Below are 113,820 nucleotides of genomic sequence, written 5' to 3'. Positions count from 1 at the left end.
CCTTGGGTGGTGTTGCCTGCTGGCGCGTACCCTCGCCGGACGGGAACACCTGGCCGGTGCCCTGCTGGGGGCTGGGCGTATGACCCTTTCCCTCTATGTGCTTCAGATTGCTGTTCTGGCCCTCTACTCCAACTACGCTCCCACCTACGGGCTACCTGCCGCCGATGACTCCTGGGCCATGATGGTCGGCCTCATTCTCGGTGCCCTGCTCTTTGCCTGGGTATGGCAACGCCTGCTGGGGTACACCGTCCTGGGCCGGGGCCCGCTAGAGACTCCTTTAGCTTGGGTCTCTGGAAGAAGCTAGACTCTCAGCATGCATCATTTTTCGTCAGAAACCGGCCCTATTAGAACCGGTTCCTCTTCACGCTCCTGGGGGCATATTACCCTGGCTGCCCTGCTGACCCTGGCCTGGCTTGCCGTGGCAGGTATCGGCGGGCCCTACTTCGGCAAAATCTCTGAGGTCTCGACCAATTCCCAGACTGACTTTTTGCCCGCCTCTGCCGAATCTACCCAGGTGGTAGAGCAGCAGGGCGACTTCCTGGGTACCGACGCGGTGCCCGCCATTCTCGTCTTTGAAGCAGACGGCTCCTTCACCGGCTCCCACCAGACCTACCTGGAGGGCCTGACCGACCAGCTGGCGGCGTCCGGAACCTTCACCGGTGAAAGCTCCCCCGTGATTTACTCTGAGGACGGCCGGGCGGCAGAACTCATTCTCCCTATCTCCACTGATCTTGAAACCCGAGAGGTCGTTGACGGTATCCGGGCAGAGATAGCCCAGGCCCCCAAGGGACTTACCGGCTACGTGACCGGTCCGGCTGGTTTCTCTGCTGACCTGGTTGAAGCCTTTGGCGGTATCGATGGCATCCTGCTAGCGGTAGCCCTCATTGTGGTCTTTGTGATTCTGCTGGTGGTCTACCGCTCACCCCTGCTGCCCATCATCGTGCTGATGAGCTCCATGGTTGCTCTCTCTGGCGCTATCTTCGTCATCTGGCACATGGCCAATGCAGGCTGGGTCATGATCAACGGCCAAGTGCAGGGTATTCTGCTGATTCTGGTGGTGGGCGCTGCCACCGACTACTCCCTGCTCTACGTAGCCCGCTATCGCGAAGCCCTCACCCAGTACGTTTCGCGCTGGGAGGCAATCCGGTTTGCCTGGCGCGGGTCCCTTGAGCCGATTCTGGCCTCCGGCGGTACGGTGATTGCGGGCCTGCTGTGCCTGCTGCTCTCTGAGCTGTCGTCGAACAAGGCCCTGGGACCCGTGGCAGCTACCGGCATCGTGCTGTCCATGCTGGCCTCGCTCACCTTCCTGCCCGCCGTCCTTGCCCTGCTGGGCAGGGCTGCCTTCTGGCCCGCCCGCCCCCGCTACTCATCTGAAGTCAAAGACGCCTCCGCCGGCTTCTGGGCTAAAATTGCAGCTTTCGTCTCGTCTAGGCCTCGCACGGTCTGGCTGGTCACCGCCCTGGTGCTGGCTATCTTCGCGGGCTTCTCGGCCACCTTCCAGGCTAACGGTGTGCGCCAGTCCGACCTGGTGCTAGGGGAATCCCAGGCTAGAGACGGCCAGAACGTGCTCGCGGAACACTTCCCCGGCGGTTCCGGTTCACCGGCTAACGTCATTATTCCCGCAAGCGAGCAGGACGATGCCGTGGCAGCCCTCGATGCTCTAGACGGGGTAAGCTCCATTACCGCTGTTGCTCAAGACTCACCTGCCGGTAGCGTGCCGGTGGGTGCGTCCGCTCAGTCCGCCCCGCCCGTTTTTGCCGGTATCAGCCCCACCGAAGTTGAGGGGCGCATCATGCTCCAGGTAACCCTGGCTGACCCTGCTGACTCACCGGAAGCAGAAGAAACCGTGCGCCAGATGCGTGAGAGCCTGTCCAATGCAGCTCCCGGATCCCTGGTGGGCGGAACCACCGCCTCTGACCTCGATACCATTGACAGCGCCCAGCGCGACCGGGCCCTAATTATCCCGGTAGTGCTGGTCGTTATCACCCTGATTCTGATGGTTCTACTGCGCTCAATTCTGGCACCGCTGATCCTGGTGGCTGCCACGGTGCTGTCTTATCTCACCGCTCTCGGTGTTTCAGCCCTGGTCTTCAACCACGTTTTCAATTTTCCCGGTGCTGACCCCACCGTGCCCCTCTACGGGTTTGTCTTCCTAGTCGCTCTGGGTATTGACTACACCATCTTCCTGATGACCCGCGTGAGAGAAGAAGCCCTGCATCAGGGAACCAAGAGCGGCCTGCGAACCGCCCTGGTAGCAACTGGCGGTGTGATCACCTCAGCCGGTATCGTTCTGGCGGCCACCTTCGCAGCCCTGGGCGTTATCCCGCTGATTTTCCTAGTCCAGCTAGCCTTCATAGTCGCATTCGGTGTGCTTCTCGATGCCACCGTGGTACGGGCCTTGCTCATACCGGCACTTGTTGAAGACCTGGGCAAGAAAATCTGGTGGCCCTCGCGGCTCTCCCGCTAAGGCCTTAGCACAGAGCCTATCTCGCCGGGTGAAGCCACCTGCCATGCCTATAGAGAAGGGGCCTCCCTGTTCTACAGGGAGGCCCCAATTTCTTGAGTTGAGCTGGCTTAGGCGGCCAGGAATGTGAGGTAGCTGGTAACGAACTTATCAAAGTTCTTCTGCTGTTCTTGATCTAGTTCCAGATTGCCGGTGCCCCAGGCCTCTGCTGGGATGCGGATGCCCAGGCCTTGGTCTTCTATGAGGTGAGCGCGTACGTAGGGAATCAGGTCGCGCAGACTCTCAAGCACATATTTGCCGTAAGAAGAGTTAGCCGCCGAGGCGATACCGACCTTTTTGCACTGTAGAACGGTGGGGGTGTTTTTATCTCCTAGGCTCTCTGGCCGTGAGGCCCAGTCGATAAGATTTTTTAGACGGGCTGGGTAGGAGCCGTTGTATTCAGGGGAAACCACAATCAGGCCGGCTGCATGAGCGATGTCGGCTCGAAGCTGTGTGACGGGTGCAGGTGTGGGGAACTCTGAATTTTGGCTCAGTAGGGGGACGGCTGAGTAATCGTAGACTTCTGCTGGCTGGCCTTCATGTTTGAGGGCGTTAGCGAGGTGTTGAGCTAACTGGGTGTTGAATGAGCCTTGCCGGTCCGAGCCTGAGATGATGAGAACTTTTTGTGGCATGATGTGCCCTTCCCTGTCTGCATTTTTCTTCAGACTATACTCAAAAAACTTTACACAACAAGCATTTGTGACGCGGTGTGACAACCTGCAATAAAAAGAGCAAGAAAAAACCGCCCCCGGCATCAGCCAGAGACGGTTTCGCTTGGTCGGGATGACAGGATTTGAACCTGCGGCCTCGTCGTCCCGAACGACGCGCGCTACCAAGCTGCGCCACATCCCGATTGTTGCGCATAACAACCTCTCAAGTATAGCGCGGCAGTATTAACCCTGCCAAATTACCCCGCCTTAGCCCTCGGGGCGGTTATTCTCCTCCCAAGCCCGAGCCATCGCTGCAAAGCGTCCGCCCGCCTGCACCAGAGCAGCAGGTGAACCATCCTCCACCACCTGCCCCTCCGAAACCACCAGCACCCGGTCAGCCGTCAGCACCGTCGAAAGACGGTGGGCAATCACCACAGAAGTACGCCCCTGCAACAGAGACTCCAAACCCTGCTGCACCAGCTTCTCAGTAGGAATATCAAGAGAAGCGGTAGCCTCATCCAAAATAAGGACGGCCGGGTCAGCAAGAAAAGCCCGGGCAAAAGAAATGAGCTGACGCTGCCCCGCAGAAACCCGGCCGCCGCGTTTAGAGAGGTTGGTATCAAAACCCTGCGGTAGGCCAGAAATAAAGTCATAGGCCCCCACCTTGCGGGCAGCCTCAAAGACTTCCTCATCGCTAGCAGCAGGATTGCCCAGGCGAATATTGTCAGCCACGGTGCCCTTGAAAAGGTAGGCCTCCTGGGTCACCATTACCACCTCACGGCGCAACTGCTCATCAGAAAGATCACGCACATTGACCCCATCAAGAGTCAGCCTGCCATGAGTCACATCGTAGAAGCGGGCAATGAGCTTAGCAATCGTTGACTTACCTGCACCGGTTTCACCCACCAAAGCCAAGCGCTGCCCGGCAGGAATGTCGAGATTTAGACGGTGCAGGGCGGGGCGTCCTGCAAGATACTCAAACTCCACATCCTCAAAAACCAGGTGGCCGGTGGCGGGGATCTTGCGGCGGGCCGGGTGCTCAGGCTCAGCTACCTCAGGCTCCTCAGCAAGGAACCCTGAAACCTTTTCCAGGGCAGAGACAGCAGACTGAAACATGTTGTAGTAGTCCGAGAGCATGAAAATCGGCTCAAAGACCCGGTTAGCATAAATCACCAGTGCAAGTAAGGTGCCGGCCTGCATAGAGCCACCCAAAATGGAGTAGCCCCCCACCACCAGCACGATAGCCACAAAGGTATTACCTAAGGCTTGCAGGGCAGGCATATAGGTGCCATGAACCTTGATAGTTTGCATGCCCCGAACCCTGAAGTCCTCGGCAGCCTCCGCATAGGCGGCGCGGGACTGCGCCTCAGCGCGGAAGGCCTTGACCGCACGCAAGCCGGTAAAGGTCTCAGCAAAGCGCGAGATAAGGCGGGCGGACGCCACCCGCTGGGCCCGGTAAGCCACCTCAGATTCGCGACGGAACCAGGCGGTGAGCCAGGCAACCGGGAGCATGACCACCAGCAAAGCTAACCCTGCCCGCCAATCCATGAGGCAGAGAGCCACAACGGTAAAAGAAATAGAGAGCAGCATCGCTGCTAGTTCAGAGAGGCCAGAGTCAAGGAACTGCCGAATCGTATCTAAATCGCTGGTAAGACGAGAAACAACCCGGCCTGAAGTGTAGGTGTCATGGAAGCCCACAGAGAGCTTTTGAGCCTGTTCAAACATGCGCTGACGCAGGTCAAAGAGCACCTTCTGAGAAATTTTAAAGGTGAGCAAAATATTAGTGTAAGTGGCTATACCGGCAAGGATAGCTGCCCCGATATAGAACCCCGCTAAAGTGATGGCATAGCTACTATCTCCGGCCAAAAGGGGCTCTAAGGCATCATTGATAGCCGTAGAAATCAGCCAGGGCATGGCCGTGGTCAGAGCTGTAGCCAGAATAACCAGAAAAAGAGTAAGGAAAAGGTGCCCCCGCACAGGGCGCAAGACCTCGAGTAAGAGAGCCACCGAACGGCGGCGCACGGCTTTAGCCTCACCCGCAGAGAGCTGGATTCTATCTTCTGATTCGGTGACCTGATGCCTCATCGTCCGCCCTCCTGCCCCTGGCTGTTCGCCCCCGCTGCCGGTGCCTGCCCCTGCCCGGTGAGCTGGGTATCGGCGCTCATCAAACTGCGGTAGATAGGGTTGCCCAGAAGTTCCCTATGGGGGCCCACAGCAGCTACCTGCCCCCGGTGTAAGAGGACGACCCGGTCAGCTAGAGCCACCGTAGAAGGCCTATGGGCCGTGAGCACAGTGGTGGTATCAGTCAGCTCTTCTTTCAGCAAACGCACCACCTTCTCCTCAGTTGTCACATCCAGGGCAGAGAGCGGATCATCAAGGAGCAAAACAGCAGGGCGGGCAGCAATAGCACGCGCCAAGGAAAGACGCTGACGCTGCCCACCGGAAAGACTCATACCCTCTTCACCAATGACAGTATCGACCTTTTGCGGGAGCCGATCAACAAAATCAGCGGCTGCAACAGTCAAGGCACGAGTCAGAATAGCTTCTTCCTCACCAGGAGTAAGGCCACTACGATCTACACCCAGCAAAACATTATCGCGCACGCTAGCGGAGAAGAGCAGGGGATCCTCAAAAGCAATAGCTACCTGCTCGCGAAGCTCAGGAAGGGGCAAAGAAGCGATATCTTGCCCATTCAACCTGATGCGCCCAGATGTAGGCTCATAGAGCCTTTGAATGAGCTGCAAGACAGTAGACTTACCCGACCCGGTAGAACCCACCAGGGCAATAATTTCTCCTGGCCGAATCTGCAAAGAAAAGCCTGAAAGCACCTGCTGCTCCTGCTGCCCGTAGCTGAAGGTGACGTCCTCACAATCTAAGCTAGCTGCCGTCGACCGGGGGCGCTGGCGGTGGGCAGGGAGAAGGTCAATATCTTCACCGGCCTGGCCTACCATGACCTGACGGTGACGGTCCATCGAAACACTCGATGCCAGATACATAGAAATCAGCATGCCCGAACGCTCCACCTGGGCAAAAAGGATAGTAGCCGTGGCGAAATAGCTGGTGAGCGCGCCAACGCTCAGAGAACCTGCCCCCACCAGGTGCAGACCCCACAGCAAAGCTAAACAGAGTGAAGCCCCACTGATAAGGGTGGTCTGCATACGCACCCGCCCCATAGCGCGACCCCTGGCAACCTCAAGCTCCAGCAACTCTTGGGACTCCTTGCGGAAGCCCGCCAGAGCATGCGGGCCACGCCCCAGGGCCTTAAGCACGCGCAGCCCCTGAACAGACTCTTCAACAGTAGTAGCCAAATCGCCGGTACGTTCCTGGGTGGTGCGGGTCAGGGCGCGGAAGGTCAGCACAAACCGCCAGATGCAGAAGAGGGCAAGGGGCATACTTGCTAGAAAGATGAGCCCTAGCTGCCAGGAGCCGCTGAACATGTAGAAGCTACCGACAGCTACCTGCACAGATACCGTAATAATTTGCATGAGGCCAAAAGCAGTCCAACGCCGGATAGTACCCAAATCGCCCATCGCGCGCGTAAGGAGCTGACCTGAGGGCCAGCGGTCATGGAAGGCAACAGGGAAGCGCAGCAGCCGGTCAAACAGGGCGATGCGCATGGTGTTTTCCACCGTGGCAGCAGGCTCAATGACGAGCTGGCGGCGCAGAAAAAAGAGGGCAGATTGAGCCAGCCCCAAGATGAAAACTAGGGCACCGCCTGCCCACACTGCCCCCACCGTGGGCTGGTCGGTGAGCATGGCATCGACAATCCAGCCCAGCACCTGAGGAATAGAAATCGCGATAATGGCGGCGGTCAGTGCTACAAAAAGCCCACAGACCCAGCGGGCACGAATAGGGCGCGAATACTGCCAGAGCGTGACTTCCTGTTCGGCGCGGGCACCGTAGGGAGCAGGGGGAGGTGTAGGGGCGGGGGAGACACGCAATAATCGAGATGCCATAGTAATTTATCTTACATTTGCATAGGTGCAAAAACTAGATACATCACCGGGCGGTCAGCGTCACCACCACTGCCTCAGGCGGGCAAAACAGACGCACCTGGGCATAGCGCGAAGTACCCAAACCCGCGGTAACCTGCACAGGCACACCCTCCTGATAGGAGACCCCCTTAGCCCGAGCCGGAGGCAAATCACAGTTAGAAACCAAAGCCCGGCCACCGGGCAAGCACACCTGACCACCATGAGTATGGCCAGCAAAAATAGCCTGAGCGCCGTCGTCGGCAAACCGGTCAAGAGTGCGCAGGTAAGGGGCATGGCAGATACCCAGGCGGACGCTGGGGCCCGACTGGGCATCAAAAGCGGTAGGGGAGAAGCCAGGGTGGCGGTCATATTCTAGGTGGGGGTCATCCACCCCCGAAAACTCCAGACGCAGACCCTCCACCGTCAGCGTATCGTAACGGTTGATGAGCCCTACCCAGCCGCGGGCATCAAAAGCATCGTGCATGGCCTGAGTAGGGAGGTTGGGGCGAGTCTCAGAGGTCGCCTCGTCCCCCGTGTTCTTTATCCACAGGTAGCGGGCCGGGTTCTTGGGTACAGGAGCGAAATAACAGTTAGACCCCGGCACATAGACACCTGGAAAATCCAGTAGAGGATCTAGAGCTTCTAAGAGGGCAGGAAGAGCCTGGATATGGGAAAGGTTATCCCCAGTATTAATCACCACATCAGGTTCTAGCTCAGCCAGAGAATGCATGAAAGCAGTTTTCTGCCCCTGCCCCGGAATCATGTGCATATCTGAGATATGCAGAATCTTAAAATCGGGGCTACCTGCCGGCAAAATCGGCAGGCTCTCATGGCGCACCTGAAAATTGTTGAGCTCAATAAAGTGGGCATAGGCGGCCGTGGCGGCCCCAGCCACAGCACCTGCTGCCAGAACCACTGAAAGGCTCTGTGCCAGAGTGCTAGCTGAAGCCGCCACGCCAGAAGAATTCTGAGAATTCAAGGTAAGTCCTTACTGGTTGGCACCAAGAACCGTGTCTGAGGGAGTATCAAACTTATCGGTCTTGTAGTTCTTAGCCTGAGCCTGCATGAACTTCTGCCACTGGGCACCTGCATAGGTGGCGCCGTCCACATAGTTCAAAACCTTGCCGTTAATAGATAGGCCGTTCAAGGGGCGAGAGGTGTTATCAAGGTTGCCAACCCATGAAGCGGTAGACAGGCCGCGGGTATAACCAACCGTCCAGGTCTGGGTGGAGTTGTTGGTCGTACCGGTCTTAGCCGCAGAGGCATCGGGCAAACCAATACCGCGCTGATAGCCTGAACCATCCACCAGAACCTGCTTGAGCACGTAGTTCACACCGTTGGCAACGTCCTTATCGAGCACACGTTCACAGCTGGGCTCGTAGGTTTTGATGTCCTCATCACCCTTGCTGACTGTTTCAAGGGACAGAGGCTTACAGTAGGTGCCGCCGCTAGCAAAGGTTGCGTAAGCAGAGGCCATAATGAGCGGGGTCGTACCCTGCTCCCAACCACCGAGCAGGTAGGAGGGGCGGGTCATGGAGTAGGGGTCAGCACCTGTACCGTCGGTAATACGCAGTTTGGCCCGCATCTCATCGATGGCACAAGCGTCGGTGACTGAAGCCATCTTAACGGCATAAGAGTTAATGGAGTTCTTAATGCCGTAGGCTACGGTGCCCCAGCTCTGGTTACCGCCTTCAGCGTTGGTGAAGACGTAACCATCGGCGTCCTCAGAGGTGACATAGCCGCCCTCTTGGCAGCTAGCGGGCCAGCGGAAGCTCTGGGGGTAGTTCAACGAAGTGCCATCAATGACAGCGTTGGCGCCCTTACCATCCTTGAGCCACTGGGCAAGAAGGACGGCCTTGAAGGTTGAACCGGGCTGGAAGCCAGCGGTACCACCGTGGGACACACCTACGTTGTAGTTATAGAAGTTATCGGCAAAGTTGGTTTCGTCAGGGTTGCCATAGCCAGAGTTCTGGGCCATCGCAATAATTTTGCCCGTGCCCGGTTCAACAGACACCAGGGCTGCACTGACCTCATCAGGGTTGTTCTTTGAAGGCTGGGTGGCCTCAACCTGGGCCTTGGCGTCCTTCTGGGCTGAGGGGTTCACAGTAGTGACAATTTTGTAGCCGCCACGGTAGAGGGCATTAGCACGGTCATCCTCAGTGGCGCCGTAGGTCTCATCGTTCAGGAAGTCAGTGATGGCGTAGTAGCAGAAATGTGCGAAGTCGCCAGCGGTGGAGCAGCCCATGGGGGTGGTGTGAATATCGAGAGTGATTTCTTCATTCAGGGCGTCAGAGTACTCGTCCTCGGTAATCTTGCCATCACGCAGCATGGTACCCAGCACCACGTCTCGGCGTTCCTTGGCTAGCTGAGGGTTAACGTCGGGGCGGTACATGTTCGGGGATACCACCATACCCGCCAGAATGGCCGACTGGGAGATATTGAGCTCTGAGGCAGAAATACCCCAGTAGTAGTAGGCTGCTGCCTCTACACCGTAGTTGGATCCACCCAGGTTAATGATGTTCAGGTAGCCCTCAAGGATCTGATCCTTAGAAAGGTTCTGCTCCATGGAGATAGCCAGCTTAATTTCCTTGACCTTATCAAGGTAATCCTTGTTAGCCCCCAAGGTGCTGGCCTCGGTGCCCGACTGCTCAGCAGCGTCAATGAGCAGGTTATTGACGTACTGCTGGGTCAGCGTTGAAGCGCCCTGACGAGCGTTGGGATTAATAACGTTGTTGACCATAGCGCGGGCGATACCCATAGGAGAAATCGCGCCGTGATCGTAAAAATTACGGTCTTCAGATGAAAGAATCGCATCTTTCATATGCGGGGAGATATCTTCCAAGGCAACCGCGGTACGGTTCTGCGCGTAGTAGGACGCCAGCTCTGTCTTGCCATCGTTAGCGTAGATAACGGACGGCTGGGAGAGAGGCCCATCGCTGAGAGTCGCAGGTAGAGTCTTAAACCAGTTCATGGATGCATTGACAGACGCGCCCAAGACCGTAGTGGGGGGCACCAGAATCAAGGCCGCAATAAAACCGGCAATGATGCTCAATGCAACAAATTGAACAAGGTCGCCGGGGCTGCGGCGTCTCTTTCGCACATTCTTTGAAGAAGCCATTGCATCAGTTTATCGGCTCACGGTGAAAAGCGCACCGGCCTGCATGTCACAGCCGCCCACAAAAAACCTGACAGAGCTCTCAGGGTCGTCTTTTGGGCCCCGGTAGTCTAGGCTTGGTGCTATGGAAAAATGGGAATACGCAACAGTGCCCCTGATGATTCACGCAACCAAACAGATCCTCGATAACTGGGGTGAAGACGGCTGGGAGCTGGTGACCGTGCTCCCCGGTGCTCCTGCACCTAGCAACGCCACCCCCGCCGGGAACATGGTTGCCCCCACTCAGGGCAATCCAATCGCCTACTTTAAGCGCAAGAAGGCGAGTAACTAAATACTCAGACAAGAACCGGGTTCAGACACCGTATCTGAGCCCGGTTTTTGCCCCTAAAAACCTGTCCTTGAGAAAGTGCGCCGTGTCACAGATTGAAGATCGACTCAAAGAACTGGGCTACGACCTACCCGAACTGGCAGCCCCAGTAGCTGCCTACGTACCGGCCGTCACCAGCGGCAACTATGTCTACACCTCAGGCCAGCTACCCTTTATCAAGGGTGAGCTACCGGCCACCGGTAAGGTCTCAGACTCCGGCGCCGAAGGCTTCGTAGACCCCGCAACCGCCCAGACAATGGCCAGCCTCTCAGCCCTCAACGCCCTGGCAGCTATCAAATCAGTTATTGGGGACCTTGACCGCATCACCCGCGTGGTCAAAGTGGTCGGCTTCGTCTCATCCGAGCCCTCCTTCACCGGCCAGCCCGCCGTCATTAACGGGGCCTCCCTACTCCTGGGTGAAGTCTTTGGTGAGGTCGGTGTGCACGCCCGCTCCGCCGTTGGTGTGCCGGTGCTCCCGCTAGACTCCCCGGTAGAAGTCGAAATTATCGTGGAATATGCCTAACCAACCCATGTACACCGGCGCCCTCAAACGGGTGCCGCCACCGGCGTCCGCCCCCTACGCTTCGGTAGGGGCACCGGCACCTAAAACCTACCCTATCCCTGCTAGCCAGCAAGACTCAGCTCGCACCTGGCTTACGGAGGGCCAAGGCATACCGCGCGCAGCTAAACCTGCCTCCGCAGTAGTTTTTGTGCGCGACGGAGCCTCAGGGCCTGAAACCTTTATGACCTACCGGGTGAAATCGCCGATGGGGCGGGTCGCCTTCCCCGGCGGGCTAGGCATACCCGAGGACGCCGCCCCCATCGGCTGGGCAGGCCCCAGCGGGGATCATTGGGCTAAGGCTTTTAGCCAGGAGGACCTAGGGGCAGCTAACGCCGCTGTGGTCACTGCGGTACGAGAACTCTTTGAAGAAACCGGTGTGCTACTAGCTGGTAGCGGGGAACTATCTACCATTGAGCTCACTAGCGGTAACGAGTGCATGGCCTCCCGCCTGGCCGTAGCCCAGCAGGAGAAAACCTTTGCTGACTACCTAGAACGCCGCGGCCTCAAAATCCGTGCCGACCTGCTCAAACCCCTAGCCCGCTGGCAGTCACCCGACTTCTTCCATAAACGCTACGACATTCACTATTTCACCTGCGCGGTTCCCATAGGGCAGAACCCATCCCTACTTGCCAATAAAGGAATCTGGGGGCGCTGGATGAGCGCGCGTGAGCTAGTTGCTCAACCTACCAGCCTGGAACTAGGCAAAGAAATTGGGCAGGAGGACACCATCGGGGTTCCTTTCCAAGAGCTGGTGACCCCCGGCGTCATGCACATTCTTGAACAGTTAGCGGCCTGCCCGGGGGCGGTGGCCTTCCTGGCCAAACGGCGCCAGGTTTCCCTCTACCTGCCCACAGTGAAACAGGATGCCACCGGCATCTGCTACCTGCAAATATAAAAATAAGAGACACACAAAAACCGGGTGGCCAGCATAAGCTGACCACCCGGTTGTGAAGTCTCTAAAGCAGGCAGGAGGCCCGCCCTAGCTTAGCGGGAGCGCTGACGCAGACGCTGCAGGTCGAGAATAACCACGGCGCGAGCTTCCAGACGGATCCAGCCGCGAGAAACGAACTCGGCCAGGGCCTTGTTCACGGTTTCACGGGAAGCGCCGACTAGCTGAGCCAGCTCTTCCTGAGTCAGTTCGTGGGCAACTAGCACGCCATCGGTGGCGGGGCGACCGAAACGGTCAGCCAGGTCAAGCAGGGCCTTGGCAACGCGACCGGGAACATCTGAGAAGACCAGGTCAGCCAGGTTCTCGTTGGTGCGGCGCAGGCGGCGGGCCAGAGCCTGCAGAACCTGGGCAGAAATGTTGGGGGACTTCTCCATAGCCTTACGCAAGGACTCGTGCTTGACACCTGCCAGGCGGGTCTCAGAGACAGCGGTTGCGCTGGTGGAACGGGGTGAGGGGTCAAACAGGGCCATTTCGCCGAAGATTTCGCCCGGGCCCATGATAGCTACCAGGTTTTCACGGCCGTCAGAGGCAGTACGGCCCAGCTTCATCTTGCCTGAGATGACGAAGTAGAGCTGATCACCCTGATCGCCTTCGTAGAAGAGGGTGGCACCGCGGGAAAGATCAACTTCAGTAATGTCTTCAGTTAGCGCTGCAAAAGCTTCGTCATCGAGTGAAGCAAACAGCGGAGCACGGCGTAGTACTTCAATATCCATGGTTCTCTTTTACTCCTGAATATGGTAGGTCTAAAGGGCGATTCAAGTGCGATACCCTGTATATACAGAGCGGGCAGACTTCTAAGCATAGCCTTTGCCTAGTTCATCACATCGCACTTTTATCTGTGACTTATTCAACTACTACGAGCCTACAGGATATTTAGTGCTTTCGATACCCAAAGACCGCCACACAGGGCCGCTTCTCCAAGAATTCTTCCAACCTTAGCCTTCCCTCACCGAATGGAGAGTTATGACCATACTCGACTGGGTCATTATCGCTATTATCGCCCTCTACTTTATTGCCGGCATACGGCAGGGGCTCTTCATCACCCTAGGAACCTTCTTAGGCTTCGTCCTAGGCGCCGTCGCCTCCATCTACGCCACCCCCTGGGCCATCAACCAAGTCACCGCCCAATGGCACCTGCTAGCCGGGCTAGGCACAGTGCTTGCCTGCCTAATACTAGGGCAGACCCTGGGTGCAACCCTGGGAAATGTTATCCGCAAGGCAAGCGACCGCACACCCCTGCGCGGGCTAGAGCGGCTAGCCGGTGGCCTGCTCAACATAGTGCTAGCCTCACTGGTCATCGTCACCGTGGTGCTGGTCGTCCGCCCCCTGGGCATCCCCGCCGTCACTGCCCTCACCGCAGACTCAAAGGTAGTGACCTGGATGATGCAGATGACCCCGGCGTCCGCTCAAGAAAAAGTAACCGAAATTCGGGGCCGTATCGTACAGGCCACCGGCCTACCCGAAATCTCCCAACTTCTCTACCCCGAACAGTCCGCCCCCACCGGCACCCTTGAAAGCGCACCCCTAGATAAAGCAGGCCAATCGGTGGTGCAGGTTGTCGGTGCAGCCCAAGCTTGTAATTACACCTCTGAAGGGTCAGGCTTCGTCGTAGACGGTGGCCTAACAGTCACAAACGCACACGTAGTAGCAGGCGTGAACACCCCCACCCTCATCAGCCGTGACGGGCAGGCAGTAACCGGCGACGTGATCTACTACGACCCCGAACACGACATTGCGATCATCAGCGCCCCAGACCTAGCTCTCACCCCCCTGACCCTCAACGAAGCCGAGATCGCCTCGGGCACCACCGTTGCCCTCATGGGCTACCCCGGTGGCGGCCCCTTTGCCAACCGAGCCGCAACAGTCCAAGGGCTGGGCTACACCCAGACCATCAACGCCCAAACCGGCCAAACCAACCCCTCCCGCCTGGTCTACCAGCTAGCTGCCCAGGTGCAACAGGGCAACTCCGGCGGCCCAGTACTCACCGAGGACGGACGCGTCATCGCCATGGTGTTCGCCAAGTCCACCCAGAACCAGACCGGTTACGCGGTGCCATCGTCCCAGATTCTTGAAGCACTAGCCCACGTCAGCGCAAGCTCACCCACGGTTGCCACCGGCCAGTGCCTACCCAACTAGGGTTGAGTGCTCCTGCCATTGCGGGCATAGAGGAAATACACAGCTAGCCCCACTGCCAGTAGGAGCAGCCCACCCACAAGGGAGGCAGGCGGTAGCGTCCAGACCACTAGGCAAGAACCTGCCGCACCGGCAAGCTGGAGCGCGCGGGTAGCGGCGATAGGGGCCGGTGAGAGGGCAAGATCCTGGTAGCCCAGCTGGGATATGAGCTTTTCGTGACCTTAGAGGTGACGGGCTAAGAAGGCCAGGGCCAGCTCGTAGCCCTGGGCGCCTGCACCGGCAATCACGGCGGTCGCCTGAGGTGAGACATAGGAATGGTGACGGAAGGGCTCACGCCGGTGCACATTAGACAGGTGCACCTCAACGACCGGCAATTCGGCTGCCTCTAGGGCATCGTGCAGGGCCACGGAGGTGTGGGTGTAGGCGGCCGGGTTGATGATGATACCGGCGCAGGTGGTGCGGGCAGCCTGAACCGCGTCGATCAAATCCCCTTCATGGTTGGACTGCATGAAAGTCATCTCGTAGCCCAGCTCTGCGGCTTGGGCTCGGAGAGCAGCTTCAATATCAGCTAAGGTGGTGCGCCCGTATACCTCGGGTTTGCGCACACCAAGGAGGTTGAGGTTAGGGCCGTTAATGACGGAGATACGCCGCGGCGCAGTCTGTGGTGTTGCCATAGTCTCTAGTTTTTCACACCACACGGCCCGCCACCAGCGGGCTGAGCATAGAAGAAGCAAACTGGGGCACACATGCCCCAGATGCTCTTCCCCGGTGCCTTCTAACCCTTCTTGAAGTTAGCTTCGATAGCGTCCATGACGGTGGGGTCAGCCAGGGTGGTGGTGTCTCCTACCGGGCGGTCCTCGGCGACGTCCTTGAGCAGACGCCGCATGATCTTGCCTGAGCGCGTCTTGGGTAGATCATCAACAATGAGTACCCGCTTGGGCTTGGCAATGGGGGAGATTTCCGTGCCGACATGGGCCCGAATCTGCTCGGCCAGCTCGGCTTCATTCTGCCCTGCCGCCTTGGCCTCATCGTTGAGAATGACGAAGGCCATGATGGCCTGGCCGGTGGTTTCGTCCGCTGAGCCAACGACTGCCGCTTCAGCCACGGCCGGGTGGGAGACGAGAGCGGACTCAATTTCTGGGGTGGAGAGGCGGTGGCCAGAGACGTTCATGACGTCATCCACCCGCCCCAGTACCCACAAGTCGCCGTCTGTATCGCGTTTGGCTCCGTCACCGGCGAAGTACATGCTCTCGAAGCGTGACCAGTAGGTGTCGATGAAGCGGTCGTCATCACCCCAGATGGTGCGGAGCATGGAGGGCCAGGGCTCGCGGATGGTCAGGAAGCCGGACTGCTCGTTGGCCAGGGACTCTCCCAAATCGTCCACCACGTCGATGGTGATGCCGGGGATAGGTTGCTGGGCGCTACCGGGCTTGGCCACGGTAATTCCGGGCAGCTGGGAGACCATGATGGCCCCGGTTTCGGTCTGCCACCAGGTATCAACGATGGGGCACTTGTTAGCGCCGATGACGCGGTGGAACCAGCGCCAGGCTTCGGGGTTGATGGCCTCGCCCACGGTGCCCAGCACGCGCAGGGTGGAGAGGTCGTACTGGGCGGGGATATCTTCGCCCCACTTCATCATGGCGCGGATGGCGGTGGGGGAGGTGTACATGATGGTCACCCCGTATTTTTGCACGATTTCCCAGAAGCGGCCGCGGTGCGGGGAATCTGGGGTGCCTTCGTAGATGACCTGGGTGCAGCCGTTGACCAGGGGGCTATAGGCTACGTAGGTGTGGCCGGTGACCCAGCCGACGTCGGCGGTGCACCAGTAGACGTCGGTTTCTGCTTTGAGGTCAAAGACGTTCTGGTGGGTGAAAGCACCCTGGGTCAGGTAGCCGCCGGTGGTGTGCAAGATACCTTTGGGCTTACCTGTGGTGCCGGAGGTGTAGAGAATGAAGAGGGGGTCTTCTGCGCCTTGTTGGGAGGGCTCATGGTCGGTGGACTGGCTGGCGAGGAGGTCGTGCCACCAGATATCGCGACCCGCCACCCAGTCGATGTCTTCACCATTGCGCTGAACAACCAGTACGTTTTCTACAGAGCTACCACCCTTTGCGAGGGCAGCATCCACAGCGGGTTTGAGCATGGAGGGCTTGCCACGGCGGAAGGAGCCGTCTGCGGTGATGACCAGCTTGGCTTGGCCGTCTTCGATGCGGGAGCGTAGGGCATCGGCTGAGAAACCGCCGAAGACCACAGAGTGCACCGCACCGATACGGGCACAGGCCAGCATGGCGATGACGGCTTCGGGAATCATGGGCATGTAGATAGCCACCCGGTCGCCCTTGGTCAGGCCCAGAGATTCTAGGGCGTTAGCGGCGCGGGAGACTTCGTCTTTGAGTTCTGCGTAGGTGTAGGAGGCGGTGTCGCCCGGCTCGCCCTCAAAGAGGATTGCTGGTCGCTGGCCCCTGCCGGCCTCGACGTGGCGGTCTACGGCGTTGTAGCAGGCGTTGAGTTGCCCGTCTGCGAACCACTTGGCGAAGGGCGGGTTGGACCAGTCGAGGGTTTCGGTGAAGGGCTTGTACCAGGTGAGCAGGTTTCGGGCCTGTTCGGCCCAGAATTCCTTACCTTTTTCTTGGGCTTCTTGGTAGATGCCTGGCTGGGCGTTGGCCTGGGCGGAGAATTCGGGGCTGGGGGCGAAGACGTCCTGGATCTCGGTCATGATATGCCTTCCTCTCATGTGGGGCATATGTTGATATGCGACACAAACTGGCTTTATCTCACCTTAGCGCACCCTGTAGTCTAAGTCACAAATATGGGTGTTCGTGTTAAGCGAAAAAGGACGCCGGGAGAAACCAACCAGGCCACCACCAGCAGGCACAAAGGTAGGCTTAGAGACATGCCCCTGAACGCCAAACTGCCCCTCACCCCCGATGAACTCACCCAGATTGAGATTCGCACCGTGCCTGAACCTCACGCACGAGCGTCCGCCCGTAAACGCGCCCGCGCCGCCGCCAAAGGCGAAAAAGAAAGCCAACTGGCGCTGACCCGCCGAGCCCGCAAAATCAACCGTATTCTGGGCCAAACCTACCCCTATGCGGTCGCTGAACTAGACTTCGATAACCCCTACCAGCTGCTGGTGGCTACCGTCCTATCGGCCCAAACCACTGATGTGCGTGTCAATGCCATCACCCCTGAGCTCTTTGCCCGCTACCCCGATGCTGCAGCCCTGGCCCAGGCCCGTAGTGAAGATGTGGAAGATATAGTGCGGCCCCTGGGCTTCTACCGCTCTAAGGCTAAAGCTATTGTGAACCTGGCAGCACAGTTAGTTTCTGACTACCAGGGGCAGGTGCCAGGTCAGCTCAGTGAGCTGGTCAAACTTCCCGGAGTCGGGCGAAAAACTGCTTTCGTGGTGCTCGGTAACGCCTTCGACAAGCCGGGTATCACCGTTGATACTCACTTTGGCCGTCTAGCCCGCCGCCTTGGCTTCACCAGTGAAGAAGACCCCGCCAAGGTTGAAAGTGCGGTGGCAGAACTCTTTGAACCCAAGGACTGGACGCAGCTCTCCCACCGCCTGATTTACCACGGCCGCCGTATCTGCCACTCCCAAAAACCGGCCTGCGGGGCCTGCCCGGTGGCCGATATGTGCCCGGCCTACGGCACTGGTGAAACTGACCGTGCGGCAGCAGAAAAACTCCTCAAATATGAGATGGCGCCAGGCCGCGAGCGCCTGCACCTGCGTTTTGTGCAGGGTGCTACCCGCCGCCAGTTACGGGCTGAGGGGTGGAGCCTCAATGCCTAAGGATTCAAGGCCTAGGGAAGCATGGCCGAGTGAATCAACGCCTAGTGAATCAGTACCTAGAGAATTAGCGCCTAGGGAAGATAGCGCAGGGGAGCACCCGGCTCTGGCGGCTCTGCGGGCTTTAGCTAACCGGGCTGCGGGCATCGGGCGCCCAGGCGATCTATGGCCCGTAAGGCAGGCTGACCAGGCGGGGCAGGCTGACCAGACGGGACCGGCAGGGCAAGCGGGGCAGGAGAGTGCTAAGGAGGCCGCGGTTTTGCTGCTGATGGGGGTGCTCGATGATGCCCCTGCACACAACGCCAGGTGCACCACTGTAGCTGCGGACCTTGACCTACTGGTCCTGGTGCGTTCGGGTACTCTGCGCCACCATGCCGGTCAGCCTGCCCTGCCCGGTGGGCGGATTGACCCTGAAGACTATGACCAAGCCCAAAGCAGCGGCCGGACAGTCGAGCAGGTAGCCGCCTTGCGTGAGGCGGTGGAAGAAACTGGTTTGCAGGCTGAGGGGGTGCGCCTGCTGGGCCAGCTCCCTGCCCTTGATGTACCGGTGAGTAACTACCGGGTTACCCCCGTGCTGGGCTGGTGGGAGTCACCTACCCCTGTAGAGGCTGTCGATCAGAATGAATCAACCCTGGTGGTGCGCGTACCGGTCGCTGATTTGCTGAACCCGGCTAACCGGCTGACTGTGACCGTTAGACGAGGATCACCCCAGCACCAGTCCCCGGCTTTTAGGGTCACAGGTGACCATGAGCCCTTCACCATCTGGGGTTTCACCGGGTATCTGCTCTCCCGCGTCTTTGAAGAGCTGGGCTGGGAAGAACCCTGGGATTAGAGCCGCGCCCGTCCGCCTGACTTACTTAGCTTGCGAATAATCGTCGGTAGTCACCACGGTGACAGGAAATTCCACATCGGTGGGGCCGAAGATAAGTTCGGCGGCTGCTTGTGCTGATTCGCGGACGATGTCGGCGGCGCGGGCTGATTCGCTGGTAGGCCCGTAGAGCATGATTTCGTCGTGGAGGAAGTAGACCAGGCGGGTTTGCATGCGTTTGCCAAAGCGGCGTTCGGTGCGTAGCCGTTTACGGATTTGAGCCATCCAGATCACTGCCCATTCGGCAGCTGTTCCTTGGATAACGAAGTTGCGGGTAAAACGGCTGTGGGCGCGGGCTGCTGAGCGGGCGGCGCGTTCGTCCGCTGCTGTGACCTGGTTGCGCTGGGCCTGAAACCAGGCGTGAGAGGGCGCAGGGGACGTGCGCCCCAGGTAGGTGGTCACCTGCCCACCGCGCAGGCCAATGCTGGCGGCCTGCTCGGTGAGGGCAATGGCGGCAGGGAACATCTTTTTAAGGTGGGGCATGAGCTGTCCACCTTCGCCGGTGGTGGCCCCGTACATGGCCGCCAGGAGGGCAACCTTGGCGTGGGAGCGGTCTTTGAGTGCGCTGCCGGTGCGTTCGCCAATCTGGGCGATGCCCAGGTAGAGGTCGGTGCCGCGCCCGGCAACGGCTAGGGCACGGTCCCCGCTCATAACAGCCAGGATGCGCGGCTCAATTTGGGCGGCGTCTGCCACGGTGAGCATCATGCCCTCTTCTGCGCGGATGGCCGGGCGCACGTCCTTGGGGATTTGCATGGCCCCTCCGCCGTGCCCGCCCCAGCGGCCGGTGGCGGCGGACCCTACCTCATAGGTGGGGTGGAAGCGGTTATTGGTGACCCAGGTATCGAGCCAGTTCCAGCCGTTGGCGGTGTAAAGGCGGGCCAGACGCTTGTACTCGAGCAGGGGGCGCACCAGCTGCCAGCGTTCTTCGCGCAGGTGGGGTACCGCATTGGCCCACTCAATCAGCTCCCATTTGCGGGTAGAGGCCACCGAATGCCCGGCTGCTTGCAGGGCTTTGAGCACTTCTTGGGGCGAATCGGGGTTGAGGTTTGGGGTACCCAGTTCTTGGCGGATGCGCGCTGCTAGGCGCTCCATCTTATAGGGCCGGTCGTAGCCTGCTGGGCGGGGCCCTAGGGCGTGTTCGAGGATTTTTTCGTGGATGGTGCGGTTCCAGGGCATACCGTAGTGTTTGATGTCAGCTGCGATGAGGGCCCCTTGCGATTCTGCGGCCAGCAGGAGGGAGAGCCGGGCAGGGGCCGGGCAGGCGGCGACGGCATCTAGCTGGGCGCGCAGTTCGGTGAGCAGGGCGGACGCAGCTGGCCCGGCTGTCTCATGCGTCTTGGGTGGGGCTGCACCTAGGTCATCAAAGAGGGAGGCCTGCCCTTGAATCTGGCGGCGGGCGGGCATAGCCCCGGCTGGGGGATCTGGTTCCCCGGCCAAATCTAGGGTGGGAGTGTAGGGCAAATGGTTTTGGGCGCGGGTGGCTGCCGTCAGCAAAATACGCTGGGCTAGGCGCAGATCATGGCAGGAGGCCGGTGAGACACCTGCCGCTAGTAGGGCGGGCATGATTTTGCGGGCGTCCGCCCAGGCCCAGCGGATTAGTCGGTGTGGGTTTTGGGCTTCTACTGCTCGCACAAAGTCCGGCAGTTTAGCGAAGGGAAAAGCGCGGTGGGTGCCTGGGCCGGTGCCATTGAGCGTTATGGCCTCCCAGAGGGGCCTATCGCCGGGTGAGGTCGCAGGGCCAAGCACGATATACATCTTTCTATTATGCCGTTGAAGCTACTCACAGGGCTAGACAGGGCAGGTCTTCTGTGGCATAAAGAGAGGCAGAGAAAGATACCGGGGTACGGGGTGTACCGTGAAAGGTCACCATGCCCGATACACAGATACGAGTGCGCCGCTCACGACGACACTTCTGTGAGCCACTCCCTATAGAACCGCCAGCAGAACCGCCTATAGAATCACCGCTAGAGGCAGCCCCCAGCGTTGAAGACCTACCCCTGCTTGCAAGCAACCCAGCAGAAACAGACCTGGGTCTGCTCACACCCCTCTTAGCCCACCCAGATATGACCGACATCTTCGTCAACGGCCCCCACAACATCTGGTACGAGGCAGCCGGAACCCTCCACCGGGCACCCATAACCTTCCCCGACGACGAAGCCGTCAGAGCCCTCGCCACCCGGCTGATCCTCGCAGCAGGTGGCCGCCTCGATGACGCCTACCCCGCCGCCGATGTGCAAACCCCAGAGGGAATCCGCATTCACGCCCTGCTTCCACCGCTGAGCCGTTGCGGCACCCTACTCTCTTTACGCCTACAACCAGCCCAGCGCCCGTCCTTACGGCAACTTCAAGAGCGCGGCATGATGGGCCGCCAGATAGAGCAGATGCTACGGCACCTGGTGCGCTCGCGGGCTAACCTGCTAGTGAGCGGGGGAACCGGCACCGGTAAAACAACCCTGCTCGGTGCCCTGTTGCAGGAGGCGGACGCCGGTGAGCGGCTACTACTGGTAGAAGATACCTCTGAGCTGCACCTAGATCACCCGCATGCTGTGAGCCTAGAAGCCCGGGTTGCTAACGCTGAGGGGCAGGGGGAGGTGGGGTTAGCTGAGCTGATTCGGCAGGCTCTTCGTATGCGGCCTAACCGGCTGGTGGTGGGGGAGTGCCGTGGTGCTGAGGTGATGGATATGCTCACGGCTATGAATACCGGCCACGCAGGTAGTGGCACCACGGTGCACGCTAATTCGGCCCAGGCGGTGCCTGCCCGCCTCTACGCTATGGGGGCTCTGGCGGGGGTGAGTAGCCAGGCTGTGGCCTTGCAGGCCTCTACTGCCTTGGACTATATCGTGCACCTTGACCGTGAGGCTGGCTACCGGCTCGTGCGGGGGATTTACCGGCTGGTGGGTGGGCAGGAGCTGGTTGTGCAACCGGTCTGTACGGTGGAGCCGCGCCGCCGGGGAACCTACCTGCACTGGCACCCCGGCAGTGAGGGTATGAGGAGCGCAGCCGGGCTCTCTTCCAGCGAGCAGGCAGGTCAAGTGTGAGAGCAAGGAGCCTGAAAAATTATCTACCCACAAGTGACTCTGTAGGTTTAGAAGAACTAGAACTGTGGCCTGATGCTATCTGGCGCCTAGCGGCCCTGCTCCGCGCGGGCTGCTCCCCGGCGCTGGCTTGCACCAAGGTAGCAACCTACCTGGCCAGTACAGAGAAGAAGAGCACAGCCCAGCCTAAGCCCCGCCGCTTAGCGGTTTTGGGTGCTCTGCGGACGTCCGCCCGTCAAGACCAGGGCCTTGAACTGGCCCGTGCCCAGATGGGCCAGCTCTTTGCCGCTGCCAGTGCCCGCGCCCACCGGGGCCTCTCCCTGGCAGAGGTCTACCTGCAGGTTGCCCAGCAGAATGAGGTGCGTGAGAGCGTACGCCAGGGCGCTGCCATGGTAGCCGCCTGCTGGCAGGTAGGGGAGCGCACCGGGGCCTCCCTAGCCCAGGTTTTCGAGCACCTGGCCTCCTATCTTGAGACAGAAATTGATTTACGCCAGCAGCGGGAGACAGCCCTGAGCGGGCCGCGGGCAACCGGGCGTATTCTCTCCTGGCTGCCCTTCATTGGCCTGGGGCTGGGAATCCTTATGGGCACTGACCCGGTGGGTGTCTTAGTAGGGTCTATCCCCGGTGCGGCTGTGGGGGTGCTAGGCCTGGGACTGGCCTGGTGCGGTAACCGGTGGACGGCCCACCTGATTTCTCGTGCCGAGGAGGGGCGCTGATGCTAGCTCTACTGTCTGTAAGCTGTGCTTCTTTGGCAGGGGCAATCTTCCTGCTCATTCGTAGGCGCCGTGGGGTGCCCGTATCTGGTGCAGAAGTAGCGAACGCTGGGGGCAAGAAGCTGCCGGGGGCCTCCGCTCCTGCCCTAGAGGCAGCCCTCTACCTGGATATGGCGGCAACCATGCTTTCCTCTGGGCTATCAATACCTGCTGTGCTGCACCAGTTAGGCCAGCTTGAAGAGGGTAAATACCAGGCTGAGCTGGGTGCGGTGGTGCAGGGTCTCTATGAGGGGCAGAGCTGGGAGGACGCCTGGGAGCAGCCAATACCTTCGGAGCTAGAAGGGCTCTACGAAGCGCTAGGGCTGAGCCTGAGCGCAGGGGCACCGAGCGCCCAACTAGTGAGGGTGCTGGCCCAGCGTCAGCGCCGCCATCAGCAACGCACCTACGAGAAAGCGGCCGCCCGCCTGGGCGTCAAACTGGTGGTGCCCCTGGGAGCTTGTTCGCTGCCGTCCTTTATCTGTCTTGGGGTGGTTCCTGTGCTTATTTCCCTCTTCCCAGCACTTTTCTAGGGAGAAATAGTGCCGGTAGAGGCAGGATGTTCACAGGCAGCTCTATGAGGGGAAGGTTGCGTCATCAAGGTGTCACAGTTTCACCAGCTAAGACCCTGGCAGCAGCTTTATGACCTGAAAATACGGGGAAGTGCCCGCGTTCTGTTTATCCACAACTAGCAGTGTTCTTTATACGGTCTGAGGTAGCTGGAAGGCTACAGGTATCTCGGGTGAAGACCCCGGCGTCTTTCTTCCTACTCAACCCGCCCCTTACCCCTAACTTCACCCGAGATTACACCCAAGAAACTGACACAAGAAGAAGATACCCCCCCGGCCTAGTAGCCGGGGCACTACCCCAAGGAGAACACCGTGTTACCTCATCACCTCTTGTCGCCCGAAGACGCTACCCAGCATTCCTACCCGAGAGGAGCCAGAGGCACAACCGTTCAGCCTAGCCAGACTGGTTTTGATGACCCCGAAGCCGGGGCTACGACCGCTGAATACGGCATTGTTATGCTGGCAGCCGTAGGTTTTGCTGGCCTGCTGCTTGTCATTCTCAAATCTGAAGAAGTGCGGCAGATGCTACTGGGGCTGGTGCAAACAGCCCTCTCAACCGGTGCCTAACCTGCCCCGGTCCCTCACAACAATCCAAGGTGGTGATACCGTGCACACCCAAGTCAGAGGAGAGGCAGAGAGAGGCTCAAGTACCGCCGAGTTCGCGGTCATACTCCCTGCCCTCATCTTCATACTGGCCCTGGTGCTGGGTGCTGCTGCCACCGGCATCGTACAGCTCACATTAGAAGAGGGCGCCCGCTTAGGAGCACGGGCCGCTGCTAGAGGTGAAACCGCAGAGACAGTCACCCGTATCGTCCAAGAGATAGACCCCACCGCCGCCGTTAGTCTGGAACATACTGATGATATGACGGTAGTGAGAGTCAGCAGACAAGCCCCAGGGCTAGTAGGGCAAATCAGTGGGTGGACTCTAGTAGCTGATGCCCAGGCCCTCACCGAGCAAGGTGCCACCGCAGAAGAGAAGACACCGTGAAGCCTACCCCCAGCCCTGAGAGAGGTAGCAGCACGGTAGCTGCTATAGGCATCATCTGCGTTCTTCTGGTGTTAGGAGTCACCTGTGCTGGGCTCATAGGGGTTAGCACCGCTAACCACCGGGCGGCAGGGGCCGCCGATCTAGCGGCCCTTGCCGCAGCGGACGCCGCCCGAGGCCTTACCCCCGGTGAGCCCTGCGCGGTAGCTGAGCATGTAGCCCAGGCCAACGGGGCCCAGCTCGGTGGCTGCGGCCAGCCAGCAGGCAGTAGTGGGATAGTAGATGTGCGCACCTTCGTTGATATTTCTGGCCCCTTTGCCTTCCTCGGGCAGGCTGAAGGGCTCTCACGAGCTGGGCCACCTACCCGCCCATGACAGGGCCTATGGCAGAATGAACCGGCCGCCGCCCCAGTCTAGAAAGGGTCATCAGTAAGGGGCCTACCGGTCAAAGACTCCACCACACTCACCGGCCCACCGCCCCCAGCCACAGGGTCCTGGGCGGTGGGAACCTCAGCTACTGGCCCCAACGGTTCAAGTAACCTCCTGCGCTCTTCAATAGTCAGCTCACCAGATTCCACCAGCAGGGCTGCTAGAAGCCGGGCCGCACCGGCCTTATGCAAGGGCTCATTACGGTTACCACACTTAGGTGACTGCACACAGGAGGGGCAACCCAGCTCACACTCACAGGCCAAAATCGTATCCAAGGTAGCCCGCAACCAGTGGCCCACCTGCTCAAAACCCCGCTCAGCAAAACCCGCCCCGCCAGGGTGCCCATCGTAAACAAAAATTGTGGGCTGTTCAGTATCAACGTGAAAAGCAGTCGATAAACCACCAATATCCCACCGGTCACAGGTAGCCACCAGAGGCAGCAAACCGATAGCCGCATGCTCAGCAGCATGCAAGGCACCAGGAACATCACGCTCATGAATCCCAGCAGCGTGAAGCACACTGGCAGGCATCGCCCACCAGATAGCCTTCGTTTGCAGCTCCTGCGGGGCAAGATCCAGCGGCTCATCACCCAAAACCTGCTGCCCCACCAAAGACTTCCGCTGATAACCCACCACCTGAGAGCGCACCCGCACCCGGCCATAACTCAAAGAAACCTGCCCCTGCTGCTGCGTTTCCTCAGCCCCTAAGACGGTAACCTCAGTGATATCACGCGACTGAGTGTAATAATCAGGGCTCACCGCAGAAACCACGATGACCCTATTATCCTCATCAAGCTCTTCCACCACATAGGTCTTGCCCTGGTGAGTGTAGATAGCGCCGGGGTGCCCCTGGGAGTGGGCGTGACCATCGTCCATACTGCCAATGACGCTACCTGTCTCACCATCAATAATCTGCAGGGGAGAACCGCCCCCACGCAGGTTCACAAAATCACTGGCCGATTCAGGGTGAGTCCAAAACCAGCCGGTAGCTCGCCGACGCAAATACCCCTGCTCAACCAAGCGCCCTAGCAGGGCTTCAGTCATACGCCCAAAAACCATCAGTTCCTCCGGGCGAAGGGGAATCTCAGCGGCCGCAGCGCACAGGTGCGGGCTGAGCACATAGGGGTTCTCAGGGTCAAAAACGGTCTTCTCAACCGGCCGATCAAAAATATCTTCCGGATGATGCACCAGGTAGGTATCAAGCGGGTCCTCACTGGCGATAAGCACAGCAAAGGCATCCTGCCCGGCCCTGCCAGCGCGTCCTATCTGCTGATAAAAGGACGCCCGCGTACCCGGCCACCCGCCCACCAGCACCGCATCAAGCCCCGCAATATCAATACCCAGCTCTAGGGCGTTAGTTGAGGCCACCCCCAGTATCTCCCCCCTGCGCAGGCGAGCTTCTAGCACCCGCCGTTCTTCAGGAAGATAGCCGGCCCTATAGGCAGCTACTCGCTCAGAAAGACCAGGCTCAACCTCATCAAGATACCGCCCAGCGGTCTGAGCAATCGCCTCGGCCCCCCGCCGGGACTTAATGAAAGAAATGGTGCGGGTGCGGTTAACCACCAGGTCAGTGAGCATCTCAGCGCTCTGACTGATCACCGATTTACGCACTGGTGCCCCGTTCTCCCCAGCCCCTCTTCCCTGGGCACCGGGGCGCGGGCTCACCCCGTTAGAGTGGGCTGCGAGCTTATCATTGACAGCCGCACCCTCAGTAAATTCTGGCTCCCACAAAAGCACATGGGTAGCCCCACGCGGGGCGGTACTCTCTGTCACCGCAGTAACCGCCTCAGGCCGCGAACCAATTAGCCGGGCAAAAGATTCAGCCGGTTCAGCGCTGGTGGCCGAGGCCCCTATAAAGACCGGGGTGGCCCCGTAGTAGCGGCAGATTCGCCGGAGCCTGCGCACCAGCAGAGAAACATGGGCCCCGAAAACGCCCCGGTAACTGTGGGCTTCATCCACTATCACATATGTGAGCTTGCGCAGAAAACCTGCCCAGCGGGCGTGGTTGGGCAAGATGGCGTGGTGCAGCATATCGGGGTTGGCCAGAATGAAGTTGGCGCGCTCGCGGATGAAGCGGCGGTCAGCTTGCGGGGTGTCGCCGTCGTAGCTTTCGGCAATGACCCCTGGCACCCCCAGGTTGCGTAGGGAGGCTAGTTGGTCTGCTGCCAGGGCTTTGGTGGGGGAGAGGTAGAGGGCTGTGGCTCTGCCGGAGTTGAAGCCCCTGGCTTGGGCTTCAAATTCGCCCCGGTAGATGGCGTTGAGGGCGGGGAGCTGGTAGGCCAGGGATTTTCCTGAGGCTGTGCCTGTTGCCAGAATGACGTGCCGGTTGCCAGGGGAGCTGTGTGCGGCTGTTGCCGCTTCTACTTGGTGCCGGTAGGGTTCGGGAACCCCCAGGTTTTGGTAGGCCTCTATGATGCGGGGGTGGGCCCAGGTTGGCCAGGGGGAGGTTTCTGCTGGGCGGGCCGGTAGGGTGCGCACGTGGGTTACTTGCTCAGGTAAGGACGTCAGCCCCAGCTGGTCGAGCACCAGGGCCAGTTCGCCGGGGTGAGGGGCGCGGGTGGCCGGTGCTCCTGTGGGGTGAGCGTGTGGGGGGAGAGCTTCTGTGGGCACCTATCTATTATGTCATTTGGTGGGGGAGAAGCCTCTGTGCCCCTGGTCTTGCTGGTGGGCTGTACGGTCTAAAATGGGGGTGTGTCTCAAGAAAAAATTATTCTCTATTATTGCTTTGCCCCTGTAACTGACCCTAAAGCTGTGATGCTCTGGCAGCGTGCCCTGTGCGAGAAGCTGGGGCTGACCGGCCGCATCCTGATCTCTAAGCACGGTATTAACGGTACTTTAGGTGGCGATATTAACGCCCTGAAACAGTACGGTAAGACCACCCGCCAGTACCCTGGTTTTGAAAAGCTGGAGCTTAAATGGTCAAACGGTGGGGCCAGCGATTTCCCCCGCCTTTCTGTTAAGGCCCGCGATGAGATTGTTGCTTTTGGTAGCCCTGATGAGCTGGTTGTCGATGAGAACGGTGTTGTCGGTGGCGGTGTGCACCTGAAGCCTGAGGAGGTGAACAAGCTTGTTGAAGAACGCGGTGACGAGGTTGTTTTCTTCGATGGCCGTAACGCCTTTGAAGCTAAAATCGGTAAGTTCAAGAACGCTGTTGTACCCGATGTTCGCACCACCCATGATTTCATTACAGAAATTGAGTCGGGTAAGTACGATGATCTCAAAGACAAGCCCGTTATCACTTACTGCACCGGTGGTATCCGCTGTGAAATTCTTTCTGCCTTGATGAAGAATCGGGGCTTTAAAGAGATTTACCAGATTGACGGCGGTATTGTGCGCTACGGCGAAAAATACGGCGATTCTGGTCTCTGGGAGGGCTCGCTGTATATCTTTGATAAGCGCCAGCACATGAACTTCTCACCCGATACTGTCACTATCGGCGAATGTGAGCACTGTGGTGCTAAGGCTAATACCTTCGTCAATCTTGATGTGGAGGGAAAGCGCGACCTGGTGCTCCTGTGCCCTGATTGCCAGGCTAAGGTGCAGGCTGAGCGTGAGGCAGTGACTGCCTAGGTATGAGCGAGCAGAAAACTCCGGCCTACGAAACAGCCTTGATTGAGTACGGCACTTTCATGGTTGCTGGTGTCACTGACTCTGCGACCGAAGAGAGCGACTTTGGCTCCTGGTGGGAGCGTCTGTACAGTCAGCTTGAATCGGGTGAGAGCGAGCTGGCTAGTCAGCGCCTGGCTGCGGTTGAAAAGTTGCAGAAGGTGGGTGTGGTCATGCCTGATGCGGAGGACACCGGCTTTACCTACACGGCAGGTTTTATTGTGCCAGGCGGTATTAAGGACGTTGCGGCTTTGGGTTTGACGGGGGTTATGGTCCCTGCTGCTATGTATGCAACTGTCTTGGTGCAGGGGGCTATTACCCCTGGCGTCCCTCCTGCCCATATTAGGGAGGGCTTTGATTACCTGGCTCAGACTTTTATCCCTTCGAAGGGGTTAGAACCTACCGGGGTGTGCCTTGAGGTGTATGGGCCGGGTGATGTGACCAATGAGAACTATCGTATGTATCTCTGGCAGGCAGTTACCAGCCCACAGGCCCAGTAGGTAGGGTAACCGGCAGCTTGGGTAAGAAAATACCTCCCGCAGTGCGATGTGCGGGAGGTATGTGTTTCTACTGTAGGTGCCTTTGCGGGCACCTGATGAACGGTTATCTGATGTGGTAATACCGAAGGGAAGAGTCTTTAGGAGTTTTGCTCTGTAGCTAGTTCAGCTTCGAGCTTCTCAATAATCTCTGCGATGAAGTCGGGGCCACCGTTAGCGGCCTTTTCTTTCCAGTCAGCGATGGACTTTTCCAGTTCAGCAATTTTTTCTGCATTTGCCATAAGGTAAATATAACCCAAACCTCTAGAAGAGAACAGTTTGTTTACCCTTTAACCTTTTCCCAGCTCTCAACAGGCCCGGGTACCACGGTGAAAAGCGGGTGGGGCACTTTCAAGGGTGGCTTGGCAAAATGCTGGTCATACCACTGCGGCGAACGGGCTTTTACTTTTTCTGCCAAAAAATCTAGTTCGTAATCGAGCTGATCTGATGTGACAGGCAGCGGGTCCAGCCTCTCTTGGGGTGGTAGTAGCAAGAGACTCCGGTTGAAGTTATAGCCCCGCCTATCTGCCTCATCGGCCAAGCCGTGCAGGTAGGTGCAGATGTAGGCCAGAGGGTTACTGGAGGCTTTGAATCGGTCAAGCTGGGGGTGATTAGTATAGCCCTTGGTGAGCCCTTGAAGCACTTTTTGGGCAAGCAGGGTCTCACGCCAGCAGGCCACCAGCCCCTTAGCATCGAGCAGACAGGGGTGAACTGACCAGATGCGCATTAAGGCTGGGTTTTGTTGGCGATGGCTTCTTCCAGGCGTTGAACCTTGCCGGTGATTTCTCCAGAATCGTGGCCGGGGCGAATATCGGCTTTGAGTACCAGGGCAACCCGGTTGCCGTACTTGCCCACAGCTTCGGTGGCTGCTTTGATGACGGCCATGCACTCATCCCAGTCACCTTCGATGGTGGTGAACATGGAGTCGGTCTTGTGGGGTAGCCCTGAATTACGAACAATCTGGACAGCGTCTGCTACGGCGTCGTGAACGGAACCGGAGGGGTCGCCGCCGCCGGTGGGTGCAACTGAAAAAGCGAATAACATGTCTCTACCGTACCGCGCGGTGACGCTTAAAGTGCGCATACGGTTAAATAGAGGGTGTGATGACTTCCGATTTTTCTTGTGTTCCCGGCGCACCCGTGAGCGCCGATACTGCTGCCCTGGCCCGTCTGCACGCTGCTTTGACTGAGCTGAATTACACCTATGACGGTGTTGAAAAGCTCTTGGGTTCTCGTGCTTTTGAGGCGATGACGCGGGATCAGGTGGTGCCCGGTCTCTACCGGGTGAACCAGATTTTGGGGCAAGAGCCCACTTCAGAAACGTTCACTGCGGCCCAGCGTAACCTTGCCCAGCTGGTGCGTTTCTTCTTGTTTGGTGCTGCACTAGCTGGTGAAGAACTTGAGGACGCCCTGGGGCCAGGGAGCCTAGAATTGCTCCTGAGCTTGGGGCTGGCAGAACCTGCCGAAAACGGTCTGGTGCAGGCGGCTGTGGATTTGCGCCCCCATGCGGCCGATGATGGGACCGAACTCTTTGTGGCCAGCGATATGGGTGCCCACCAGCGCCCTGGTGTGCTGCGTAGGGACCATGTGCTGGGTATTGGTCATGCGTCCTTGACCTTAGCGCAGCTAACCGAGCGTACCGCTGTGGACCGGGCCCTTGATCTGGGTACTGGCTGCGGTATCCAGGTCTTTCACCTGCTGGCCCACACTCGTCATGTGACTGCTACCGATATTTCTGAGCGGGCCTTGGCCTTTACCCGCTTTAACCTCTTGCTGAATGCCTCGGCCCTGGGTCTGGATGTTGCTCACCTTGAGGAGCGGGTGAGCCTGCGTTTGGGTTCCCTCTTGGAGCCGGTTGCCGGTGAGACCTTTGACCTGGTGGTCTCTAACCCGCCTTTCGTCATCACCCCGCGCAGTGAACAGGAGACCCCTGAAGACCAATTTACTTACCGTGATGGCGGTATGGCTGGTGACGGTATTGTCTCAACCTTGGTGCAACAGCTGCCTAGCGTTCTGGCCCCTGGTGGGCGGGCCCAGATGCTGGGTAACTGGGAAATTCCCGTTGATGGGCAGGACGGCCCCGCCGACTGGGCTGCCCGTCCGCGCGCCTGGGTGGGCGAGCAGACCGAGGCCTGGTTCATTCAGCGTGAGGTGCTGGAACCTGAACAGTACGCTGAGACCTGGTTACGCGATGCTAGTGAAAACCGCGACCCGGCCCACTTTGAAGCTGCCTACACCGCTTATCTGCGTGATTTTGCTTCTCGTGGTGTTGGCTCAATCGGCTTTGGCATGATTTGGTTGCGTCAGCCTGACCCGGCGTCCGCGGGGGAGCGTCTGCACCGTTTTGAAGAAATCACTTACCCCATTCAGCAGCCTATCGCCCCTTTTATCACTGAGGCTGTGCAGCACTATGACCAGGTCACTGCTCTGAGTGATGCCCAGCTTCTTGAGCAGCACCTGGTGGTAGCGGGGGACGTGACTGAAGAGCGTCACTTCACCCCCGGTTCTGAGCACCCTTCTGTTATTTTGCTGCGGGCCGGTGCCGGGTTGCGTCGCACTATCTTAGAAACTACTGAAACCTCAGGTTTTGTCTCTGCCTGCGATGGGGAACTGAGTGCCGGCCAAATTGTGGGGGCTTTGACTGCCCTGCTGGGCTGGGAGGGTGAGGAGCCGCAGCGGGTATTAATCAGTAATATGCGTGAACTCCTAGAGAAGAGTTTCCTGCGATTTGACCAGAAAGACTAGACTGAGGCCATGGTAGAGAACCCTATTAAAACCCTGTCTGAAGACCACTGCTGGGAGCTGCTGGGCACGCACGAGTTTGGCCGCCTAGCCCTGGCTGTAGGCGGGGAGGTAGATATCTACCCCGTCAATTTTGTGGTGCACGAGAAGAAAATCTATTTCCGCACTGCCGCCGGCCAGAAGCTCTCAGAGGTCGTCATTAGCCGTAAAGCTGCCTTTGAAATTGATGAGATTAAGGACGGCATCGCCCGCTCTGTTGTTGTGCACGGTAACGCCCAGTGGCTCACCAGCGAAGCTGATATCGGTGCTGTTGAGGCCCTGGGGCTGCGCGCCTATTTGCCGACCTATAAGACCAACTGGGTTGAGGTGGAGCCGGTGAGTATCAGCGGGCGGGAATTTGAAATCGGGGCAGAACCTGCCCACGAGCTCTAAGTCTGCGGGGCTAGGGCTCTCCTGCGCCCTTTTAGCTGCCCTTGCAGGTCACACCCGTCCAAGTGGACACGATGCCCCGTAGGTCGGCTATTGTTATGCATACATGCGAAAAACCGACCCCAAGGAGCCCTCAGTGCCCACTAAGGCAACCACCGAGCACGGCAAGTCACTGCTGATTGTGGAATCCCCCTCGAAGGTGAAAACCATCAGCGGGTACCTGGGCGATGCTTTTATCGTTGAATCCTCCATGGGGCATATTCGTGACCTTCCCCAGCCTTCTGAACTACCCGATGAACTCAAAAAGAGTCCCGTTGGTAAGTTCGCGGTCAACGTGGAAGAGGGCTTTGAGCCCTACTACGTGGTGAACTCTGATAAGAAAAAGAAGGTCACCGAGCTCAAGCGCCTACTCAAAGAGTCCGATGCCCTCTACCTGGCAACCGATGGTGACCGTGAAGGTGAAGCTATCGCCTGGCACCTCTTGCAGGTGCTCAAACCCAAGGTGCCCGTCTACCGTCTGACCTTCCCCGAAATCACCAAAGAAGCTATCCAACGCGGTTTTAAGGAACTGCGCGAGATTGATAGCAACCTGGTTGATGCCCAAGAAACCCGCCGCGTGCTTGACCGTATCTACGGTTACGAACTCTCACCGGTGCTCTGGCGCAAGGTCTCCCGCGGCCTCTCCGCAGGTCGTGTGCAGTCCGTAGCAACCCGCCTGGTCGTAGAGCGTGAACGCGAACGCATGGCCTTCCGCTCAGCCACCTACTGGGATCTGACCGGAACCTTCACCACCGGCTCTGCTGAATCTTTTACCGCCAAGCTTTCAGCGGTTGACGGGGCCCGCGTGGCTACCGGTAAGGACTTCGCTGATGACGGCGTCCTCAAGGTCAGTGCCCGTAACAAGGTTGCCCACCTGGACGAAACTGCCGCCAGCACCCTAGCTGACGCCTTGGCCTCTGCTGCTTTTGCCGTCCGCTCGGTTGACACTAAGCCTTACACCCGCCGCCCTGCTGCTCCTTTTACTACCTCAACTCTGCAGCAGGAGGCTGCCCGTAAGCTCCGCTTCTCCTCCCGCTCCACCATGCAGGTAGCCCAGCGTCTTTACGAAAACGGTTACATCACCTATATGCGAACCGACTCGGTTGCCCTGTCTGACCAGGCGACTCAGGCCGCCCGTAAGCAGGCCTCTGAGCTCTATGGCGCCGATTTTGTGCCCGCCTCCCCGCGCGTTTATAGCTCCAAGTCTAAGAACGCCCAGGAAGCTCACGAGGCAATCCGCCCCGCCGGGGATTCCTTCCGCACCCTTGCTGAGGTTAAGAGTGCCCTGAGCATTGATGAGTTCCGCCTGTATGAGCTGATTTGGAAGCGCACCGTTGCCTCCCAGATGGCTGATGCTAAGGGTTCCACTGCCTCCGTCCGCTTGGGCGCTACCGCCGCAGATGGCCGGGATGCTGAGTTCGCAGCCTCCGGTACTGTGATTACTTTCCGCGGTTTCTTGGCCGCCTATGAAGAAGGTAAGGACGCTCTACGCGGCGAAGAGGGCAAGGGCGAGGCCAAAGAAGGTAAGGGCGATAAGCGCCTGCCTAACCTGGCTGAAGGCGATTCTTTGAGCGGTAGCGATATTGAAGCTGCCCGCCACGAAACTTCACCCCCGCCCCGCTACACTGAAGCTTCCCTTGTGAAGGCCATGGACGAGCTGGGGATTGGCCGCCCCTCTACCTATGCGGCGGTTATTTCTACCATCATGGACCGTGGTTATGTCAATAACCGCTCCGGCTCCCTGGTGCCCTCATGGACCGCTTTTTCGGCCGTCCGCCTGCTTGAAGAGCATTTCGCTAAGTACGTGGATTATGAGTTCACCGCTGAGATGGAAGAAGACCTTGACCGTATTGCCCGCGGTGAAGAGGCCCGCCCCCAGTGGCTCTCTAACTTCTACTTTGGTGGGGCAGAGCAGCGGGGTCTCAAACCTATCGTTGATAACCTGGGCGATATTGACGCCCGCGCCATTAACTCGGTAGAGGTTGCCCCCGGCGTGAACCTGCGGGTGGGTAAGTTCGGCCCCTACCTTGAAACTGGTGGGGAAGTTGATACCGAGACCGGTGAAATCAAGGACCCGATTCGTGCCAACGTTCCGGCTGATTTGGCCCCTGATGAGCTGACCGAAGAGAAGGTTGCAGAGCTCCTTGAAGCCGGTAAGAACGATGGCCGTGAACTGGGTATCGACCCGGCTACCGGGCGCACCATTGTGGCTCGTGATGGCCGTTTTGGCCCTTATGTGACTGAGGTGATTCCCGAGATGAGCGAGGAAGAAATCGCCGCTTGGATGGAGGCCCAGCCCACCGAGTACTACAAGAACGGTAAGCCTAAGCCTAAGAAGAAGCCTAAGGCTGAAAAGCCCCGTACTGGCTCTCTCTTCAAGTCAATGGATTTAGCTACTGTCACCTTAGATGATGCCCTGAAGATTATGAGCCTGCCGCGGGTGGTTGGTACTGATGCTGAGGGTACGGAGATTACCGCCCAGAATGGCCGTTTTGGCCCCTACTTGAAGAAGGGTACTGACTCTCGTTCGCTGGAAACTGAGGATCAGATTTTCTCTATTACCTTAGAGCAGGCTCTAGAGATTTATTCTCAGCCTAAGCAGCGCGGACGCGGGGCGGCTAAGCCCCCGCTGGCGGAGCTTGGTGTTGACCCGGTCTCTGAAAAGAAGATTGTGGTCAAGGACGGCCGCTTTGGCCCCTATATCACCGATGGGGTCACTAATATTACGGTGCCCCGTAGTGAGACTATTGAGTCTTTGACTCATACCCGTGCGGTGGAGTTGCTGGCTGAAAAGCGGGCTAAGGGCCCGGTCAAGCGTAAGACCGCGGCGAAGAAACCGGCAGCTAAGAAGGCAACCGCTAAGAAAACTACTGCCAAGAAGACGGCTCCGAAGAAGAGTACTGCTCAGAAATCGGGTGAGTAGCCGCCTCTAGCGTGGGGGTCCTCCTTGTAGACTGGTAGGCAGGAAACTTTCTGTCACCACTCTAGGGGGACTCATGCGTCTTGGCGTGCTTGATATTGGCTCAAATACTGGCCATCTGCTTCTAATTGAAGGGCAGCTCGGTTCCCGCCCTGAGGCTTACACTGATTCTCATAAGGAACCCTTACAGCTGGTGCGCTACATCGATTCTGGCGGCAATATTACCGATGAGGGCCGGGACCGTCTGACGAACTTTGTGAAGTCTGCGGTGCTCTACGCTATCAAGCATGGTGCAGAGGACCTGCTGGCCTTTGCTACCAGTGCTATCCGTGAGTCAAAGAATGGCCCGGAGGTGCTGCAACATGTGCAGAATCAGACCGGTGTCAACCTGACCGAAATTACCGGTGATCAGGAAGCTGCTATCACCTACCACGCGGTGCGCCACTGGCAGGGTTGGGGGGCTGGGCGCATCCTTAATTTCGATATTGGTGGTGGCTCTTTCGAGTTCTCTACCGGTATGGACGCCTACCCTGACGATGCTCTTTCTGTACCCTTGGGTGCTACCCGCTTAACTGGTGACTGGTTGAGTGGCCCGGTGCCCTCACCTAAAGAAATTAAGAAGCTCCGCAAGTATGTGCGTGAGACCCTGCAGCCGGTAGCTGACCAGCTTCTTGCCTATGGTCAGCCTCATATGGTGGTGGGAACCTCTAAAACCTTCCGTTCGCTGGCTCGTATCTGTGGGGCTGCGCCCTATTCGGCAGGCCCCTTCATTAAACGTGAAATGCTGCTGGAAGACCTCAAACTCTGGACCCGCCGTCTTGAGGCTATGGACCCTGACCAGCGTGCCGGGCTGCCGGGTGTTTCAGCTGTGCGTGCTGAGCAGATGCTGGCTGGGGCTATCGCCGCAGAATCTGCCATGGAGATATTTGGTGTTGAGCGTCTGCGTGTTTCTCCCTGGGCCCTGCGTGAGGGCCTGGTGCTACGGCGCATGAACTACCTTTCCCAGCAGGGCCCTGAAGCTATGATTGACCCCCGTTCTCTCTCCGAATTTGTGCAGGACTAGCTATGAGCACCACAGAACCTAGCAAGCAGCCTTCCCGCCCACCTGTACCGGTGGCTCTTTCAACCTCCTGTCTCTTCCCTCTGGGCGTGCCTGAAACCTTCTCTACCGCAGTAGATTTGGGCTATGACAGTGTGGAAGTCATGATCACTCACTCGGCTCTCTCCCAGGAGCCTCATGACCTTCTTGACCTAATTCAGAAGTATCAGATTCCTATTTCTGCTATTCACGCTCCTACCTTGTTGTTGACCCAGCAGGTCTGGGGTAGGGCCTGGAATAAGATGCAGATGGCTGCCAAGATGACTAAGGCTGTGGGTGCGGACGTCATCGTGGCCCACCCGCCCTTCCGCTGGCAGCGGCTCTATGCTAAGAACTTTGTGGCCGGTGTGCGTGAAATATCGGAGCTTGAGCAGGTCAAGATTGCTGTGGAGAACATGTACCCCTGGTCGGTTAAGGGCCGTGCGGTAGAGATGTACGCCCCGCACTGGGACCCTTCCCGTTTTGACTATGACTGGATGACTTGGGATTTCTCCCATGCAGCTGCCGCAGGCGATGACTCCTTGGAGGCCGTCAAACGTATCGGCTCTCGCCTGGGGCATGTGCACCTGACTGATGGTTCTGGCGATAAGGTCATGGACGAGCATCTCATCCCTGGTCACGGTACTCAGCCCGTTGCTGAGACCTTGCAATACATTGCTGCCAGTGATTTTGAGGGTGTGGTCTGTGCTGAAGTCTCAACTCGTAAGGCCAAGGGGGCAGGGGCGCGTGATGACATGCTCTATGAGACCTTGCAGTTTGCCCGCACCCACCTCGCGAGATAAATATTCAACTGCCTGTCATATGTGAAGGATAAGACCATGACTACTGTTGCTTTTATTGGAACTGGCTCTATGAACGGTGCTATCGCCTCCGGGCTGCTGGCTGCTGGTGCTGACCCGGCTTCTGTGCGTGCAACTGTTGGTTCTCACGCCAGCATTGCTAGATTGCGCCAGAAACTGGGGGAGGGGGCCCAGCAGGTTACTATCCTGGCAGGTGAGGATGATGCGAAGGCTAATCTGAAAGCCGTTGAGGGCGCTGAGGTTGTCTTGTTGGGTGTTAAGCCCTATGCCATTCTTGATCTTGCCCGTGAGATTTCACCGGCTCTGGGGGAGCATACTGTGGTGGTATCGGTTGCTGCTGGTATTACCTTAGAGGCTTTGCAGCGGGCCCTGCCTGCTGGGCAGCCTGTCATTCGTTGTATGCCTAATACTCCTGCCCGGGTGGGTAAGGGTGTGTTGGCTATTTCTGCGGGGCAGAGTGTCACAGAGGAGCTTAAGGACGCTGCTATGGCGGTTCTGGGTGCTGCTGGCCAGGTGATTGAGGTTGAGGAAGAGCAGATGGGGGCGGTGACCGCTGTGTCTGGTTCTGGCCCCGCTTATGCTTTCTTGCTGGCAGAGACGATGGCCGCTGCGGGTGTGAAGCTGGGGCTTGATGAAAAGACTGCTACCGAGTTGGCTGCTGCTACTCTTGCAGGGGCCGGTTATCTCTTGGATGTTGAGGCTGACCCTGAGGCTCTCCGTAAGGCTGTGACTAGCCCTAATGGCACTACTGATCGGGCAATTACGGCCTATATTGAGGGGGGCCTTTTTAATCTGACGGAGACAGCTATGCGGGCCTGCTTGACGCGAAATGATGAAATGACAGAAGAATTCAGCTCTGAACAATAGGGCTAGAGAATATGTGACGATCAGATTGTGATAAGAGCAGGCTGTGCCACTAAAAACCTGGTGTTAGGTAGGGGTGCAGCCTGCTTTGTGTGATGGGTGAAGATTCTTGTTGGATACTCTAAAGGCCAGTCCGTAGGGAATCGGACTGGCCTTTAGCTTTCTCATTGACCGGTAGGGATCCGGCCTTATGAGAAGACTCGCAACCTGAAGGTGATGGGATTAGGGGGGAACCATCGGGGTGTCTTCAGGTTTTGAGTTACTTGAACGGGTTCGCGGACCGTTCAGTAATCACTCGCACCTTTAGAGGTAGTTATAACTATATGCGAGTTTTTGGGTTTGTGCACCTTGAAACCTGAAAAAAGACGAACTATTTCACAAGCCACCTGAATATTTTCTATGCGCAGGGTGGAATAGGGCGTAGTCAAACATCTCTTGTAGGCGAAAAAACATCAGGGTCGGGCGGCGAATCTTTCTATCAGGTCTACCTGGCCTGAGACAATCAGCAAATCCCGTGAAGACACCCGCGTATCGGGCCTTGCATAGGTGATTTCTTCACCCGGAGACTTCACCCCCACAATGGTTACCCCGTACTTAGAGCGCACATCCGATTCAGCCAAAGTGAAACCGTGAGTCTCTTTAGGCGGAAACATCTTTACGATGGCGAAGTCATCATCGAACTCGATGAAATCCAGTAGACGGCCCGAAACCAGGTGGGCTGCCCGCACTCCGGCATCTGACTCAGGGTAAACAACCTGGTGTGCTCCAATACGGGAGAGAATCTTGCCATGTGAAGGGGTGATTGCTTTAGCCCAGATTCGCTCGATACCCAGATCCACCAGATTAGCGGTGATAAGGACCGAGGCCTCAACAGAGGTGCCTACACCCACCACGGCGGACGTAAAATCCTGTGCCCCTAGCTGGCGTAAGGCGTTCATATCGGTAGCGTCAGCCTCAACCACGTGGGTGAGGTCGCCTGACCATTTCTGTACCAGCACGGGGTCTTTTTCAACCGCCAGCACTTCCTTATTCTGGCGAACTAGCTGGGCTGCGGTAGCCGAGCCAAAGCGTCCTAGGCCAATCACCAGCACGGGGGCACTATGGGCTGGGCGGAAGTCATTTCTAGCCAATGATGGGCCTTTCTTCGGGGAACTTGTAGAGGCGGCGGCGCGAGCGCATGGCTAACCCAGTGGCTACGGTGATAGTACCGATACGGCCAACGAGCATGAGCACAGAAAGAATGTAGGTACCAGAGGGCGGCAACTGGGCTGATAGGCCGGTGGAGAGGCCGCAGGTGGCATAGGCTGAGATGACCTCAAAAAGGGCCCTGTCTAAACCTACATTGCCAATGAGCATGATGGCTGTGGTGCCTACCAGTACGAACATGGCACTCATCATAATGACGGAGATGGCGATGCGCAGGACGGCGTCGGGAATGGTGCGGTTGAAAGCCACCACGAATTGGTCGCCGCGAGCTTCGGCCAAGATGGCCAGAAAGACCACGGTGATGGTGGTGATTTTGATGCCGCCAGCGGTGGAAGCTGAACCGCCACCGATAAACATGAGCACATCGGTCAGCAGCATGGTGACGGGGTGAATATCTGCCATATTGACCATGTTGAAGCCACCAGAGCGGGTCATGATGGAGGCAAAGGCGGCGTTGAGCATTTTATCGCCCACGCTCATACTGCCGACGGTGTGCTCGTTGCCCCACTCTAGGGCGCCCCAGGCCAAGGAGCCTAGGGCAAAGAGAACCAGCGTGCCGATAATGGTGAGCTTGGCGTTGAGGTTCCACTTGCTAAAGCGCAGGTTGTTGCGTAAGACCAAAATTACCGGGAACCCTAAGGAACCGACCATGACCCCTAGTGCTATGGGGAAAAGAATCCAGAGGTCGTGGCCGTAGGGGACGATGCCGTCTGTATGGGGGGTGAAGCCTGCATTATTGAAGGATGAGACTGCGTAGAAGGTGCCGTGCCAGATGGCCTGCCAGAGGGGTTCACCCAGTATGAGAAAGCGGGGAATGAGGGTGAGGGCGATGAGGGCTTCAATGGAGATGGAGGTGAAAGCTACGGTGCGTAACACGGAGCCAACTTCACCCAGGCGCCCGATGTTTAGGGATTCTTGGGCGATGATTTTGGAGCGTAGGCCCAGTTTGCGGCCCACAGCTAGCGCCAGAATGGAGGTGAGGGTGAGTGTGCCTAGTCCACCGATTTGGGAGCCTAAGAGAATCATGAGCTGACCGAAGAAGGTCCATTGTTCGGCGGTGGATACCGTGGTCAGGCCGGTGACGGTTACTGCGCTGGTTGCTGTAAATACTGCATGGTGGAAGTCCACCTGCTGCCCGTTGCGTGAAGCCCAGGGAGTGTAGAGCATGAAGGAGAAGAAAATGATGACCAGTAAGAAGGCTGCGATGGCAATGCGGGAGGACGAGGAGCCAAAAAGACGGTCTATGACATCGCGAAAGTGAGTGATGCGGGCCTGGATGGCTGCTGAGAGCTTCACGATGTGAAGTAGCTGGTGGTATTCCAGGTGCTCCTCTGTGGTTGCTGGGGGAGTTTGCTTGCGATCCTGGGCTTTGCGCACAAGTTTGCTCATCTTTTTCACCTCGCTTTCTGCTGCCGTTTCTAGCGTAGTCTGCCTGCTATGTGTGTGGGGTATAGTGCCTACAGAGTTTTATGTGTTTAATGGTAAGTGTGACCCAACTTACCAGGGGAGGTGGTGTGGGTGGCTACGATTGACCGTCTCAGACCCACCGACGTTCGGGTGCTCTGGTCCCCTATTATGGCTAACTACTATTTTGGCGACTACCACCCCATGCACCCTTCACGCTTAGACGCCACAGCATCCCTGGCCCGTGACCTCGGAATTTTTGACCTCCCCCAGGTGCAGCTGGAAGAGCCTGAAATTGCTACCTTGCAGCAGCTCATGCTGGCCCACGATTACCCCTATATTGATGCGGTGCAAAAAATCAGCGCCAACCCACAACTGACCATCGCCAGCTGCGGGCTAGGCACTGAGGACACCCCCGGCTTTAAGGGGGTGCATGAGGCCTCTGCCCGACTGGCGGGCGGAACCTATCAGGCAGTCGAAGCTATTTTGAGCGGCAAGGTTAAGCACGCGGTTAATTTTGGTGGGGGCATGCACCATGCCTTTCGTGATCATGCGAGCGGTTTTTGTATCTATAACGATTGTGCGGTGGGCATAGCTCGTCTGCTTGAGGCAGGAACCCAGAGGGTTGCCTATATTGATGTGGATGCTCACCATGGGGATGGCACGCAGAGTATTTTCTGGGATGACCCCCGGGTTATGACGGTTTCTCTGCATGAAAGCGGTATGACCCTCTTTCCTGGTACTGGGTTCGCTAATGAGGTGGGCCCTGAGGGGGAGGCTAATGGAACCTCTGTCAATATTGCGGTGCCTGAAGGCACCACTGATTCTGGCTGGTTGCGGGCCTTTGATGCTGTGGTGCCTAGCCTCTTGCGTCAGTTTCAGCCCCAGGTGGTGGTGAGCCAGCATGGGTGTGACTCGCATATGACTGATGATATGTCGCACCTGAACATCAGTATTAACGGGCAGCGTGAAATTGCCGCTCACATTTCTTTACTGGCGGAGGAGTTGTGTGAAGGTCGCTGGGTTGCCACTGGGGGAGGGGGGTATCCCATCTATGACGCTGTGCCTCGTTCGTGGAGCCACCTTATTGCGGTGGCTGCGGGCCAGCCGCTTGATATTAATATGCCCACTCCGGAATCGTGGCAGGTTTATATGCGTGAAAAATACGGTAGTCAGGTGCCCACCCTGATGGGGGACCCTGTTGATCTGTGGTGGTGTTCCTGGGAGGTTGGCTATGATCCCGGCAGTAGTGTGGACCGCAGTATTATGGCCACCCGTAAGGAAGTTTTTCCCTTGTGGGGGATTGACCCTTGGTATGACTAAGGCGGCATGTTGTGGGCTTTTTTGGGTGGCTCATGACGTTCTCAACCTGGGTGCTACCTGGAGAAAAGCAAAAATTGTCCCTATTTTTGCGGTTTAAACATGCAATTGTGGGTATATATGTGTAAAGATGTCAGTATGAAAGACGACATCTTTGCTGTTATCGCTGACCCCACCCGGCGGCACATCCTCCAAGCCCTGGCAACTGAGCGGCTAGCTGTGGGTGAGTTGGTTGAGGAGCTAAGCGTCAGCCAGCCCACCGTATCCAAGCACCTCAAGGTGCTCCGCCTTGCCGGTCTGGTTGAAACCGAGGCGGTAGGCCAAAAGCGTTTTTACTCTATTACCCCCCAGCCCCTAACCACTATCACCAATTGGGCTCGGAATCTCATCGTTTCTCCTGCCACCGATTCTGCCCCTTCAGAGGCCACCGCCCAGAAACTGGTGAAAGCTTCTACTACTGATGGGCCTCGCCCTATTACCGCCGGTATTACCTTCACCCCTCTTGCCCCTTTCACCCCCACCTTGAGCAAGGGGCTGGCAGAAGAGGACGCTGTGGGCCAGATACCGATCAAAGTGGAGTACGATGCGGCTAAGGAACAGGATGCCGTGAGCGAGCAGGTGCGCCTGCTAGCGCAGGGGCTGAGCCTGGGTGCACCAGATGAAGGCCCCCTGAACTATACGGTTTCAACCTCTGAGCGGATCCCCCAGCAAGATACCGTGACCCCCGAGCAGGGCGTCAGCGATGCCACAGCACCGAAGACTGGTGATGACGAGGGTATAGTGCATGGTATGGCTGGGTTGGAAGAAGCTCGTCAGGTGGTAGCTGAGGCTGAGGCGCGTGCAGAAGTAGCAGACGCTCAGGCTCATCAGCGAGCCGGTGCAGAAGAAAACGATGACCGTGGCCTACTGGCCAAGCTCACCCGCTGGGGCCGTCGTAGCTCTCGCTAGGTTCTTGCTCCTGCCTTACCCCATAAACCCTTAGCTTTGAAGGACACCGCACAACTGTATGGCACACCATCAGCAGCTTCTCGACTGGATCGAGAACGAACTGATTAACCAGACCCTGCGTCTGGGCGATAACCTGCCCGATGATAGGGCCCTGGCCCAACAGGTGGGCATCAGCCAGAACCATATGCGGGAAAGCCTCAAACACTGGGAAGAAATTGGGGTGCTGAAGCTCTATGAGGGGCGGAAAAAGAGCATTATCGCTCAACTGGTGCGAGAGCCAGCCGTCCTAGCTGGGCCTGCCATTAGCCTTTACCTGGCTAGCTCCCCCTCCCCTCGCCAAGACCTCCTGGCAACCTGCCTGCTCCTTGAACACCATGCCCTGGCAGGGCCCACCTACGATCAGTCAGCTTTTGAAGAACTAGATCGCATCCTTGAGGCTATGCAGAGTGCTGATACTAGCCTGAGCGACTTTCATGAGCTTGAAGCCGACTTTCATATCCAGCTAGGGCGCCTATCGGGCAACGCCCTGGCCTCAGCCCTGCTGGCGACCCTGCGTGCTGCCATGATTGAGGCCCGCTTTGAGCTGGTAAGCCAGGTGCCCCTGTGGAGTGCCACTGCCGCCCGCCTGCGCATGGAATACCGTGCTATCGTCGATGCGGCCTGCTGCGGTGATGCGGCGCTAGCCCAGACCCTGCTCAAAGCCAATCTGCACGAGCGTTTTGCTGAAGCCGGGCACCAGGTAGACCTTACTGCCCAAACCCAGGAATCTAACGACCTTAACCTCAAACCTATTGAGGTAGAAGCCCAGGAGCTCATCCCTGAGAGCTGGGATGGCCCCCTGGGGGCTGACCCTCTTGAACCGGGGCTCTTTAAAGCTCTAGCTACCATCCAGCCCATTGACGCTGCCTCCGCTACAGGTGCCGCTGCTGATACAGGCTCCGCTACTGCCAGTGCTACCCGCCGTCGGCAGGGGACGGTGAGCCCAGCCGTCCGCCCAGCCTGCTCCTTGCAGAAAGCTGAAACTAAGACCACAGGTGCCGAACCCAGCCAGCTAGCGGCTGCTCCTACGATAAACCTGCCCCAGCCTGCTACGGGGGAATACGCAGAAGGTAGAACTCCTGCAGCCACCTCCCAGCACCCCACTGTGCAGCAGCTCAAAAAGCGTTTTGACCTGGTAGGTTATTTCGGTTTCCGTAAAAGCACCCCTGCCCCCTAGGGGTTGGGTACCCTGCCCTGCCTGCTGGTAAGAATCTGTGGGTGGAGCAAAAGATAAGAGGGCACCTGCCCTGAATAAGAGCTACCCGCAGGCTGACAATAAGCCTCAGAAGGTAGATAAAACGAGAAAATGCTCTCACTTGCCGGTGAACAGGGAGCGAAAATTTCTGTTTACCTGTAGGCTTGGGAGAGAGCGTTTTTCACGCCGAGGGTATTGCTATGCCCTTTATGCGTGCTTTGGAGCGTTTATACCGGTATAGCGCCCGGATAGCTACCGACCTACCACCCCTGGGTGGTTGCCATCGGCCGGGTATCGACCACTATTTAATAAGTGAGGTGAATCCAATGGGTTCAGTTATCAAGAAGCGCCGCAAGCGTATGTCTAAGAAGAAGCACCGCAAGCTTCTTCGCAAGACTCGCCACCAGCGCCGCAACAAGAAGTAAATTCTTCACCGCGAGCCCCGCACCTATCTCGGTGCGGGGCTCGCGCTGTTTTCCCCACAGCCAATAAAGGTTTCCACAGCTAATAAAGCTTTCCAGGGCCAATAAAGCACAGACGCCTACCCGTAGCCGGGCACAGCAAGAGCACGCTAGGGTGGAGCAATGGCTATACCACTGATTGAACTGCTGACCAAGCCAGGCTGCCACCTCTGCGAGGCCGCCTGCCAAACCACCGGCCAGGTAGCAGATAGCTATGGGCTAACCTATACAGAAATCAATATTGAAGAGCACCCCGAACTACTAGAACGCCACCGCAATGAAATCCCGGTGCTGCGAGTTGACGGTGAGGTCAAGGACTTCTGGCAGGTCAACGCCAAGCGCCTGGCTAAAATAATTGAGAAAAAATTAGCAGAGTGAGGGGCTGCTACAGCTCAATAGTTAGCGCTCCCTGCCCAGGTTTGAGAGACTAGAGGTATGAACACTTCTTCGGCAACTGTCACCGTACACCTGATGCGCCACGGCGAGGTGCACAACCCCGACCGTATCGTTTACGGGCGTCTACCCAACTATCACCTGTCTGAGGCTGGGCAGAAGATGGTGCGTCTCTCAGCTGAAGAGTTCAAACGCCGTGCGGACGCCGGGGCCAAGATTGTGCACCTGGTCTGCTCCCCGCTGACCCGCACCCGTGAATCTGCTGCCCCCATCGAGGAACTTCTGGGCCTGGTCGCCCAGCCTGATGAGCGCGTCATTGAGGCCGATAACTACTTTGAGGGCTTGCACGTTAATAAAGAAGAGCTGCTGACCAACCCCCGCCACTGGAAGCACCTGCTTAACCCCCTGCGTCCCTCCTGGGGTGAACCCTACCGGGAGCAGGTTACCCGTATGGCCCAGGCTATTAAGGACGCCGCCCGCACCGCCTACCAGAAAGGCGGGGACGGGGCAGAAGCAATTATTGTTTCCCACCAGCTGCCTATCTGGATGGCCCGCACCTCTGTTGAAGGTGGGGCGCTGCCGCATGATCCGCGAAGCCGCCAGTGCAACTTAGCTTCCATTACAAGTCTCACCTTCCCCAATATTTTTGCCCCCGGCAAACCCGACCTCTCTTACTGTGAGCCTGCTGCTGAGCTCTATTCAGGTGTTATCCAGTTGCCGGGGTCATAATGGCACCGACACCCAGCGCCCACCCTGATCTGAAAGACCTGCACCCCATGTCTGCCCTTCTTTCCCTCCAGCTGAGCCGTAAGCAGGCTCTGAGTATTGCCGCCCTCGGAAGCCTGGGTCTGCTCTCTGCCTGCTCATCAGGCCAGGACTCCCTAGCCACTCAGGCCGATGCGGGGGACTCTAAGGGCTACATTGCAGGGGACGGGAGCGTCACTGAATACGCCGAAGAACAGCGGGGCCAACCTGTTGATTTTGAAAATGAGCTCTTTGACGGCACCGTTATATCAGCTGCCGATTTGCGTGGCAAACCTGTTCTGCTGAATTTCTGGTATGCCGGGTGCGCCCCCTGCCGGGCTGAAGCCCCCCTGCTCAACGGACTCTACGAGACCTACGGGCAGCAGGTCGCCTTCTACGGGGCTAATGTGCGCGATGAAAAAGGCACCGCAGAAGCCTTCGAAAAGAATTTTGGGGTTCCTTACCCCTCCTTCCGCGACCTGAACGGTAAGGTGCTCCTTGCCCTGAGCAAGTACGTGCCCGCCCAGGCGGTGCCAACCACCATCGTCCTTGATACACAGGGGCGGGTAGCTGCCCGCATTCTGGGGCAAATTGATAAATCTGTGCTGGGCACCCTGCTTGAAGACCAGGTCAGTGTCTAGTTTCGGCACTATCGTTCTTGATGGTTCTCTTTGGCTGGCCCTGCCCCTTGCGGCACTGGCGGGCCTAGTCTCCTTTGCCTCCCCTTGCGTCCTGCCCCTGGTGCCCGGCTACCTGGGCTATGTGACCGGGCTATCTGGCGGTGAACTGAGTGACCGCCGCCGCAAGCTACGCATGGTGACTGGTATCAGCCTTTTCGTGCTGGGTTTCTCCCTCATTTTTGTGCTCATGTCTGTGGTGCTAGCCCAGCTAGGGGCTGCCCCCTGGTTACGTGGGCAAGGCTGGGTCAACCTGGTGCTAGGCCTGCTGGTGATGCTCATGGGCCTGGTTTTTATGGGCCGTGTACCTTTCTTCCAGCGCGATCGAAAAATTGAGGCTAAACCCCCGGCTGGCCTCTGGGGGGCACCTGTCCTGGGCATCACCTTCGGGCTGGGCTGGGCCCCCTGCATCGGCCCCACCTTCGCGGCCGTGCAAACCCTGGTCTACACCGGCGGCTCAGATAACACCAAGGCAGTGCTACTGACTGCCGCCTACTGCCTAGGCCTAGGAGTCCCCTTCCTGCTAGTAGCACTGGGCGTCGCCCGGGGTGTTAACACCATGGGCTGGGCCCGCAGAAACAGGCTCCTACTCCAACGCCTAGGCGGGGGCATGCTCATCATCATCGGCCTACTGCTCGCTACCGGCCTCTGGAACCAGATCATCTCCTGGTTTCAAGCCAGTATGCCGGTCTACGAACTCCCCATCTAACCGCACCCAGGCCCCAGGGCACCCACCTCACCGAGACACACCACCAAAGACAGCAAGGAAAATATGGCAGAGACTCAGGACGCCCCCACCCTAGGGCCGCTGGAAATGCTCCGCTGGGCATGGACACAACTGACCAAGATGAACACCGCCCTCTTCCTGCTACTCATGCTGGCAGTTGCGGCAGTACCTGGCTCTATCTTCCCCCAGCGTATCCAAGACCCCACCGCCGTAGCCAACTACATCCAAGTGCACCCCACCTGGGGCCCTATCGCCGATAAAATCCAGCTCTTTGACGTCTTCTCATCAGCCTGGTTCGCAGCTATCTACCTTCTGCTCTTCATCTCCCTGATTGGGTGCGTCATCCCCCGCGCAGCCAAGCACTATCGGGCCATGCGCTCAGCACCAGCCCGAACCCCCAAGAACTTTACCCGCCTGCCCCAGCACCGCACCCTCACCATCCCCCACAGCGCCGGGGTAGGGGAGCTGACCGCCGCTACCGCAATTAAAGACGCAGCAGACATCCTGAAACAGCGCCGCTACCGCATCGAAATCTGCGAAGAAGCCCCCGGTGTTTTCAACGTTTCTGCCGAACGCGGCTACCTGCGCGAACTCGGCAATATCCTCTTCCACCTGGCCATGATCGGTGTGCTCATCGCAGTAGCAGTAGGCTCCCTCTTTGGTTACAACGGCCAGCGCATCGTCACCGAAGACGAAACCTTCGTCAACTCCCTGGTCTCCTACGACTCTTTTAGCCCCGGCACCAACTACAACCCCGACTGGCTAGTACCCTACTCGGCCACCATGAACGAGCTAACCGTCGACTACGACCGTCAAGAAGGCTCACCCACCTACGGCTCAGACATCAACTACCAAGCCCAGTTCACCCTCACCACAGCAGACGGCCAAGAGTACAACCAGACCCTCAAAGTTAACGAACCCATCTACATTGAGGGCACCTCCATCTACCTACTCGGCAACGGCTACGCCCCGGTCATCCGCATCAGCAACGCCGATGGCTCCACCGCCTACGAAGGGCCAGTGGTAGGCCTGCCCTCTGGCCAGAGCTACCTTTCCTCCGTGGTGCTCAAAGTGCCGGACGCCCACCCCCAGCAGCTAGGTTTTGTCGGCATGTTCCTGCCCACCGGCGAACGCACCCCCGGCAAACCCCCCACCTCCATCGACTCAGACCTCCTCAACCCCATGCTGGTACTCCAAAGCTACACCGGTGACCTAGGGCTTGACCAGGGCATACCCCAAAACGTCTACGTGCTAGACATCGACAAACTCGAACCCCTCAATACCATGGCCGCAGGTAACGGCATCGTCCTGGATGCCCGCAACCCCACCGCCACCCTGCCCAAGGGCCACGGAACCATTGAATTCTTAGGCGTCAAACGCTATGCCGGTATCGAAATCAGATCAGACCCCGGCCGCCCCCTGGCCCTGGCCTCAGCAGCCCTCCTCTTTGGGGGCCTGCTCATCTCAGTCTTTGTCGCCCGCCGCCGCGTCTGGGTACGCGCCACCCAAAGCGGCAGCGGAGAAGACCGCCTACTCACCATCGAATACGGCCTACTGGCCCGCGGCGAAGACCCCCGCCTTGCCGCCGAAGCAGAAAAACTCACCGACCTCTTTGCCCAGCGGTGGGGGCTAGAATTTGATGAAGCCTAACCCACCCACCACTACCTGTACACTTGGCCGGGCACCGGCGTCCGCACCCTACCTCCACCCGTGAAGTGAGAACACCATGTCAGAAGTCAACATAGAACTCGCCCGCTGGAGCGAACTCTTCATGTACCTCGCAGCCATCACCTACATGGTGGCCTTTATCGCCTTCACCTGGGACATCGCCGCCCACTCCCGCACCACCAAACGCCTCGAAGCTGCCAACACCCCCCAACCTGACAAAGAACTTGTCAGCACCAAGACCACAAACGCCCGCACAGCCCGCATCAGCGGAACCGAGCAAGGAACCGGCACCCGCGGCATGGGCTACAAAAAAGCTGCCGCCACCAAAATAGCAGGCCACGTGGCCGACTCAGAGATGCGCTACGGCACCGGCGAACGCCGCCCCGCTGCCCGAGCAGGCGTGGCCATCCTGGCCCTGGGCTGCCTGATCCACCTAGCAGGTGTGCTCTCACGAGCCTTTGCCGCCAACCGCGTACCCTGGGGCAACATGTACGAATTCTGCACGACCGGCGCCCTACTAGTTGTTGCAGTGTACCTAGGCTTTCTCATCTTCCGTGACCTACGCTTTGTCGGCACTCTCGTCTCTGGCCTGGCACTGACCATGATGACCGCAGCCACCATCGCCTACCCCACCCCCGTAGGGCAGCTAATGCCCGCCCTCCAGTCCTACTGGCTAGTCATTCACGTATCGATTGCCGTACTGGCCTCAGCAATCTTCACCATCACCTTCGCCATGGCCGTCCTACAACTGGTGCAAACCTCTCGGGAGCGCCACCTCATCGAAGAAACCGCTAGCCCCCTAACCCGCCTAGGCTTCATGCGTCTCATTCCCACATCGACCGCCCTGGAAAACTTCTCCTTTCGCCTCAACACCGTCGGCTTTGCCATGTGGACCTTCACCCTGGGCGCTGGCGCCATCTGGGCAGAGAAAGCATGGGGACGCTACTGGGGGTGGGACACCAAAGAAGTGTGGACCTTCATCATCTGGGTGGTCTACGCAGCCTACCTGCACGCCCGCGCCACCCGCGGCTGGTCAGGCCCGCCCAGCGCCTGGCTCTCCATCACCGGCTACCTCTGCATCATCTTCAACTTCACCGTAGTCAACGTCTACTTCTCAGGCCTGCACTCCTACTCGGGGCTGTAAGCCGGTCAGTTGGGTAAGCGCCAGTGGTTCCCCAAGTGGGGAGTTAGTGGCGCTTTCTTGTGGGCGGGTAGGGGTTGAAACCTATCTAGGTATATGTTGTACTTAGATATGTGAGGAGTGTGATATGCAATCTACTATCTACCCGCCTTCCCTGATCCGGGCAACCCTACCCACCGCCGTCCTGGCCTGCCTAGAGCAGGACGACCTGCACGGCTACGGCCTAGCTACCCGCCTAGAAGAGCTGGGCTACGGACGACTACGCGGCGGATCCCTCTACCCGGCCCTCTCCAAACTCGAAGAAGCCGGGTACGTCACCACCACCTGGACAGAAGGGAAGAGCGGCCCCGCCCGCCGCCAGTACCGGCTCACGGACGCAGGCGCCCGCCAACTCGCCAAGGAACGGGCCACCCTAGCCCGGCTTACTAGCGCCCTCGGGGCCTAAACCACCGGAAGCGTTTCACCATGACTCAAGGAGGAGACATGGCAACTAACCCTTGTCGGCTCTATCTGCATTCTCTACTCATGCTCGCGACATTCGGTATATGGGGTTACGGACTTTACACGACTGATGACTACGCTAGCTTGACCTGGCGCCTACCACTCCTAGCTGTCATTGTCATCGGTGGTGCTTTTGAAACCAGAAGACACTACCGGGCCTACCGTCAGACAAAAGCGCAGTCCAGCTCATTCTGACGCTGGGCGATCCTTATCGTCCGTGGAATCGGTAGTGTCGTCGCCCTGCTCGCCGGTCTCCTTACGGTTCTTGCGTTCTTGCCACTGGGCGTCCTGGCGCTCGCGGCGGGCGCGGGCCTCAAGGAACTGTAAAAACTCAGGGTCATCATCAGGTGCCACCGGCGGCTTAGCAGCAGGTGCCCCGAAAGATCCGTGCCGTGACCCACGCGGGTGCCCCAACCAAAACCAGAGCGCCGAACCCACCAGAGGAAAGAGCACCAGCACAGCAAGCCAGGCCCCCTTAGGCAGGGCGCGCACACGCAAACGGTCGGTCTGAGCGGCATCCAGAATCGAATAAATCCACACGCCCAGTAAAAGAGCGGCGCCGCCAATCATCAAAATAGCTCTACCCATACCCCCATTTTTCCATGAAGAGACCCGCCAGCCCCACTTTGTGCGCTCAGAGCGTGCCAGGTGCGCGGACGCCCGCCCCAGCAGGCCCCTCCCACAGCAGGTAGGTAGAATAAAGGGGTGAATTTTCTGAAATACTCCCTGCTCCGCCTGCTCATCTCAGCCGCCGCCTTCTTCGCCTCCTACTACTTTGGGGTGGGCTTCATCCTGGCTATTATCTTTGGCGCAATCATTGGTTTTGCTATCTGCTACCTGGCCTTCCCCCGCCTGCACGATGCCGCAGCAACAGACTTCAACCGCATGATTTACCGCAAGAAGAAACCCACGACAAGTCTTGAAGCAGAAAACCAGGCCCTTGAAGATGAACTAGACGAAGCTGCCCGCCGCAGCCAAGGCCTCTAATAGCCGGTAAAGACCGTAGCCCGCTCCGCAAAAATCTCCAGCGGGTGCAGGGCAACCGCCAGCGCAACCAAAAGCGAATAGGCCAAGGCAATGAGGCCAGCCTGTTTGAGCACCGGAATCAGATCACGCCCCAGGGCACCTGAGAGCACCACTAAGGCCGAATGCACGACCGGCCCCAGCAGAATAAAAGCCAGGGCATACCAGGGGTTCTGCGGTACCAACAAGGTGGTAAGAGCCAAGCCCAGGGCCATCTCTGCGGCATAGACAATACGTGAAGCACGGTCGCCCAACCGCACCGCCAAGGTTTTCTTACCGGCCTCAATATCGGTGGGAATATCACGCACATTATTAGCCATCAGCAGGGCACAAGAAAAGAGCCCAAGAGCAATCGCGAAGACCCAAGAGCTCAAGGTGAGCTGGTTACTCTGAGTGAACATGGTGCCCAAAGTGGCAACCAAGCCGAAGTAGATAAAGACGAAGATATCCCCTAGACCCATGTAACCGTAGGGGTGCTTGCCACCGGTGTAGCCCCAGGCCGCCAGCACAGCCGAGGCACCAATCGCCAGGAACCACCACTGCTGAGAGAGCAGAACCAGGCCCAGTCCGCTCAGACCCGCTAAGCCGAAGCAAAGGAAAGCTGCCATCTTCACGTGGGCAGGTTTGGCCACACCTGAGCCGACCAGGCGCAGGGGCCCTACACGGACTTCGTCCGTACCTTTAATGCCGTCGGAGTAGTCGTTGGCGTAGTTGACGCCCACCTGCAAGAAGAAAGCTACCAGGAAGGCCAGTAAGGCACGGGCAGGCTTGAACTGGTGCACTTCGTAGGCTGCGGCGGAGCCAGCAATAATAGGAGCTGCCGCCAAGGGGAGTGTGCGCAGACGCGCCCCTTCAATCCATTGTGCAACTGTTGCCACTGCCTCGCTCCTTGTTAGCCTGGGTGCCTAGGTGGCGCAGATACGCCACAAATACACACCATTCTCTCACTTTTTAGCGGCCTGCGCCTGCTAGCTACCGCCTGATGTGCCCCGGCTTACCTGCTGGTCTTGCCAGGCCTTGGCCAAAAGCCCCTGAACTGCTCTGCGGTCAGGCTTGCCAGTGGGCAGGGCAGGCAGCTCAGGGAGTACCTTCACCAGTTTGGGGGCAGACGCTGCCCCCAGTGTCTCTGCCACCAGCTGGGGCAGGGCCTCCACCAGGTCGTGCGGGGGTTCGCTACTGCCAGCTACCAGGGTGATGGCGGCGGTAATAGCGGTACTCCAGCGGCTATCTGGCACCCCGACCACGAGAGCTTCCCGCACGGCAGGGTGGGATTCCAGGGCAGTAGCAACAGCCCCCGCACTGGTCTTGATACCACCAGAAATTAGCACATCATCGGCCCGCCCCATCACTGTAAGAGCGCCAGTGGACTGGTCGAAGCTGCCCAGATCATCGGTACGGTACCAGCGGGTTCCCTGCTCATCGGTAAAGAAATGGGCGGCTGTGCGCTGCTGATCCTGGGCGTAACCGCTGGCAATAGTGGGCCCACCCAACCAGATTCTGCCAGGTGCCTCTGGGCTAGGGGGAGCGTCTTGTGTAGGCTCACAGAAAACGCGGACGCCCGGCAGCGGCTTACCCTCATAAACGCAGCCCCCAGCGGTTTCAGCCGAGCCGTAGGTGCGCACCACAGGTAGGGCCAGGCCGCGGGCGGTGCTGATGAGGTCGGCGCTGGCCGGGGCGCCGCCTAAGAGAAGGGCAGAGAAGGACCGAAGAGCCTCGAGAGTTTCATCGCCTAGGGGGCTATCAAGAGTTTCCAGAAGGTGATGGAGCTGGGTGGGTACCAGGGAAACCAGTCGGTTCTGGGCAGAGAGCTTTTCTGCAGAACTCACAAAATCCTGGGCGGTGAAACGGCCCCTCTGACTTACCGAATCAGTAAGTACAGGAACAGTGCCAGCCAGGGCAGACCGGGCCACCACCTGAGCCCCGGCAACGTACTGCAAGGGCAGGGCAAGGAGCCACTGGGCGGCGTGGGTGTTTGTAGCGGCTTCGGTGCCGCGGGCTGAAGCCACCAAAGCTGAGGCCGATAGCACCGTCTGTTTGGGGGCGCCGGTGGAGCCGCTGGTGGCAACAACCAGGGCGGGGCCGTCCTGCCCCTGGCCAAAGAGCCGCTCAAACTGAGCCAGCATATCCTTGACCGCAGTGAGCGGTTCGTGGTGTAGCTGGGCACCAACCCGAACAGCGTCCTTGCCTGTTTCAACCCTGGCGGTAAGAGGGGATAGGGGTTTGCTTGGGGGCATCACAGTGTATTTCCTTCCACACGGCTCTCTACCCTCAACGATAATAGACTCCTCTGTCGTATGAGACCTAGGAACTGTCTTTTCACATCGGGGAGCTTTAGCCAGTATCTGTGCTGGCAGGTTCCGTACCATGTGAAGTAGCTCCTAGCGAGCTTTGAAAAGGGTGGGAACTTGGGAGTAAATTAATGATGTACTCCTATGTCTAGATTTATAGCCGGGGTACTCACCACGCACCTACTCCAACGAGGACTTCAATGTCAGATTCTTCTATGCCCACTGCCCCTGGGCAGCCCTCACCCTATGCATCCCAGTCTGTCCAAGCGGTACAGGCTCCCCAAGCAGCACAGGCTTCTCAGGTAGCTCAGGCTTATCAGTCAACCCCGGTAGCCCCTGTGCAGCAGCCCGTCCAGTACCAGCAAGCACCGGTTGCCCCTAGCCAGGACCAAGCCCAGCCTATTTACGCCCAGTACCCACCAGTTCAACCTGCACAACCGGTTCAATCCCTACAACCTGGCCAACCTGCACAACCCTATGCTGCTGCCCCGGCAGTACCTCAAGCTCCGGCCCAGAAGTCCCCCTTTAGCATTGGCGCTGTGGCACAGTGGACGGTTTTCTCCCAGATCCTACGCGGCCACACCATCCCTGCCCTAAACATCGCTCACTCATCTTCCCTGTTCTGGGCAGCCCATGTCGCCATCTTCGCTGGTATCGTCGGCCTCTTCTACGCTACTACCATCGCACGTATCAGCGCCGCAGCTACCAGCTTCGCCGATGACCTCCTCGATTCTATGTCAGGAGGCCTCTTCAGCTCCTCCGGCTATTCAAGCTCAGACTACTTCGGGCTAGATTTCGGCGAGTGGTTCCAGCTCTTTATATACGCAGCCCTCCTCTACGTAGCCTATTTCTTCATCCGTTCACTCTGCGTCTGGGCCGTCTGCGGAATCCGCAAACAGAGTGTCCCCTTCTCAGTAGCTGCCACCAATGTCGCCAGCGCCTACACCGGTCAGCTAGTTCTCACCGCTCTACTTTTCATCCTTGTCCTCGTACCCAGCACAGGTTTCGTCTCATTCGTCACCTTCATCGGTATCATGCTCTACGGCCTGCTGAGCTACCTCAGCGAACTGCTTCTCTACACCGCCATCAACCGTTCAGCACCGTTCGCTAAGTCTCCGCTGATGCCACACGTACTTCTCACCGGGGTATCAATGACTGCAACCTTCCTTGCCTTCACCGCCCTCACCTACATATTCGCTGTCTAAGGACCGCCATGAATAAGATCTCTTCAGCCCTGGCCAAGATAACCGGTCTCGCTCTTACAACTATCGCCGCTGGAGCCCTCACATTCGGCAGCACCCCAACTGCTAGTGGCCCAGCTATAGAGCCAACTATCACCATCGAAACTGTTGCCTCAACCGAGCCCATCACCACAGTCTTTGGCGACTCCGTAGACTTCAACCGAGTATCTGTTGACACCGAACTAGGGCTAGCTGGCACTGTACAACAAACCTGGGCCTTCACCGTCGACACAGATCAAGCCAACGTAACCAACGGCCAGCTGCAGAACTACCTGAGCCCAGACCCCTCCGTTGGCACCATTACCAGCGCAGAGAACGCAGGGCAAACAACATACACCGTTTACCTTGAAGGCAAAGACGCCATAGAATTCAACACTAAATTAGGCAGCTATATCCCCGGCGCCTACTTTCAGTTAGAAGAACCTAACGGCTTCTACCTCTGGCCCGGTTACAACGTCCGCATGTATCTGCCCGTGACCGAGTCCAAACTGGCCGGCGGCGTCGACGGAGCCTACACCTACACTCTCAAACTACCCTTCTGGAACTCTTTTGACCCCGCAGGGCAAGCCTTGGTCGCCCAAGGTGTAATCGTCAGCGGCAACACCGTCAGCGGCACACAGAGCAACATGCAAGGCAATGACCTGACCAGTCACATCTACCTTGCAGCTGCTGGCCCTACCCTCGCCAGCCTTATCGTCATGGCGCTACTCCTACTGCTCCTACTCGCACTTGTCTTACTGTTCATCCGCCACCGTGCAGCAACAAGAGATCGCAGACGAAAAGCCAAGGCACGGCGCAAGAAGGCTGCTGCCGCTGCCACTAGCTCAGGTAGTTTTGCCGCCCCTCAAACGGCAGTAGACAACAACCCTACAATTCCGCTGGCCTACCCCCTGGATAACCCTAACCCAGCTCCTGCCGCGGCGCCCTACCAGGTGACTGAAAGCGTCCTGCCCGCTACACCTTCTACACCCGCAGAGCCTGCCCTGCCTACAGCGCCGATGGAGCCAGTTCAGCAGGTCGAGCCAGCTCAGCCGGTTCAGCAGGTCGAGCCAGTTCAGCAGGTGGAGCCTAGCCATGAGGCTGCACCGAGCCAGGCCCCTGAGAAGCTGCTACCTGGTGTGGCTAGCTACCAGGCTCAGGCCTCCTACCCCCAGCCGGATGCAGCACGAAAGGCGTAGCCCTCACCCCAGGTAACCGCTTGGCAAGGTTCTTTCACCGAGCAAAATATGCAGTAGCTGAGATGACCTAAGGAAGCTCAAGGCGCCCCACTTCACAGGTGAAGTGGGGCGCCTTGAGCTGGTACGTGGCGGGGTGCCTGCGATTCATGCGAGAGGCAGAAGAGCTCTTGCTCCTTGCTTACCCTCTATAGCTGGTTACTAACCTTTGCCAGATAGTATGCCTACTTGGTAATGTTGTGGGTAATACGTTCTTTATTCTCAAGGTCGAGATAGGAGTCTTCCCATGCTTGAGGTAACCGGTGCAGAAATCGCGCTTCTCTTGCTATATCTCGCTCTGCTGGTGCTCTTTTTCGTAGTGCTGCTGGGCTTTCACAAGAAAAATAAGACCGAGATCCGGGTGATTCGTAAGCGCCTGGGGCTGGGCGAGAATACTGCGGGCAAGCTGGATAAGGGAGCGTAAACCATGACTGTACTTGCTACTAATCCGCTGGTTCCTACTGCCGGTGAGGCTATTTTTTCTGTGATTGGCCTGGTCTACCTGGTGCTGATGCTGGTTTTCCTGGTCTTTCTGGTCAATGTGCTACTGACCTGGCACCGCAAGAACAAGCTGCGCATTATCGAGCTGGAGTTTGAAGAACGCGCCATTGACAACCGCAAGGCTGCCCGCCGTATGGCAGACTCTGAGGCCTAGTTGGGAGTCTAGCCCCAGGCCGAACGCAAGGACACCCCGCCCCGCCTTCCGCGAAGAAGGTGGGGTGGGGCGTCCTCATTGTGTGCCCGGACGGCGAAAGCCCACCAGACTCGCGCACTGTCCACGAGCGGGGTGGGTAGTACGCGAGTCTGGTGGCCCCTCAGCTATTTTCTTCTGGCTGCTGCGTCTACTCGTAGTGGTATCTCACCGCAGCAATACGCACAGAGTTGCCCACGATTTTGTAAACCAGTCGGTGTTCTTCAGTAATTCTGCGTGACCAGTAGCCGGAGAGGTTGTTGCGCAGGGCCTCAGGCTTGCCAATACCTTCGTTACCGTTGCGTTGAATATCTTTGAGTAGGGCATTGATTCTTTTGAGAACCTTGCGATCTTGCCTCTGCCACCATAGGTAATCTTCCCAGGCCTGACTGCTCCAGATAAGTTCCACGCCGCTGCCTAGTCTTCGAGAAGTGCCTGGCTGGATCCTCCGCCTGCTTCAAGTTCGTCAATTGAATCTAGCAGTCGACGAGCATTGGCAGGAGAACGTAAGAGGTGAGCGGTTTCTTTGAGTGATTCGTATTCGGCAAGTGAAAGAATGACGGCAGGTTCGCGCCCTGCCCTGGTGATGACGACTTCTTCAAGGTCTTCTACTGCGATATCGAGTACCTGGGCGTAGTTGGCGCGCGATTCTGTGTAGGTCATAGTTTTCATCAAAACCTCCTGTACAGAAAACTGTACTCACAGCAGGAGATGGGTGCAAGACGCTACATGCTATTTATAGGTGTAGCCCCAAAAAACCTTTACCTAACAGGTGTAAAAATAAAATTATCTGGACCTAAATTTTTGAACTATCTAGGCATTAATTATGATGGAGGTAACTGTTGCCTGAATATGCCCTAGTAGGCACACTACCTTAGAGGATGCAACTATGATCGCTACTCTTTTCGACCGTAACTTCACTCAGAATGAGCTGAGCAAATTCTCTCGTGTCTGGTCGGAAAAGCTAAGGGAGGTTGAAGAATCTGGCGGCGGTGCAACTGAGAAACAGTACACCCAGCAGTTTTGGATTGGTCTACTCAAGTGCTTTGGCATATCTGATGAACGTACTCTTTTGTTCGAGCGTGAGGCTAAGCGTGCATCGACTCAGAACCGTGGCTGGATTGATGTTTTCTGGCCGGGCATGTTCTTGGTGGAGCAGAAATCGGTCAATAAGCCCTTGGAGGCTGCTGCGCTTCAGGCTGATGATTATCTGAGTGGTGGGTCAATTTCTGACCATGAGTGGCCGCAGTATGTGATTTCCTGCAATTTCAAGAGCTTTGTGCTCACCAATTCTAAGACGAATGAGACCTGGTCTTTTACTCTGAATGAGCTGCCAGAGTACGTAGATCAGCTGAAATTTATCGCTGGCCAGGAAGCTATCGATAAACGCGAAGAGGAAGAAGCTACTATTCAGGCTTCTAAGATTATGGCGCGTCTGTACCAGTCTTTGGTCGGTGAGGACGCGGACGCTCCAGTGGGGAAGGACGCCCCCGAGAGCGCTGGCCAGGAAGACCCAGCTGTAGAACGGGCATCGATTTTTCTAACACGTGTTTTGTTCTTACTGTTCGGTGATGATGCAGGTCTTTGGGAGAACGACCTTTTCTACCGCTTTATTGAAGAACGGACACAGCCGGATGGATCTGATTTGGGGGTACAGATTGCAGGTCTATTTGATTATCTGAATACGCCTGAGCAACAACGAGCACGGGTGCAGAAGAATGTTCCTGATCTGGTGCAGAGGTTCCCCTACGTAAATGGTGGGCTCTTCGCTGAGCGTACCCCTGTGGAGTATTTCAACGCTGAAATGCGGGCTGCTTTGCTTGATGCTTGTCGTTTCCGGTGGACTCGTATCTCGACGGCGATTTTTGGGTCTATGTTCCAGCTGGTGAAGTCACGGGAGGCCCGCCGTGCTGCTGGTGAACATTACACCGCTGAAATAGATATTCTGAAGACTATTGGTCCTCTCTTCCTGGATGAGCTGAGGGCTGAAGCTGATCGTTTGATTGCTTCGAAGTCGACTAGTCGAGCATCCTTTGCTCGTTTCTTGGATTCTTTGACCGAGATGCGTTTTGTTGACCCGGCGTGTGGTTCGGGGAATTTCTTGCAGGTTGCTTATGCCAAACTGCGTGAGATTGAGACTGATGTTTTAGCTGAGATGAACCACCGTGAGGGCGGGGAGACCCAGCTACTGGGTACTTTGGGTACGCGGTTATCGATTGAACAGTTCCATGGGTTTGAGATTAATTGGTGGCCCTCGCGCATTGCTGAGGTAGCTATGTTTTTGACGGAGTTCCAAGCTGACCAGTACTTGGCTTCGAAGGTCGGTGATGCTCCGGTCCGTCTCCCAATTGCTACTACCGCTCAGATTGTTCATGCGGACGCACTCGCCCTAGACTGGCGGGCAGAGGTTCCGGAAACTCGGGGTAAGACCTTTATTTTCGGGAACCCGCCATTTATTGGTCAGTGGACCAAGACTAAGGATCAGACCGAGATGATGAAGCGGGTCTGGGGTAAAGACTACGATGGTTACCTGGATTTTGTGACGGCTTGGTTCAAGAAGTCCTCAGATTTCTTTACGGGCGCTGATGTGCCATCATCCTCCGAGAGAGAGAGAGAGAGAGAGAGAGAGAGAGAGACGGGGAATTTGCCTTCGTTTCAACCAATTCTATTTCTCAGGGGCAGGCCGTGCCTGCGCTTTTCGGCCCGCTCTTTCGAGGCGGCTGGCGTATCAAGTTTGCCTACCGCACCTTTCCATGGAACTCCGAAGCACCAGGTAAGGCCGCTGTGCACTGTGTAATTACGGGCTATATCAGAGACGAGAGCACTCGCCAGCGACTTTTTGACTATGACTGGAATACCAAGGAGACTCAGGAACTCAAGGTGAAGACCTGTGTCAATGCCTATCTGCTGGATGCCCCGAACGTGCTGGTCACTAAACGATCGAAGCCTTTGAGTCCTGAACTTCCGCCTGCTCGATTTGGGTCTAAGCCAGTTGACGGCGGCAATCTCATTATTGAAGTTGATGAGTATGAACGAGTATCTTCTGACCCAGTTGCAGCGAAGTATTTGCGTCCCTTCCGCATGGGGCGGGAGCTTGTAAGAGGTCTCGACCGTTGGTGCCTATGGTTAGAAGACTTAGATCCTGTCGATGTGGAAAAGAGTTCTGAGCTAAAGAATAGGCTTCAGGCAGTTCGGGAAATGCGAATTGCAAGTAGCAAGAGAGCTACTCAAGAACTTGCTGTAACTCCTCATCTATTTGCTGAGAACCATCAGCCTCACGAAGATTATGTGGGTATTCCACGCGTAGTTTCTAGTGGCCGTAAATACTATACTGTAGCTTATCTAAAAGCTGATGTGATTGCCGGCGATAAAGTATACACAGCTATTGATCCAGACGGTTTTCTGTTCGCTGTCATAAGTTCTTCAATGTTTATTACCTGGCAGAAAGCTGTTGGCGGGCGCCTGAAAAGCGATTTAAGTTTCTCAAATACGATTGTTTGGAATAATTTTCCCCTACCTGCAGTAAATCCTAAATTGCGTGAACAAATTATTGAAGCAGGCAGGGGCGTCCAAGTAGCTCGTGAAGCAATCTCTAATCGAGCTACCGGGACAAAATCGTTGGCAGATATATATAACCCCCTAGCGATGGATAGGGGTCTCTTATCTGCCCACAAGAAGTTAGACCGTCTGGTTTGGAGGGCATTTGGGCTATCCAATAGCTTTGTGACTGACAGAGAACTGCTTGTGATTCTATTTAAAAAATATTCAATCCTTGAAGGAGAATAAAATGAAAAACCCTTTTCAGTATGCAGCTGATTCTGCTACAGTCGCTTCCTATACACTTACTGATTTATTCGAAATTAATGATGAGCGGAGAGACGCTCTAAAAAGGGATCGACAAAAACGAGGGCGGCCGGATTCTCGTCAAATTTCTCTTTATAAATCAATTATCACCTCATCTATTGCGGCTTTAGAAGAATTTATTGAAAGTTTTATATTGGTGGGATTCCTTGAAGTGAGTAGATTGGAGGATGAGTCGTTTAGATCTAGTGAAAATCTAAAAAATTTTTTGTCCCGTAAAATTAGTAGAGAAATGCAGAACCCTACACCATCAAGAATTTCGAGTATGAGTCAGCAGTATTTAGGTTATAAAATCACTGATGACTGGAAGGCAAATCTTTATTCTTCCCAAATTCGTTATAAGGTCGTGGAGAGAAAGAAAGGTAGGAATAAGGTAGAGCTGTCGAGTCAAAGCTACACTAATGTAAGCCTGTCTGGTTCGCAGGTAGTATCGGTTCTGGATAAGTTCTGCAAGGTGAGGAATTCATTTGCACATCAAGACTCATCTGTGAATGTGTTCTCGTCTAAAGAAATACAAAAATTTGAAAATATTATCCATACCAGGGAAATTTCTGATGAGCAGAAAAATATGTTGGAGGTTATTTCTTGTTCGTCTGCGTTTTTCCTTAAGGAAAAGATCGAGCCAGGAGAAGACCCTCTGTTGAGCTGGACAGTGCATGAGCGTCACTGTATAAACTCTTTATATCTTTTCTTAAATTTGGTAACATCGTCAATAGATGGTGTTATGAATTACTTATCCGAAGAATATGGTGTGGAGTATGACCCTGTTGTATTTGAGATTGAAAAGGGTAGATGGGCAAAACATTTGGAAAAAAATGAAGTCTTTAGAAGTGAAAATATTTCTTTGAAGCTGGTTGATTATACTCCTAAGTCTCGCATTCGAGGTAATGATTAGTAATTATATCCACAATGTATAAAAATTTTTGATTCGAAATTTTTGGTTTTAGGCGTTAAATAGATTCTTATCTTTGCTGTACTGTTTATTTTAATAAGAGTGTATTGATTTTTCTGTTTTGAGATAATTTTCTCAGTTGTGGTTAGAAAAAGTAAAACCCCCATACTTTGACACAAATCCTCGATTTTTAGCTGAGTTTTATGACGAAGCATGGGGGTAATGGATTTATTAGAAGTAGTAGGGGTAGTTCTCCCAGTTGGGGTCGCGCTTCTCTAGGAAGGCGTCGCGGCCCTCGACGGCCTCGTCGGTCATGTAGGCCATGCGGGTGGCCTCGCCGGCAAAGACCTGCTGGCCGACCATGCCGTCGTCCGGCAGGTTGAAAGCGAACTTGAGCATACGGATAGCCTGCGGGGACTGGCGGGCAATGTGGGCCGCGTACTCCAGGCCCTTGGTTTCCAGCTCAGCGTGGGGCACTACATCATTCACAGCGCCCATCTCGTACATGCGCTGGGCATCGTACTCCTTGGCCAGGAAGAAAATCTCGCGGGCAAACTTCTGACCTACCTGGCGGGCCAGCAGGGCAGAGCCGTAGCCGGCGTCAAAGGACCCCACGGTCGCGTCGGTCTGCTTGAACTTGCCGTACTCTTCTGAGGCGATCGTCAGGTCAGCAACCACATGCAGGGAGTGGCCGCCACCGGCAGCCCAGCCCGACACCAGGGCGATAACCACCTTGGGCATGGTGCGAATCAGGCGCTGCACCTCCAGGATGTGCAGGCGCCCTGCGCGGGCTGGGTCAATTGAGTCGCGGGTCTCGCCCTCTGCGTAGCGGTAGCCGTCGCGGCCGCGGATGCGCTGATCCCCGCCGGAGCAGAAGGCCCAGCCGCCGTCCTTGGCTGAGGGGCCGTTGCCGGTGAGCAGTACGGTACCCACGTTGGAGGTCATGCGGGCATGATCCAGCACTCGGTAGAGCTCATCGACGGTGTGGGGGCGGAAGGCGTTGCGGACCTCGGGCCGGTCGAAGGCGATGCGGACGGTCGGTAGGTCGCGCAGGATCTCACCGGCTTCGTTGCGTTCAACCTGGCGGTGGTAGGTGATGTCGGTGAGGTTTTCAAAGCCTTCGACTAGGCGCCACTGGTGGGGGTCAAAAATGTCAGAGACTTTGGCAGGAAGTTGGTTAGTCATAGCCACCAGTCTACCTAGGGCACAGTCGTGGCAGGTTGCTTTCTCTAGAGAAAAGACGCGGACGCCGCCCCCGCCTTCCTGCCTGAGGGGCAGGGGAGCGGGGTGCGGCGTCCTGATGAGAAGAAGCCGTTAGTGGGAGAGTTCCACGGCGCGGTCGAACTCTTCGTTAATTTCGATTGCTTCGAGAGAATCAGCCTTGTAGGTTGCGATTGATACCAGGTAGGCAACGAGTAGGTTGATGAGGAAGCCGGGCACAATCTCGTACATATAGCCAGAGAGGACCTCGTTGTAGCCCCAGACGAAGATGGTGATGGTTCCTGCGATCATACCTGCTACGGCGCCGGTTGCGGTGAGCTTGCGCCAGTAGAGGGAGAGAATCACGATGGGGCCGAAGGCTGCGCCGAAACCAGCCCAGGCGAAGGAGACGAGGGAAAGCACTGAGGAATCACGGTCCCAGGCCAGTAGACCTGCAATGACAGAGATAACCAGTACGCCTGCGCGGCCTAGCCAGAGGCCCTTGGTATCTGAGAGTTCTTTGCCGCCGCTGGTGAGCTTGTAGAGGTCTTCAGCTAGAGCGGAGGAGCAGACAATGAGCTGAGAGGAGAGGGTAGACATAATAGCTGCAAGCACAGCTGCGAGCACGAACCCTGCCAGCAGGGGGTGAAGCAGAATCTGGGAGAGATCCAGGAATACAGATTCGGCGTTGGTGGCGTCGGTTAGGCTAGCTTCGGGGTGGCGGGCAAAGTAGGCGATACCGATAAGGCCAGCGCTCATGGCACCAACGAGGGTGGCGATCATCCAGGTGATGCCGATGCGGCGGCCGGCGGTGGCGTCCTGAGCGGAACGTAGGCCCATGAAGCGCACGATGATGTGGGGCTGACCGAAGTAGCCTAGGCCCCAGGCTGCGGAGGAGAGGATGCCTAGCACGGTGGTGCCTGCAAAGAGGGAGAGGGCGGTGGGGTTGACTGATTCGATGGTGGTTTCAAGTCCGGTGAAGCCGCCTACATAGACGAGGGCCATGACGGGTAGCACGATGAGGGCGGTGAGCATGAGCAGGCCCTGTACGACATCGGTGTAGGTAGCGCCGAGGAAGCCGCCGAAGAGGGTGTAGCCTACGGTGATGCCAGCAACGAGCAGCATGCCGGTGTGGTAGTTGCCACCGAAGGATGATTGGAAGAAGACGCCACCGGCGACCATGCCGGAGGAGACGTAGAAGGTGAAGAAAATGAGAATGACGAGGGCCGCGAAGATGCGGATGATGCCGCGGGGGTCACGCAGGCGGTTGTGGAAGAAGGAGGGAACGGTTACGGAGTTGCGGGAGACCTCAGTGTAGGCGCGGAGGCGGGGTGCTACGAATTTCCAGTTGAGCCAGGCGCCGATGGTGAGGCCGATAGCAATCCAGGATTCGGCGAGGCCGGTGACGTAGAGGGCCCCGGGTAGGCCCATGAGGAGCCAGCCGGACATGTCGGAGGCACCTGCTGATAGGGCTGCTGCGGTGGGGGAGAGGGAACGCCCTCCGAGCACATAGTCGTCAAGGTTCTTGTTTTTGGTTTTGGCCCAGAGGCCGATGGCGACCATGGCGGCGAAGTAGATGGCTAGGGCCACCAGTTGGTAGGTGGTGTTACTCATGATTTCCTCTTGGAATGGTGGGTGATGATGTGTGGTTTGTCTAAAAGTATCTTGATGTAGGTTACTCGAGATATTTATGGGTGTGCATCTTGCGGCTCTTGGAGGGGCACAATCCAGGGGGCCTGGCGGATGTTTTCTGGGGTGAAGACGGTGAGCATTTCGGCGGCAGTTTCGGGCAGGCGGGGGCTGTTGCCGCCTGTCTGCGTTCCGGTGAGTGGTGGTAGGGGGATGGAGGCTGCAATCATGCGCATCATTTGCTGACTGCTCACCCCGGCGGCGGTGAGCTCGGCTAGGGTGACGGCCCCATCCCGCTTGGCTAACCGTTTGCCTTCGGTGTTGAGGGCTAGCGGTACGTGGGCGTAGGTGGGTACTTGTAATCCTAGTAGCTGGGCTAGGTAGGCTTGGCGGGGTGCGGAGGGCAGCAGATCATCGCCGCGTACTATTTCGGTGACTCCCTGGTAGTTATCATCAACTACGCAGGCGAGGTTGTAGGCGTAGACCCCATCGGCTCGTACGAGTACGAAGTCGTCTACTGCATCGGTGTAGGGCCCGGCAAAGCGGTCGGTGACCGTCCATTCTTTTACCTGGGCTTTGAGGCGTAAGGACGCCGGCCGCACCTGTCTGCGCTCGGTGCGTTCTGCCTCGGTAAGGTTGCGGCAGGTGCCGGGGTAGGCGCCGGGGGCACCGTGCGGGGCGGTGGAGGCCTCCTGGATTTCTTTGCGGGTGCAGTAGCATTCGTAGACTAGCCCTGCTTGGCGGAGGTGGGCGAGGGCGTCCGCGTAGGCGCTGAGGCGGGTGGATTGGTAGAGTACCGGCCCGTCCCAGTCGATGCCTAGGGCGGTAAGGTCAGCTAGTTGGCGTTCTGCTGCCCCTTTTTTGACTCGGTCTAGATCTTCTACCCGCATCACGAAGCGGCCTCCTGCTGAGCGGGCCATCATCCAGGCTAGTAGGGCGGTGCGTAGGTTGCCTAGGTGTAGGTCCCCTGAGGGGGAGGGGGCGTAGCGGCCGCAGGGTGTGGGGCTGGCAGGGGTAGAGGTCATTTCACCAGTCTAGTGCCCGTGCTGCGGGGGTGGGGTTAGGTTGATATTGTGGGTGGCATGGCTTTGTGAAGGTGCATATTTTTATCACATAGGGTTGTTCTGACTAGCTGTAATGTTTGCAAAAAGGGTAATGTGGTGAGAAATAACTGTCTAGCTACTCGTAAACCCGGTGGGCAGTGTGTATTTCAAGTAATTTAGAGGGTATGGCTAGAACTCTTGAAATTGCCGATGGTATCTATCAGATCTCAACGGATAACTACCGTCTTAACTCCGGCCTGATTGTGGGTGCCGAGAAGGCTATGGTCATTGATACCGGTGCTGGGCCGCGTCAGGGAGCTGAGGTTCTTCGAGCGGTACGCCGGGTCACTGACCTTCCTTTGGTGGCGGTTAATACCCACGCGCACTTTGATCGCTTCATGGGTAATGCCGTCTTTGCAGCTGATGGGGTCACTGATATTTGGGCTCATCCACGGACGGCTCGTGCTATTGAAAGTTATGGGGACCGCCAGCGTCTTTATGTTGAGGTGTTAGAACCTGAGATGGCGCACCAGCAGGGCCCTAATACTGAGCTTGTGGTGCCGACCCGTCTTTTACCGGGTGATGGTACCCGCCCGGCTTTTACCCGTGTAGAGCTAGGGCAGCGTGCTGTGACGCTCATGTACCTGGGGTTGGCGCATACTGATGGCGATGTGCTGGTGGGCGTTGATGACGTGCTCTTTACCGGTGATACTGTGGAGCAGGGCTCAGACCCTGCCTTTGATGATTCTTACCCTGAACTGTGGGTGAGCACTTTGCGCACCTTGGCGGGGCTTGACCGTTACCGTATTTTTGTGCCCGGTCATGGGGCTGCGGTTGAGAGTTCCTTCATTGAGCGTATGGCTGAGACTATGGAAGAGGCTGTGCAGAAAATTGCTGATTCTGCTGTGAAGAAGGTTAAGGGGGCTACTACTGCCTCCATGTATCAGCTTCCCTATTCGGGTGGCTCTACTCGCCTGCTGCTAGATCGTCTGCTCACGCTTGAAGCTCGTGAGGCTGAGGGGCAGGGGCTTTCTACTGTCATTTTTGATGGTGATTCCCCGTCTGGTTTGACTGGCCCTATTACCTTGGGCCGGGGGTAAGTTTTTACTGGTTAGGCCCGCAGCGTATGTGGGTGCTGAGCCCGAAGTTGCCTAGCGTTTAGCTGGGCAACTTTGTGTTTAAAGGCTTTTTCTTAGTAGGCCCAGACTTTTCGGTAGGCGCTGCGTTGCTTGTTCTGAGGGCGTAGGAGGGCGACCTGGGTGCTGGTGGTGAGGGCTGCTACTGCTGCGATGAAGCAGATTGCAGCCATAAAGGCTGAACCTGGGATTGGGTTGGTGTAGGTCACCCAGTAGAGGGCTAGGGCGCAGAAGCCTGAGAAGAAACCTGAGATGGACAGCAAGGGCACCAGAATAAGACCTGTCCGTTGGGTGTTGCTCATATCCAGTTCTTCTGAGCGCATGAAGCGCAAAATGACGAGGCCTAGCACGCCCCAGAGGCCGGTGATGAGAATTGCGGTGACCACATCGGCTGGGCGGTGCCAGCCGTTGATGACGGTGGAATAACCGGCGGCTACCGTAAAGACCATGCTGATGAGAGCTACGGTGGGGCGGAAGCGTTTGGGTGAGGCTATGAAGAGGGCTAGGCCTGCTGCTGCGGCGAAGGTGGTGTGGCCTGAGGGGGCTGAGTTGCCCAGTGCCTCTTGGATACCCAGGTTGGGTTTGACGATGATGTAGTTTTTGAGCAGCTGAGTGGTTACATTAGCGCCGACTGCGATGGCTAGGCCAACGAGGGCTGGCACAAAGCGGTGCTTCCAGACCAGCACGAAAAGGATGCCGATAGCTGCGGTGATACCGGCTGCGGTGGGGATGGAGTCGAGCAGGGTTGAGGTCTGCTCAGTGTAGGTCATGAATCGGTAGGAGAATTCTTGGAAGGAAATCTCGTCGAGTTCCTGGCCTGTGGGTGTGGTCAGAAAGAAAACGAAGGAAGCTAATAGAAAGCAGAAGAGGGTGCCAGCTGCGAAGAAGTGCTGGATTAGGGTCCACAGTGAGGGGCGGGTCTGCCGGATGTGGGAGGGGGTGAGCATGTGTAGGCGGCCTGAGGGGGAGTCCTCACCTGAGTGCGCTGCCTGAGTGTACGGTGTAAGCCCGTAGCCTCGCTGGGCTGGGCTAGGGCGAGCTGGTGCGCCGTTGGTGCCGAAGGCCCGTTGAGTCGGCAGGAGCCGGGTGGGGCCAGTAACAAAGGCTCCTGACCCTGTTGAAGAGGGGCGGTTGGTGGGGAGTAGCTCTGTGGCATCGTCGCCGGGGTAAGCCGGTAAGGGGATTGTGCGGTCGTCATAGGCCTGGGGCGATAGCACCTTTGTGGCGTCGTCAGCTGTGCTAGAAACAGCGTTAGAATTACGCTTCTCAAAACTCACAGTTATCCCAAAGACCTTTCTACTGCCTGTAGATACATCACCGAGTCTACCCACCTGTGGCTGTTACTTCAGCCTCAGAGTGTGCGCAAAACTTTTTAGTCCAGGCCCTTTTAGAGGCTAACAGACTCAGCTCGTACTGCTATTGTGGCAAACTCACATGGGACTTTCCTGAGAGAACCCCTAATGTTGCGCGAATGCCTGTCAGGAATCGTGCAGAAGTGGGGGAGGGGTCTAGATTAGAAGATATGACAGCTCGTACCTTATCTCCCGGTTTTTCTCTGCCCCCGTTAGAGAGTGTTTTGGCTGGCGCCTGTGTGGTGGCTCTTCCTATGCGGGTGAGGTTTCGTGGGGTGACGCTGCGGGAAACTGCTCTGATTCAGGGCCCGGCAGGCTGGGGGGAGTTCGCCCCTTTTACTGAGTATGAGCCGGGGGAGGCCTCAGCCTGGTTAGCTTGCGCTCTTGAGGCGGCATGGTTGCCTTACCCGCGGCCGCTCCGTGCGCGGATTCCGCTTAATGCTACGGTCCCGGCGGTGGTTGCTGATGAGGTGGAGGCTGTGCTGGCCCGTTATGAGGGGCAGATAGGCGAGGTCAAGATTAAGGTGGCTGAGGCCGGGCTGCCGTTTGAGGAATCTTTGGCTCAAGACCTGGCCCGGGTGGCGGCTGTGCGTGCTCTTTGCCCTGGGGCCGGTGTGAAGGTGGATGCTAATGGTGGGTGGCAGGAAGACCAGGCTGTGCGTGCCTTGAGTGAGCTCGCTGACTATGACCTGCTCTACGCTGAGCAGCCTGTGCCGGGTGTTGAGGGTTTGGCTCGGGTGCGTGATCGGTTACGTGAGCATGGTAATCCTCTCCTTATTGCTGCTGATGAGGCTGTGCGTAAGGCTGATGACCCCTTGCGGGTGGCTCGCTTGGGGGCTGCTGATTTGCTGATTATTAAGGCTGCCCCTCTGGGTGGGGTGCGGCGGGCGCTGAGGGTGGTGGAGCAGGCTGGTTTGCCTGCGGTTGTTTCATCTGCTTTAGAGAGTTCGGTGGGTATTCGTACGGGGGCGGCTTTGGCTGCGGCTTTGCCTGAGCTGCCTTATGGGTGTGGTTTGGGTACGGTGTCCTTGATGGGTCAGGACGTCACCAGCGCCTCTCTTGTGGCCCGGGACGGTTACCTGCCTCTGCGGGATATTACCCCTGAGGCTTCTTTGTTAGAGCAGGTGGTGGCTAGCCCTGAGCGAACTGCCTGGTGGCACCGCCGTATTGAGGCCTGCTACCGCCTCTTAGAGCAAGAGATAGAGGGAAGTGACAGTTAGAGAGGTAGGGTCCCTTAGCCAATGTGAGGGGTGGGGAGCCCGTAAACTGGTGAGGTGACTGATGCACCTTCCACTTCTTTTGTGACCGCTATTTCTGTGCTTGATACCCTGGTGCGGGCTGGTATGCGGCATGTTCTTATTGCTCCTGGCTCCCGTTCAGCGCCCCTGGCTTATGCCCTTGCGGCTTTAGACCAGGCCGGGGTTCTTGAAGCCCATGTGCGTATTGATGAACGTAGCGCTGCCTTCACTGCCCTAGGAATAGCTAAGGCCAGTGGCCAGCCAGTCGGTCTTGTCACCACCAGCGGCACGGCTGTGGGGGAGTGCCTGCCTGCTCTCATGGAGGCCTACCATGCGGGGGTTCCTTTGGCCTTGCTCTCAGCTGATCGGCCTGCCCGGCTCCAGGGTACCGGCGCTAACCAGACCACTGATCAGCAGACTATCGCACCTGCTCACACGCGGGCGTCCTGCACTCTTGAGAATTATTCGGCTGATCCGGCTGACCCTCAAAGTGCCCAGCTCAATGCGGTGCTGGCTGCTCTGACGGGGCACTCGGCAGAGAACTGGGGGGTGCGGTCAGCTACCCCTATGGGCCCTGCCCAGATTAATCTGGCCTTTGATACCCCGCTAACCCCCAGCCCTCTAGATCAGCAGATTCTAGAGCGCTGGGCACGGTCATTGGCCGAGAACCCGCCAGCACCGGCTACTGCCTTGCCCCCAGCTGATCCCACCGCAGCTAGCTGGCTAGAGACCCCTCCCGCTAGTAGGGATACTAGGCGGACGGGCCGATCTGCTACCGCCTGTCGCACCGTGGTTGTGGCCGGTGACGGGGCCGGGCCTATCGCCCAGGCTTTTGCCCAAGAGCAGGGCCTACCCCTGCTAGCTGAACCCTCCTCTAATGCCCGTTTCTCGCCCCTGGCAGTTCCCGCCTACCGGCAGGTACTTGCTGGTCCTTTAGGCAAACAGATTGAGCGGGTCGCTATTTTCGGCCACCCCACCCTTTCCCGGCCGGTTGCCACCTTGCTAGCTAACCCCGCCGTAGAGCGTGCCCTCTACCTACCAGCCCCTGCCCCCTGGTATGAGCCTGGGGCCCTGGATATCCCCCGCATAGAATCCCTCACCGCCCTGGCAGACTTTGCCGGTACTGGCCAAGGAGCTAAAACCGAGGGCGGAGAAGACTGGGCTTTGAGCTGGTGCGAAACCGGGCAGGAACTTGCCCACCAGCTAGCCCAGGTGGTGAGTGACTATCGTGCGGGTGTCTCTACTGCCGCTGACCGGCTCGGGGCTGAATCTGCTGACCGCACCGCAGGCTACGCCCTTGCCGATACCACCTGGCGTACCTGCCTAGAGGATGACGCGGTGCTGGTTCTTGGTTCCTCTAACCTGATCCGCGACCTGGACCTCATTGCCCCACCCCTAGCTGCCTCACCCCTGGTCTTTGCCAACCGTGGCCTAGCCGGTATCGACGGCACTATAGCCACCGCATCCGGTATCTCCCTAGCCCTTAACCGCCCAGTACGCCTCCTGATGGGCGATCTGACCTTCTTGCACGATAGCGGTTCTCTCAATATCGGCCCAACCGAACGTAAACCCGACCTTGAAGTGCTGGTCTACGATGACCGTGGCGGCGGTATCTTCTCCACCCTTGAACACGGTCAGCTAGCCCAGCAGCAGAAGTTTGCTCCCGCTATCCGCCGCTTCTTCACCACCCCTCACACAGCCCAGCTTGAAGAGCTGGCAGCAGCCTGGGGCGAGAACGGTATTAAGGTAAAAGTTATCCGCCCCTAGGCTCTTTGCGCCAGGGCTGGCAGATAAGAGCTAGGGGCGGATAGCTAAGAAAAGTTCTAGGCGTCGCGGTGAACAACAGCGTGAGCGAAAGACTTAAGCGCTTCTTTAATCACTGAATCAGGCAGCGGCTCAATGGTCGCGATAGCGTCATCAGCCCACTGGTAGGCAAGCTTCCAGGCCTCTTCAGTGACCGGGTGCGCCGAGAGCGCCGCAACAGCCTCAGCCAGGGCCTCATCACTGCTCAAATCTCCCTGAATAAGCTGCTGCACATGCTGGGCTTCAAGGTCACCGGTTGCTGCTGCCCGATCGAGCAAAATAGTAGGTAAGGTAGGCACACCCTCACGCAGGTCAGTGCCAGGGGTCTTGCCCGAGGCGGCACCCGAACTGGTCACATCAATCACGTCATCAGCCAGCTGGAAAGCCACCCCAACAAGTTCACCGTAACGGGCCAACATCTGTACGGTAGCCTCAGGGGCATCAGAAAGAATAGTGCCGTAGGAGCCAGCAGCGGCAATAAGAGAACCAGTCTTACCCTCAATCACCTTAATGTAATGGCTGAGGATATCCTCATTCTTCTCAGGGCCAGTCGTCTCAAAGAGCTGGCCCAGCACCAGACGTTCAAAAGTCTGCGCCTGGATAGCCAAGGCACGCCCACCTAACTCTGAGACCATGAGTGAGGCACGGGAGAAAATAAGGTCTCCAGTCAAAATGGCAACAGAATTACCCCAAATATTTTGGGCAGTATCTACACCCCGACGCTTGGGGGCATCGTCCATCACATCATCGTGGTAAAGAGTGGCCAGGTGGGTCAGTTCAACCACAACAGCCCCGTCAATGACTCGATCATTGATACCGCCACCTGCTTCTGCGGCCAGCAAAGTCAGCAGAGGGCGCACCCGCTTACCGCCTGCTGAAAGAAGATGACGGGAGGCTACATCTGCAAGATAGTTAGTCTGAGCAACTGCGCGGTCGAGGCGTTGCTCAATTTCCGAAAGAGCCTCAAGTATCTTGGGGCCGAGTTCAGCGTCCTGCGCAATGAGCTCAAACCCCTTGGGCAGGTTGAAGTCAGCTTCGGGCATGAGCACATGAGCGCTCACAGAGGAGCTGGTGGGTTCAGTCACGGTGTCTTTCACATTTCTTCGGTGGGTGGCTGCGGCCCTGAGCCGCGGTGAGCTGCTGATGTAAGTCTACCGGGTTACTGCTCAGGCTTATAAGCACGGTGCAAAGCTACAATACCGCCGGTCAGATTCTTATACTGCACTCCCTGCCAGCCAGCTTCAGTAAAGTGGCCAGCCAGTTCCTCCTGAGTAGGCCAGCTAAGAATAGATTCAGCCAGGTACTCATAGCTTTCGGGGTTTGAAGAGATCTTACGCGCAATAGGCGGAATCAGCTTCATAATATAGTTGCGGTAGATAGCTCGAAAAGGAGCGAAAGTGGGAGTGGAGAACTCGTTAATGACGATGCGTCCGCCCGGCTTAGTCACCCGGTAGAGCTCACGCAGAGCCCGGGGGTAATCAGCTACGTTACGCAAACCGTAGCTCATAGTGACAGCATCAAATTCTTCATCTGCAAAAGGCAGATGAGTGACGTCTGCCTGCACAAACTCAATATCAGGGCGGCGGCGTCGGCCAACCGCCAGCATGCCCTCAGAGAGGTCTGCGGCGATTACCTTAACACCGGCGTCAGCGAAAGGTTCAGACGAAGTGCCAGTACCGGCTGCAACATCCAGCACCTTCTGGCCAGGGCGGGCATCGACCGCGGCCACAGTCTCTTTACGCCAGTAGATGTGTTGACCCAAAGACATGATGCCGTTCATCAGATCGTAGCGTTCAGCTACCTGATCGAACATGGAAGAGATGTCGCTGGTCTTTTTGTTAAGGTCTGCTCGGTTCACCCTGCCTATTTTGTCATGTTTGTCATTAAAGCTCACCTTTGAGGCGCCCAAAAATTCATAATGAATAGTCATGCATAAGATTGCATTTATACGTATGCCGGGGCAGAATATAGCTCAAAGCACATCGCACCCCCACCGTCTTGATACGAGGTACACCCATGAAGAAGGCCCCCTTCGCGCTCGCCGCAGTTGCCCTGATGCTCACTGCTTGCGGTTCTTCCGGCACCGGCACCACCACCGAATCAGGTGTTTCCCTGATTTCAGAGGGTAAGCTCACCGTCTGCACTAACCCGCCCTACGCTCCTTTCGAGTATGAAGAAAACGGCAAAATTGTTGGTCTGGATGCCGACATCGCCGCAGCTATCGCAGAAGATTTGGGTGTAGAGCCCATCATGTTTACCACCAGTTTTGAGGGTATCCAGTCAGGTGTAGCTCTTTCCTCCAAGCAGTGCGATATTGCTCTTTCTGGTATCACCATTACCGATGAGCGCAAGACCGTTATGAACTTCACCGACTCCTACGTCGATGACAACCTGGCAATTCTGGTTCCTGCTGGTTCCACTATCAAGGGCGACGCTGATTTGGCTGGCCGCAACATTGGTGTTCAGCAGGCAACCAGCGGCGAGAAGTACGCCCAGGACGCTGGCGCTAACACCATCCAGTACGAAGACAGTGGCCTGCTCCTTCAGGCAGTACAGACCGGCCAGGTCGATGCCATCGTCGGTAACATCACCGTCCTTTCTGCCATGCTGACCTCTGATTCTTCCCTCACTGTGGTGCAGGAAATTGAGACCGGCGAACAGATCGCTGGCGCTGTAGCTACAGAGAACACTGCCCTGCTTGATTCTGCTAACGGTACCCTCCAGAAGATGGAAGAGGACGGTCGCCTGGCAGACCTGCGCAAAAAGTACCTGGGCGTATCCCAGTAATCTAGGGCAAGGGGTAGTAGCATAAACCCAAGCTCACCAATGGGGGTAGGCTAGCGTTAACGCAGCCTACCCCCACCCGTATATCTCCCCTCCTACGCCGATACGCTCCCGGGCAGCCGGGACAAGAAGGAAGACCACCCATGGCACTATCGACCCGGCAGAAACAAACCTATGCCCGCTATGCCCAGTACGCGCTGTTGGCTATTATCGCCCTCGTCGTTATCCTTGTCGCTGACTGGGGAACCTTGCGCGATAAGGTCTTCAACCCTGAGATTATTGTTCAGCAGTTCCCCAACATCATCACAGTTGCCCTGAAGAACACCCTGATTTACACGGCTCTAGGCTTCGTGGTAGGCCTAAGCGGCGGTATTCTCTTGGCCCTGATGAAGATTTCATCGGTTGCTCCCTACCGTTGGTTGGCTTCTCTCTACATTGAACTTTTCCGCGGCTTGCCTGCCCTGCTGGTTTTTATCGCTTTTGGTTACGGTATTCCCCTGGCTTTTGGTCTGCGTCTGAATAACTACGTCACTGTCATGCTGGCCCTGGGTATGGTCGCAGCAGCTTACATTGGTGAGGTGCTGCGTGCTGGCCTAGAGGCTGTGCCCAAGGGTCAGTACGAGGCTGCCCGGTCACTGGGCATGAGCCACACCCGGGCCATGGTCACTGTTATTATTCCCCAGGCCTTCCGTATCGTGCTTCCCCCGCTGACCAACGAGATTATTCTGCTGACTAAGGACTCCTCCCTGGTCTACCTGCTGGGCATGTCTGTGGCCCAGTACGAGCTGACTAAGTTCGGCCGTGAAGGGATCTCAGGCTCCGGTGCTGGCCTTACCCCGCTCGTGTTGGCAGGTGCCTGCTACCTGCTGATTACCGTCCCGCTGGGCTTCCTTGCCCGCCGCTTCGAAAAGCGTGCCAAGGCCCGCTCCCGTAAGTAAAGCCCCCACCTACCCCAGGAAGAACCAGCTATGACTTCTCAGATCGCACCTGCCTCCGTCACCATCACCAACCTGCATAAGTCCTACGGTGAAGTAGAAGTACTTAAAGGTATTAACATGTCGGTAGCCCCCGGCCAGGTAGTGTGCCTGGTTGGCCCTTCCGGGTCAGGCAAATCGACCCTGCTCCGCTGCGTCAACCTGCTAGAGACCCCTAACTCCGGCAGCATTGAGGTGGCCGGGCACTCTGTTACTGACCCTGATGTAAATATTGATGCTATGCGCCGTACCGTGGGCATGGTCTTTCAGCAGTTCAACCTCTTCCCTCACCTGACCGTGCTGGAAAACTGCACGGTTGCCCAGGTGAAGGTCTTGAAGCGTTCTAAGGAAGAGGCCCAGAAGATTGCCCTGGCCCATCTTGAAAAGGTTGGCCTGGCCGATAAGGCCGCCCGCCACCCGGATCAGCTTTCAGGTGGTCAGCAGCAGCGTGTGGCTATTGCCCGTGCACTTTCGATGGACCCTTCCCTCATGCTCTTTGATGAGCCCACCAGTGCCCTGGACCCTGAGACTGTGGGCGATGTGCTCTCTATTATGCGTCAGCTCGCTGCCGAAGGTATGACCATGATTGTGGTGACCCACGAGATGGCCTTTGCCCGCGATGTAGCTGACCGCGTGGTCTTCATGGACGGCGGTGTCGTCGTCGAGGAGGGCCCCGCTGACGCTGTGATTGGCAACCCCCAGCATGAGCGTACTCAGCTCTTCCTCTCTCGCGTGCTTAACCCCACCGCCCAGTAAGGGGCTACCTCAAACGAGAATAAAAAGCAGCACAGGCCCGCTGAAGGTGAGCCTGTGCTGCTTTTATCTGGTGTGGGTAGGGTCTAGTTGGGTTTTATCTGGGGGAGCATGCCGGTATTGGTATCGGGGGAAGGTGCCACAGCGGGCGGACGCTGGCCCGGGCCCTTACGCTGGGTGAGCAGCGAGTCGGTGATGAAGAAGGCTGCCGCTACCCAGACCAGCACAAAACCAGCCCAGCGGCCGGCTGAGAGGTGTTCTTGGGTGACGAAGAGGGCTAGGAGGAACTGGAGAGTAGGGCCAACATACTGCACCATACCTAGGACGGTGAGGGGGATGCGCGCGGCGGCTCCTGCAAAGAGCAGTAGGGGCACTGCTGTGATGATACCGCTTGCTGCCAGAATCCAGAAATGCGCTGGGCCTTCTGAGAGAAGAGTGAGGCGGCCGCTTTGAGCAAAGTGCCACATGAGCACTGCCGCTAGTGGGGCTAGTAGTAGGGTCTCCACGCTCAAAGATACGAGGGCTGGGACCGCCCCTACCTGTTTCTTCACCAGCCCGTAGAAGCCGAAGGTGAAGGCCATCCCCAGCCCCAGCCAGGGTACTGAGCCGTAGAAGATTACCATCACTAAGACTGCTAGTATCGCAAGGCCGATGCCGGCCCATTGAAGGGTGCGTAGGCGTTCGCCTAAGAAGATGACGCCGAGGGCTACGGAAACGATGGGGTTGATGTAGTAGCCCAGGGATGCTTCCATGACGTTATTGTTGGTGGTTGCAATGATGTAGAGGAGCCAGTTACCAAAAATGAGTAGGCTGGCGACCAGCAGTAGGCTCACCTGCCGCAGGTTGCCCAGTAGGGCCTTTAGTTTTTTGAGCTGTTGGGTGAGGGAGAGCAGAAGCAGGCAGAAGATGAGTGAGAAGAGCACTCGGCCAGCCACAATCTCTAGGGGGCTGGCTGGGGCTGTCAGCATGAAGTAGAGGGGGAAGAGCCCCCAGATGAGATAGCAGGAAAAGGCGTAGAGGCCGCCGGTTACTTGCTCGTTTTTGACTGTGCTCACCGGTGTCTTCCTCGTTTTCTTTTGGTATGCCTAGGAGCGCTAGCAGCTAGGAGGCTCCTGGGGTAGGGGGCGCCTAGGGCGTTTTCTCTTTCTCAAGCTTACTCCTGAGACGGCAGTGGCTACCTAGCTGGTGCCAGGTAGCCACTGCGGGGGTGCTCTTGTGAGAATTTAGAGGCCGAAGAAACGGCTGAAGAAGCCCTTCTTTTCGTCCTTAGGCTTGGGCTTGCTTGCAGCTTCTGTACGCTCAGCTTCAAGGTCAGGGGCCTGGCCAGCCAGGCGGATATCTGAGGCAGGGCGGATGGTCTCTTCAACCTTCTGCTGGTCAGCACTGCCCTGCTTGGCCTGTTCAGTCTCTTCCAGGGTGCGATCTGCGGCGAGGGAACCAGCCTTGGGCTCTTCTACCTGGGCGGGTTCTTCACGCACGATGTCTTTATCAGCGATAGTGCTGGTGGTGACGCGGCCCGGGCGAGCATTTTCGGTAGGTTCGCGGTCGTAGGGCTGCTCGGCGTTGGGGTAGACCCGGTCGGTGGTGATGGTACCTTCGACTTCTTCTTCACGAGCTGCCTGCTCGGCGGCTTCCTTCTGGCGACGCTCAGCCTCAGCAGCTTGGGCGGCGGCACGCTCTTGGGCGGCAGTAATTTCAGCCTCGCGAGCTTCGAGGGCTGCCTGTTCTGCGGCGAGGGCTTCAGCCTCGGCTGCGCGGGCGGCCTCAGCGCGGGCCTCATCTTCACGAGCAGCTTCTTCAGCCTGTGTGCGGGCTGCTTCTTCGCGGGCTGCGATCTGGTCTGCGGCCTTCTGTGCGGCGACAGCTTCGATGCCCTGACGTTCAGAAGCAAGCTGCTCACGCAGGTTGCGGGCGGTCAGGCCCAGGCGGGCTAGCTCGTCCGCACCGGCTTGAGGCTCAGCAGCCTCAATACCTGAAATCTTGCCCTGATCGAACCAGAGGCGTAGGGCACCGTCCGAAGCAGTAATAACGGCGGTTGCTTCGGTGTCCCAGGCAATGTGGGCACCGCGCAGCTTGGCGTAGGAATCTACGGCGCGTAGGTGGTTTACTGCGGTGCCGGTCTGGAGGGCCTGGGCCATGACCTGGCCCATGCGGTTAACGGTGGGGGCTTCAAGCTCAAGCTGGCTGCCATCGAGCAAAATCCAAGCGCGGACGCCGGCCCCGGCGGTGACCGGGTAGTGGGCGTAGATGCCGGTGAGGGCCTTAGAAGCTAGGGTCAGCTTGCGGGCCAGGGCGGGGTCGAGGGGGAGCTCATCGGTGGTGAGCTCAGAGATGTGGTGCTTCGCTCCGCCTTCACGCGCCTGGATTGCTGCCGAAACGACGCGGTCGGGGAAGTGACCGAGCTCCTGCCAGGACCAGATCCAGGAACCGCGGTTCTCGGATTCGGTGCCTAAGAGGTAGGGGGTGAGGCTTACGGAAGCATCAGACTGGAGGGTGAATGACGGTGCAGAGAAATCCACCGTCCATTCTGCGCCGTCGCTGATTTCAGCAAGGCGGGCCTGGTACTCGGTGGAGATAAAGATTGAATCGTCAATCAGATCCTGCAGTGTAGTAGTCATACGCTCAAGGCTAGCAACTCTTGAGGGGCTCACGCACCTTTTTATCGTAATGAGCGCTTGAATTTCTGTTATATTCAGTGACCTTGAGGAAACTAGGTAAAAATCACCCAGGGCCCCGGCGGGGGTGCTGCGCCCCAGTGCGGGTAGTTTCTTGGTTTAATAGGGTAGATAACTTGCGCCCTTTGGCTCTACCCCGTGGTGAGGCCGGTAGGGTCTGCTTCATCCCAACCTTCAGGAACAGTATGTCGCTTTCTTCGCCCCGTTACTCCGAGATCGAACGCCCCGCTATGGTGCAAGATGCCCTGAATACCATCGGTAGCTGGATGCTGGGCACGGTCAAGGTTGAAGCTGGCTGGAATGAGCTGGTACTCGATATCAAGCCCCTGTCTGAAACTGTTTTTGTGCGTATTACCGAATCCCGTGATGATCAGGACCATGTAGGCAGCGTGGGCCCCATTAAGCCTGATAGCCCGGTACTGCCGGCCATTGAGCAGCTGCAACATGCTTCTTTCATAGAAGGTGAGGGAACCTGGTTTACTGCCTCAGTGGTCATTACTGCAAGTGACTGGCCTGACCCCCAGTACCAGATTGGGGCGTCCTACGACCGGGCGCATGAGCCGGTGGACTGGAACGGTGAAGGCCGTCTAAGTGCCCGTGATATTCGCTCACACTTTGAGTCTTTCCCTCGCGATGAGCAGTACATTCCTGAGTGGGCGGCTGTGCGTTTGGCAGGACGCCGGGGCACAGGTTTCGCAGAGACCGGTAAGGAAGGTCAGCTGCCAGTCGGCCCCGTTAACCCCTACCTGACGGAGGCCTTAGCGAGCTTTGCTGCTGCCAGGAGCGAGCAGTCCCTAGCTAATGTTGTTCGTACCGCCCAGGCCGGTAATCTCATCATGGATATCACTCAGAGCGCTTCTAACACTCAGGGGCCTGCTCAACTGAACTATCAGGTATTACGCCTGGCCAACGGTATGAGGGCGCTAACTGCTTACACAGGTAGCGAACCTGCCCAAAGGTATTCAGCTCAGGTGCTTAAGGAACCTAACCCCCGCCTGGTGGTAGAGCACGCCATGAAGGTTTTCTTGCAGGTAGCTCACGATGACTCTATCGACGTGCTGGTGCTAGACCCTGGTAGCGACCACGAGTGTTTTATCGAAAAAGCCCAGATTCAGTGGGTTATCGGGTCACCGCACAATATGCCCGCCCAGCGTGCGCTCCTAGAAGAAAACATGCACGATCTGCTCATGGCCCTAACCGCCCCCGCCTCGGTGCTTCTGCTGGGGGTACGCCCTGATGACACGGTCGGGCACCCCGTCGTCCTTAAAACAGATGATGACGAAGAGAACATCGCCTTGGTCTTTACAACAGCAGCTGAAGTTGCGGCCCTTGACCCCAGTCTCGTTGTGCGTAGCGCTCCTGCCCTAGATACCCTCAAACTCTTTGCCGCTGGCAACAGTGGTGCTGTGCGTATTAATGCTCTAGCCCCGCACGCTACCTTGCCGATGGAGCAAGTACGCCAGCTCATTTCAGTAGTAGAATCACAATAAACCCCCGTCTTTTATCCAGGAGTTCCTTATGACCGGTGCCCTGCACACTCTCGGCCTTGCTGCTGCTCGCCATGCCCGCTCCACTATTGTGCTGTGGCTGGTGCTTCTGACCTTAGCCGGAGTGGGGGCCCTGACCTTAGCGCGCGGTGCCACCGCCAGCTACACCATGCCTGGAGCCTCCTTCGAGGCTGTGCGGGAAGATTTGCAAACTAAAATCCCCCACAACGGTGTATCCAATGGTTATGTGGTACTAGAGTCCGACCAGGGCTTCAACGACACCCACAAACAGGCCCTTGACCAGGCCCTGACCACTATTGACGCGCTACCTGAAGTAGCTGGCTCCATCAACCCCTTTGTCGCCGAAGAAAAGGCAACCCAGGGGGCTAGGCAACTAGAAGAGGCTCAGGCCCAGCTGGTTCAAGCCAAAGCACAAATCGATGAGGGCCAAGCTCAGCTAGAGGCCGCCAAAGCTGCCCTTCCCGAGGGGCTAAGCAACGATGAAATCGCTGCTATCGCTCCTGAAATACCAGCCCAAGAAACAGCCCTCGCTGAGGCCCGCACCACCCTGCGCGCAAACCAAGATAAGGTCAATGCTGCCCAGCGGGAACTCACCGCGGCAGGGGAGACCACCATGGTCAGCGATGACGGCACCGCAGCTATCGTCACCATCGCTTTTACCCAAGACACCAACTCCCTCCCTACTTCTGTACGCGAAGACGTCTTTAGCACCTTCGACACGCTCAAAGACACCGGCCTGACCGTCAACTACAGCTACGAACTCGACCAGGACGTCAGTGACGTATTCGGCATCTCAGAAATTATCGGCCTGGCTGTAGCCTTCATCGTCCTACTCATCACTCTGCGCGCAGTAGTAGCTGCGGGCCTTCCCCTCGTCCTGGCTCTAATTGGTGCAGGAACCGCAGTGGCCCTGGTCTACACCAGCACCGCCTTTATCGGTATGACCGCCACCGACCCCGTCCTCGCCCTCATGCTAGGCCTAGGCGTGGGCATCGATTACGCCCTGCTGATTCTCTACCGCTTCCGCGAAGAACTACGAAACGGCGCCAGCGTGCTCGATGCTGCTGGCACCGCCAACTCCACAGCGGGCCACTCCGTACTCTTTGCCGGCATGACCAACATCATCGCCCTCTCAGCCCTCTGCCTGACTGGCCTGCCCTTCCTGGCAGTCATGGGCTTAGCAGGAGCCTTCTCCGTAGCCCTGGTAGTGGCCTCATCTCTCACCTTGGTTCCAGCTGTCCTGGGTCTACTGGGCACCCGCCTACTCACCCGCACCCAGCGAAAAGAGCTCACCGAACGCCACCAGGCCCGCACCCAAGAAATCCGGGTGCCCCGTAACCGCCGTGAAGCCCTCGCCGAAATCGAGACAGCCTACAAGGGCTGGGGTGGGTTCGTTACCCGCCACCCCTTCATCATGACCCTCATCGCGGTAGCCGTTCTGGTGCTGGCCATCATCCCCACCACATCCCTTCGTCTGGGCTTACCCGATGGCTCCTACCAAGCCAGCGACTCAACCTCCTACCAGGCCTACCAAACAATCTCTGAGAAGTTCGGTGAAGGCGTCAACGGGCCCATTATCGCCGGAGTTACCCTGGCCGTCCCCCACGACGAAGCCCGTCTACGCGAGGTCGCCCTTGATGTGGCCGACCGTCTCAAAAACAACAAAATCGAAAGTGTAGCTATCGTTGCAACAAGCGACGACAAGGCCACAGCCATCTTGGCCTTCTTCCCTACAGAAGGGCCTTCAGCAGAAAGTACCCTAGCTACCGTTCACTCCATGAACGATAAGCTTGAGGCCACCGAAAAAGCTACAGCAACCCACATCGGTTTGACCGGCTCCACGGTAGCTAATATCGAGATTTCAGAGCGCATCTCAAGCTCCATCCCCCTCTACCTGGGTGTAGTTATTGTTCTCTGCCTGGTGCTCATGGCCTTTGTCTTCCGCTCCATCATCGTGCCAGTCATGGCCACCATCGGCTTCCTGCTTTCCACCTTGGCCGCCTTTGGCGCCGTTGTAGCCGTCTACCAGTGGGGCTGGCTAGCTGAGATCTTCGGTGTAACCCAACCAGGGCCCATCCTGGCCTTCCTGCCCATCTTGCTCATCGGCATCCTCTTTGGGCTATCAGTGGACTACCAAATCTTCATCGTCTCCGGCATGCGAGATGCCCACCGTAAGGGCCACACCGCAGGGGACGCAGTGGTCCTAGGCTATAAGCAAGGCGGAACAGTGGTAACTGCCTGCGGCATTATCATGGTTGCAGTCTTCGCCGGGTTCATCTTCTCCCACCTCACCGCAGTGCGCCCCATCGGCTTTGCCCTTGCACTAGGCGTAGCCATGGACGCCTTCCTCATCCGTACCACCTTCATCCCCGCCACCATGTACCTGCTCGATGAAGCAGCCTGGTGGTGGCCTTTCGGCAAGAAAGAACACGACGAAGAAGACACCCCCCGTCATATCGCCGGATAAAACACCAGAGCAGAACCAACCCCACCAGTAACCTGCTCACTACACATAAAGCCGCCCCCAACGTCCTGAACATCAGGACGCCAGGGGCGGCTTTTATCAGTAAGGGCTAGGCCCTACTGCAGACTCTAGGTGGTCTGGGGGGTGGGCTCGTCGCTCTTCTCATTGTTGTGCTTGTAGGCCTCACGTACGCGGGCACCTAGCTCTTCGTGCACTGAATCCCAGTACTTGAAGGCACGCTCACGAATCTCATCTGAGACAACAGTACCGACGTGACCGGCAATGTTCTCAACCAGACGGGCCTTAGCGGCATCGTCCATCACATCAGCGTAGAGGGCGCGGGCCTGACCGAAGTCATCGTCCTCAGCGTGCAAGGTAGCAGCGGCACGAACCAGCGCGCCATCTGCCTCCCAAGAACCCTCATGGGCGCGCTCGGGGTCAGCGTGCGGGCCACCGAAGGAGTTGGGGGCATAGACGGGGGTGTCTGCGCTGTTGAAGGTGTAGCGCATAGCGCCTTCCTTGCTGTAGCTGTTGACTTCAGCGTTCTTAGCGTAGTTGACGGGCAGGTCAGCAAAGTTGGTGCCAATACGGTAGCGGTGGGCATCCGGGTAAGAGAAGATGCGGCCCAGGAGCATCTTATCCGGGGAAGCTGAGATACCGGGAACGAAGTTGGAGGGGGAGAAGGCTGCCTGCTCAATCTGGGCGAAGAAGTTCTCGGGGTTCTTGTTCAGGGTCATCTTACCGACCTTGATGAGCGGGTAGTCCCCGTGAGGCCAGACCTTGGTCAGGTCGAAGGGGTTGAAGCGGTAGGTCTTAGCGTCTTCGTAGGGCATGACCTGAACGTAGAGGGTCCAGGAGGGGAAGTCGCCGCGCTCGATGGCTTCGTAGAGGTCCTGGCGGTGGTAGTCGGCGTTGTCACCGGCAATGCGGGCTGCCTCGTCACCGGTCAGGAAGTCGTTACCCTGGTCGGTGCGGAAGTGGTACTTGACCCAGAAACGCTCGCCTTCGGCGTTGATCCACTGGTAGGTGTGGGAGCCGAAGCCGTCCATGTGGCGCAAGGTTGCGGGGATACCGCGATCACCCATGAGCCAGGTAACCTGGTGGGCTGATTCGGTGCGTAGGCTCCAGAAGTCCCACTGCATGTCGTTGTTGCGCAGGCCGTTGCCCGGCAGGCGCTTCTGCGAGCGGATAAAGTCGGGGAACTTGATAGCGTCGCGGATGAAGAAGATGGGAGTGTTGTTACCGACTAGGTCGTAGTTACCTTCGGTGGTGTAGAACTTGATGGCGAAACCGCGGGGGTCGCGCCAGGTGTCGGGGGAGCCCTGTTCACCGGCAACGGTGGAGAAACGGATGAGCATGTCGGTGGATACACCGGGCTGGAAGAGGGCAGCACGGGTGTACTGGGAGACGTCTTCGGTGGTCTCGAAGACACCGAATGCGCCAGTGCCCTTAGCGTGGACGACGCGTTCGGGCACGCGCTCGCGGTTGAACTGGGCTAGTTTTTCTACGGTGTAGGCGTCGTGTAGGACGACGGGGCCGTCGTTGCCTACGGTCAGGGAGTCGTTGTCTGAGGCGACGGGGGCACCTTGGGCTGTGGTGGTAAATGAACCGGGCTTAATCGGGTTGTTCATTTTTCCTACTTTCCTATGTGAGGGTTGTTTTCTGCTGGTTTCTAGGGCTAATGCTAGGTGACCGGCAGGGGTGATGACGCTCTTCCTTAGCTTGTGAGTGCCTGGTTGGCGGCTGTTTGCTGGGCGAGGGCCACTTCTTTTTCTTCGGCGTTTTGGCAGTTTGCGCAGATGCCTCGGTAGAGTACATCGGCGCTGAGCAGTGCCATGCCGTGGAAATCGTTGGGGGTTAGGCAGGGTGCAGCTCCGATGGCGCAATCCACGTCTTCGACCGTGCCGCAGCGGATGCAGTAGGCGTGGTGGTGGTTGTCGCCGGTGCGGGTTTCGTAGAGTCCTGCTGATTCTGGTGGTTCGAATTTGCGGAGCATGTTGATGTCGGTGAGGTCGGTAAGGATGACGTACACCGACTGTACGGTGATACCCGGTAGTTCTTGGCGGACGGCTGTGACGATGGCGTCTGCGGTCGAATGGGGGTTATCGTGTACTGCTGCTAGCACTGCTAGGCGCTGTTTGGTGACGCGGCGGCCCTTGGATCGGAGCTGGGCTGACCAGGCTTCTTGGTGAACACTGGATGGGGTGGTGGTGCTGCCGGGAATGTGGCCGCAACCGCTGACCCCGAGGACATTCCTTGTTGACATCATGTCACTATACTATCCTTATTTTGAGTCTGTCACAATAAGGTCAGGCTGGGTAAAGCTACAAGATTGGCTAGGCTAAATTCTTAGTGAGGAAGCCCAAGGCAGGCATATAGCCTCAGCCTAATGGGGGGGGGCTAAAAAGTTTTTTAAAAAATTTTCGGTTTTCGCGTCATAAAACAGGCCTAGGCGACTCTTTACTTATGACAGCGCAAAACTGTCGGGTGTGCCCACCGGTTTTCATGATCGGCTTGGTGGTACATCACCCCCGAACTGCCCTGGGAAGCAGGGAAGGGAATAAGGGAATAAATTGTGCCCGTCAATCGTGGGGATTCGACGAGCGCAAGGGCACCTTACATCGGAACTAGGGAAAGCAATCCGATGCTTAAGGAGCTAGCGCTGTGATGTGTTAGGGGTGCAGGGTCGCCGCTGCTGGATTTTATCGAGCGGCTCTGCACATCACCCATCCAGCTGCAACCATTGCACAGGGCCGTTCGCGGGCCCTGCGCTGTAGGAAAGGCTTACATTGCTTTGCCACTAGGGGCAACTTGGCCCGACTCTTTTGTTGTGTAAGGAGTCGGGCTGCTGTTGTCCTTTCCACAAATTACTGCACGCTTCGCTCAATCCCGATAGACTAATACAATGCCCCACCACTCTAGCTAGGGGCGACTCGCATAAACTCAGGGATTTTCATGCATTCACACAACACCGCGCAACCAGCTACTGGCGGCCCCACTGACGAGCTCCTGCTCTCGGACGTCCGCGAAGGCAAGCTCGATTCGTTCGGCATTCTGTATGAACGTTACGTGTCTATGGCTCGTGCCATCGCTTACCAGCACACCTCTAATAACACTCTCTCAGAAGATATCGTTTCAGAGGCTTTTGTGCGTGTGCTTCAGGCTCTTAAAAACGGTAAGGGCCCCCGAACTTTTATGGGTGGTTACCTGGCAACTACCTTGGCCCACCTGGCAGCTGAAAACGGGCTTATTGCTCAAAAAGAGATTCCCAGTGAAAAAGAGCACCTGGAATCAATGGGTTCACTGGATGATTCGGTCTTGAAATTACACGCATCAGATGAGCTGGTGAGTGCTTTCACTGGTCTGCCTGAGCGCTGGCAGACGGTGCTTTGGATGACTGAGGTTGAAGATAAAAAGCCTCGTGAAGTCGCTCAGACCATGAATCTTTCTGCTAACGCTGTTTCGGCTCTGGCGACTCGCGCCCGAGAGAGTCTGCGCGAAGGCTTTTTGCGGGCCCACCAGAATGCCCCTAAGACTGATGAGTGCGCACATTATTCACCTCACCTGAGCTCTATGGTGCGCGGATCTCTGACCAAAAAACGTAGTGAAGCTCTTCGTCTGCACCTGTCGGTCTGCCCCTATTGCACCTCTGAGTATCTGACCCTGGCCGGTATCAATAAGTCTATGCGCGTGTGGGTATTCCCCGTGCTGGCTGGCTTGACGCCCCTTGTCACTGATGGTTCAAAGATTTTGTTGCCCTTCCTTGCCGGTGGTGTGACAAGTGGCCTTGCTGCCGGTGTTAGCACCCAGGGCGGCCTCTTCTCGGGTGCGGGGGGCGGACGCTGGGCCTCCAGTAGTCAGGCTATGATTGGTGCTGCCGCTGTGGTGACTGCGCTTGGCGCGGTTGCTGGTGGTATGGCTCTCGTCAATAATTCATCGACAGGTTCGGCGGTTATTAGTGCCGACTCCCAATTACAGACCCCTAAAGCTGAGGCAAGTGAAGAAGAAGCTGGGCTTACCGATAGCCTGGTGAACGAGCCTCAGAAGGTTTCGGGCGGTATGCCTGCTGAAACTTTGCGTTCTTCTGTGGCTGTTGATGGGCCTTCTTCAGAGCAGGGGAGTAACAACCCTAATCACGATGTCTCATCAAACTCTTTAGCGCAGGCTGTGGGCCCGGAAAATGCTGTCCCGCAGCTCGCTGACGCTGACCAGAGTGGTGTCACCGTCCCCCTAGACACGAGCGTAGAGGCTGCTCCCACCGCGTCGGGCACTGAGGCATCCCTCGTATCGCAGGGCGAGGACGCGGCGTCCTCCGCAGAACCTCTTGCTGTGCCGGTTCCTGTTGCTATCTCTATCCCAGATTTATCAGCTGACTCTCTTGCCCCTGATTCACCTGCCAATTCTGCCTTGCCTGCTGCTCCTATAAGCCCTACAATCCCGGTAGATTCATTATTTCCAGTATCCCCTGCTGACCCGGTCGTACCCGTGGAGCCTGAAGCTCCTGCAGAGCCAGAAGTTCCTGTAGAGCCGGTTAATCCTGTTGTTCCCGTTGAGCCTGAAGCTCCTGCGGAACCGGAAACTCCGGTTGCTCCTGTGGAGCCAGAAGCTCCTGTTGTTCCCGTTGAGCCTGAAGCTCCTGCGGAACCGGTTGACCCTGCCGCGCCTGTGGAACCGGCAACCCCTGCTGACCCGGTCGTACCCGTTGAGCCTGAAGCTCCTGCAGAGCCGGTTGAGCCGGAAACCCCGATTGCTCCTGTTGTTCCGGTTGACCCGGCTACACCCGTAGAGCCTGAAGCTCCTGCAGAGCCGGTTGACCCTGTAGCGCCTGTGGAGCCCGAAGCTCCTGTAGAGCCGGTCGAGCCAGAAGTTCCTGTAGAGCCGGTTAATCCTGTTGTTCCCGTTGAGCCGGAAACTCCTGTAGAGCCGGTTGATCCTGTTGTTCCCGTTGAGCCTGAAGCTCCTGCGGAACCGGTTGACCCTGCCGCGCCTGTGGAACCGGCAACCCCGATTGAGCCAGTTGACCCGGCTGCGCCCGTGGAACCAGAAACCCCGATTGCTCCTGTCGAGCCTGAAGCTCCGGTTGCACCCGTGGAACCGGCAACCCCGATTGAGCCAGTTGACCCGGCTACACCTGTGGAGCCTGAAGCTCCTACGGAACCGGAAACTCCGGTTGCTCCTGTGGGGCCCGAAGCTCCTGTCGAGCCGGTCGAGCCTGTTACTCCTGTGGAGCCTGAAGCTCCTGTAGAGCCGGTTGAGCCTGTTGTTCCCGTTGAGCCGGAAACTCCTGTGGAGCCTGAAGCTCCGGTTTCACCCGTGGAACCGGAAACCCCGGTTGAGCCTGTTGACCCGGCTACACCCGTGGAGCCCGAGACTCCTGCGGAACCGGTCGAGCCTGTTACTCCTGTTGAGCCTGAAGCTCCTGTAGAGCCGGTTGCTCCTGTTGACCCGGCTGCGCCCGTGGAACCGGCAACCCCGATTGAGCCAGTTGACCCGGCTACACCTGTGGAGCCTGAAGCTCCTGTTGTTCCGGTTGAGCCAGAAGTTCCTGTAGAGCCGGTTAGCCCTGCGGAGCCGGTTGCACCCGTGGAACCAGAAACCCCGGTTAATCCTGCTACGCCCGTGGAGCCTGAAGCTCCTGTAGAGCCGGTTGAGCCGGAAACCCCGATTGCTCCTGCTGACCCGGTTGACCCTGCCGCGCCCGTGGAACCGGAAGCCCCGGTTGTTCCTGTTGACCCTGCCGCGCCCGTGGGACCGGAAACTCCTGCTGACCCGGTCGTACCCGTTGAGCCTGAAGCTCCTGCGGAACCGGTTGATCCTGCTGCACCCGTGGAACCGGAAACCCCGATTGCTCCTGTTGACCCGGCTACGCCCGAGGAGCCTGAAGCTCCGGTTGACCCTGCCGCGCCTGTGGAGCCGGAAACCCCGGTTGACCCTGCCGAAGGCGCTACCCCGGATAATGTGGTCGTGTATGGAACCCCAGAGACTCCCTCTGACCCAACTGGACCAGATGTGCGCTCCTGGGTCGGTACTGATGATTACTACCAGTTCATGGCAACCGTGCCGTGGGATAAAATCGGTCGCCCTGGCCATGGAAACCATAGATGCTGGGTTACCTTCCTCGACAGTGATGCAACAGGTGCTACCCGTGCCTCCGGTTTTCTAACCTATCTGCCGCAGCGCATCATCAAGTCGCCTTACGCGAAGTCCCTTATCGAAGCGCACTTTGAAATAGGTAAGGTCCAAAGAGTGATCTGTTTCTAATCAGTGATGCCTACCGGCCTTACCCGCGCCGGTAGGCATCTGCTGTATTAGGCTACCCAGCTATATGCCAGCGTCCTTACACCTTGGTCACCTAAAATCAACAAGAAGAATTCGCACTGAAAGGAATCGTCCATGCACAGTCATAACAATGGGCTCAAAACGGTCTTGCTGCTTGGGTCAATGGTTGGTTTTCTTCTCCTTATTGGGGCGGGGCTTGCCTACTTCACCCGCAGCTCCATTTTCATCCTGATTTTTGGTTTGATTGGTGTGGGCACAGTAGCGTACACCTACTGGAATTCCGATAAGCTCGCTATTCGTTCTATGAGGGCCTACCCCGTCACCCGGGAGCAGGTTCCGGGGCTTTACGCTATTGTTGAGGAGCTTTCTGCTCAGGCTAATCAGCCCATGCCCAGGCTCTATGTAGCTCCGACTATGACCCCCAATGCTTTCGCAACTGGCCGTAACCCTCAGAACGCTGCGGTCTGTTGTACTGAGGGTATTTTGCAGCTGCTTGATGAGCGTGAGATGCGAGGTGTGATTGGCCATGAGCTCATGCATGTTTATAACCGTGATATTCTCACCGGTTCTATTGCGGCTGCTATTGCCTCTGTTATCGGCACTATCGCCCAGTTCGCTACTTTTGGTGCTATGTTCGGTGGTAATCGTGACGAGAATCGGGGTGGGGGCCTCATCTTTACCCTGCTCATTGCTTTCCTTGCGCCTCTTGCTTCAGCGGTCATGCAGATGGCTATTAGTCGTACCCGTGAGTATGATGCTGATGAGGACGGTGCCCGTCTCACCGGTGACCCTTTGGCGTTGGCGTCTGCCTTGCACAAGCTAGAAAATGGGGTCTCTCGTTACCCTATGAACCCTGAGAATCGGCAGACTGCTGGGGCTGCGTCGATGATGATTGCTAACCCTTTTCGTGGTGGCGGGTCGATGAAGAATCTGATGGCTACTCACCCGCCTATGGCTGATCGTATTGCCCGGTTGGAAAATATGGCTCGGCAGAGCGGCCAGCTATAAAGTTTAGGTCACAATGACCGAAAGTTGACCGTACAAATTTGTGTAGCTGAAAGAAATGCTCCCCACAGAATCAACCTGTGGGGAGCATCTTTTATTGACTGGGCGGACGCCTGCAACCGGCTAACTGCCTAACGGTAGTTGACGAACTGTAGGTCAACCTCAAGGTCAGCGCCTTTGAGCAGGGCGATAACGTCCTGCAGGTCATCGCGAGATTTGGAGGTAACGCGCAGCTCATCACCTTGGATGGTGGCCTTGACGGACTTGGGGCCTTCTTCGCGAATGAGCTTGGAGATTTTTTTGGCCTGGTCCTGGGCGATGCCCTCCTTGATGGAGGACTCGATGCGGTACTCCTTGCCTGAGGCGTAGGGGTCCCCTGAATCCAGGGATTTGAGGGAGATGCCGCGCTTGACCAGCTTTGACTGGAAAACGTCGAGCACTGCTAGTGCGCGCTCTTCAGAGTTGGCCTTGATGAGGATTTTCTCGCCGGAGAAATCGATGTCGGCGCCGACACCGCGGAAGTCGTAGCGCTGGGCTACTTCCTTTTGAGCCTGGTTGAGGGCGTTGGATACTTCTTGCTTGTCGACTTTTGAGACAACGTCGAATGATGAATCGCTTGCCACGGGTGGTTACCTCTTCTACGTGTAGATATGTGACTCTCGCCCTGAGCCCCGGGGTGGGGGAGTGGGCCTTATCTACAACGGTACCTTGTTTTATAGGGGCTATGCAGGTTATCGCAATCGTTATGAAACTGTGACTCCTTTCTCAGCTAAAGTTCATTTTGGTTTGGAATGATGAAGGTATGGCTGAGAAGAAATCAGCTGCCCACGCTGCAGTCGGCCTACAGCCCGACTCAGGAACCACTCCGGCAGCGCAACAGGTACTAGCTGTAACTGACGAGACCATGCAACGAGCCTATGAGGCTCTCCTTGCAGATTTAGCGACGGACGGCTTTGTGGCCGCCAGCGCTGAACATACAGAGGGTGATGATTCACCCCAGGCTCACCACATCCGAGATTTTGCTGGTGAGCTGGGTCAGAACCTGCATGATGCAGGACTGGTCGCTAGATTTGAGGGCGTGAAAGAAAACCTTGCCCGCGAAATCCGCGGAGGCATGTGCACTCCTCAACAGGCCTACGCATATCTAGAAAATCTTGAAATATCACTTCTGTTAGAGCAAGAAGCTCTAGCGGTAAGTTCTCCTTCTATATAATCTAAGCTACGGCCGACGTCCTTAAACTCAGGGCGTCGGCCCCATGCTTTAACCAGACCTTTAAGTGGTCTTAGCAACAAAAGCTGTTCTCAAGTTGGCAAGCTGTAGGAAAGTGTGTAGAGTATTCTACTGTTCGCTCAAACGAACACATTCAAGAAATTGAATACGGCAGATTACCCGAGCGGCCAAAGGGGGCTGACTGTAAATCAGCTGGCATTGCCTACGGGGGTTCAAATCCCTCATCTGCCACAGCGAAAATCCCGCCTCACACGAGGCGGGATTTTTTGTGCCCACCAAGAGGTCTCTTCATTATCAGAGAAACCCGCCACAGTCTTTAGACAAGCCCCACCAAAACCGGTAGCGTGTTCCCCATGGCAACCATTGAAATTACTCAGGAAAACCTGACCCAGAACGTAGAGAACTCAGATATTCTCTTCCTCGACTTCTGGGCAGACTGGTGCGGCCCCTGCAAGCAGTTTGGCCCCATCTTTGAAGCTGCTTCTGAAAAGTACCCCGATATTACGTTCGGCAAGGTAGACACCGAGGATCAGCAGCAGCTAGCCGCCGCAGCAGGTATCACCTCTATCCCCACCGTTATGGGCTTCCGCGAGGGCGTCCTGGTCTTCTCCCAGCCTGGTGCACTCAACGCCCAGCAGTTCGACCAGATTATCGACGCTGTGAAGAACCTAGACATGGCAGAGGTCCACAAGCAGGTTGCTGAGGCAGAAACCGCCCAGCCCGAACAGGACTAGCCCCTACCAAACTTCCCTATATAGTCGCCCTTCCCCTACCGGGAAGGGCGACTACGCTTTGAGAAGGCTTCTAAAAAGAGCGCATATCCTGCGGAGCATAGCGAGGGCCCCGGCGGGGTTCACTAATACCTGCGGCCTTAATGAGAGCCACAACCCGCTGCCGGTGCCCAGTAAAAGGCGCCAATAGCTGCACCATACGGGCATCATCACCACGTGCACCATCAAAAGCGTAAGTGACGTGGTGAGCAAGATGGTAGTCGCCCACACTAATAGCATCGGGGTGCCCACAGTAACGTTGCAAGGTTTCTGCGATAGTCCAAGGCCCGATACCGGGAACCGAATACAGAGCCTGAGCAAGTTCACTAACCTGATGATCAGCAGCAAACCGTTCAAAAGATTCAGCACGGCGGGCATAATTCACCATGGCCTGGGAACGGGAACGATCAAAACCTGCCCGGTGATAAGCCCAATCAGGAACCTGAGCAAAAACGGACGCCGGCGGAAAAATCACCAGCCCCGGCGGCTGATCAGGGCAACCCGTATCAGGAGCAGGCTCCCCATACCGGCGCAGTAAAGCCCGCATACCTCCCATAGCCTCAATACCGGTAACCCTCTGCTCAGTAACAGCCAACAGAAGATTCTGCGACAACAAACCCACAGCAGGTAGCCTCAACCCCGGGGCCTCAGCACGAGCCTGGGCAAGCCGGCCGGGTAGTCTCTCCCAAGCCGCTGACCTATAGAAACTACTCCACCGGTCCTGCTCACCGAGCCAACCGGGCACACGGGCAGCAAAAGACTCTACGGCAAGCACCTGTGCCGCACCGCCTACTGCTTGACCTGCCCAGAGCGTCACCTCAACTGGGGCGCGCAGGTCGGTGGGGTGCGTCCTGGCAAAACGAAGGATAAGACCCACCCCAGCTTCTCGGGCTGTCGCCCAAAAAACGGGGCCACAAGGCCCAGGAACCTGGCGGAAGAGGGGGTCACAGGTGCCTCGTTGCACGGTGGCAAAAGTCTGGCCCAGATGCAGTCGGTGGGTTGGCTCCAGAACAAAATGCGCTCGCAACATGCTCACCATAGTCTCATATCTGCCCTACCTTCTGGCAGAAACACTGTATCTTCGGGGCAGAAATACTGTGGGCTGTTTATACTCGTACAAGAGCCACGGTAGCCCCGTGGCAGACCCCTACCGTAGATGAAGAAGGCGCATGAGCTCCCCCCTACTGCCTGCAGAATCCCACCTGATCAGGGCGCGTATCAGCGCAGCAACCCTCGCTGTACTTGTCTTTGCCCTGTATAGTCTCTACTCCTGGTTGCAGTGGCGGCACTACGTGGTGCCCTCCTGGGATTTGGGGATTTTCTCGCAGCTAGCCAAGGCCTACGCCTCAGGCCAGGCGCCGATTGTGCCCATTAAGGGGGAGGGGTTCAACCTCTTAGGCGATCACTTCCACCCTGTTACCGTGCTACTGGCCCCCTTCTATTGGCTCTGGCCTTCCCCAGCCACACTGCTTTATGTGCAAAACGGGCTGGTGGCGCTCTCTGTGTATCTGCTGGTGCGTTTTGCCCAGCGGGTTCTGGCCCTGTGGGCGGCCCTGGCTCTTGGCCTTGCCTATGCCCTGAGCTTTGGCATCCAGCAGGCGGTATCTGTACAGTTTCATGAGGTTGCTTTTGCCCTGCCCTTACTCGTGATGAGCCTGGGCTACCTGGCCTTGAGCCGCCTGACGGGCACCCCCGCGCCCCTCTTGCGCCGCTCGGTTTATTGGGCAGCCCCTCTCGTCTTCGTCAAAGAGGACGTTGGTATCACGGTTCTGGTCATCGGCTTGGTGATTCTGGCCCGCACCGGCTGGGTCTCAACGGCCACCAAGCTTGCCTTCCCCTCGGCGTCCGCCCCGGTGCCCTCCGGTTGTGAGCGGGTTCGCGCCCTCTTGCGCTCCTGGGTGAGAACTCCCGCTGTGGCTGAAGCTAGCCTGCTCATGCTCTGGGGCCTGATGTGGCCTCTGCTTGCCGTTGGCCTTATTCTGCCTTATTTCAATACCGGGGGAGTCTTTGACTACTCCGATAAACTCGACATCGCCGCAGCCATTGGGGACCCCCTCGGCGCCTTCGCCCAGCTTTTTTACCCCTGGCAAAAAGCCACCACTGTGGGTCTGCTCTTGCTCACAGGCGTCCTGGCCTGGACGGCTAGCCCCCTTGCCTTAATCGCTGCCCCCACCCTGATGTGGCGTTTTCTCTCGCCCCAAGAGGGCTACTGGGAACCCACCTGGCATTACAACCTGGTGCTCATGCCCATGATCTTTGCTGCCTTACTCGATGTTCTGGCTCGGGCTCGTGCCCGCACCCGCCTACCTGCCCACCAACAGAAAAAGGCCCCCGGTGGGCACACAATTCACAGGGTAAGGGCCGCACTGCGTCACCGGGCCCCGGCGGTTCTACCTGCGCTGGCTCTTATCGTCAGTGTGTGCCTGCTGCCGAACCAGCCGCTCGCCCAGCTCAGTAACCCTAGCTTCGCCACTGCTGAACTTTCCGCCTCAGATCAGATGAAGGCTGAGGCTGTGGCCGCTATCCCACCGGGGGCCACTGTGGCTGCTGACCTATCTGTGCTCACCTACCTGGTGCCGAATCATACCGCTTATTGGATTGGCCACTCTGGGGAGCCTGGCCCCGACTACGTGCTGATTGATTTGCGTGGTAACGCCTGGGGCGGTAACCCACCAGCTAGTGCCGTAGACTACGCCACCGGCCGCTACGGGAGTGCCACCTATGTGCACTACCGCACCATTGGCACCATCGACATTGCTGTGCGCACCCACTAGCTGTACCCTCTATCACCACCGGGGTTCAAAACGGCCAAACTAGGGTAGAGTTGAAAACGTAAGACTCGGGAACCCCCGACCATTTCTCTTCAGCGCCCACGCCCGCTACTGGCAGACAACCACAGGGCCACGCGCGTTCAACGAACATACTTAGGCTAAGCAGACCGTTGAACCTTCGACTAGAGAACCTGATGTGTAATCAGCTCGCCCAAGCGCGCAACCCCTTTTGATAGCCAGCGCCCACGAACCGAAGACCTCTAATTTTTTGAGGCCCCTCGCGAGCATTCCACGGGGACACCCCGTACAGCACCTCCACTTATTGAGAGTGCTGAAACCCCACTCGATGAGGACAACATTGACTGAAAACACTGCTGTTAACGCAGAGACCACAACCGAGGCCATCTTCCAGGAACCTGTTGTAGATACCCCCACCCAGAAGGTAGAAAAGGACGAGGACGGTGGCGTCCGCTTCACCGACCTAGGCCTGGACGCTCGCGTCCTAGCTGCCCTTGAACGGGTCGGCTACGAGAAGCCCTCACCCATCCAGGCTGAAACTATTCCCCTGCTGCTTGAAGGCCGCGACGTCGTTGGCCTGGCTCAGACCGGTACCGGTAAGACCGCAGCCTTTGCCCTGCCTGCCCTGTCGACCATGGCAGAACTGGCTGACATTAATGGTGTCTCCAAGGACACCCAGGTACTGGTGCTGGCTCCCACTCGTGAGCTGGCTCTGCAGGTAGCTGAGGCTTTCTCCTCCTATGCTGCCGATATGCCTGACTTCACTGTGCTACCTGTCTACGGTGGCTCACCCTATGGCCCCCAGTTAGCTGGTCTTAAGCGCGGTGCTCAGGTCGTTGTCGGTACCCCCGGCCGCGTCATTGACCACCTGAAAAAGGGCTCCTTGGACCTTTCTAACCTGCAGTACCTGGTTCTTGATGAAGCAGACGAAATGCTGCGCATGGGCTTTGCTGAAGATGTAGAGCAGATTCTGGCTGATACCCCTGATTCCAAGCAGGTTGCCCTGTTCTCAGCAACCATGCCTAAGACCATCCGCAAGATCGCTGAGCAGTACCTTAACAACCCTGCTGAGGTTCGCGTTAAGTCAAAGACCACCACTAGCGCTAACATTCGTCAGCGTTACATGCAGGTTATGCACTCTCACAAGCTTGAGGCTATGACCCGTGTGCTTGAGGTCGAAGACTACGACGGCATTATTGCCTTCGTGCGCACCAAGAAGGAAACCGAAGAGGTTGCCGATAAGCTCAAGGCCCGCGGCTACCAGGCTGCTGCTATCAACGGTGATATCCCCCAGAACCAGCGTGAGCGTACCGTTGAAGCCCTACGTGCTGGCCGCATTGACATCCTGGTTGCAACTGACGTTGCCGCCCGTGGCCTTGACGTTGAGCGTATCTCCCTGGTCGTCAACTTCGATATTCCTCACGATACTGAGTCCTACGTGCACCGTATTGGCCGTACCGGCCGTGCAGGCCGCGCAGGTGAGGCTATCCTCTTTATGACCCCGCGTGAGAAGTACATGCTGCGTCAGATTGAGAAGGCTACCCGCCAGCAGGTTGAGCAGATGCACATGCCCACTGTTGAGGATGTGAACAGCAACCGCAAGCAGAAGTTCGCCCAGCAGATTACTAACACCATCGAAACTGAAGATCTCAGCTTCTTCCGTGAACTCATCGATGCTTACGCTAACGAACACGATATTGAAGGTGAAGAGATCGCGGCAGCTTTGGCTGTTATCGCCCAGCAGGGTCGCCCCTTCTTAGCCGAAGAAATGCCTGAGCCTAAGAGTAAAAAGCGCGACCGTGACCGTGACCGCGACTTTGACCGTGATGACAAGCCCCGTGGCGGTCGCCGTCATGCTGAAGAAGGCATGGTTGACTACAAGCTCAACGTGGGCCGCTCTTCACATGTCTCACCGGCAGCTATTGTTGGTGCCCTCACTAACGAAGGTGGCATTAAGGGTAAGCAGGTTGGCGCCATTGATATCCGTCAGCACTTCACCATTGTTTCTCTGCCTGAAGCTGAGCTGCCCGGTGACTTCTTTGACCGCCTGCGCGATACTCAGGTAGCTGGTGAGTTCATCAACATCAAGCGTGACCGTGGCCCTAAGGGTGGCGGGGGCGGACGCCGGTTCGACCGTGATGACCGTGGCTTTGGTAAGAAGGACTTTGGCGGTAAGAAGTTCAACCGTGATGACCGTGATCGTGGTTTTGGCGACCGTGGTTTTGGCGGTAAGAAGAAGTTTGACCGTGATGATCGTGGTTTTGGCGGCAAGAAGAAGGGCCGCAAGAAGTTCTAGGGCCTGTGCTATAGAACACCCATTAAAAGCAGGTTCTAGATTTGCGTCTACTGAATGTTGTACCGTAAGCTAGTATCTGTTGCCCCGATAGCTCAGTGGTAGAGCGCCATCTTGGTAAGATGGAGGTCCCGGGATCGATTCCCGGTCGGGGCTCTTGTATGAGCCCAAACAAGTTCATACATGGCGGTGTAGCTCAGCTGGTTAGAGCGCACGACTCATAATCGTGAGGTCGACGGATCGAGCCCGTCCACCGCTACGCCCCGATAGCTCAGTGGTAGAGCGCCATCTTGGTAAGATGGAGGTCCCGGGATCGATTCCCGGTCGGGGCTCAGTTAACCTGTCAAGCTATGCGCTTGGCAGGTTTTTTGTTTAAGTAAGGAGGAGCCGTTGAGCCGTTCAGACGTCGAGAAGTACCCCAGCATATTGGTGAACCCTCATGAGCCCGTAGACCCAGTGAAGAACTATAAAATCATTGGGCCCGGTCTAGTCGTTGCAGCTACCGGTATCGGCGCTGCTGACCTGGTAGCAACACTTGTAGCGGGTTCACGCTATGGGTATGCCCTGCTGTGGGCCGTCTTCGTAGGTGTAATTCTCAAGATTATTCTGGTCGAAGGAGCTGGGCGATACACCCTGGCTACCGGGCGGTCCATCTTTGAGGGCTGGAAGTCCCTGGGCAAATGGACCAGCGTCTACTTCGCCCCCTACATCATGATTTGGGGCTTTGTCTATGGGGCTACCGCCATGAGCGCCTCAGCCATGCCCCTAGCCGTCCTTTTCCCCTTCCTAGACCTGAAAATCTGGGCCATCATCATGGGCCTGCTAGGTTTTGGCTTTGTCTGGTTGGGTAAGTATGAGGCCGTCGAAAAAATTACCGCAGTTCTAGTGGGGCTCATGTTCCTGCTGATTGTAGGTCTGGCTATTTACACCCTGCCCAACCTTCCTGAGCTTTTCAAGGGTCTTATTCCCCTGATTCCTGAAGGTGGCCTTCTCTACACCCTGGCTCTGGCCGGTGGCGTCGGCGGCACTATCACCCTAGCTGCCTACGGTTACTGGTTGCGCGAAAAGGGCTGGGCAACCCCCCGTTTCATGCGTGTGATGCAGATTGATAACGCAGTAGCCTACGTGCTCTCAGGCATCTTCGTCATTGCCACCTTGATCCTGGGCGCTGAGATTCTCTACTCTGTGGGCGCAACCGTCTCCGCGGGCGACAAGGGCCTCTTGGACTTGGCTGATATTTTGAAGGACCGCTACGGTACCATCATCGGTAACCTTTTCTTGGTGGGTTTCTGGGCTGCCTCCTTCTCCTCCGTTATCGGAGTCTGGTCTGGCGTCTCCCTCATGTTCGCAGATTTCTGGGGTATTTCCCGCGGTAAAGAATCGGGCCACCCCGATACACGTACTGGCGGTAAGTACTTTAAGTTCTACCTGCTGTGGCTGACCTTCCCGCCCATGACTCTTCTCCTGCTTGACCGCCCCATCTTCTTGATTCTGTTCTACGGGGTGCTGGGAGCCTTGTTCATGCCCTTCTTGGCTGTGACCCTACTTGCCTTGCTCAATACCCGCCGTGTGCCTGATAACTGGCGCAATGGGATTACCACCAATATTTTGCTGGTAATTACTACTGTACTTTTTGGTGCTCTGGGTATTGTTCAGGTCTGGAATGCTATTGCTAAGGTTCTCCCTGGGTAGCCTCTTGCCTTAGAGCTGGGGTGGGTGTCGTCTAAGACGGCATCCACCCCTTTTTTGTCTAGCAAACAGAGGTGCGATGCAATAGGGCACCTAATTTTTAGGTAGGCAAGGTGGGCACGTAGAGTGGTGCTATGGCTATTAATGAAGAGATTGTGGGCCGCACCTACCCGGCCACAGAACCCTATAGCGTGGGGCGAGAGAAAATTCGTGAGTTTGCTGCCGCGGTGAAGGCAACCAACCCCCTGCATTTTGAGGTTCAGGCGGCCCAGAGCGCAGGCTACCGTGACTTGATTGCCCCGCCTACTTTTGCGATTATTCTGGCACAGAAAGCGGACGCTGCCCTGATCAGCGACCCTGAGGCAGGCATCGACTTCTCCCGCGTGGTTCATGCTGACCAGCGCTTTACCCACCACCGCCCCATCGTGGCAGGGGACCAGCTACTGACTGAAGTACACGTCGATAGTGTGCGAGTCATGGGCGCTGGAGCCATGCTCACTACTCGCGAGGAAATTACCACTGTAGAGGGCGAAAAAGTCGCCACCTGCATCTCATCACTGCTGGTTCGGGCGGAGGACTAACCCATGACTCTTTCTTTTGATTCCCTTGAAAAGGGCACCGAGATTGGTGCCCGCCAGATTCCTGTGACCCGCGCTGACCTGGTGGCTTATGCGGGTGCGTCCGGCGATTTTAACCCTATCCACTGGAACGAACGCTTTGCCACTGCTGTTGGCCTGCCCGGCGTCATCGCTCACGGCATGTTCACCATGGGCGCTGCTGTGCAGCTGGTGACCGACTGGGTGGGGGATGCTGGCGCGATTGTGGACTACCAGACCCGGTTCTCTAAGCCTGTCCCTGTCCTTGATGCCCAGGACGCTGCCTCCCCAGCTACCGGCGGGAATATCATCTCTGTTGCCGGTAAGGTGGGTGCCCTGGATACGGACGCCCGCACCGCCCGCATTGACCTCACCGTCACAGCCCCCGACACTGAGGGTAAAGAACAGAAAGTGCTCATGAAAGCACAGGCTGTAGTAAAGCTGACCTAGCAGCCACCACATTCTTCTACAGATATGGCATCTTCTCGCTTGTGAGTAGATGCCTTATCTTGTGTGGCCACTAGAATAGAGACCGGATCACACATACCAAGTGATAACCAAACTAAGCACGAGAGAAGCGACCCTACACCTTATGGCACAGACCCCTCGCACCCAGCTTTCCGACCGGCAGATTAAGACCTGGTACCGGGCCGTGCTGGGGCTCTTCTTTGCTAGTGGCCTTGTAATTTCAGCCTTGCTGACCCGTCTGCCCGATGTCGCAAGTGGGCTGGGTCTAAGCGCCGGGCCCATGGGTCTGCTCCTGCTGGGCATGACCTTAGGGTCCTTCTGCGCGGTCAGCTTTTCTGGGGCTATGGTGGCCCGTTATGGGGCGAGAAGCTGTATCGCCGCAGCCTATAGCATCGCTGTCATCGGCATGGTCCTCATTGGTGTGGGTGTTCAGCTAGCTAATCTTCCTTTGACAGTAGTGGGCCTTATCCTACAAGGTATCGGCAGCGCTCTATCTAATGTTGCCGCTAACGTACTGGGGGTAGCTAATGAGCGGGCCCTTGGCCGTTATATCACCCCCATCATGCACGGATTTTTCTCTATCGGAACTGTCGCCGGTGCGGCCGTCAGTACCCTTGACACCCGCCTGGGAGTGCCTTTCCTTATCCACATGGGGTATTTTGCGCTGGTAGTTGCCGCCCTCGTGGCGATTTCTCTCAAGTTCTGCCACAGTGAGAACTACGGGCAGGACGATACCCAAGCCATCGCCGTCGTCGGCTCCTACCGGGTGCGTGATGCCTGGCGCGATAAGCGCACTATCCTCATTGGCCTTTTTGTGCTGGGCATGGCCCTGGCCGAAGGCTCCGCCAATGACTGGGTAGCCATGGCCCTCACCCAAGACTACGGCACCAGCGAGACCGTCGGCTCCTTGGGCTACTTCACCTTTGTTGTAGCCATGACAATAGGACGCTTTGGAGGCACCTCCCTCCTTAACCGCTTTGGCCGAGTACCGGTACTCCGGGCAACCTGCACTCTCGTCATTATTGGCCTGACCCTCTTCATCTTTGCCCCCACCCTACCCTTGGGCTTTATTGGCCTGCTGATCTGGGGTCTGGGCGCTTCCTTGGGCTTCCCCACCGGCATATCAGCAGCTTCAGATGACCCCTCCAAGGCCGCGGTGCGTATGTCTGTGGTCGCCACAATTGCCTATGTAGCTTTCTTAGGCGGCCCGCCCTTACTGGGCTTTTTGGGAGAACAATTTGGTATTCGCCATGGGCTCCTTGCGGTCCTAATTTTCGTGGTAACTTCTTTGGCGCTCACCAGCCAACTGGAATCTAAGCGAGCTACCCAGGTGATTCATAGCGAAAAGCTCTAGAGGAGCTTGCTAGAGGCACCGGGGCTGCTTCCCTGGTGGGGGTGCTGACAGACGGTAGCCGGGCGGAGCCGGTAGAATGGGCACCGTGACTGACAAGCTTTTAAGTGAACTGACTACTGCCGCTGTGGGCGGCCCCGCCCGTCTCTTTATTGAGGCTAAGAGCGAGCAGGAAATTATTGACGCCGTAACCGCCGCTGATAAGGCAGGGGATACCCTGCTGGTGGTCGGTGGGGGCTCTAACCTGCTGGTAGCTGATGACGGCTTCGATGGGGTAGTGGTGCACGTAGCGTCCACTGGTATTGAGACCCTGAGCGACTCTGCCTGCAGTGGCACCACCTTGCGCGTGCAAGCAGGCCACAGCTGGGATGACTTTGTGGCCTATACGGTGGAGCACGAGCTTTCCGGCGTGGAGGCCCTCTCCGGCATCCCTGGCACCGTAGGAGCTACCCCTGTTCAGAACGTGGGCGCTTACGGCTCTGAGGTTGCTCACACTATTGCTTCGGTGCGCACCTGGGACCGTGAAACCGGCGGCTATAAGACCTTCACTAACGCTGATCTGAAGTTTGCCTACCGGGACTCAGTGCTCAAACAGACGACTGTGAACGGCTCACCGCGCTATGTGGTACTGACCGTAGATTTCCAGTTACCCCACGGGCCCTTGTCTGCCCCCGTCCGCTACGCTGAGCTGGCCCGTCAACTGGGCGTTGAGGCGGGGGAGCGCGCTGATTCTCACCAGGTGCGTGAGACTGTGTTGCGCCTGCGCGGGGGCAAGGGCATGGTCCTTGACGCCACCGACCGCGACACCTACTCCACCGGTTCTTTCTTCACCAACCCCATCGTGGGGCAGGACGTCGCCGCCCAGCTACCTGAGGACGCCCCCCGCTACCCGGCAACCACCCCCACCGGTGAACCGCTGGAGGGCATGGTCAAACTCTCTGCTGCCTGGCTGATTCAGCAGGCCGGTTTCGATAAGGGCTTCGGCCTTGCCGGTGAGGCCCTTGACCTTGCCGGGGGCCGGGCATCACTATCTACCAAGCACACCCTGGCGATTACTAACCGTGGTGGTGCCTCAACCTCCGACATTGCGGCTATCGCCCGCGCTGTGCGCAGCGGGGTTGAGCAGAGTTTTGGGGTGCGCCTGGTACCTGAGCCTGTGGTCGTCGGCTTTACTCTCTAACGCAGGGGCACAATGAGCCTAGAGAAAGAAATTGAGAGTGGGCAAGGCGGGCTCCTACACCAGCGCATGGATCGCTTCCGTGCCTTTATGGGGCGCCACGCCGCCCTACTCATGCTTTACCGCCTACTGGTGATTGGGCTGGGCTTTCTGTGCATTCTTGCTGGCCTTATCATGCTGGTGACGCCGGGGCCCGGCTGGCTCTTTATCTTTATGGGTATGAGCCTGTGGGGCACAGAATTTCATTGGGCCCACCGTCTAAATGTGTGGGCACGGGCCAAGGTGCTGAACATCTGGAGGCAGATGAAAGCTCGGCGCCGCCAGGCCCAGCGTCGCCGGAATGCTGCCCGCTGGGCTCGCCGCCCCCACAGTAGCCATTACTGCCCCACGGGCTGCCACTATAGAGAAAAAACACCTTACAATTCTCCATAAGGGGCTACCCAAACTACTGGCTCTCTAACCCCAGCATCCGGTCAAGAATCTCGTGAATCTTCTGATCCTCAAAGCCTAGCTTGCGCATGGCTGTAATATACTTCTCGGTCAGGGTCTGGGCCTTATGAGCGGTGGAATCAAGAGCCGTAATAAAAGACCCGGCCCGCCCGTGCGTCTCAATGGCCCCGGCAGCCTCTAGCTCCTTATAGGCCTTAGCAACCGTATTGACCGCTAAACCTGTTTCAGCGGCTAATGCCCGCATGGGTGGCAGCCTGTCCCCGGCAGCCAGCACCCCAGAGGCGCGTGCCGCAATAATAGCCCGGCGCAGCTGGGAGTAGGGTGGGACGTCCGATTCCTTATCAACCCTAAAATTTAAAGAACGAATGCCCCCGCATAGCTCCTCATGGGAGTCATGAATCGGGGGCATCTCGTGTTTGGTCATAGCACCAGTCTAAAGGGTGCCGGTCGCAATCTTGAGCATACGGCGCACAGGTTCTGCAGCGCCCCACAGAAGCTGGTCACCAACAGTAAATGCAGAGATGTACTGGGGGCCCATATTGAGTTTGCGGATGCGGCCCACCGGAATATCTAGGGTGCCGGATGCCGCAACGGGAGTCAGGCCCTCAACGGTGGCGTCCTTGGTGTTGGGGATAACCTTTGACCACTGGTTATCTTCATCAATAATCTTCTCGATTTCCTCAACAGTCAGGTCTTCCTTGAGCTTCAAGGTTAGAGCCTGGGAGTGAGAGCGCATGGTGGCAATACGCACGCACAGGCCATCAAGAACCACACGGTCATCGCCTTCAAGGCCCAGAATCTTGTTGGACTCAGCCTCAGCCTTCCACTCTTCGCGGGACTGGCCATTCCCCAAATCAGAGTCAATCCAGGGAATCAGCGAACCGGCCAGGGGCACACCAAACTGGGTGGTATCAAGATCACCAGAGCGCTGCAGTTCTAGCACCTTGCGGTCAATCTCAAGAATGGCGGAGGCAGGGTCATCTAGCTCAGATGCTACATGCCCCTTGATGTCGCCAAACTGCTTGAGCACCTCGCGCATATGGCGGGCACCGCCACCAGAGGCAGCCTGGTAGGTCATAGAAGTACCCCACTCCACCAGGCCCTGCTTCCACAGACCACCTAGACCCATGAGCAGGCAGGAGACAGTGCAGTTACCGCCCACAAAGTCCTTAACACCTGACTCCAGGCCGCGGTCAATAACGTCGCGGTTAATGGGGTCAAGCACGATCAGGGCGTCATCGTTCATGCGTAGGGTAGAGGCAGCGTCAATCCAGATGCCCTTCCAGCCGCGCTCGCGTAGCTGGCTGTGCACAGCCTTGGTGTAGTCGCCACCCTGGGCGGTCACAATGACAGGGAGCTTGGCCAGCTCATCGATGTCATGGGCGTCCTTAAGGGTGGACTCCTCAAGGGCACCGTCAAAGGTAGGGGCCGCAGAACCGGCCTGGGAGGTGGAGAAGAAGACGGGGGTTATACCCGCGAAGTCACCTTCTTCAAGCATGCGCTTCATGAGCACGGAGCCAACCATGCCACGGTAACCAACAAAGCCTACAGAATCACCAGATGTAAAAGTCATGGTTTTAGTCTATCTTTTACCGGCTCCCGGCGCAGAGTCTGGAACCGCATGGCGAGAGGTAGCTTCTGCCCTGTACCAGTAAGAGCATAGCCCTTCTCAGAGCGGACGGGCGCGCCCTCAGTCACCAGCGCCCAACCCTCACCCAGCTCAGGGGCGTAGGTATCACCGGGAACCTCAACCTCAAAGAGGGTACGCTCCACCAGGCTCACCTGCCCCCCAGCAACACCGGGCAGATTGGTACGCCCTAGAGCCTCAGCGTAGAGGGAGCCACCACCAATAAGCCAGTAGGTGCTAGCCTCCGGGGCCAGATGCTGAGCCTGGCTCAAAGCCTCATCGAGGGAAGAAACCCACACGGCACCGTCCTTATGTTCAACTTCGGTGACCGACCGGGAAATAACAAGGTTGAGTCGCCCCGGTAAGGGGCGAAAGCGGGGAGGGAAAGACTCCCAGGTTACCCGCCCCATCATGACCGGGGTACCCAAGGTAGTCTGCTTGAAATGGTTCAAATCTTCAGGGGCATACCAGGGCATATCACCATCGCGGCCAATCACCCCATTGCTGGCCTGCGCCCATATCGCTCCAAGCTGGGGCAGCTGCTGCTGTGAAACCGAGAGGTTTTCTTGACTCATACCCACACCCTAGACCGCAATCGGGGCTTTAATGAGAGGGTGGTGGCGGTAATCTACCAGCTCAAAATCCTCGAACTCATAATCAAAAATTGAGGACTTCTTATTCTTAATGCGCAGGCTCGGGTAAGGGTAAGGCTCACGCGAGAGCTGCTCGGTCACCTGCTCATAATGGTTGGAATAGATATGGCAGTCACCGCCGGTCCAAATAAACTCACCGGGTACCATACCCACCTCCTGAGCAATCAGGTGGGTCAGCAAAGCGTAGGAGGCAATATTGAAAGGTACCCCCAAGAACATGTCTGCACTGCGCTGGTAAAGCTGGCAAGAAAGCTCCTGGCGGCCGTCCTTACGAGTTTTAACGTAGAACTGGAAGAGGGCATGGCAAGGAGGCAAGGCCATATTATCGACCTCAGCTGGGTTCCAGGCTGAGACAATATGGCGGCGGGAATCAGGGTTCTTCTTCAAAGAATCAATGACCTGAGCGATCTGATCGATGGTGCCACCGTCACCAGCAGGCCAGGAGCGCCACTGCACCCCGTAGACCGGGCCCAGTTCGCCGTCCTCATCTGCCCACTCATCCCAGATAGTCACGCCCCGCTCTTGTAGCCAGCGCACGTTCGATTCACCGCGCAAAAACCAGAGCAGCTCAATAACCACCGACCTAAAATGCACCTTCTTAGTGGTAATCAGCGGGAAGCTCTCCGTAAGATCAAAGCGCATCTGACGGCCAAAGACACTCTTGGTACCAGTGCCGGTGCGGTCAGCTTTCTCATCGCCGGTAGCCATAATCTCGCCCAGCAGGTCTTCGTAAGGGGTAGGGGTAACAGTCATATCTTCTTTAATCGTCAAAGGGCTTAATCTGTTCGAGTGAAACAACGGTCTTGGGGTGAGCTACAGAAACCTGGAGCACCCACATTTCCCCGGGCTTAAGGTAGGGGTCGCTGGTGGGCAAATGAGGGCGCAGCTGCTTATTCAGGTGCTCACCCAGTACCTCAAGCACGGTAGGGAGCACCGGGCGGTGAGTGCAGAGAACCACCGGCTTATCACGCTTCTCAAAGAGAGATTCAACGACCTTACGCGCATGCTTGGGAGCCCGGGCGTGGTGCGCCTCCGTCAGTGCCCGCTTCTCTTTGATAGAAATACCCGAGGCCTTGGAATAAGGGTAGACCGTCTGCATACAACGCACCCAGGGGGAAGAAATGATGCGTTCGGGCTGCCATGCCTCTAAAAGCCGCCCCACTGCCAGGGCCTGACGCTTACCGGTAGCAGCAAGAGTACGCTCACCTTCGGCACCGGCCCAGCTAGCGCGGGGTTTTGCCTTAGCATGGCGCACAATAATGACGGGGCGGGTGCACAGGTTCTGCCCGTGTTCTAAGGCCAGCAGGGCATCTAGGGGTTCTTTATCAGTGACGTTGGTGAGCATGGTGCGGGCCTGCTTGGGGCTGACCCAGCGTAGCTCATCCACTTCCCCTTCATCGGCTACCGCTTTTTGCCCGGCAGGTGCTTGGACAGCCCAGTAGTAGACTTCTTTCGCTTTGCCTTTCACCTCGTAGGAGGTCACTGCCAGCGGGGCACCCAGAGTGACCTTGAGCCCTACTTCTTCGCGAATTTCACGGACGGCGGTTTCTGGCAGGGTCTCGCCGGGGTCTTGTTTACCTTTGGGCCAGGACCAGTCGTCATAGTGGGGGCGGTGAATAATGAGCACCTGCACCTGGTCTTGGTGCCTGCGCCAGATAATAGCACCAGCGGCGTTGATAGCTGCCCGGGTGCGGGGGCCACGGCTGAGCGAGAGAGCACCGTTGTGGCTGTGGGCGGCGTAGAAAGTTTCGGTGTGCGGCATGTGGAAAGCTCCGTGGGGGGTGGGGCAGGCGTTCAGAATGTCCTTGAGTTAACCGAAGGGTAACTCAAGGACATTCTATGCCCATTCGTTCTAGGCGCGTAAATACCAAACAGGAGGGTCTAGGAGCTGGTAGGCTACCTAGGCCCGTTTGTTGCGCTTCTGCTCGCGGCTAGCTAGGTAATAGGCTTGCACATCGCGTAGGGGCGCACCGTCAGCGTCCAGGTGGTGCCGCTCCCACCGGCCATCAGAGGCTAGGTGCCAGTTACTGGTTTTGGGGGAGAGGTAGTCATTGAACATGGTGAGCAGATATTTGATGTGGGCTTCTGCCTTCACCTGCACCAGGGCTTCGACACGGCGGTCTAGGTTGCGGTGCATCATATCAGCTGAACCGATGTAGACCTTGGGGTAGCCCCCATTTTCGAAGGTGAAAACACGGGAGTGTTCAAGGAAGCGGCCCAAGATTGAGCGCACCTTAATGTTCTCAGAAAGGCCCGGCACACCGGGGCGTAGGGCGCAGATACCGCGCACTACCACATTGACTTCCACCCCGGCCTGGGAGGCCCGGTAGAGGGAGTCGATGATAGCTTCATCCACCATTGAGTTGCATTTGATCTGAATTTTGGCGGCTTTCCCTGCCCGCTTGTGCTCAATTTCTTTATTGATGTTGTCGATGAGCCCTGAGCGCAGGGAGCGGGGGGCAACAAGAAGCTGCTTGTAGGTGGTCTTGGGGGCGTAACCGGAGAGCTGGTTGAAGAGGCGGGAGACGTCCTCACCAATCTGCGGGTCGCAGGTAATAATGCCGAGGTCTTCGTAGAAGCGGGCGGTGGAGGGGTGGTAGTTACCGGTACCGATGTGGCAGTAGCGGCGCAGCCCCTCTGCCTCTTTACGGACGACCAGGGAGAGTTTGCAGTGGGTCTTGAGACCAACGATGCCGTAGACCACATGCACACCGGCGCGTTCGAGTTTGCGGGCCCAGTGGATGTTGGCTTCTTCGTCGAAGCGGGCCTTAATCTCGACCAGGGCCAGAACCTGTTTACCAGCTTCAGCAGCTTCAATGAGGGCATCAACGATAGGTGAATCGCCGGAGGTACGGTAGAGGGTCTGCTTGATAGCTAGGACGGCTGGGTCGGCTGCTGCCTGCTCTAGTAGGGCCTGCACACTGGTGGCGAAGGAATCGTAGGGGTGGTGTAGCAGGACGTCGTGGTAGCGGGTTGCTGTGAAAACATCTGCTGCCTTTGAGGTCTCGTTGGCGTTGAGCCAGCGGGAGGTGTGGGCGATGTGCTTGGGGTATTTCAGGGCTGGCCGGTTGGTTTTGGCGATGTCAGAGAGGCCTCGAAGATCAAGGGGGGCGGGGAGCTTGTAGACTTCGTGTTCATCAATACGGAGCCGGGAGACGAGCAGCTCAAGGATTTCGGGGTTGATGGTGTCTTCAACTTCTAGTCGCACCGGGGGGCCAAAGCGGCGGCGTAGTAGCTCGGTTTCCAGGGCTTTGAGGAGGTTTTCGGCGTCGTCCTCTTCAACTTCTAGGTCTTCGTTACGGGTGATGCGGAAGGCGTGGTGTTCAACGACTTCCATGCCGGGGAAGAGTGCCTCTAGGTGTTCGGCGATGATGACTTCAAGGGGGATGAAGCGTACTTCCCCTGAGGAGGCTTTGACGGAGCGGGCGCCGTCTACTGCTACCATGCGCTCGATGGCTTCGGGTACTTTGACGCGGGCGAAGAGTTCTTTGTCGGTCTGGGGGTTGCGCACAATCACGGCCAGGTTTAGCGATAGGCCAGAGATGTAGGGGAAGGGGTGAGCTGGGTCAACTGCTAGGGGAGTGAGCACGGGGAAGAGTTGGGAGCGGAAGAAACGGGAGAGTCGCTCTTGCTCTACGGAGGTGAGGTCTTCCCAGCCGACAATGCGGATATTTTCTTTTTCCAGTTCGGGGTAGACCTGTTCGTGGAAGACACGGTACTGGCGCTCTTGTAGGGCGTGGGCGACTTCAGCTATTTTTTCCATCTGCTCTTCGGGGGCGAGTCCTGCTGCTGAGGGAACAGCGATACCGGTGGCAATACGGCGCTTGAGGCCAGCTACACGCACCATGAAGAATTCGTCTAGGTTACTGGTGACGATGGAGAGGAAGTTTAGACGCTCGAGTAGGTAGAGGTTTGGGTCTTCAGCGAGTTCGAGCACGCGGGTGTTGAAGTCTAGCCAGCTGATTTCGCGGTCGAGAAAGCGGTCTGCGCTGAAGTCGCCCTCAAGGTTGGGTTGTTTGATTTTTTTGCCGATGTCAATGCGGTCTACGCGGGTTTCTGGGCGTTCAATTTTCTTGATGTGGCCGTGACCGTGGACGTGGTGGTGGGTTGGGGTCCCAGCAGGGAGGTTAATCAAGGGGGTTGCCTTTCAATGCAAGGGGGCGGGGTGAAGATTAAGGGTGGGTAGGGGCAAATTGTCGGTCGATGGTGAGGGGGGTAAACCCAAGGGAGCGGTAGAGGTCTACAGCAGTGGTATTGTCGGCATCAACATAGAGCACAATACGGTCAAGTGGGGTGCCCTCTTGGGTGGTGGCTTCAGCTAGGTAGGCCATGCCGGCTAGAGTGAGGGCTTTACCTAGGCCTCGGCCCTGCCAGGTGGGTGAGATGCCGAGGGCATAGATTTCACCTTCGGGGTGTTGGCCTTGTGCTGTGGGGATTTTGGTCCAGTGGAAGCCTGCTAGTTGCCCCTTGCCCTCCTGAGCCAGGAAGAAGCCTTCGGGGCGGAACCAGTCAGAATCGGTGCGTACCTTAAGGTCATCGAGGGTTAGCCGCCCCTGTTCGGGGTGGTGGGCAAAAGCTTGGGCATTGACCTGTACCCAGGCTTCAGCCTGGTCCGGGGTGTAAGTACTCAGAGTCAAGCCAGGGGGGAGGGGGCGGTTCTGGGCTGCTGCGCGGACGCCTGCCCGCACCTGCTCGGTCAGGGCCAGACCCAGCTTGTAGAGTTCGCGGGTGGGGTGCAACCCTAGCTTATTGGCCAGGTGTGTAGCTGCCTGCACAGCAGGGCTAAACTCATCAGAGCCCCCGTGCACCCAGGCCCGGAGCGGCTCATCGCCGGTAGCCTCAACAGCAGCACGAATCAGGGCGGAACCGATACCCCGGTTGCGGGCAGCAGGGGTAACTGCAGCCTCAAGTACCCACAGCTCACCTTCACGCACTAGGGCAGCGAACCCTACCGGCTCAGTACCTAGCCGGGCCTCAAAAAGCTGTATGCTGGCGTCCGCACCTTGGGCTGCTTTACGCAGTTCAACAAAAGTCTGCTCAGAAAAAGGGGCTGCGCCGTCCTGCTGGTGGGTTCGCTCAGCTAACTGCTCAAAATCAGCTATTAGAGCAGCTGAAACCTTAGGCGAAATAATCTTACACACCACGCGCGCCTCCTGAAGACATCACAGCTACTATACAAGCCTACCGGGAATCAGAGCGGGCTGAATTGAAGCTATACCCAACATTGCGCACAGTTGTAATCAACTGTTCATGATCAGGGCCCAATTTCGACCGCAGACGGCGAATATGCACATCAACGGTGCGAGTGCCACCGTAGTAGTCATAGCCCCACACCTCAGAGAGCAACTGGGCGCGCGTAAAGACCCGGCCCGGGTGCTGCACCAAAAACTTCAGTAACTCAAACTCTTTATAGGTCAGGTTCAAGGGTGCCCCTTGCAGACGGGCAGAATAGGAGGCCTCATCTACCATGACAGCCCCGGCCCGAATCACTGTGTTCTCTGGTTCTGAGTCCTCAGCTACTTGGGAGGCTAAAAGCCGCAATCGAGCCTCAAGCTCAGCTGGGCCTACCGACTCAAGCGCAATGTCATCCACCATCCAATGCGGCGCAACGGCGGCCATGCCGCCCTCTGTCAGCACCATCAATAGCGGTGTGGCACAACCAGAACTTTTCAACAGCTGGGCACAATTACGGGCCGCAACTAACTGCTCACGAGCATCAACCAAAACCACATCAGGGCCCAGGGCCTGCACCATGGAAGCAGACGCACTCAAAGGCAAGGCTGATAGCTGGTGAGCCAATAACCCCAGCGACTGAGTGACATCGGAGCCATCGGTCGCAGAATCACTCAATACGACAATATGCAGCACGCTCACACACTCCTAGAACAGGTCAACTCAAGCACCAGTATAAAACGCAGGGCACAGACGTTGATAAAAAGACTCATAATACGGGAAGATAAGAAGGATGCCGCCGCCCGCACCCGGGCACCCCACACAGCGAGATGAAACCCAAGAGTGACTACTAAAGACCCCACCCAGAACAGAGCTATCCGCACCTTCGTTCCTGAGCTTACCAAGCTCCGACGCGCCCAACGTAAAGCCGTCTATGAAGGCCCCCTGGGGCGAATCGGGGCCACACCCCGTTCCCGCTACGCCCTGGTAGCTCTTTCTGCACTCATCACCCTCATTGCGTTGGTCATCACCGCAGCTATCTCACCTGATGCAGCTGCCTTGGCTGGGCTGGGGGCCGTACTCTTGATTGCCGGTGGCTGGCCTGCCTCTACCGGTATTGCAGAGTTGCGGGGGCGCCGCCGTATTACCTCTCACTCTGTCATTGTTCTGCTTTCTGGGGTGGCCTCCCTGCTCTATTCTTGGCTGAACCCTGGCCATGCTCCTCTGGCTTTTCTGCCTGCTATTGCAGCGGTGGGGGTAGTTGCCAGCTTTATGGTGGAACTTGCCCGTGGTGAGGGAGCTGTGGGGCGGCTGGAGTCTGTGATTAGTTGCGTTTCGGGTGTGCTTGCCTCGGTGTCTGTTGCAGGTTGGGTTGGTTTAGCAATTGTGGCCAGGGATCTTGAGACTACCTACCCCGTTGTCACCATTGGTCTGGGTGTTGGCTTGCTACTGACCTTGATTGGTATCCGTGTTGTATCAGCAGGCCCCACCGAGGGGCCTCGTCGTGGCGCTATTACTCTGGGTGTAACGCCTGTGGCGCTGATTGGTGTTATCGCCTATGTGTGTGCGACTTTCCTCACTCGCGTGGTAGTGTAGCGGTATGAGTATTCTTGCACTTGAAATTTTCTTTCTTGTCCTTCTGGGCCTGGCAGGTCTGGCGATCTTCACCTGCATCGGTTTCGTGCTCACCGGTCTCTTCCGCGGCCAGAAGTAAGCAACCCACAGGCTTATAGCACCGGCCCCGCGCATTGTTGCGCGAGGGCCGGTTTTCTTTATATTTCGGGCACCTAAGGTAAGTCGTCAGAGGGGTGCCCTCACTGCTCATACCTGCCCCTCTCCTCAGGTTGGCTTGCCGACTACAATGGTGTGTATGGCTATTGAAATTCCTACCAACCTCACCCCCGAACTTGTGCCCTTCTCCTGGCTGCTGGGCACCTGGGAGGGCATTGGCTCCCTCTGGTACGAGGGCTCAGAGTCAACCCCTTTCGGGCAGATTATTACCTTCAGCCAAGATGGCCTACCCTTCATCGAATACCGCGCCGAGAGCTTCCTGCTCGATGACCAGGGCCAAAAGCTGCGCCCCCTTACTGTAGAAACTGGCTTCTGGCAGATTGACCGCACCCAGGTAGACGGCGATGTGGGCCCTGGCTTGGTGCCTGCTGACATAGTTCCTGTCCACCAGGACGCTGAGTCGGTGGAGTCCCTGCGGAATGAGGACGGCGGCTTCAACCTGCTTGCTACTATCGCCCACCCCGGCGGCCTGACTGAAAACTATGTGGGCATGATTAAGGGCCCGGTGGTGCGCATGCAGACCGGCAATATGCTCAAGGATGACATCACCAAGGACTACGCCGGTTCTGTGCGTCTCTGGGGCTTGGTCAACGGCAACCTGATGTGGGACTGGGAGACCGCTAACCCTGAAACCCGAAAGCTGGAGAAGCACGCCTCTGCTGAGCTGCGTAAGACTTCCTCTATGAGTGGTGACGATTTGGGGACCACGATGTTCGGTGGCGAAGATTTTGCAGGTGACCAGTAGTGACCGGCTATCGTAGCCCCCTCTTATCTCGCCCGGGTGCTTTTGCGGCTTCTGGGGCAGATAAGGGGGTTGCAGCCCACTACGGTGACCCTGTAGCTGAGCAGCGGGCACTAGCCCGCCGTGCCCAGTTCACGCTGGTGGATCACTCCAACCTGGGGGTGGTGACGGTTGTGGGTGAAGACCGCCTGAGCTGGCTGACCACCCTCTCTAGCCAGGTGCTCACGCAACTGGGGGAGGGTGATTCCACTGAGCTTCTTCTGCTGACCCCTCAGGGGCGTATCGAATTTGCTGCCTTTGCCGTTGAGAAGGACGGCGCAGTTTGGCTGATAACCGAAGGTGAGCAGGCAGCGCCCCTGGTTAACTATCTGAACCGTATGAAGTTTATGCTGCGCGTTGAGATTACTGACCGCACCGAAACTCACGCTGTGCTGGGTTCCACTCTGGACCCGCGTGAGGCTGAGGGTGCCAGCGCCCTGCTTGCAGGCGGTATTATCTGGGCTGACCCCTGGGGGGCCGGTATCGCCACCGGTGGCTACACTTACGCGTCCGTTGGGGAAGAGCAGCACCCGGGCTCTGCCTACCACCGTTACCTGACCATTGTGCCAGCCCACCGCTTACTTGATGCGGTGGAGGGCGCTAAACTGGCAGGTTCCTGGGCTGCTGAGGCCCTGCGCATTGAGGCCTGGCGGCCGCGCGTGGGTGTGGACTCTGATGAGAAAACCATCCCCCATGAACTAGATTTGCTGCGCACCGCTGTGCATTTGGAGAAGGGCTGCTACAAGGGCCAGGAGACTGTGGCCCGCGTGCATAACCTGGGTCACCCTCCCCGCCGCCTGACTTTCCTCGACCTGGACGGCTCCGAGCATACCCTGCCCGCTGCCGGTTCTGCCGTGCTGGCCGGTGAGAAGAAGGTGGGTACTGTGACATCGGTGGCCCTGCACCATGAGGCTGGGCCTATTGCCCTGGCTCTGCTCAAACGGTCGGTTGACCCGGCCGCCACCCTGCGCGTGGTAGATGGGGGAGATACGGACGCCGAGGGCAACCCCGCAACTAGCCAGTACGCCGCCGCCCAGACCATCATTGTTGCTCCGGACGCTGGCCAGGTGGCCGGGCGCCGGAACATGGGGGATTTTTTGCGTAGTTAGGGCCCCGAAAAATAGGAGCCTCTGAAAGTGTATAAGAGTCTGCACAGTCTAGGTGCAGGATACTTGGGCAGGAGGGTTCTGTCCTGAGTCTGCCCGGTTCACCGTTGATGTCGCTAGTATTATCACCGCTGGTAGCCGCCGCGATTTTTACTTCACCTCCACTACCATCGATACCGCCACCTACCCAACCGCTGAGCTTCGTGTGACAGAAACCGTTGACCTAGGTATTCCAGTAGCTGATGAAACCGTAATGGTGGAACCAAGCTTCGGTGGTAGGTGGGACTGGTTGGGTTCTGCTACCCAAATATTTTCTCAGGCTCTTTACATGTAACGTTTATCATGTAAAAATTCTTCTTACAGGCTTAGTGCTGATATAACGAAAATTTTTTTCAATTCAGGGAGTCGTGATGTTTAATCGGGTTTGTGGTTTTCTAGTATCTCTAGTAATTGCTATTTCGTTCGGCCTAATGGCCCCAGCAAATGCTGTTACTTCTCCTGGAGATTCGTATGATAGCGAGATGCTGGCAGAGAAGCTTTTAGAATACGCTGTGCTTGATTCATTTGGCAATATTGAATATTTCGATGTTGACAGAGCGCGGGTGGATGGCGTGAGGCTTATTCAAAAGTAGACACGCACCCCACACCCACCAACTAGACAACGGCCCCACCCGCGGCAAAAATATGAG

General features: G+C 57.4%; 104 protein-coding genes, 5 tRNA genes and 1 pseudogene (1 of these 110 only partly in view). 69 read left to right on the top strand and 41 right to left on the bottom strand.

Annotated features, from left to right (window positions below):
* Both ACED87_RS02075 and ACED87_RS02070 read left to right on the top strand, forming a co-directional pair.
* Positions 1-304: the final stretch of an acyltransferase family protein gene (locus ACED87_RS02075; RefSeq protein ID WP_449089535.1), read on the top strand. The gene continues 710 nt to the left of window position 1, outside the view; the window shows 304 of its 1,014 coding nt (coding positions 711-1,014); its start codon lies off the left edge, out of view; the stop codon is at positions 302-304.
* Positions 305-313: 9 nt separating this feature from the next.
* Positions 314-2,467: an MMPL family transporter gene (locus ACED87_RS02070; protein ID WP_449089534.1), complete on the top strand. Its 2,154-nt coding sequence runs from the start codon at positions 314-316 to the stop codon at positions 2,465-2,467.
* 107 nt (positions 2,468-2,574) lie between these two features.
* On the opposite strand, the gene ACED87_RS02065 is transcribed toward ACED87_RS02070, so the two are convergent.
* The 6 genes from ACED87_RS02065 to ACED87_RS02040 all read right to left on the bottom strand — a co-directional run bounded on the left by ACED87_RS02065 (position 2,575) and on the right by ACED87_RS02040 (position 10,245).
* Complete coding sequence (locus tag ACED87_RS02065) at positions 2,575-3,135, bottom strand: NADPH-dependent FMN reductase (RefSeq protein WP_449081294.1); 561 nt, start codon at positions 3,133-3,135, stop codon at positions 2,575-2,577.
* A 143-nt stretch (positions 3,136-3,278) separates the two neighbouring features.
* A tRNA-Pro gene (locus ACED87_RS02060) sits at positions 3,279-3,355 on the bottom strand.
* A gap of 65 nt (positions 3,356-3,420) precedes the next feature.
* Positions 3,421-5,238, bottom strand: a complete 1,818-nt coding sequence (locus ACED87_RS02055) for an ABC transporter ATP-binding protein (protein WP_449081292.1) — start codon at positions 5,236-5,238, stop codon at positions 3,421-3,423.
* Entirely contained in the window at positions 5,235-7,109 is a 1,875-nt protein-coding gene (locus ACED87_RS02050) for an ABC transporter ATP-binding protein (protein ID WP_449081290.1), read from the bottom strand. The genes ACED87_RS02055 and ACED87_RS02050 overlap by 4 nt, the downstream gene beginning before the upstream one ends.
* 43 nt (positions 7,110-7,152) lie before the next feature.
* Positions 7,153-8,082 (bottom strand): metallophosphoesterase, encoded by a 930-nt coding sequence (locus ACED87_RS02045; RefSeq protein WP_449081344.1) that lies wholly within the window; start codon positions 8,080-8,082, stop codon positions 7,153-7,155.
* Between the two features lie 33 nt (positions 8,083-8,115).
* A complete protein-coding gene (locus tag ACED87_RS02040) occupies positions 8,116-10,245 on the bottom strand; it encodes a transglycosylase domain-containing protein (protein WP_449081288.1) in 2,130 nt (709 codons plus the stop codon).
* Between the two features lie 121 nt (positions 10,246-10,366).
* Between ACED87_RS02040 and ACED87_RS02035 the strand changes: the two genes are divergently transcribed.
* The 3 genes from ACED87_RS02035 to ACED87_RS02025 all read left to right on the top strand — a co-directional run bounded on the left by ACED87_RS02035 (position 10,367) and on the right by ACED87_RS02025 (position 12,066).
* Positions 10,367-10,573, top strand: a complete 207-nt coding sequence (locus tag ACED87_RS02035) for a hypothetical protein (protein ID WP_449081287.1) — start codon at positions 10,367-10,369, stop codon at positions 10,571-10,573.
* A gap of 82 nt (positions 10,574-10,655) precedes the next feature.
* The gene (locus tag ACED87_RS02030) at positions 10,656-11,132 is read left to right on the top strand and encodes a RidA family protein (RefSeq protein ID WP_449081285.1); all 477 of its coding nucleotides are present in this window, start codon (positions 10,656-10,658) and stop codon (positions 11,130-11,132) included.
* Complete coding sequence (locus ACED87_RS02025; RefSeq protein ID WP_449081283.1) at positions 11,125-12,066, top strand: NUDIX hydrolase; 942 nt, start codon at positions 11,125-11,127, stop codon at positions 12,064-12,066. The genes ACED87_RS02030 and ACED87_RS02025 overlap by 8 nt, the downstream gene beginning before the upstream one ends.
* An 89-nt stretch (positions 12,067-12,155) precedes the next feature.
* Here the strand turns inward: ACED87_RS02025 and ACED87_RS02020 are convergent, their stop codons facing one another.
* Positions 12,156-12,833, bottom strand: coding sequence for a Crp/Fnr family transcriptional regulator (locus ACED87_RS02020; RefSeq protein WP_083091991.1), 678 nt, complete (start codon positions 12,831-12,833; stop codon positions 12,156-12,158).
* Between the two features lie 250 nt (positions 12,834-13,083).
* Here ACED87_RS02020 and ACED87_RS02015 point away from each other — a divergent pair, with 250 nt between their 5' ends.
* Positions 13,084-14,256, top strand: coding sequence for a MarP family serine protease (locus ACED87_RS02015; RefSeq protein WP_449081281.1), 1,173 nt, complete (start codon positions 13,084-13,086; stop codon positions 14,254-14,256).
* Positions 14,257-14,474: 218 nt separating this feature from the next.
* Here the strand turns inward: ACED87_RS02015 and aroQ are convergent, their stop codons facing one another.
* A complete protein-coding gene (gene aroQ / locus ACED87_RS02010) occupies positions 14,475-14,927 on the bottom strand; it encodes a type II 3-dehydroquinate dehydratase (RefSeq protein ID WP_449081279.1) in 453 nt (150 codons plus the stop codon).
* A 101-nt stretch (positions 14,928-15,028) separates the two neighbouring features.
* Positions 15,029-16,966, bottom strand: a complete 1,938-nt coding sequence (acs, locus tag ACED87_RS02005; protein ID WP_449081277.1) for an acetate--CoA ligase — start codon at positions 16,964-16,966, stop codon at positions 15,029-15,031.
* Between the two features lie 177 nt (positions 16,967-17,143).
* On the opposite strand from acs, the gene nth reads away from it, so the two are divergent.
* Positions 17,144-18,046 (top strand): endonuclease III, encoded by a 903-nt coding sequence (gene nth, locus ACED87_RS02000; RefSeq protein WP_449081275.1) that lies wholly within the window; start codon positions 17,144-17,146, stop codon positions 18,044-18,046.
* Positions 18,039-18,875 (top strand): NUDIX hydrolase, encoded by an 837-nt coding sequence (locus tag ACED87_RS01995; protein WP_449089532.1) that lies wholly within the window; start codon positions 18,039-18,041, stop codon positions 18,873-18,875. The genes nth and ACED87_RS01995 overlap by 8 nt, the downstream gene beginning before the upstream one ends.
* 21 nt (positions 18,876-18,896) lie before the next feature.
* Here the strand turns inward: ACED87_RS01995 and ACED87_RS01990 are convergent, their stop codons facing one another.
* Positions 18,897-20,666 (bottom strand): bifunctional 3'-5' exonuclease/DNA polymerase, encoded by a 1,770-nt coding sequence (locus ACED87_RS01990; protein ID WP_449081273.1) that lies wholly within the window; start codon positions 20,664-20,666, stop codon positions 18,897-18,899.
* A 113-nt stretch (positions 20,667-20,779) separates the two neighbouring features.
* Here ACED87_RS01990 and ACED87_RS01985 point away from each other — a divergent pair, with 113 nt between their 5' ends.
* The 6 genes from ACED87_RS01985 to ACED87_RS01960 all read left to right on the top strand — a co-directional run bounded on the left by ACED87_RS01985 (position 20,780) and on the right by ACED87_RS01960 (position 24,623).
* The gene (locus tag ACED87_RS01985) at positions 20,780-21,949 is read left to right on the top strand and encodes a TadA family conjugal transfer-associated ATPase (RefSeq protein WP_449081271.1); all 1,170 of its coding nucleotides are present in this window, start codon (positions 20,780-20,782) and stop codon (positions 21,947-21,949) included.
* Positions 21,946-22,662, top strand: coding sequence for a type II secretion system F family protein (locus tag ACED87_RS01980; protein ID WP_449081269.1), 717 nt, complete (start codon positions 21,946-21,948; stop codon positions 22,660-22,662). The genes ACED87_RS01985 and ACED87_RS01980 overlap by 4 nt, the downstream gene beginning before the upstream one ends.
* Positions 22,662-23,228, top strand: coding sequence for a type II secretion system F family protein (locus ACED87_RS01975; RefSeq protein ID WP_449081267.1), 567 nt, complete (start codon positions 22,662-22,664; stop codon positions 23,226-23,228). The genes ACED87_RS01980 and ACED87_RS01975 overlap by 1 nt, the downstream gene beginning before the upstream one ends.
* A 348-nt stretch (positions 23,229-23,576) precedes the next feature.
* Positions 23,577-23,831 carry a DUF4244 domain-containing protein gene (locus tag ACED87_RS01970; protein ID WP_449081265.1) on the top strand — a complete coding sequence of 85 codons (255 nt, stop codon included), beginning with the start codon at positions 23,577-23,579 and terminating at the stop codon, positions 23,829-23,831.
* A gap of 40 nt (positions 23,832-23,871) precedes the next feature.
* On the top strand, positions 23,872-24,252 hold the full coding sequence (locus ACED87_RS01965; RefSeq protein WP_449081264.1) for a TadE family type IV pilus minor pilin: 381 nt from the start codon (positions 23,872-23,874) through the stop codon (positions 24,250-24,252).
* Positions 24,249-24,623 carry an Rv3654c family TadE-like protein gene (locus ACED87_RS01960; protein ID WP_449081262.1) on the top strand — a complete coding sequence of 125 codons (375 nt, stop codon included), beginning with the start codon at positions 24,249-24,251 and terminating at the stop codon, positions 24,621-24,623. The genes ACED87_RS01965 and ACED87_RS01960 overlap by 4 nt, the downstream gene beginning before the upstream one ends.
* 38 nt (positions 24,624-24,661) lie before the next feature.
* Here the strand turns inward: ACED87_RS01960 and ACED87_RS01955 are convergent, their stop codons facing one another.
* Positions 24,662-27,286 (bottom strand): DEAD/DEAH box helicase, encoded by a 2,625-nt coding sequence (locus tag ACED87_RS01955; protein ID WP_449081260.1) that lies wholly within the window; start codon positions 27,284-27,286, stop codon positions 24,662-24,664.
* Between the two features lie 81 nt (positions 27,287-27,367).
* Between ACED87_RS01955 and trhO the strand changes: the two genes are divergently transcribed.
* Together trhO and ACED87_RS01945 are read left to right on the top strand one after the other, a co-directional pair.
* Entirely contained in the window at positions 27,368-28,246 is an 879-nt protein-coding gene (gene trhO / locus ACED87_RS01950; protein ID WP_449081258.1) for an oxygen-dependent tRNA uridine(34) hydroxylase TrhO, read from the top strand.
* A gap of 2 nt (positions 28,247-28,248) precedes the next feature.
* Positions 28,249-28,782: a GyrI-like domain-containing protein gene (locus ACED87_RS01945; protein WP_449081256.1), complete on the top strand. Its 534-nt coding sequence runs from the start codon at positions 28,249-28,251 to the stop codon at positions 28,780-28,782.
* A 137-nt stretch (positions 28,783-28,919) separates the two neighbouring features.
* On the opposite strand, the gene ACED87_RS01940 is transcribed toward ACED87_RS01945, so the two are convergent.
* Genes ACED87_RS01940 through ACED87_RS01930 form a run of 3 tightly spaced genes read right to left on the bottom strand, consistent with a single transcriptional unit; the run spans position 28,920 to position 29,862 of the window.
* On the bottom strand, positions 28,920-29,060 hold the full coding sequence (locus tag ACED87_RS01940; RefSeq protein ID WP_449081255.1) for a hypothetical protein: 141 nt from the start codon (positions 29,058-29,060) through the stop codon (positions 28,920-28,922).
* A gap of 41 nt (positions 29,061-29,101) precedes the next feature.
* Complete coding sequence (locus ACED87_RS01935) at positions 29,102-29,545, bottom strand: pyrimidine dimer DNA glycosylase/endonuclease V (RefSeq protein WP_449081253.1); 444 nt, start codon at positions 29,543-29,545, stop codon at positions 29,102-29,104.
* On the bottom strand, positions 29,545-29,862 hold the full coding sequence (locus ACED87_RS01930) for a thiamine-binding protein (protein WP_449081252.1): 318 nt from the start codon (positions 29,860-29,862) through the stop codon (positions 29,545-29,547). The genes ACED87_RS01935 and ACED87_RS01930 overlap by 1 nt, the downstream gene beginning before the upstream one ends.
* Positions 29,863-29,921: 59 nt before the next feature.
* Between ACED87_RS01930 and ACED87_RS01925 the strand changes: the two genes are divergently transcribed.
* The 6 genes from ACED87_RS01925 (at position 29,922) to proC (ending at position 37,713) form a co-directional block, all read left to right on the top strand.
* The gene (locus ACED87_RS01925) at positions 29,922-31,562 is read left to right on the top strand and encodes a DUF7059 domain-containing protein (protein WP_449081250.1); all 1,641 of its coding nucleotides are present in this window, start codon (positions 29,922-29,924) and stop codon (positions 31,560-31,562) included.
* 9 nt (positions 31,563-31,571) lie between these two features.
* A complete protein-coding gene (locus ACED87_RS01920) occupies positions 31,572-31,991 on the top strand; it encodes a pyridoxamine 5'-phosphate oxidase family protein (protein WP_449081248.1) in 420 nt (139 codons plus the stop codon).
* Positions 31,992-32,124: 133 nt separating this feature from the next.
* Positions 32,125-34,950 (top strand): type I DNA topoisomerase, encoded by a 2,826-nt coding sequence (gene topA, locus ACED87_RS01915; protein ID WP_449081246.1) that lies wholly within the window; start codon positions 32,125-32,127, stop codon positions 34,948-34,950.
* Positions 34,951-35,023: 73 nt separating this feature from the next.
* Positions 35,024-36,010 carry a Ppx/GppA phosphatase family protein gene (locus tag ACED87_RS01910; RefSeq protein ID WP_449081244.1) on the top strand — a complete coding sequence of 329 codons (987 nt, stop codon included), beginning with the start codon at positions 35,024-35,026 and terminating at the stop codon, positions 36,008-36,010.
* Between the two features lie 2 nt (positions 36,011-36,012).
* On the top strand, positions 36,013-36,828 hold the full coding sequence (locus ACED87_RS01905) for a sugar phosphate isomerase/epimerase family protein (RefSeq protein WP_449081242.1): 816 nt from the start codon (positions 36,013-36,015) through the stop codon (positions 36,826-36,828).
* A 36-nt stretch (positions 36,829-36,864) separates the two neighbouring features.
* A complete protein-coding gene (gene proC / locus ACED87_RS01900) occupies positions 36,865-37,713 on the top strand; it encodes a pyrroline-5-carboxylate reductase (RefSeq protein WP_449081240.1) in 849 nt (282 codons plus the stop codon).
* Between the two features lie 449 nt (positions 37,714-38,162).
* Here proC and ACED87_RS01895 read toward each other — a convergent pair whose 3' ends face one another.
* On the bottom strand, positions 38,163-38,840 hold the full coding sequence (locus ACED87_RS01895) for a potassium channel family protein (RefSeq protein WP_449081238.1): 678 nt from the start codon (positions 38,838-38,840) through the stop codon (positions 38,163-38,165).
* Entirely contained in the window at positions 38,833-40,305 is a 1,473-nt protein-coding gene (locus ACED87_RS01890; RefSeq protein WP_449081236.1) for a TrkH family potassium uptake protein, read from the bottom strand. The genes ACED87_RS01895 and ACED87_RS01890 overlap by 8 nt, the downstream gene beginning before the upstream one ends.
* A gap of 186 nt (positions 40,306-40,491) precedes the next feature.
* Between ACED87_RS01890 and ACED87_RS01885 the strand changes: the two genes are divergently transcribed.
* The 11 genes from ACED87_RS01885 to ACED87_RS01835 all read left to right on the top strand — a co-directional run bounded on the left by ACED87_RS01885 (position 40,492) and on the right by ACED87_RS01835 (position 50,078).
* Positions 40,492-41,643, top strand: a complete 1,152-nt coding sequence (locus tag ACED87_RS01885; RefSeq protein ID WP_449081341.1) for an acetoin utilization protein AcuC — start codon at positions 40,492-40,494, stop codon at positions 41,641-41,643.
* Between the two features lie 135 nt (positions 41,644-41,778).
* On the top strand, positions 41,779-42,588 hold the full coding sequence (locus ACED87_RS01880) for an ArsR/SmtB family transcription factor (protein WP_449081234.1): 810 nt from the start codon (positions 41,779-41,781) through the stop codon (positions 42,586-42,588).
* A 58-nt stretch (positions 42,589-42,646) separates the two neighbouring features.
* Positions 42,647-43,804, top strand: a complete 1,158-nt coding sequence (locus ACED87_RS01875; RefSeq protein WP_449089531.1) for a FadR/GntR family transcriptional regulator — start codon at positions 42,647-42,649, stop codon at positions 43,802-43,804.
* A 344-nt stretch (positions 43,805-44,148) separates the two neighbouring features.
* Complete coding sequence (locus ACED87_RS01870) at positions 44,149-44,247, top strand: 30S ribosomal protein bS22 (protein WP_005504750.1); 99 nt, start codon at positions 44,149-44,151, stop codon at positions 44,245-44,247.
* Positions 44,248-44,406: 159 nt separating this feature from the next.
* A complete protein-coding gene (locus ACED87_RS01865) occupies positions 44,407-44,661 on the top strand; it encodes a glutaredoxin family protein (protein WP_449081229.1) in 255 nt (84 codons plus the stop codon).
* A 57-nt stretch (positions 44,662-44,718) separates the two neighbouring features.
* Complete coding sequence (locus ACED87_RS01860; RefSeq protein ID WP_449081227.1) at positions 44,719-45,405, top strand: histidine phosphatase family protein; 687 nt, start codon at positions 44,719-44,721, stop codon at positions 45,403-45,405.
* Between the two features lie 47 nt (positions 45,406-45,452).
* Positions 45,453-46,061: a TlpA family protein disulfide reductase gene (locus ACED87_RS01855; protein ID WP_449081225.1), complete on the top strand. Its 609-nt coding sequence runs from the start codon at positions 45,453-45,455 to the stop codon at positions 46,059-46,061.
* Entirely contained in the window at positions 46,054-46,806 is a 753-nt protein-coding gene (locus ACED87_RS01850) for a cytochrome c biogenesis CcdA family protein (RefSeq protein WP_449081223.1), read from the top strand. Before ACED87_RS01855 ends, ACED87_RS01850 begins: the two co-directional genes overlap by 8 nt.
* A gap of 63 nt (positions 46,807-46,869) precedes the next feature.
* A complete protein-coding gene (resB, locus tag ACED87_RS01845; RefSeq protein ID WP_449081221.1) occupies positions 46,870-48,474 on the top strand; it encodes a cytochrome c biogenesis protein ResB in 1,605 nt (534 codons plus the stop codon).
* Between the two features lie 76 nt (positions 48,475-48,550).
* Positions 48,551-49,636 (top strand): c-type cytochrome biogenesis protein CcsB, encoded by a 1,086-nt coding sequence (gene ccsB, locus ACED87_RS01840; RefSeq protein ID WP_449089530.1) that lies wholly within the window; start codon positions 48,551-48,553, stop codon positions 49,634-49,636.
* A 124-nt stretch (positions 49,637-49,760) separates the two neighbouring features.
* Positions 49,761-50,078, top strand: coding sequence for a PadR family transcriptional regulator (locus ACED87_RS01835; RefSeq protein ID WP_449089529.1), 318 nt, complete (start codon positions 49,761-49,763; stop codon positions 50,076-50,078).
* 242 nt (positions 50,079-50,320) lie between these two features.
* On the opposite strand, the gene ACED87_RS01830 is transcribed toward ACED87_RS01835, so the two are convergent.
* Entirely contained in the window at positions 50,321-50,722 is a 402-nt protein-coding gene (locus ACED87_RS01830; protein ID WP_449089528.1) for a PLD nuclease N-terminal domain-containing protein, read from the bottom strand.
* A gap of 117 nt (positions 50,723-50,839) precedes the next feature.
* Between ACED87_RS01830 and ACED87_RS01825 the strand changes: the two genes are divergently transcribed.
* Complete coding sequence (locus tag ACED87_RS01825; RefSeq protein WP_449089527.1) at positions 50,840-51,121, top strand: DUF4229 domain-containing protein; 282 nt, start codon at positions 50,840-50,842, stop codon at positions 51,119-51,121.
* On the opposite strand, the gene ACED87_RS01820 is transcribed toward ACED87_RS01825, so the two are convergent.
* Together ACED87_RS01820 and ACED87_RS01815 are read right to left on the bottom strand one after the other, a co-directional pair.
* Complete coding sequence (locus ACED87_RS01820; protein WP_449089526.1) at positions 51,118-52,035, bottom strand: 1,4-dihydroxy-2-naphthoate polyprenyltransferase; 918 nt, start codon at positions 52,033-52,035, stop codon at positions 51,118-51,120. The genes ACED87_RS01825 and ACED87_RS01820 overlap by 4 nt on opposite strands.
* Positions 52,036-52,125: 90 nt before the next feature.
* On the bottom strand, positions 52,126-53,391 hold the full coding sequence (locus tag ACED87_RS01815; RefSeq protein WP_449089524.1) for an AMP-binding protein: 1,266 nt from the start codon (positions 53,389-53,391) through the stop codon (positions 52,126-52,128).
* Between the two features lie 254 nt (positions 53,392-53,645).
* Between ACED87_RS01815 and ACED87_RS01810 the strand changes: the two genes are divergently transcribed.
* The 4 genes from ACED87_RS01810 to ACED87_RS01795 all read left to right on the top strand — a co-directional run bounded on the left by ACED87_RS01810 (position 53,646) and on the right by ACED87_RS01795 (position 56,555).
* Complete coding sequence (locus ACED87_RS01810) at positions 53,646-54,650, top strand: hypothetical protein (RefSeq protein ID WP_449089523.1); 1,005 nt, start codon at positions 53,646-53,648, stop codon at positions 54,648-54,650.
* Between the two features lie 8 nt (positions 54,651-54,658).
* Positions 54,659-55,864, top strand: coding sequence for a hypothetical protein (locus tag ACED87_RS01805; RefSeq protein ID WP_449089522.1), 1,206 nt, complete (start codon positions 54,659-54,661; stop codon positions 55,862-55,864).
* 283 nt (positions 55,865-56,147) lie between these two features.
* Positions 56,148-56,324, top strand: a complete 177-nt coding sequence (locus tag ACED87_RS01800) for a hypothetical protein (RefSeq protein WP_449081206.1) — start codon at positions 56,148-56,150, stop codon at positions 56,322-56,324.
* 3 nt (positions 56,325-56,327) lie between these two features.
* Positions 56,328-56,555, top strand: coding sequence for a hypothetical protein (locus tag ACED87_RS01795; RefSeq protein ID WP_449089521.1), 228 nt, complete (start codon positions 56,328-56,330; stop codon positions 56,553-56,555).
* Between the two features lie 187 nt (positions 56,556-56,742).
* Here the strand turns inward: ACED87_RS01795 and ACED87_RS01790 are convergent, their stop codons facing one another.
* Both ACED87_RS01790 and ACED87_RS01785 read right to left on the bottom strand, forming a co-directional pair.
* Entirely contained in the window at positions 56,743-57,000 is a 258-nt protein-coding gene (locus ACED87_RS01790; protein ID WP_237237428.1) for a Txe/YoeB family addiction module toxin, read from the bottom strand.
* A gap of 8 nt (positions 57,001-57,008) precedes the next feature.
* A complete protein-coding gene (locus ACED87_RS01785; protein ID WP_083090784.1) occupies positions 57,009-57,263 on the bottom strand; it encodes a type II toxin-antitoxin system Phd/YefM family antitoxin in 255 nt (84 codons plus the stop codon).
* Positions 57,264-57,480: 217 nt separating this feature from the next.
* On the opposite strand from ACED87_RS01785, the pseudogene ACED87_RS01780 reads away from it, so the two are divergent.
* The 3 genes and pseudogenes from ACED87_RS01780 to ACED87_RS01770 all read left to right on the top strand — a co-directional run.
* Positions 57,481-59,112, top strand: a pseudogene (locus tag ACED87_RS01780) (DNA methyltransferase); the annotation flags it as partial.
* A gap of 71 nt (positions 59,113-59,183) precedes the next feature.
* A complete protein-coding gene (locus ACED87_RS01775; protein WP_449089593.1) occupies positions 59,184-60,377 on the top strand; it encodes a type IIL restriction-modification enzyme MmeI in 1,194 nt (397 codons plus the stop codon).
* Position 60,378: 1 nt separating this feature from the next.
* The gene (locus ACED87_RS01770) at positions 60,379-61,347 is read left to right on the top strand and encodes a HEPN domain-containing protein (RefSeq protein ID WP_449081198.1); all 969 of its coding nucleotides are present in this window, start codon (positions 60,379-60,381) and stop codon (positions 61,345-61,347) included.
* 228 nt (positions 61,348-61,575) lie between these two features.
* On the opposite strand, the gene ACED87_RS01765 is transcribed toward ACED87_RS01770, so the two are convergent.
* The 3 genes from ACED87_RS01765 to gluQRS form a co-directional block, all read right to left on the bottom strand.
* Positions 61,576-62,529, bottom strand: coding sequence for a 1,4-dihydroxy-2-naphthoyl-CoA synthase (locus tag ACED87_RS01765; protein WP_449081196.1), 954 nt, complete (start codon positions 62,527-62,529; stop codon positions 61,576-61,578).
* 129 nt (positions 62,530-62,658) lie between these two features.
* Positions 62,659-64,158 (bottom strand): sodium/proline symporter PutP, encoded by a 1,500-nt coding sequence (putP, locus tag ACED87_RS01760; protein ID WP_449089520.1) that lies wholly within the window; start codon positions 64,156-64,158, stop codon positions 62,659-62,661.
* Positions 64,159-64,232: 74 nt separating this feature from the next.
* Positions 64,233-65,198, bottom strand: coding sequence for a tRNA glutamyl-Q(34) synthetase GluQRS (gene gluQRS, locus ACED87_RS01755; RefSeq protein ID WP_449081193.1), 966 nt, complete (start codon positions 65,196-65,198; stop codon positions 64,233-64,235).
* Between the two features lie 203 nt (positions 65,199-65,401).
* Here gluQRS and ACED87_RS01750 point away from each other — a divergent pair, with 203 nt between their 5' ends.
* Positions 65,402-66,316, top strand: coding sequence for an MBL fold metallo-hydrolase (locus ACED87_RS01750; RefSeq protein WP_449081191.1), 915 nt, complete (start codon positions 65,402-65,404; stop codon positions 66,314-66,316).
* Between the two features lie 92 nt (positions 66,317-66,408).
* On the opposite strand, the gene ACED87_RS01745 is transcribed toward ACED87_RS01750, so the two are convergent.
* Positions 66,409-67,629 (bottom strand): phosphatase PAP2 family protein, encoded by a 1,221-nt coding sequence (locus ACED87_RS01745; protein WP_449081189.1) that lies wholly within the window; start codon positions 67,627-67,629, stop codon positions 66,409-66,411.
* Positions 67,630-67,874: 245 nt separating this feature from the next.
* On the opposite strand from ACED87_RS01745, the gene ACED87_RS01740 reads away from it, so the two are divergent.
* Positions 67,875-68,924 (top strand): o-succinylbenzoate synthase, encoded by a 1,050-nt coding sequence (locus ACED87_RS01740; protein WP_449081187.1) that lies wholly within the window; start codon positions 67,875-67,877, stop codon positions 68,922-68,924.
* A gap of 54 nt (positions 68,925-68,978) precedes the next feature.
* The gene (menD, locus tag ACED87_RS01735) at positions 68,979-70,709 is read left to right on the top strand and encodes a 2-succinyl-5-enolpyruvyl-6-hydroxy-3-cyclohexene-1-carboxylic-acid synthase (RefSeq protein ID WP_449081186.1); all 1,731 of its coding nucleotides are present in this window, start codon (positions 68,979-68,981) and stop codon (positions 70,707-70,709) included.
* A gap of 56 nt (positions 70,710-70,765) precedes the next feature.
* Here the strand turns inward: menD and ACED87_RS01730 are convergent, their stop codons facing one another.
* Both ACED87_RS01730 and ACED87_RS01725 read right to left on the bottom strand, forming a co-directional pair.
* Positions 70,766-71,788 carry a polyprenyl synthetase family protein gene (locus ACED87_RS01730; RefSeq protein WP_449089592.1) on the bottom strand — a complete coding sequence of 341 codons (1,023 nt, stop codon included), beginning with the start codon at positions 71,786-71,788 and terminating at the stop codon, positions 70,766-70,768.
* A 116-nt stretch (positions 71,789-71,904) separates the two neighbouring features.
* Positions 71,905-72,603, bottom strand: coding sequence for a demethylmenaquinone methyltransferase (locus ACED87_RS01725; RefSeq protein ID WP_449081185.1), 699 nt, complete (start codon positions 72,601-72,603; stop codon positions 71,905-71,907).
* 158 nt (positions 72,604-72,761) lie between these two features.
* On the opposite strand from ACED87_RS01725, the gene ACED87_RS01720 reads away from it, so the two are divergent.
* The 3 genes from ACED87_RS01720 (at position 72,762) to ACED87_RS01710 (ending at position 75,259) form a co-directional block, all read left to right on the top strand.
* A complete protein-coding gene (locus tag ACED87_RS01720) occupies positions 72,762-73,532 on the top strand; it encodes an ABC transporter substrate-binding protein (protein ID WP_449081183.1) in 771 nt (256 codons plus the stop codon).
* Positions 73,533-73,672: 140 nt separating this feature from the next.
* Positions 73,673-74,467: an amino acid ABC transporter permease gene (locus tag ACED87_RS01715; protein WP_449081181.1), complete on the top strand. Its 795-nt coding sequence runs from the start codon at positions 73,673-73,675 to the stop codon at positions 74,465-74,467.
* Between the two features lie 30 nt (positions 74,468-74,497).
* A complete protein-coding gene (locus tag ACED87_RS01710; RefSeq protein WP_449089519.1) occupies positions 74,498-75,259 on the top strand; it encodes an amino acid ABC transporter ATP-binding protein in 762 nt (253 codons plus the stop codon).
* 83 nt (positions 75,260-75,342) lie between these two features.
* Here ACED87_RS01710 and rarD read toward each other — a convergent pair whose 3' ends face one another.
* Positions 75,343-76,311, bottom strand: coding sequence for an EamA family transporter RarD (gene rarD / locus ACED87_RS01705; protein WP_449089518.1), 969 nt, complete (start codon positions 76,309-76,311; stop codon positions 75,343-75,345).
* Between the two features lie 168 nt (positions 76,312-76,479).
* Positions 76,480-77,874, bottom strand: a complete 1,395-nt coding sequence (locus tag ACED87_RS01700) for a DUF6882 domain-containing protein (RefSeq protein ID WP_449089517.1) — start codon at positions 77,872-77,874, stop codon at positions 76,480-76,482.
* 242 nt (positions 77,875-78,116) lie between these two features.
* Here ACED87_RS01700 and ACED87_RS01695 point away from each other — a divergent pair, with 242 nt between their 5' ends.
* Positions 78,117-79,421 (top strand): SseB family protein, encoded by a 1,305-nt coding sequence (locus ACED87_RS01695; protein ID WP_449081174.1) that lies wholly within the window; start codon positions 78,117-78,119, stop codon positions 79,419-79,421.
* A 28-nt stretch (positions 79,422-79,449) separates the two neighbouring features.
* Entirely contained in the window at positions 79,450-81,906 is a 2,457-nt protein-coding gene (locus tag ACED87_RS01690) for an MMPL family transporter (protein WP_449089516.1), read from the top strand.
* 125 nt (positions 81,907-82,031) lie between these two features.
* On the opposite strand, the gene ACED87_RS01685 is transcribed toward ACED87_RS01690, so the two are convergent.
* The gene (locus ACED87_RS01685; protein ID WP_449081171.1) at positions 82,032-83,534 is read right to left on the bottom strand and encodes a catalase; all 1,503 of its coding nucleotides are present in this window, start codon (positions 83,532-83,534) and stop codon (positions 82,032-82,034) included.
* 86 nt (positions 83,535-83,620) lie between these two features.
* A complete protein-coding gene (locus ACED87_RS01680; RefSeq protein WP_449081336.1) occupies positions 83,621-84,169 on the bottom strand; it encodes a Fur family transcriptional regulator in 549 nt (182 codons plus the stop codon).
* Between the two features lie 689 nt (positions 84,170-84,858).
* On the opposite strand from ACED87_RS01680, the gene ACED87_RS01675 reads away from it, so the two are divergent.
* Together ACED87_RS01675 and htpX are read left to right on the top strand one after the other, a co-directional pair.
* Positions 84,859-88,164, top strand: coding sequence for a sigma-70 family RNA polymerase sigma factor (locus ACED87_RS01675; protein WP_449081169.1), 3,306 nt, complete (start codon positions 84,859-84,861; stop codon positions 88,162-88,164).
* A gap of 132 nt (positions 88,165-88,296) precedes the next feature.
* Positions 88,297-89,190 (top strand): zinc metalloprotease HtpX, encoded by an 894-nt coding sequence (gene htpX / locus ACED87_RS01670; protein WP_449081167.1) that lies wholly within the window; start codon positions 88,297-88,299, stop codon positions 89,188-89,190.
* Between the two features lie 128 nt (positions 89,191-89,318).
* Here the strand turns inward: htpX and ACED87_RS01665 are convergent, their stop codons facing one another.
* The gene (locus tag ACED87_RS01665) at positions 89,319-89,810 is read right to left on the bottom strand and encodes a YajQ family cyclic di-GMP-binding protein (RefSeq protein WP_449089515.1); all 492 of its coding nucleotides are present in this window, start codon (positions 89,808-89,810) and stop codon (positions 89,319-89,321) included.
* 179 nt (positions 89,811-89,989) lie between these two features.
* On the opposite strand from ACED87_RS01665, the gene ACED87_RS01660 reads away from it, so the two are divergent.
* From ACED87_RS01660 to ACED87_RS01650, 3 genes are all read left to right on the top strand, one after another.
* Entirely contained in the window at positions 89,990-90,400 is a 411-nt protein-coding gene (locus ACED87_RS01660; protein WP_449089514.1) for a hypothetical protein, read from the top strand.
* A gap of 167 nt (positions 90,401-90,567) precedes the next feature.
* Positions 90,568-90,649: transfer RNA gene (locus ACED87_RS01655), tRNA-Tyr, on the top strand.
* A 122-nt stretch (positions 90,650-90,771) separates the two neighbouring features.
* Positions 90,772-91,152 carry a thioredoxin family protein gene (locus ACED87_RS01650; protein ID WP_449089513.1) on the top strand — a complete coding sequence of 127 codons (381 nt, stop codon included), beginning with the start codon at positions 90,772-90,774 and terminating at the stop codon, positions 91,150-91,152.
* A gap of 70 nt (positions 91,153-91,222) precedes the next feature.
* Here ACED87_RS01650 and ACED87_RS01645 read toward each other — a convergent pair whose 3' ends face one another.
* Complete coding sequence (locus ACED87_RS01645) at positions 91,223-92,218, bottom strand: DNA-3-methyladenine glycosylase family protein (protein WP_449089512.1); 996 nt, start codon at positions 92,216-92,218, stop codon at positions 91,223-91,225.
* Positions 92,219-92,357: 139 nt separating this feature from the next.
* Here ACED87_RS01645 and ACED87_RS01640 point away from each other — a divergent pair, with 139 nt between their 5' ends.
* The 11 genes from ACED87_RS01640 (at position 92,358) to ACED87_RS01590 (ending at position 101,983) form a co-directional block, all read left to right on the top strand.
* Positions 92,358-93,962 (top strand): DUF2079 domain-containing protein, encoded by a 1,605-nt coding sequence (locus ACED87_RS01640; RefSeq protein ID WP_449089511.1) that lies wholly within the window; start codon positions 92,358-92,360, stop codon positions 93,960-93,962.
* A gap of 343 nt (positions 93,963-94,305) precedes the next feature.
* Positions 94,306-96,273, top strand: a complete 1,968-nt coding sequence (locus ACED87_RS01635; RefSeq protein WP_449081156.1) for a DEAD/DEAH box helicase — start codon at positions 94,306-94,308, stop codon at positions 96,271-96,273.
* Positions 96,274-96,354: 81 nt separating this feature from the next.
* Positions 96,355-96,426: transfer RNA gene (locus tag ACED87_RS01630), tRNA-Thr, on the top strand.
* 29 nt (positions 96,427-96,455) lie between these two features.
* Positions 96,456-96,529 (top strand) — tRNA-Met (locus ACED87_RS01625).
* A gap of 1 nt (position 96,530) precedes the next feature.
* Positions 96,531-96,602 (top strand) — tRNA-Thr (locus ACED87_RS01620).
* A 91-nt stretch (positions 96,603-96,693) separates the two neighbouring features.
* Complete coding sequence (locus ACED87_RS01615) at positions 96,694-97,962, top strand: Nramp family divalent metal transporter (RefSeq protein WP_449081334.1); 1,269 nt, start codon at positions 96,694-96,696, stop codon at positions 97,960-97,962.
* Between the two features lie 131 nt (positions 97,963-98,093).
* Entirely contained in the window at positions 98,094-98,540 is a 447-nt protein-coding gene (locus ACED87_RS01610) for an FAS1-like dehydratase domain-containing protein (protein ID WP_449081154.1), read from the top strand.
* A 3-nt stretch (positions 98,541-98,543) separates the two neighbouring features.
* Entirely contained in the window at positions 98,544-99,005 is a 462-nt protein-coding gene (locus ACED87_RS01605) for a MaoC family dehydratase (protein WP_449089510.1), read from the top strand.
* A gap of 142 nt (positions 99,006-99,147) precedes the next feature.
* Complete coding sequence (locus ACED87_RS01600) at positions 99,148-100,377, top strand: MFS transporter (RefSeq protein ID WP_449081150.1); 1,230 nt, start codon at positions 99,148-99,150, stop codon at positions 100,375-100,377.
* 85 nt (positions 100,378-100,462) lie between these two features.
* Positions 100,463-101,554, top strand: coding sequence for a UDP-N-acetylmuramate dehydrogenase (locus ACED87_RS01595; RefSeq protein ID WP_449081148.1), 1,092 nt, complete (start codon positions 100,463-100,465; stop codon positions 101,552-101,554).
* A gap of 12 nt (positions 101,555-101,566) precedes the next feature.
* On the top strand, positions 101,567-101,983 hold the full coding sequence (locus ACED87_RS01590; RefSeq protein WP_449081147.1) for a PGPGW domain-containing protein: 417 nt from the start codon (positions 101,567-101,569) through the stop codon (positions 101,981-101,983).
* A 13-nt stretch (positions 101,984-101,996) separates the two neighbouring features.
* On the opposite strand, the gene ACED87_RS01585 is transcribed toward ACED87_RS01590, so the two are convergent.
* The 8 genes from ACED87_RS01585 to ACED87_RS01550 form a co-directional block, all read right to left on the bottom strand.
* Positions 101,997-102,425: a GntR family transcriptional regulator gene (locus tag ACED87_RS01585; RefSeq protein ID WP_449081145.1), complete on the bottom strand. Its 429-nt coding sequence runs from the start codon at positions 102,423-102,425 to the stop codon at positions 101,997-101,999.
* Between the two features lie 9 nt (positions 102,426-102,434).
* The gene (gene asd, locus ACED87_RS01580; protein ID WP_449081143.1) at positions 102,435-103,574 is read right to left on the bottom strand and encodes an aspartate-semialdehyde dehydrogenase; all 1,140 of its coding nucleotides are present in this window, start codon (positions 103,572-103,574) and stop codon (positions 102,435-102,437) included.
* Positions 103,571-104,203, bottom strand: coding sequence for a dihydrofolate reductase (locus tag ACED87_RS01575; protein ID WP_449081141.1), 633 nt, complete (start codon positions 104,201-104,203; stop codon positions 103,571-103,573). Before ACED87_RS01575 ends, asd begins: the two co-directional genes overlap by 4 nt.
* Before the next feature lie 9 nt (positions 104,204-104,212).
* Positions 104,213-105,034, bottom strand: coding sequence for a thymidylate synthase (locus ACED87_RS01570; RefSeq protein WP_449081139.1), 822 nt, complete (start codon positions 105,032-105,034; stop codon positions 104,213-104,215).
* Between the two features lie 7 nt (positions 105,035-105,041).
* Positions 105,042-106,043, bottom strand: coding sequence for an NUDIX hydrolase (locus tag ACED87_RS01565; RefSeq protein WP_449081137.1), 1,002 nt, complete (start codon positions 106,041-106,043; stop codon positions 105,042-105,044).
* Positions 106,044-106,181: 138 nt separating this feature from the next.
* Positions 106,182-108,416 carry an RNA degradosome polyphosphate kinase gene (locus ACED87_RS01560; protein ID WP_449081135.1) on the bottom strand — a complete coding sequence of 745 codons (2,235 nt, stop codon included), beginning with the start codon at positions 108,414-108,416 and terminating at the stop codon, positions 106,182-106,184.
* Between the two features lie 37 nt (positions 108,417-108,453).
* Positions 108,454-109,422, bottom strand: a complete 969-nt coding sequence (gene mshD / locus ACED87_RS01555) for a mycothiol synthase (RefSeq protein ID WP_449081133.1) — start codon at positions 109,420-109,422, stop codon at positions 108,454-108,456.
* A 40-nt stretch (positions 109,423-109,462) separates the two neighbouring features.
* Positions 109,463-110,149 carry a response regulator transcription factor gene (locus ACED87_RS01550; protein WP_449081131.1) on the bottom strand — a complete coding sequence of 229 codons (687 nt, stop codon included), beginning with the start codon at positions 110,147-110,149 and terminating at the stop codon, positions 109,463-109,465.
* 147 nt (positions 110,150-110,296) lie between these two features.
* Between ACED87_RS01550 and ACED87_RS01545 the strand changes: the two genes are divergently transcribed.
* From ACED87_RS01545 to ACED87_RS01530, 4 genes are all read left to right on the top strand, one after another.
* On the top strand, positions 110,297-111,049 hold the full coding sequence (locus tag ACED87_RS01545; protein WP_449081129.1) for a hypothetical protein: 753 nt from the start codon (positions 110,297-110,299) through the stop codon (positions 111,047-111,049).
* Between the two features lie 274 nt (positions 111,050-111,323).
* A complete protein-coding gene (locus ACED87_RS01540) occupies positions 111,324-111,989 on the top strand; it encodes an FABP family protein (protein WP_449081128.1) in 666 nt (221 codons plus the stop codon).
* Complete coding sequence (gene ygfZ, locus ACED87_RS01535) at positions 111,989-113,134, top strand: CAF17-like 4Fe-4S cluster assembly/insertion protein YgfZ (RefSeq protein WP_449081126.1); 1,146 nt, start codon at positions 111,989-111,991, stop codon at positions 113,132-113,134. The genes ACED87_RS01540 and ygfZ overlap by 1 nt, the downstream gene beginning before the upstream one ends.
* Before the next feature lie 52 nt (positions 113,135-113,186).
* A complete protein-coding gene (locus tag ACED87_RS01530) occupies positions 113,187-113,465 on the top strand; it encodes a hypothetical protein (RefSeq protein ID WP_449081124.1) in 279 nt (92 codons plus the stop codon).
* Positions 113,466-113,820: the final 355 nt, after the last annotated feature.

The organism is Rothia sp. 32237D007AR (genome assembly GCF_053544675.1).
This window is presented reverse-complemented; position numbering and strand designations above follow the sequence as displayed.

What these genes read in the sequence shown, in the direction of transcription:
- ACED87_RS02070 (WP_449089534.1), top strand. Translation starts at nt 314, where the DNA reads ATGCATCATTTTTCGTCAGAAACCGGCCCTATTAGAACCGGTTCCTCT.
- ACED87_RS02065 (WP_449081294.1), bottom strand. Translation starts at nt 3,135, where the DNA reads ATGCCACAAAAAGTTCTCATCATCTCAGGCTCGGACCGGCAAGGCTCA.
- ACED87_RS02055 (WP_449081292.1), bottom strand. Translation starts at nt 5,238, where the DNA reads ATGAGGCATCAGGTCACCGAATCAGAAGATAGAATCCAGCTCTCTGCG.
- ACED87_RS02050 (WP_449081290.1), bottom strand. Translation starts at nt 7,109, where the DNA reads ATGGCATCTCGATTATTGCGTGTCTCCCCCGCCCCTACACCTCCCCCT.
- ACED87_RS02040 (WP_449081288.1), bottom strand. Translation starts at nt 10,245, where the DNA reads ATGGCTTCTTCAAAGAATGTGCGAAAGAGACGCCGCAGCCCCGGCGAC.
- ACED87_RS02035 (WP_449081287.1), top strand. Translation starts at nt 10,367, where the DNA reads ATGGAAAAATGGGAATACGCAACAGTGCCCCTGATGATTCACGCAACC.
- ACED87_RS02025 (WP_449081283.1), top strand. Translation starts at nt 11,125, where the DNA reads ATGCCTAACCAACCCATGTACACCGGCGCCCTCAAACGGGTGCCGCCA.
- ACED87_RS02020 (WP_083091991.1), bottom strand. Translation starts at nt 12,833, where the DNA reads ATGGATATTGAAGTACTACGCCGTGCTCCGCTGTTTGCTTCACTCGAT.
- ACED87_RS02015 (WP_449081281.1), top strand. Translation starts at nt 13,084, where the DNA reads ATGACCATACTCGACTGGGTCATTATCGCTATTATCGCCCTCTACTTT.
- aroQ (WP_449081279.1), bottom strand. Translation starts at nt 14,927, where the DNA reads ATGGCAACACCACAGACTGCGCCGCGGCGTATCTCCGTCATTAACGGC.
- acs (WP_449081277.1), bottom strand. Translation starts at nt 16,966, where the DNA reads ATGACCGAGATCCAGGACGTCTTCGCCCCCAGCCCCGAATTCTCCGCC.
- nth (WP_449081275.1), top strand. Translation starts at nt 17,144, where the DNA reads ATGCCCCTGAACGCCAAACTGCCCCTCACCCCCGATGAACTCACCCAG.
- ACED87_RS01995 (WP_449089532.1), top strand. Translation starts at nt 18,039, where the DNA reads ATGCCTAAGGATTCAAGGCCTAGGGAAGCATGGCCGAGTGAATCAACG.
- ACED87_RS01990 (WP_449081273.1), bottom strand. Translation starts at nt 20,666, where the DNA reads ATGTATATCGTGCTTGGCCCTGCGACCTCACCCGGCGATAGGCCCCTC.
- ACED87_RS01985 (WP_449081271.1), top strand. Translation starts at nt 20,780, where the DNA reads ATGCCCGATACACAGATACGAGTGCGCCGCTCACGACGACACTTCTGT.
- ACED87_RS01975 (WP_449081267.1), top strand. Translation starts at nt 22,662, where the DNA reads ATGCTAGCTCTACTGTCTGTAAGCTGTGCTTCTTTGGCAGGGGCAATC.
- ACED87_RS01945 (WP_449081256.1), top strand. Translation starts at nt 28,249, where the DNA reads ATGAGCGAGCAGAAAACTCCGGCCTACGAAACAGCCTTGATTGAGTAC.
- ACED87_RS01940 (WP_449081255.1), bottom strand. Translation starts at nt 29,060, where the DNA reads ATGGCAAATGCAGAAAAAATTGCTGAACTGGAAAAGTCCATCGCTGAC.
- ACED87_RS01935 (WP_449081253.1), bottom strand. Translation starts at nt 29,545, where the DNA reads ATGCGCATCTGGTCAGTTCACCCCTGTCTGCTCGATGCTAAGGGGCTG.
- ACED87_RS01930 (WP_449081252.1), bottom strand. Translation starts at nt 29,862, where the DNA reads ATGTTATTCGCTTTTTCAGTTGCACCCACCGGCGGCGGCGACCCCTCC.
- ACED87_RS01925 (WP_449081250.1), top strand. Translation starts at nt 29,922, where the DNA reads ATGACTTCCGATTTTTCTTGTGTTCCCGGCGCACCCGTGAGCGCCGAT.
- ACED87_RS01920 (WP_449081248.1), top strand. Translation starts at nt 31,572, where the DNA reads ATGGTAGAGAACCCTATTAAAACCCTGTCTGAAGACCACTGCTGGGAG.
- ACED87_RS01910 (WP_449081244.1), top strand. Translation starts at nt 35,024, where the DNA reads ATGCGTCTTGGCGTGCTTGATATTGGCTCAAATACTGGCCATCTGCTT.
- ACED87_RS01905 (WP_449081242.1), top strand. Translation starts at nt 36,013, where the DNA reads ATGAGCACCACAGAACCTAGCAAGCAGCCTTCCCGCCCACCTGTACCG.
- proC (WP_449081240.1), top strand. Translation starts at nt 36,865, where the DNA reads ATGACTACTGTTGCTTTTATTGGAACTGGCTCTATGAACGGTGCTATC.
- ACED87_RS01890 (WP_449081236.1), bottom strand. Translation starts at nt 40,305, where the DNA reads ATGAGCAAACTTGTGCGCAAAGCCCAGGATCGCAAGCAAACTCCCCCA.
- ACED87_RS01885 (WP_449081341.1), top strand. Translation starts at nt 40,492, where the DNA reads ATGGCTAACTACTATTTTGGCGACTACCACCCCATGCACCCTTCACGC.
- ACED87_RS01880 (WP_449081234.1), top strand. Translation starts at nt 41,779, where the DNA reads ATGAAAGACGACATCTTTGCTGTTATCGCTGACCCCACCCGGCGGCAC.
- ACED87_RS01875 (WP_449089531.1), top strand. Translation starts at nt 42,647, where the DNA reads ATGGCACACCATCAGCAGCTTCTCGACTGGATCGAGAACGAACTGATT.
- ACED87_RS01870 (WP_005504750.1), top strand. Translation starts at nt 44,149, where the DNA reads ATGGGTTCAGTTATCAAGAAGCGCCGCAAGCGTATGTCTAAGAAGAAG.
- ACED87_RS01865 (WP_449081229.1), top strand. Translation starts at nt 44,407, where the DNA reads ATGGCTATACCACTGATTGAACTGCTGACCAAGCCAGGCTGCCACCTC.
- ACED87_RS01860 (WP_449081227.1), top strand. Translation starts at nt 44,719, where the DNA reads ATGAACACTTCTTCGGCAACTGTCACCGTACACCTGATGCGCCACGGC.
- ACED87_RS01855 (WP_449081225.1), top strand. Translation starts at nt 45,453, where the DNA reads ATGTCTGCCCTTCTTTCCCTCCAGCTGAGCCGTAAGCAGGCTCTGAGT.
- resB (WP_449081221.1), top strand. Translation starts at nt 46,870, where the DNA reads ATGGCAGAGACTCAGGACGCCCCCACCCTAGGGCCGCTGGAAATGCTC.
- ccsB (WP_449089530.1), top strand. Translation starts at nt 48,551, where the DNA reads ATGTCAGAAGTCAACATAGAACTCGCCCGCTGGAGCGAACTCTTCATG.
- ACED87_RS01835 (WP_449089529.1), top strand. Translation starts at nt 49,761, where the DNA reads ATGCAATCTACTATCTACCCGCCTTCCCTGATCCGGGCAACCCTACCC.
- ACED87_RS01830 (WP_449089528.1), bottom strand. Translation starts at nt 50,722, where the DNA reads ATGGGTAGAGCTATTTTGATGATTGGCGGCGCCGCTCTTTTACTGGGC.
- ACED87_RS01815 (WP_449089524.1), bottom strand. Translation starts at nt 53,391, where the DNA reads ATGCCCCCAAGCAAACCCCTATCCCCTCTTACCGCCAGGGTTGAAACA.
- ACED87_RS01810 (WP_449089523.1), top strand. Translation starts at nt 53,646, where the DNA reads ATGTCAGATTCTTCTATGCCCACTGCCCCTGGGCAGCCCTCACCCTAT.
- ACED87_RS01805 (WP_449089522.1), top strand. Translation starts at nt 54,659, where the DNA reads ATGAATAAGATCTCTTCAGCCCTGGCCAAGATAACCGGTCTCGCTCTT.
- ACED87_RS01800 (WP_449081206.1), top strand. Translation starts at nt 56,148, where the DNA reads ATGCTTGAGGTAACCGGTGCAGAAATCGCGCTTCTCTTGCTATATCTC.
- ACED87_RS01795 (WP_449089521.1), top strand. Translation starts at nt 56,328, where the DNA reads ATGACTGTACTTGCTACTAATCCGCTGGTTCCTACTGCCGGTGAGGCT.
- ACED87_RS01785 (WP_083090784.1), bottom strand. Translation starts at nt 57,263, where the DNA reads ATGAAAACTATGACCTACACAGAATCGCGCGCCAACTACGCCCAGGTA.
- ACED87_RS01770 (WP_449081198.1), top strand. Translation starts at nt 60,379, where the DNA reads ATGAAAAACCCTTTTCAGTATGCAGCTGATTCTGCTACAGTCGCTTCC.
- ACED87_RS01765 (WP_449081196.1), bottom strand. Translation starts at nt 62,529, where the DNA reads ATGACTAACCAACTTCCTGCCAAAGTCTCTGACATTTTTGACCCCCAC.
- putP (WP_449089520.1), bottom strand. Translation starts at nt 64,158, where the DNA reads ATGAGTAACACCACCTACCAACTGGTGGCCCTAGCCATCTACTTCGCC.
- gluQRS (WP_449081193.1), bottom strand. Translation starts at nt 65,198, where the DNA reads ATGACCTCTACCCCTGCCAGCCCCACACCCTGCGGCCGCTACGCCCCC.
- ACED87_RS01750 (WP_449081191.1), top strand. Translation starts at nt 65,402, where the DNA reads ATGGCTAGAACTCTTGAAATTGCCGATGGTATCTATCAGATCTCAACG.
- ACED87_RS01740 (WP_449081187.1), top strand. Translation starts at nt 67,875, where the DNA reads ATGACAGCTCGTACCTTATCTCCCGGTTTTTCTCTGCCCCCGTTAGAG.
- ACED87_RS01730 (WP_449089592.1), bottom strand. Translation starts at nt 71,788, where the DNA reads ATGCCCGAAGCTGACTTCAACCTGCCCAAGGGGTTTGAGCTCATTGCG.
- ACED87_RS01720 (WP_449081183.1), top strand. Translation starts at nt 72,762, where the DNA reads ATGAAGAAGGCCCCCTTCGCGCTCGCCGCAGTTGCCCTGATGCTCACT.
- ACED87_RS01715 (WP_449081181.1), top strand. Translation starts at nt 73,673, where the DNA reads ATGGCACTATCGACCCGGCAGAAACAAACCTATGCCCGCTATGCCCAG.
- ACED87_RS01710 (WP_449089519.1), top strand. Translation starts at nt 74,498, where the DNA reads ATGACTTCTCAGATCGCACCTGCCTCCGTCACCATCACCAACCTGCAT.
- ACED87_RS01700 (WP_449089517.1), bottom strand. Translation starts at nt 77,874, where the DNA reads ATGACTACTACACTGCAGGATCTGATTGACGATTCAATCTTTATCTCC.
- ACED87_RS01695 (WP_449081174.1), top strand. Translation starts at nt 78,117, where the DNA reads ATGTCGCTTTCTTCGCCCCGTTACTCCGAGATCGAACGCCCCGCTATG.
- ACED87_RS01690 (WP_449089516.1), top strand. Translation starts at nt 79,450, where the DNA reads ATGACCGGTGCCCTGCACACTCTCGGCCTTGCTGCTGCTCGCCATGCC.
- ACED87_RS01685 (WP_449081171.1), bottom strand. Translation starts at nt 83,534, where the DNA reads ATGAACAACCCGATTAAGCCCGGTTCATTTACCACCACAGCCCAAGGT.
- ACED87_RS01680 (WP_449081336.1), bottom strand. Translation starts at nt 84,169, where the DNA reads ATGTCAACAAGGAATGTCCTCGGGGTCAGCGGTTGCGGCCACATTCCC.
- ACED87_RS01675 (WP_449081169.1), top strand. Translation starts at nt 84,859, where the DNA reads ATGCATTCACACAACACCGCGCAACCAGCTACTGGCGGCCCCACTGAC.
- htpX (WP_449081167.1), top strand. Translation starts at nt 88,297, where the DNA reads ATGCACAGTCATAACAATGGGCTCAAAACGGTCTTGCTGCTTGGGTCA.
- ACED87_RS01660 (WP_449089514.1), top strand. Translation starts at nt 89,990, where the DNA reads ATGGCTGAGAAGAAATCAGCTGCCCACGCTGCAGTCGGCCTACAGCCC.
- ACED87_RS01650 (WP_449089513.1), top strand. Translation starts at nt 90,772, where the DNA reads ATGGCAACCATTGAAATTACTCAGGAAAACCTGACCCAGAACGTAGAG.
- ACED87_RS01645 (WP_449089512.1), bottom strand. Translation starts at nt 92,218, where the DNA reads ATGTTGCGAGCGCATTTTGTTCTGGAGCCAACCCACCGACTGCATCTG.
- ACED87_RS01640 (WP_449089511.1), top strand. Translation starts at nt 92,358, where the DNA reads ATGAGCTCCCCCCTACTGCCTGCAGAATCCCACCTGATCAGGGCGCGT.
- ACED87_RS01635 (WP_449081156.1), top strand. Translation starts at nt 94,306, where the DNA reads ATGAGGACAACATTGACTGAAAACACTGCTGTTAACGCAGAGACCACA.
- ACED87_RS01610 (WP_449081154.1), top strand. Translation starts at nt 98,094, where the DNA reads ATGGCTATTAATGAAGAGATTGTGGGCCGCACCTACCCGGCCACAGAA.
- ACED87_RS01605 (WP_449089510.1), top strand. Translation starts at nt 98,544, where the DNA reads ATGACTCTTTCTTTTGATTCCCTTGAAAAGGGCACCGAGATTGGTGCC.
- ACED87_RS01600 (WP_449081150.1), top strand. Translation starts at nt 99,148, where the DNA reads ATGGCACAGACCCCTCGCACCCAGCTTTCCGACCGGCAGATTAAGACC.
- ACED87_RS01590 (WP_449081147.1), top strand. Translation starts at nt 101,567, where the DNA reads ATGAGCCTAGAGAAAGAAATTGAGAGTGGGCAAGGCGGGCTCCTACAC.
- ACED87_RS01585 (WP_449081145.1), bottom strand. Translation starts at nt 102,425, where the DNA reads ATGACCAAACACGAGATGCCCCCGATTCATGACTCCCATGAGGAGCTA.
- asd (WP_449081143.1), bottom strand. Translation starts at nt 103,574, where the DNA reads ATGACTTTTACATCTGGTGATTCTGTAGGCTTTGTTGGTTACCGTGGC.
- ACED87_RS01575 (WP_449081141.1), bottom strand. Translation starts at nt 104,203, where the DNA reads ATGAGTCAAGAAAACCTCTCGGTTTCACAGCAGCAGCTGCCCCAGCTT.
- ACED87_RS01570 (WP_449081139.1), bottom strand. Translation starts at nt 105,034, where the DNA reads ATGACTGTTACCCCTACCCCTTACGAAGACCTGCTGGGCGAGATTATG.
- ACED87_RS01565 (WP_449081137.1), bottom strand. Translation starts at nt 106,043, where the DNA reads ATGCCGCACACCGAAACTTTCTACGCCGCCCACAGCCACAACGGTGCT.
- ACED87_RS01540 (WP_449081128.1), top strand. Translation starts at nt 111,324, where the DNA reads ATGGCTATTGAAATTCCTACCAACCTCACCCCCGAACTTGTGCCCTTC.